The following is a 109,959-nucleotide window of genomic DNA, read 5'->3' as shown; positions in this document are numbered from 1 at the left end:
ACCGGTGACAACGAAACAAGAGTAGGCATGGTACTGTCCTCCAGTAGCTGCACAAGGCGATAGGCGATAGGCGATAGGCGTTCTACGGCATCTGTGTCGATGCCGCGCTGGCACTGCTCCATCCAGTAAGCCTCGAATTCAGCGCTACGGCAATAGATCTGCTGATCCGTTATAGTCCCGTCTTCAGCTGAAACCCGCGCGATTCCATGGCCGTCACTGTCGCCGAAGGCATCAACGACACTGTCTCCACACCTATCTAACTGCGCTGAGCCGTCAGGAAGTGTTCTGCGGCGTCTGTGTCGCATCAAGTCCAGAACGCACGCCAATCCGCAGCAGTGAGCGGAAGGTGTTGACCCCGAGCTCTTTCCGCTGCGCCTTCCGCCGTGCGAACGGCGGCTGCGAAGCTGAGCGTTGCCTTGCGGAGGCGCTCCTCAGCGCTTTCCAACTCGCCGAGACGAACAACACGCAGCACTTCAGGGAGGAGATCGGCAGGCAGACCCGCTTTGGCACTACGGGCGATGACTTTCTCAGCGAGGGCGAGCGCGGGTTGGGCCATCGCTATCCCGTCCAGGCAAGAGCGGCGGGACTTCTCCGCGGACTTGCGTTCCTCCCAGGCGCGTTCCTGCTCGGCGATCCGCTCCTCCCGCGAAGTGGCGGGATCGATCACGGCATCGGCGAGATGCGGGCTACGGTTGACAAGCTTGGCGACCAAGGCGGCTGCTACGTCGTCGACGGTGAATTCACCTGCGGCCTGTGCGATCCTGGAATGGAACAACACTTGCAGCAACAGGTCGCCGAGTTCTTCCTTGATAGTTTCTCGATCGTTGTGCTGGATGGCGTCGAGCAGCTCGTAGGTCTCCTCGAGCAGATAAGGGCGCAGCGAGTCATGGGTCTGGGTGACCTCCCAGCCGCCGAAATGCCAGAGCCGGTCCATCACCTCGACGGCTTCGGCCAGCCCGGACGCGATCGTCGCCGTGTCCATCGACGTGGCAGACCCACCATCCCCTACGGAGGCAGCCACCTTGGTGGATAACGGCCGCTGGGCAGCGCGATGCCGTGCGGCACGCAAAACGGATTCGTCGCGGCCTGCTGTGCTCATAGGTGCACCAGTTCGACGGCGAGGTCGACCGCGCCCTGTGCCTTTCCATCCAGCGCCAACAGCAGGTCTGCGACGAACTGCAGCAACGCGACGTCACGGACGCGCTCGGCGCCGACGCTGTCGTGCACGCGCGGCAGCGGAAGCTGCACCACCCCTGAGGTGGCGCGATATCCGGCGCTCGGGTAGATGCGCTTGAGCCGCAACTGCTTGGAATCGGGCAGATGCAGCGGCGAGATTTTCACTGTCGTTCCGGTGACCGCGATTTCGGTGACCCCGTATTCGCGAGCGAGCAGCCGCAGCTTGGCCACCGAAACCAAACGTCCGGCCTCGACCGGCAGTGACCCGTAGCGATCGAGGAGTTCCTCGACGACCGAAGTCAAAGCTGAAAAATCTTGGGCAGAAGCGAGTTTCCGGTAGGCCTCTAGCCGGAGCCGATCGCTGGCAATGTAGTCGGACGGGATATGCGCGTCGACAGGCAGGTCGATGCGTACCTCCTTGACCTCCTCGGTGGTGATCGGTGTGCCATCGGCGGCCGCGCGGTACGCTTCCACTGCCTCACCGACCAGACGCACGTAGAGGTCGAAACCGACGCCGGCGACATGGCCGGACTGTTCGGCACCGAGCACATTGCCCGCGCCGCGGATCTCCAGGTCTTTCATCGCTACTGCCATGCCCGCGCCCAGGTCGGAATTCTGCGAGATGGTAGCCAGGCGGTCGTAGGCTGTCTCGGTGAGCGGTTTCTCCGGCGGATACAAGAAGTAGGCATACCCGCGTTCCCGGCTACGCCCGACTCGACCGCGCAGCTGGTGCAGCTGGGAAAGCCCCAGCGCGTCGGCGCGTTCCACGATCAACGTATTGGCGTTGGAGATGTCCAGACCGGTCTCGATGATCGTGGTGCACACCAGCACGTCGTACTCGCGCTGCCAGAAGCCCTGCACGGTGGACTCCAACATGTCCTCGTTCATCTGGCCGTGCGCGACGACCACACGCGCCTCCGGCACCAGATCACGCAACCGTTTGGCTGCCTTGTCGATCGACGATACCCGGTTGTGCACATAGAACACTTGGCCGTCGCGCAGCAGTTCGCGCCGAATGGCGGCGGTAACCTGCTTGTCGTTATAGCCGCCGACATAGGTGAGCACCGGATGGCGCTCTTCCGGCGGGGTGAGGATGGTCGACATCTCGCGGATGCCCGCCAGGCTCATCTCCAGGGTGCGCGGGATCGGGGTAGCCGACATGGTGAGCACATCGACATGGGTACGCAGCGCTTTGATGTGTTCCTTGTGCTCGACGCCGAAGCGCTGCTCCTCATCGACCACGACGAGGCCGAGGTCCTTCCAGCGCACGCCGGTCTGCAACAACCGGTGCGTACCGACTACGATGTCGATGGCACCGTCGGCCATCCCCTCCAGCACTGCGCGGGACTCCGCCTGGTCGGTGAATCGAGACAGGCCCTTCACGGTGATCGGGAAGCCTGCCACCCGCTCGGTGAAAGTCTGCAGATGCTGTTGTGCGAGCAAGGTGGTCGGCACCAACACCACGACCTGCTTGCCGTCCTGTACCGCCTTGAACGCCGCGCGCACAGCGATCTCGGTTTTGCCATAGCCGACATCGCCACAGACGACGCGGTCCATCGGGACCGGCTTCTGCATATCCGCTTTCACCTCGGCGATGGCAGTCATCTGATCGACGGTCTCGGTGAACGCGAACGCGTCCTCCATCTCCTGCTGCCACGGTGTGTCCGACCCGAACGCATGGCCAGGCGCGGCCTGACGGGCAGCATACAGTTGCACCAGCTCACCGGCGATCTCACGAACAGCCTTGCGCGCCTTGCGTTTCGTATTGGCCCAGTCCGAGCCACCGAGCTTGGACAGGCTCGGCATCTCGCCGCCGACATAGCGGGAGAGCTGATCGAGCGATTCCATCGGCACGAACAACCGGTCGCCGGGCTGGCCGCGCTTGCCCGGCGCGTATTCGATCACTAAGTACTCGCGTCGGGCGTTGCCTACAGTGCGCTCGATCATCTCGACAAATTTGCCGATTCCGTGCTGATCGTGCACCACCATGTCACCGGCGTTCAGCGCGAGCGGATCGACCTGATTGCGACGTTTGGCAGGCATCCGCTTACCCTCGGCCTGCGTGGCGACCCGGTTCCCGGTGAGATCGGACTCGGCGACAACCACCAGTCCGGTGTTCTCGAACACCACACCATCGTGCAGCGAACCGCACAGCACACCGACCACGCCTTCGGCGGGCTCGGCCGCAGCCTTCAGCAGCGCGGCAGGGACCTCTGCATCGGCCAGGCGCTCCAGAATACGTTGCGCCGTACCGTGTCCCGCGACGACCACAACCGCCCGGCCACCAGTGGACAGGTGCGCGCGCAACGAGGCGAAAAGGGTCGCCACAAGCTCATCGGAGCCGCGGGCGGCGGGCCCCGACTGCACGGGCAGCACAACCTCCACCGAGTCGCCGGAAGTGAACGGGCTCAGCGTCCACCAGGACAGGCCGAGTCGCTCTGCGCTCGCACGGATCTCCGACAACGGGCGATAGGCCGAGGCAGCCAGATCGAGCCCGTGTCCACCGAGCGGTGCGGCACCACCGAAGGAGGCCGCCGTCCAGGACGCTTCCAGGAACTCCTCGCCAGTGCGAACCAAGTCGGCTGCGCGGGTACGGATCTTCTCCGGATCGCACAGCAGCACGTAGGTGTCCTCGGAGAGCACATCGGTGAGCAGCCGCAGTTCACCGGGTTGCAGCACCGGCAGCAACGCTTCCATGCCATCGACCGGGATACCCTGTGCCAATTTCTCCAGCATTTCCACCAACGCCGCATCAGCCGCATTGGCCACGGCGACCTCTGCGGCGCGCTCGCGCACCGCGGCAGTGAGCAGCAGCTCCCGGCACGGCGAGGCGACAACTACGTCCACCGCGATATCGAGCAGCGAGCGCTGGTCCGCGACGGCGAACGGCCGCAATTCGGTGATCTCGTCGCCCCAGAACTCCACCCGTACCGGATGGTCCGCAGTCGGAGGGAAAATATCCACGATGCCGCCACGCACCGCGAATTCGCCGCGTTTACCCACCATGTCGACCCGCGTATAGGCGAATTCGACCAGCCGCGTAAGCAATTCGTCGAAAACGAACTCGGCGCCGACCCGAAGCACTATCGGCTCGATATCGCCGAGCCCAGCCGCCATCGGCTGCATCAACGACCGCACCGTGGTCACCACAACCCGCAACCGCTCGGGAAAGTGCGGATCGCCGGGGTGCGCGATCCGGCGCAGCACTTCCAGCCTGCGCCCAACCGTATCCGCGCCGGGAGAAAGCCGCTCATGCGGCAACGTCTCCCAGGACGGGAACTGGGCGACTGCCGAACCGAGTATCTCCGTGAGTTCTACAGTCAGATCATCGGCCTCACGGCCGGTCGCGGTGACCACGACCAGCGATCGCTCAGCCGCGATCGTCGCCGCGACGAATGGCCGCGCCGACGACGGCGCGACCAATTCGACCGATGCGGTACCGATCAGCTCCGCAACCGTTTGCAGCGCGGCATCGGCGCCGGCCGCGGCGGCCAATCCCGCCAATGGCGGGCGGTAGGTGGACATCGACAACTCCTGAGCGCAAGCGGGGCGTTTCGAGCGGCCAACCGAGTCTAGTAGTGCTGTTCCACGCGTAATCCCCGGCACCTGCTGTGCCCGTGCGACCACAGCGATCCGCGGCCTTGCCCAACCGCCCCAGCCGCTGGAAAACCTCCCACTGCGCCCACTCCAGGACGTCCGGGCAGAGCACGGCCGGCCCCACCGGCGTCAGGCCACGACAACGCCCGTCACCCGACAAAGAACCACCCGGCGGCCGCGACCCGACACCCCGTCTATCACCACGCGCGGCCACACCGACCGGACCCTGTGTACGAGCCGAGGCCGGAACGAGCACCGTTCGCGGCCCGCGGAGGCGGCAAGATATTACGGCACGTACCGGCGTAACCGCCGGGCGGCGAACTCGCGGAAGTAGGACAGCTTCTCCGGGGGAACCATCGACGGGAGCAGGAAGTACCAGGCGCGTTCCATTCGGATCGCCATCTGGTCGATCGTCTCCGTGCCGACGGCGATGATGTGCACACCGGCGGCCATCTCCTGGAGCAACAAGCCGATGATCTCCGCATCCAGATCGGAGACCAGATCGCCTTGGGAGATGGCTCGCTCGGCGAGCAGCCGATAGGTCTCGCCCCAAGTCTTGGCGATGTTGTCACCCTGCGCACCGCGGTAATCGCCGATCTGATGAGTCAGTTTGAGCATGGCGCCGACCATCGGGTCGTTCATCGATAGGTCCGCGACGACATAGGTGATGCCGATACACGCTTCCAGGGCCGGCACCCGGGGATCGAAGAACCCCTGGCATGAGCTGACCAATCGCTCGTTCCCCTGGTCGACCACGGCGCGGGCCAACTCTTCCTTCGAGCCGAAGTGAAAGTACAAGGCGCCCTTGGTCACATTGGACTGCGCGATGATCTCGCTCAGGCTCGCGTTCGCGTACCCCAAGCGCAGAAAGACATCGGCAGCGCCTGCCAGAACGGAATCGCGGGTGATTTCCGCGCGCGCTTGCCTAGCCATCAGATCCGCCTGTCATCCCAAAACCAGCCATCCTGAAGTAGACCGACATCCCGAAGTTGACCGACTCACCATCCGAACAGCACACAAAGGATGGGTGAACCGTACCACCAGGCGCGCGTACAGCAGCGGATTCGAGCATTTGGCTGTACCTATCGCGCAATTCGCTGGTTAACAATAGGTCATTCCCCAGTGCCCGCACGCCATTCCGAGCTCAATTGCGGGTCGGCTTCCAGGTGACTCAGCCCGTTCCAACACAAGTTCACCAGATGCGCCGCCACGACCTCTTTCGAGGGTTTGCGCTCGTCCAGCCACCAGGTCGCAGCGGTGGCGACCTGCCCAACGAGTGCCTGGGCGTACAATGTGGACAAGCTGGTGTCGAACCCACGACGTTCGAAATCACCCGCAAGGATATGCGCCACCTGATTGGCCGCCTCGTTGAGCAGACTGGAGTACCTTCCCTCGGCGGTAGCAGCGGGCTGATCGCGCACCAGAATTCGAAACCCATCGGTCCGTTCTTCGATGTAGGTCAGTAGCGCCAGCGTCACTTGTTCCAGACGAATCCGAGATCGGTTACGGGTGAGCGAAGAAGTGATCATATCGAGCAGCATCGACATCTCACGATCGACGACAACCGCGTACAACCCTTCCTTGCCGCCGAAATGTTCATAGACCACGGGTTTGGAGACCTGGGCGCGTTGCGCGATCTCCTCGATCGAGGTCGCGTCGTATCCGCGTTCGGCGAACAGCGCGCGACCGATCTCGATCAACTGCTTACGCCGCTGAGTACCCGTCATACGCGGACGGGATACCCGATGCGACTCGCTCGAAGACACCGTTCCACCTCCTCGCCCGGACGTGACTATCGCCATGGTCAACTTTTCCAGACCGATCGACAGCGCTCCCGATCGCCCCTCGTTCCCCTCCGAGCACCCGGTGACGAGACTGTGAACCACACCCGAAGGCACCTCCGCCGATACTCGCGGACCCGACACGCAACATTGGAGCCAGGAGAGCTGCGAATCTCGCGACACTCGTTCAGGATGGTCCGGCGGAAGCCGACGCTCCTCCAGAAGCGAGCGGTGAGACGAATCTCCGACTCGATCCGCGTATCGGTTCGACTAATGGCGCATCGGCATGCGAGGATCTCCCTTGTGCCGTGACACACTGGTGGGCGCTCCCCGAACCGCCGGTGTGGCGATCCGCCGTGGTGTAATGGCAGCACATCTGATTTTGGTTCAGAGAGTTCAGGTTCGAGTCCTGGCGGCGGAGCTCGAGCGCATAGTGACTATCGTTGGCCCGCGAAACGCTGACCACACAGCGCTTACCGAGCACAACGAAGATCCACACGAGGACAGGCAGCCGAGGGAGATCCATGCCACAGCAGACCGCCGTCGTCGTTCTCGCAGCCGGTGCCGGGACGCGAATGCGGTCGAAGACCCCCAAAGTGCTGCATTCGCTGGCAGGCAGAAGTATGCTCGCGCACGCGCTGCATGCGGCGAACGGGATCGACCCCGCGTACCTCATCACCGTGGTGGGACATCACCGCGAACAGGTCGGGGCCGCGGTAGCCGCGACGGCCGCGGATCTGGGCCGGGAGATCACCCCTGCCGTGCAGGACAGACAGCTGGGTACGGGGCACGCTGTGCAGTGCGCGCTGACTGCCCTGCCCCAGGACTTCACCGGAGATGTGCTGGTCACCTCCGCCGACGTGCCACTGCTGGACGGGCACACACTCGCGGCGCTGCTCGAAGAACACCGCAGTTACGCCGAGCGTCCTGCGGTCACCGTCCTGACCTTCGTGCCAGAGGACCCGAACGGATACGGACGCATCGTTCGAGACCAGGACAGACAACTGACGGAGATCGTCGAGCATGCTGACGCCACCCCGGAACAGATCGCGATCTCCGAGGTCAACTCCGGCGTGTACGTGTTCGACGCCGCGGTCTTGCGGACTATGATCAGCAGGCTGTCCACCGCCAACGCACAGCATGAGCTGTATTTGACCGATGTACTCCGCTTGGCCCGCGAGGCCGGCCACCCCGTGCACGGCGCTCGCCTAGTCGACGCGGCCAAGGTCACCGGTGTCAATGACCGAGTTCAGCTGGCCGCGGCGACGCGCACGCTGAACCGCTACATTCTGGAACGGCATATGCGGGCGGGCGTAACTATCATCGACCCCGCGTCCACCTGGGTGGACGCCAGTGTGCGGATCGGTAAGGACACGGTGCTTCGACCCGGTGTGCAGTTGCTCGGCAATACGGTCCTCGGCGAGGACGCCGAGGTCGGCCCGGACAGCACACTCACCGACGTCGTCGTCGGCGACGGTGCTCGGGTGCTGCGCACCCATGGCGAGGGCGCGGCCATCGGACCGAAAGCGACGGTCGGCCCGTTCAGCTATCTGCGCCCTGGCACCGTGGTCGGCGAGTTCGGCAAGCTGGGCGCCTTTGTGGAAACCAAGAACGCCTCGATCGGCGCGCACTCCAAGGTGCCACATTTGACCTATGTCGGCGACGCTGCTATCGGCGAGCACAGCAACATCGGTGCGTCCAGCGTTTTCGTCAACTACGACGGGGTGGCCAAGCACCGCACTGTGGTCGGCTCGCATGTGCGCACCGGCAGCGACACCATGTTCGTCGCACCTGTGACTGTGGGTGACGGCGCATACACGGCAGCGGGTACTGTACTGCGCAGAAACGTTCCGCCCGGAGCACTCGCGGTGTCCGGCGGGCCGCAGAAGAACATAGAGGGTTGGGTGCAGCGGCATCGTCCAGGGACGGACGCGGCGCATGCGGCGGCGGAAGCCATCGCGACCAAAGAGATGTCGGGTCGGGCAACAGAGCAAAAGGATGGCGAACAGCAGTGACCGCGTCATGGATCGATAACCAGAAGAACCTGATGCTCTTCTCGGGACGCGCTCATCCTGAGCTGGCCGAGCAGGTCGCCAAGGAACTCGATGTCCAAGTCACGCCGCAGGTCGCACGCGACTTCGCCAACGGCGAGATCTTCGTCCGGTTCGAGGAGTCGGTGCGTGGGTCCGACGCCTTCGTCCTGCAGAGTTTTCCCGCACCGCTGAACCGGTGGTTGATGGAACAGCTCATCATGATCGACGCGCTCAAGCGCGGGTCAGCCAAGCGGATCACCGCCGTGCTGCCCTTCTACCCTTACGCCAGGCAGGACAAGAAGCATCGCGGCCGGGAGCCGATCTCGGCCCGCCTGGTCGCAGACCTGCTGAAGACTGCGGGCGCGGACCGGATCATCACCGTCGACCTGCACACCGACCAGATCCAAGGCTTCTTCGACGGCCCAGTCGATCACATGCATGCCCAGCTGCAGCTGGCGGAGTACATCCGTACCAACTACAGCCTCGAGCACATTACCGTGGTCTCCCCTGACTCCGGCCGGGTGCGCGTCGCCGAGAAATGGGCTGACTCGCTGGGCGGCTCACCGCTGGCGTTCATCCACAAGACCCGCGACCCGCTGGTGCCCAATCAGGTGAAATCCAACCGCGTGGTCGGTGAGGTCGAGGGCCGTACCTGCATCCTGATCGACGACATGATCGACACCGGTGGCACCATCGCCGGTGCGGTCAAGGTGCTCGAGCAGGCCGGTGCGGGTGACGTGGTGATCGCCGCGACCCACGGCGTGCTGAGCCCGCCCGCAGCCGAGCGCCTCGCTACCTGCGGCGCCAAGGAAGTCGTGGTAACCAATACTCTGCCGATCGGCGAGGAGAAAAAGTTCCCGCAGCTGACGGTGCTGTCCATCGCGCCACTGCTGGCCCGCACAATTCGCGAGGTCTTCGAAAACGGCTCGGTCACTGGTCTTTTCAATGGCAATGCCTAGCGAACTCACCGTCTGACGACGGCTCGGGCTCCGGTCCGAGCCTCTTCGTCTAGTGACCATGAGTCTCTTTTGCGTCTAGTGGCCATGAGTCGCGACCATCGGCGGGATACTGGAAGTATGGACCGTGACCCTGTGAGAACCGAGATGGGGGATGACGACCAAGAGGACGAGATCCGCGAGTATCAACGCAACATCGTGGACCCGCCTGACGACCTGCGCATCCGTTACCGAGAAAACGAAGACGACGGCAGGCTCGGTATCGCCGATGAACTCGACCAGGAGTGGACACCGCGTAATGGCCGCGACGAAGCCGAAGAAGCCGACGACCGGTCCGCCGAGGTGGCCGCGATCGAGATCATCGACGACAAGGACCTCTGATATCCACCCTGCCTGACATTCCCCACGTCAGCACCATCGGGGGGCGGCGACGAGTTCGCGATGGTAGGCACATGTGCCGTCTCGACCTAGCACAGGTTCTATGACCGGCACGGTGCTCAATAGCTCGTTCGGCATAGGGCTCGAGATATAGATTTCTCGATATGCGCCGATTCGGGCTTTCTTCGACGGGGTCGGCCCCTCCGAATTCCGGAGACCGACGGCTCGGCACTCGATCACTAGAAGCACAGGATCACTAGGAGTACGAGTATGACCGGATTCACGGGCTTCCCACCCGCCGGAATGGACTTCTACGAAGATCTGGAGGCCGACAACTCGAAAGTGTTCTGGACCGCGCACAAGAAGGTCTATGACGAGTCGGTACTGGCCCCGATGAAGGCGCTCACCGAGGAACTGGCGGAAGACTTCGGGGCAGCCAAGATCTTCCGTCCATACCGCGATATCCGATTCGCCAAGGACAAATCACCGTACAAGATCGCTCAGGGGGCTGTGGTGCACGCCGCGCCCGGTGTCGGATGGTATGTCCAGATCAGCGCTGCTGGGTTGTTCGTCGGCGGCGGCTTTTATCAGGGGTCTCCCGGTCAGCTCGCGCTGTTGCGCGCCACCATAGACGACGAAGTGCGTGGTTGCGAGCTCTCGGCAATCCTCGGCAGCCTTGTCTGCGAAGGCTTCGCCATCGGCGGCGAGAAGCTGAAGACCAAGCCAAAGGGCTACGCCACCGACCATCCACGCATCGATCTGCTGCGGCACAAATCCCTCACCTGTAGCAAGGAATACGGCGCGCCCGCCTGGCTGGACACCCCTCGCACGGAACGCGAGGTGCGCGCCGCCTGGCAGTCGATCCGACCACTGATCGAATGGCTGGCCGCGGTGGTCGGCGGCGGGCCACTGTAAGAGCTACCACCTCCGCGAAAGGCACCCTCAACGTCGTCCGGCGAGAACCAGGGCGAAGCGATCGTCCGGATCGGTCCACACCTGCCTGGTCTCGAAACCCGCGGCGGCGAGTTCGGCTTCGAGACCATCGATGCGGAACTTCGCCGAGATCTCGGTACGCATCTGTTCACCGCGGACGAAACGTGCGGTAAGGCCGAGCTCGGCGACAGTGACGGTCATATCCGCGCTCGCCTCCAGCCGCATCTCGATCCACTCGTGCGCCGAGTCCCAGACCGCGACGTGCCGGAACTTCTCCGGCACGAAATCGGCGCGCAGCCGGGAATTCAGCACATGCAACACGTTTCGGTTGAATTCGGCGGTAATACCTGCCGCATCGGCATAGGCGGGGACGAGCACCGCCGGGTCGGCGACCAACCCAGCGCCGATCAGCATATGCTCGCCGGGCTCGAGCGCTCGGTGAACCCCGGCCAGGAACTCGGCTCGTTCCATGGGAATCAGGTTGCCGATCGTACCGCCGAGAAATGCAATCATCCTGCGGCCACCGCGTGGCAAGATGTCCAGGGTACCGGTGAAATCGCTGACCACGCCGTGCACGGTGAGCTCAGGGAACTCGGCCGCCACCTCGTCCACTGTGGCGCGCAACGCTGACGACGAAACATCTTGCGGTACGTAGCTCCTCAAGGGCGAGTAGGCACTCGAAGCAGTGAGCAACAGCCGGGTCTTGGCCGCCGAGCCCGCACCGAGCTCGACCAGCACTTCGGCTTGCGCAGTACGAGCGACCTCACCGACCACCCGCTCCAAGAGTGCACGCTCAGTGCGCGTCGGATAGTACTCCGGCAACGCGGTGATCTGTTCGAACAGCTCACTCCCTCTGGCATCGTAGAACCATTTGGGCGGCAACCACTTCGGGCTCGCGGTCAAGCCCAGCCTGGCGTCGGAACGTAAAGCCGCGGTCAGGTCTTCATCGGTGAGGTGGATATCCAGCGTCGGTGCGATCATGGCATGGGCCTTTCAGGTCGGCGGAGAGCAACGACCGATAGCGCGCCGGGCCTGGCAATCACCAGGCTGTGGTCCGGGATCGGCTGCCAGCGCGGGTCGTCGTCGAACGGTTCGGAGGACACGATTGCGAAGGTGTCGGTGACCAGCACCGACAACGAGTGGTAGCAGGTGGTCGCCCACAACCGCGCACCATCGGAGAGCAAGAAATTCAGCCGGGCGTCCGGCGCTCGGTCGAGGATCGCGGCGACAAGCCGCCGCAATGTCTCGGCAACAGCATCCTGTTCGCTGTCCGGCGCCCGGGTCGCCAGCAAAACGCGCAACAACTCCCACAGCGCGGCGGCGTCGGTGACTGACTCAGCCTCCAACAGCCGGGCCGGAGTGAACATCTCCCCGGCACCATATTTGTCCGCGGCACGTGCGAACCCCGCGGCCACAGCGGTCAGGGTGCGGCGCCAGTCGGGAACCACGCCATTGTGGCTGAAGGCCCAACGGTCGCGGGTGAACGGAGCGCACGCGGACCGTTCCACCGGCATGCCGACTGTAGCGGAGCGCACGGCGCCGAGTACCGCGGAGGATTCCAGTTGCGTGAGCACCTCATTCACCGCTGGATCAGTCCAGATGGGCGCGGCATTGCGGTAACGGCTGGCGGTTGCCGAATCCGTGACAGCGGACCACCAGGCGACACCGAAACCGTCGGCGTTGATGGTGCCGCCACCGCGCATATCCCGCGGAGCCCAAGCCTGGGCGCACAACGAATGCGATCCACGGGTCAGCATCTCCCCTACTCGCACCGGCGGACCGATATAGCCGAGATGTCTACACATTGGCGTATACCCACATCCTCGTCGCACGGTACGCGCGAGTGAGTGTGCCGCTTCGGCTGCCCTGTCGCCACTGGCGACGCGGCGGTCCGCTCACCGGCTTTCTCCTGGCCGAAGATCTCGCGCCAAGCGGAACCCGGCGAAGATCTGGCGGCGAATGGGATGATCCCAGTTGCGGAAGGTGCCCCGGCAGGCAACCGGATCCGTGCCGAAAGAACCGCCGCGCAATACGCGATAGTCGCCGCCGAAGAACACCTCTGAGTACTCTCGATACGGGAAGGCGCGGAACCCCGGGTAGGCCTCGAAGCCCGAGGCGGTCCACTCCCAGACGTCACCGATCAACTGGTGCACGCCCGCAGGTGAGGCCCCAGCCGGATAGGCGCCGACCTCGGCGGGTTCCAGATGGCGCTGTCCTAGATTCGCGGTACCTGCCTCCGGATCCGCGTCACCCCAGGGGTATCGGCGAGTCTCTCCGGACACCGGATCGAACCTGGCCGCTTTCTCCCACTCGGCTTCGGTGGGCAACCGCTTACCCGCCCACTTCGCGTAAGCTTCGGCCTCGAACCAACACACGTGCATAACCGGCTGACGCGGCCGCAACGGAGTCATCACACCGAATACCCGCCGCCACCAGCGTCCGGCCGGATCACGCTCCCAGAACTGCGGTGCGACCAGCCCTGCCTCGATACGATGCGCCCACCCCCGCTCAGACCAAAACTCGGAACGCTCGTAGCCGCCATCGTCTATGAAAGCTAGATACTGTTCGTTGCTCACCAGCGCGGCATCGATGGCGAAGCCGGGCACCCACACTTGATGCGCAGGGCGCTCGTTGTCCAGTGCCCAGATGTCTTTCGAGGTGCCCATGGTGAACTCCCCTGCGGGAACGACGATGTCGCCGGTGACAGCCACCGAGGCGACAGGCGGAGCCGCCGCGGTGAGCACCGCGGCACCCGCGCGCAGCTGGTGAGTGCCCAGCATAGTCTCGTCGTGCTGCTGCTCGTGCTGGGCTATCATGCCGAACGCGAAGCCGTTCTCGATTAGTGGATTTCCTCGTAATCGGCTGCGCTCCAGCACATCCCACACCTTGTCGCGCACCGTGCCGACGTAGCCTCTGGCCTGGTCCGGATCGAGCAACGGCAGCGCGGGACGGTCCGCTCTGACATGTTTGAAGGCGTCGTAAAGTCCGTCGATGTCGGCACGCACCGGTTCCCGACCTCCGACATCGCGGACCAGCCAGAGTTCTTCTTGGTTGCCGATGTGGGCGAGGTCCCAGACCAGCGGGCTCATCAACCGAGAATGCTGAGCCACCAAGTCGGCTTCGTCGACACAATCGACAAGGGCGAGGGTGCGCTTTCTAGCGCGGGTCAATACGCCGGCGATCCGGTCCCGTAGCTGTTCGGTGCCGGAATGGTCGGTCGGAGCTGGGTACGAAGTGGTCACGGTATACCTCTGCGGGTTCGTGGTGATCGGCGGCGGCGCGACTGTTGGTAACGGCATGGCCCCAGGTGATTCGGCTCTTTTCGACTGGGCGACTCGCACGGGGTCGAGGATGGGCTCCGGCGTGTTCACTTCCCGACTCCCCATGGCGACGTGCGGCCACCGTTTTCGGAGTAGGCCTCGACTGGAGTGCGGCCACGAAGACATCGCTCGGCAGCGGAGCCGATCGCGCGGGCCGCGTGCTCGGTCGCCGCGTGCTCTGCCGCCAACCGCAGCAGAGCGACGGCGCAGGCCCGAATACCGGGATCGGCCAAACCATAGCGAGCGGCATCGAGCCAACGGCCGACAATCGGCGCGGCGAGCGCACTCGCTTCAGCAACCACCGGCGGAGCCGACATCAACGCGCCGATCACGTACACCGGAACGGTCCACGTGTCGCCGGGCTGAGCGTCAATATAGCGAACTTCCAAATGACCCGAAGCTCGCACCGGCGGGAACAACGTGGTCAGATGGTAATCCAGATCGCTGGTGTCGGGGCGGCGCCCTATTTCGTCGTCCAGCGCGCCGGAAAGCCAATCCGCGAAGGTCGCGCCGGGCGGCGCGGACCATCCCTGGTCCGGATCACTACCCGGCACCGCGTCCTCACCGGAGCTGCGAACGCACAACAGCGGTACGTCCAGTGCCCATCTTCCGTATCCTGCTACCGGATCGGTCCAATCCAGCACTGACGGACGGGTGCGTGTGGGGTCCAGCCGCAACCAGGCACGCATACGCTGAGACGCCCATGCCCCTGGCGGTGCGCCGCGTAGAACGGGGGAACAAGCGAAGGCGGCCAGCAATGCCGGCCCCATGGCATACAGTGCGGTCCAGCGCGCGGTCACCTCCGCCTCGTCACCGCCCGCATCGACGCTGACCTGGGTGGCCGCGGTGTTGCACATCATCAGCTTGCCGAATGGTCCGATACCACTGAAAAACCGCTCCATCGCGCGGTAACGAGGTAGCCGGAGCAGACGTCTGGGGCGGCGGTCGGCATCGGCGGCAACAGAAATGTTGCGGATGGAACGAGATTCGAGAAGTTTCCGCAATAGACCGGCATCTGCTCGCAGTCGATCACACAGCTGCGCGGCAGTGCCGCAGGGAGCGCTGGAGAGTTCGATCTGACCACCGGGTTCGAGAGTGACCCGGCTACCCCCCGGCAGAGTGAGTGCAGGCGAATCTGGGGCGATGGACTGCGGTGCGTAAGGTCCGAGGGCATCCGCCAGAGCCGATAGCTGCGGACGCGGAGCGGCCGAAGGGCCGGACGCCGAACACTCCCCATGCACCGTGAGCCACTCGAGTTCAGCGCCGATCAAGGTGGGTGGTCCGAGCTTGAAACACACACCGCCGATATACGCCTCCGCCACCGCGCGGGAAGACAATTCTCCCTGCTCGGTGGCACAACTGGCCGACTCTGGACTTTCGAGTGTGACCGCCATGCCAACCTCCACCGGCTTCCGGAACGTGTCCACGTATTCCTCGGTTATCACCACACGGACCGGTCTCATTCCCCGCCGACCCACCTTCCCCGCCAACCTGCCGTAGCTCACACGTGATGATCTTCTCAGCGTAGCCATGCGGGCCGACAGAAAATCGATATGAGATCGGATAGGCCACCCGATAAGGTCGGCAGCATGCTGGATGGACATCGCGTACGAGTCGACACGCCCGGATGCGCGACCAAGTCCGAACTGGGACCCGTTTTCCTCGACAGCGCCGGGTCGTCGCTTCCGCCCCGGATCGTCACCGACACCGTCATCGAGCATCTGTGCCGCGAAGCCGAAATCGGTGGCTATCGCGCCGCGAACGAGCGGCTCGACGAGCTCGCCGATGTCAAGTCCGCTATCGGCGCGTTGATCAACGCGGCGCCGACAAGCATCGCGCTCAGCGACGGAGCCTCCCGCTCCTGGACAGATTTCTTCTATTCGGTTCCCCTCGCGGAGGGCGACCGCGTCCTGATCTGCGAGGCTGACTACGCCAGCAATGCCATCGCCGCGCTGCAACGCGCCCGCGCCACCGGCGCGACGGTGGAAAAGGTCCCCAGCGACAGCAGCGGACAGATCGATCTCGACGCGCTGGCCGCACAGGTCGACGAGCGAGTCAAGCTGATCTCCGTGCTGCACGCGCCGACCAATAGCGGCCTGGTCAATCCGGCCGCCGAGGCGACCCGGATCGCGCACTCCGTTGGCGCGCTGGTGCTGCTCGACGCCTGCCAGTCCGCCGGACAGCTTCCCTTGGACATGGCCGAACTAGGTGTCGACGCGATGTCGGTCACCGGTCGCAAGTGGCTACGTGGCCCACGCGGCACCGGATTCCTGTATCTGCGACCTGAGCTGGCACAGTCCATGGAACCCGGCAGGCTCGATCTGCGCAGTGCGAAGTGGACCGAGCCGGACGACTATCGGCTCGCGCCCGACGCCACTCGCTTCGAATTCTGGGAGTGCAGCGTGGCGACGCGGCTCGGCTTGGGCGCCGCGGTACGGTATCTGCTCGACCTCGGTCCCGAAAACGCCTACGCCGCGATCGCGGCCCGCGCCGAGCATCTGCGCAGGGCACTGCCGGATATTCCTGGGGTGACAGTGCACGACATCGGTGTCCGGCACAGTGGCATCGTGTCCTTCACCGTGGACGGCATCGATGCCGTACGAGTACGCGACCAGTTGCTGACGCAGGACATCACCGTCACAGTCAGCCATGCGAGCTCGACCCTGCTGGATATGACTGCCCGTGGCCTCACATCGATCGTGCGCGCCTCGCCACACTACTTCGTCAGCTTCGACGAACTCGACCGATTTGTCGAAGCCATCGCGAAACTCTAGATCCGACTCGCCAGTGTGGATGAAACAGTAACCGCCGCGCCCGATCTCACCTACGCATTGCCGGACGGCACCGAAAACGGCAACGACCTTCTCCTGCCGACTGACACTCAGTGCACTTGGTTCTGCGCGGTTTCCAGGCCGACACGCAGCAGCAGCTCCACTGCATCGGCAGCATGCTCGACGAGCACCGGTACCTCTTTGCGCTCCGACACCGAAAATGGCTTCAACACGTAATCGGCCGGGTCCTGCCGGCCTGGTGGACGGCCGATACCGATTCGGATACGGAGATAATCCTTGCTGTTCAGGGCACTGGAGACAGAACGCAAGCCATTGTGTCCACCTTCACCGCCACCGCGTTTGAGCCGGATCGTACCGAACGGCAGGTCGAGTTCATCGTGCACCACGATCACTTCGCCAGGCGATACGGAGAAGAACTTCACCAGCGCGGCCACCGATCGACCGGACAGGTTCATGAACGATCGGGGCTTGGCGATGAGTACCTGGCGGCTGTCCAGCCGCGCCTGCAACAAGTCGGCACCAGACTTCTTGTGCACGCTGAAACGACCGCCGACGCGCTGCGCGAGCACGTCGGCGGCCAGAAAACCGACATTGTGCCGGGTACGCGCGTATTCGGGACCGGGGTTGCCCAAGCCGACCACGAGCGCGGGTCCGGTGGAGGTCGCGACAGTGCCGGTAGTAGTCAGTGCTCCAGCTCTCCGCTTACTCGGTGCCCTCGGCCGCACCGGCGACGGGCTGGGCGGCTGGAGCGTCGATGATGTTGACGATCAAGGTCTCCGGATCAGCGGCCAGGCCGACACCGGCGGGCAACTGCAGAGCACTCGCTGTGATCTGGGTGCCCGGCTCGGCGTTTTCGACGGAGACCTCGATGGTCTCTGGCAGCTGCAGCGCGTCGGCCTCGACGGAGACGGTTGTGGCCTCCTGGGTAATCAGCGTGCCTGCGGCGGCGTCGCCTACGATCGTGACGGGCACGTCCGCGGTGACCTTCTCGCCACGCTGGACGATCAGCAGATCGGCGTGCTCGATGTAACGGCGAATCGGATGCACCACAACAGATTTGGTCAGCGCAAGTTGCTTCTTGCCGTCGATGACGAGATTGAGCACCGCATTGGTGCCGTGCTCACGCAGGATAGCGGCGAAGGCCTGGGCGTTGACCGACAAGTGCTGTGGGTCGGCCTGGTGGCCGTACAGCACGGCCGGGACGTTGCCCGCGCGCCGGGTGCGGCGAGCTGCGCCCTTACCGAACTCGGTGCGAACAGAGGCTTCGAGAAGGTTGACGTCGGACATGACTGGATCTACTCCTACGGCTCTTCCTGGCTGGCGGCTATTACCCGTCAGGGGCTGCTCACACCTGACCGGGGTGGTCTACTCGTCGGGCGAGGACCGACCGAGGACGGCCAGAAGCCGCGCCGCGTCGATCACGGTGTCGCAAAATCTAGTCTGCGGTCACCCTCGCCGAGACAACCCGAACACCATACCTCAACATATGCGTGCGCTATGAATCGGGTGATCACCAGCACCGCAGCTCGCGTCAGGGCCCATCACGTACGCTGACGTGATTGCCGATCGATCGTCTGCGAAAGGTTGTTTGCGTTGAGCGCCTCCCCTGAGGGTGTCGTCACCCCCGCGCTCCGCGGGTTACCCGCCGAGGTCGCCCGACGGCGCACATTCGCGGTGATCTCCCACCCCGATGCGGGCAAGTCCACGCTGACCGAAGCACTCGCTCTGCATGCGAGGATGATCGCCGAGGCCGGCGCGATCCACGGCAAGGCCGGGCGCAGATCCACCGTCTCGGACTGGATGGAGATGGAGAAGGCACGCGGCATCTCCGTCAGCTCCACCGCTCTGCAGTTCAACTATCGTGCTGCGGGCTCAGACGTCGACAACGTGATCAACCTGGTCGATACCCCCGGCCACTCCGACTTCTCCGAGGACACATATCGGGTGCTCACCGCTGTCGACGCGGCAGTCATGCTTATCGACGCGGCCAAAGGCCTGGAACCGCAGACATTGAAGCTGTTCCAGGTATGCAGACACCGCGGCATACCGGTGATCACCGTGATCAACAAATGGGACCGACCGGGACGGGCTCCCCTGGAGTTACTCGACGAGATCGACGAGCGTATCGGCCTCACCCCCACTCCGCTGTTCCTTCCGGTCGGCATCGCGGGGGATTTCCGTGGTCTGCTACGCCGTGGGCCCGACGGCATACCGATGGAATACGTCCACTTCACCCGCACCGCGGGCGGCGCGACCATCGCTCCGGAGGAATCGCTCACCCCGGAGGCCGCCGGGGCGCGCGAGGGAGAGCCGTGGACTACCGCCGTGGAGGAAAGCGAGCTGCTCTCGGCTACCGGCCAAGACCATGACCAGGAACTCTTCCTCGCCGGGCAGACCTCGCCGGTCATCTACGCATCCGCGATGCTGAACTTCGGCGTGCGACAACTCTTGGAGACCCTGGTCGCGCTCGCACCTGCGCCCAACGCGCGCCTGGATGCCCAGGGCAACCCACGAGAGACCAGCGACCCGTTCAGTGCGGTGGTATTCAAAGTGCAGGCAGGCATGGATGCCGCTCACCGCGACCGGCTCGCATTCATGCGGATCGTGTCCGGCGAGTTCGAGCGCGGCATGGTGGTCACTCACGCGCAGACCGGACGGCCGTTCGCCACGAAGTACGCGCTGACCGTGTTCGGTCGTGAGCGTGCCACCGTCGACACCGCCTACCCCGGCGATGTGGTCGGCCTGGTCAACGCGACTGCGCTGGCTCCGGGCCACACGCTGTATGTGGACAAGAAGGTGGAGTTTCCACCGATCCCGTCCTTCGCGCCGGAACATTTCACTATGCTGCGCGCACAGAGTGCGGGCAAGTACAAACAGTTCCGCAAAGCCATCGACCAACTCGATTCCGAGGGCGTCGTGCAAGTGCTGCGCAACGATATTCGTGGCGATGCCTCCCCGGTGCTCGCGGCCGTCGGCCCGATGCAGTTCGAGGTGGTCACCGCGCGCATGCGCGCGGAGTTCACCGTGGAAACCACCCTGGAGCACCTCGGCTACACGCTGGCCCGACGTACCGATACCGCGTCGGCGGAGGAACTCGGACGGCAGCGCGGGGTGGAGGTGTTCACCCGCTCGGATGGTGCGTTGCTCGCGTTGTTCAGCGATAAATGGCGGTTGCAGTACATAGAGAAGGAGCACCCGACACTCACCCTGGAGCCCTTGGTCGCTACCGCCGATTGAATCAGCCCGCCTCGGACTCCGGCTGCAGCGAGGCCGCGCCGGGATTACGTACCACCGAAGCGATACCGTCTTCCCTGGCGATCAAACCCCAGCGGCTGGAGGTCAAACGGAGACTCGGCAGGTCACTGAGGGAGAGCACAACCTCGTACGTGCGCTCGTAACCGGTGTGGGAAATCCGCCAGCGCCTGTCATCACAACGAACGTAGCGATCGCTGTAATACGCCGCTCCGCGCAGCAACATATTGTGTCCGGGGATGAGGACAGTATCGGCGAGGTACCAGGTGCCGGTAGCGGTATCGCCTTCGATATCGATCTCGGGATGGTCGCACCGATGCTCGGTGATCACGTGCGGACCGAGTGTATTGCGCATGAATGCGATAAAAGCCTCGCGCGACTCGAACTGGAGATATTCGCTGTAGATCGCAGTTGCCTCAGGGACCATTGTATCCGAAAATTCATCCCATGATTTGGTATCGAGCGCCCGTAGATACCGGTACTTCAACCGACCGATCGCCGTGATGTCATCGACGTCTTGCTCTACACGTTCCCGCCCGCGTACTGCTCTCGGATCGTCACGCACCTGTCCGAAATCGATCGGTCCAGCATCGAAACGCAACCGCTGACCCATGCGCAGATCACCGCGATCCTGCTCACCGGTGTCGACCCCGTGATCGCCACGGCCCCGCTCATCCGTGTCCGCCGCATGGACACTGCGCTCCGATCCGCGGGGATCGAGCCCCGTTGTGCCACGATTCTGCCAGTCCGGAGGAGATTCCGGATCGTCGTTGCTCAGCCTGCCAGGACTCTCACCCCGGTCTTTACCCATTTGCCCGGCGATGCCCAATCCTGGGTCGCCGCGACCTTGTCCGCCGTTTCTCTGATCCATACCCACAACAATTCCACCCCACACGCAGAATTGGGAGTGATGTATCAGATTGCTACCCCGGTTTTACTCTCCTGGTTATCGAATATACGAATGCAGACTGGTCCTGCGGTCAGTTTCCGATCGTGAAACAAGTACGGCAGAAGTCCGCACCGAACTCGGTGAGCCGAAGACTTTTGCGGACGATTTTCGGCGCCCGGCCCGCCTTCTTCAACGCCGTCTCCACCACGGGCTGCACCTCGAGCACCATATACCGACTGAGCACCACGGGATCGGTGGAGGTCAGCGTCAAGCCGAGGCGATTGAGATTGATCAGATAGGACCGGGCTCGGTCCGGATAGCGCACACCCGCCTGCTCCGGCACCGAAGTGAGGTCACCCTGCACCAGCTCCGAGCCGATGCCGAGTGGACGATTGGTGCGCACGTCTACCGATGGCTGCGGGCCGTTGAGCGCCATGAAACGCAAGATACGAGCCTCATCGGGAGCGAGTTCATCGAGGATGCGGTCATAGGCCGGGTGCACGTCCTCGGTGAAGTAGACGTCGGCGGATCTGGCGAGCAACGCGTCGCCGCGTCGGCGCAACTCCTCAGTAGTGGCCGATCGCAGATATTGGCCGATCGCAGGCGCCTGCTGCGCGGCGGAGCCGTTAGGCGTCGGGACATAGCTGACGATCTCGCGAACCGAGCCCTCAGTGACGCCGAGTGCGTTACGAGCGATGGACCGCAGCGCGTTTCCGGTCCGCTCGGCGAGCTCCGCCGACGAGTCGCCTTCCAGTGCTGCTTGTGTGATTTCCTTGGTGACCTCGAATGTAGTGCCTACGGCCCATTGACTGCCGCGCACGACGGTGCCCGCGGCCATTCCGGCTGCCCGGAAGACTCCACGGATCAGCCGCGCCTCGTTGCTGATCTGCCGCTGTTCGACATCCGAACTGCGTTCGACGGTGCGGGAACCGGTTCGGGCTACGTCCTGCCCGGTCCTGTCGTCTGCCACGTTTTCTCCGATATCGCCGAGTGAAGATATCGCCGGGTGAACGAATCCGCCCCACAGATTACTGCCCTTTGTGTCACTGGTCATGCGCAGCGCCCGCCCAGTAGTGTGCGACCATCGCGCCACACAATGGGTTTTCACGCCGAGTGGATGCTAGTTTTGGATGCCGGTGCGGCGTCGGTCACCGGAGTACCGGCAGGAGGGTGTCTTGTTAGAGAGCGTCTTCGGAATCCATCCGACGATCCTTCTCGAGCTTGTGACCATACCCCTTTTCACCGGGGTCATCGGATATATCACCAACTGGACCGGTGTGCTGATGCTGTTTCGGCCGGTCGCTTTCCACGGCGTTCGACTTCCTGGCCTACACGGGCTGTATCCTTTGCTCCCCAAACGAATTCAGGTACTACCGCTACTGAGCTACGACGGCAGACTCGGCTGGCAGGGCATCGTCCCCTCCCGCGCGGACAAGATGGCCAGCATCGCAGTCGACAAGGGCTTGGCCAAGCTCGGCAGCGTAGCCGACTTCTACCGAGAGCTCGAACCGGACAAGCTGGCCGAACATCTGGCGGGAATCGCCGATACCCAGATCAGGGATATTGTCGAAGACATCCTGCGGCGTGAACATCCCCAGCTCTGGTACAACCTGCCCGCCCAGGTGCGCGATATGGTGCACGCCAGAGTGCGTCAGCAGTTGCCAGAGATTTTGCGTGGGCTCACTGAGGAATTGGGCGCGAACATCGATCAGCTGCTCGATGTGAAACAGATGGTGATTCGCTACTTCCAGGCCAGACCACACCTACTCAACACACTGTTCCAGGTACTCGGTGCCAAGGAACTGCGATTCATGCAGAACTTCGGTTTCTACTTCGGCGCCCCCATGGGCGCGGTCTTGGTCCTCGTCCTGCATCTGACCGGTTGGTCCACCTTGATCGTGCTGCCGATCGGCGGCGTGATCATCGGCTGGGTGGTCAACTGGATCGGCATCAACATGATCTTCGCACCCGCCTATCCGAAATGGTGGTGCCCGTGGCGACAAGGCCTGCTGATCAAGCGCAAGTCCGAGATCACCGACGGCTATGCGGAATTGGTTTCCAGTCAAGTGATCACCGTGGCGAATATCGGCGATGAGCTGCTCACCGGCCCGCGCTCGGATCGCACCATGCAGATGCTGGAGGACACCCTGCGACCAGCCGCCGACCGCGCGCTCGGTCCGGCGCGACCTGCGGTCAAGTTCGTACTCGGCAGTCGCGAATACAACTCGTTGCAAACGACGCTGACCACTGAAGCCATGTCCATCGCACCGATCGCGTTCGCCGATCCCGAGTTCAATCTCCGGCAGGGTAAACAGATCAACGAGTACATCGCCAAACAGATGTCGGTATTGTCACCTCCGGACTTCGTCGATATGCTCCGCGCGGCTATCAAGCAAGATGAATGGCTTCTTTTTGTCCACGGCGGCGTGTTGGGGCTTTTCGCCGGATACGCTCATATTCTGATCTTCGGAACGGGAGTGGCGACATCATGGCTGTAGCGGATCCGGGCGACGATATCGGGGTCGTCGAGCGTATGGCGACGGGGGCGGATGCCGAGCCGTCGCGGGAGATCACTCGGCGGCCTGTTTCGGATATCGCCCGCGCTGGCGAACTACCCCAGCATATAGCAGCTCCCGTTGCCGCCGCGCGGGCCGCAACGGGTCTGGCCCGATTCGCCTTGACCACCGTCACCGGGGTGACCGTCTGGGGCGTCGGTACCGCGATCAGCGTCACCGCGACTGTCGCGCGACGCAGTATCGAGGGCGTACCGCGCCGGGAAGTGCTCGCTGAAGCCGAAGCCGAGATACGCGACGCGCTGCGCAAAGCCCTCGGGCTTCCTGCCACCGCGACCTTACCCACACCGGAAAATCCCCCGGCCCTGCGCGAGCAGGGCGCCGCACTACTGCGATGGTCGGCGAGCACCCAAAGCGAGGACGACAACCATCCTGCCTTCGCGAGCATGCTGGCCGAGCTGACCCCAGACGAAGCACGCATCCTGCGCTTTCTGCATCTGGATGGACCACAGCCATCGATCGATATCCGCACCGGACGCCCCCGCGCGTTCGGCTCGGAACGCCTCGGTTCGATGCTCACGCTGATCGGTGAGCAGGCCGGGCTGCGTTTCCCGAACCGGATTCAACAGTACTTGACCAACCTGCGCCGACTCGGCTTGGTCGAACACGCGCGAGAACCGGTCGGCAACCCGAACCGCTACCAACTACTGGAGGCGCAGTCACCGGTGCGGGAGACGTTGAAGCGGTCCGGCTTCGGCACCAAGGTGATCTATCGCAGCGTGATACTCACCGATTTCGGCACGGATTTCGTATGTACCTGTCTGCCGGTGGCGCTCCAGGGCGGACACGCTTCCGGGCACTAGTTCTCGCCTCAACCGCTTATCCACCACTCCGGCGCGCACAGTCCGATCCGCAGCGGGCCGCGGTATCGAGCACCACGGTCATAGGAAACAACGGATAGGCTTGAGCACCGTGCTGTCCGTAGTGCCGAGTTCTATCGTCGTACGCGCGCCGTCGAAGGTGAACCTCTACCTCGGAGTCGGGGACCTACGTTCCGACGGTTATCACGACCTGACCACCATATTCCAGGCATTGTCGCTCAGCGACGATCTGGAGATCACGCCTGCGGCGTCACTGTCGATCCGAGTCACCGGCGAGGGCGCCACGGAAGTGCCGACCGACCGAGCGAACCTAGTGTGGCAGGCTGCTGTCCGGCTCGCGCACCTCGGCGGACGCGCACCCCTGGTAGAAGCCGCTATCGCCAAAGGGATTCCGGTGGCAGGCGGTATGGCAGGCGGCAGTGCGGATGCCGCTGCCGCGCTGGTCGGGCTGAATGAACTGTGGGAACTGGGCCTGTCCAGAGACCAGCTCAGTTCGTTAGCAGCCGAACTCGGCAGCGATGTACCGTTCGCACTGCACGGTGGCACGGCGCTCGGTACCGGCCGAGGGGAGCGCCTGCTGCCGATCCTGTCCCGCAGCACGTTTCACTGGGTGCTCGCCTTCGCCAGAGGCGGCCTGCCTACCCCGGCTGTTTTCGCCGAACTCGATCGGTTGCGTACGCACGGTGAGCCGCCGCGGCTCAGTGAACCGCAACAATTGATGCAGGCACTCGTCTCCGGCGAGGCACAGCAACTCGCCCCCCTGCTCGGCAACGATTTGCAGGCAGCGGCGTTATCACTGAAACCGGAGCTGCGCCGCACCCTGCGCGCAGGCGTGGCTGCGGGCGCACTGGCCGGGTTGATATCCGGCTCGGGTCCCACCTGCGCGTTCCTCTGTGAAAACTCGGAATCGGCGATAGCGGTGGCTGCCGAACTCGCCGGCGCAGGTGTGTGCCGCAGCGTGCGGACGGCCAGTGGCCCAGTGCCGGGTGCCCGCATACTCAGCGACAACCCCACCGATAAGCACCGACCGTAGCCTTCGGGCTACCGGCGACCACATATCGACTCGGCACCGAACGGACCAGGTCCGTTGCCAGAGCCTCATCCTTTGCCAGGACAACGGCCGCCCTTTCCGGTCGGTACGCTGGCTCGAAGCGCTATTGCCCCGCCGCAGCAAGACCCGGAAGGATCCATGTCCAACCTGATCAATCTCGAACAGGTCCACAAAAGTTTCGGCATCACGCCGCTGCTGGACAATGTGTCCCTCGGCGTGCACGCGGGCGAACGGATCGGGGTCGTCGGCCTCAACGGCGGCGGTAAGACCACCCTGCTCGAGGTGCTCACCGGCCTAGCGGAACCCGATAGTGGACGGGTCAGCAGGCTCGGCGGTATGCGTATGGCAGTGGTGACCCAGCGCGGCGAGCTGCCCGCAGGTGCGAAAGTCGGCTCGGTAGTACTGGCCGGGCTGGCCGATGACGCGATGACCGACGAGATCGCCGAGCACGAATGGGCTGCCGACCCTCGCATCCGCTCGGTGCTGGACGGCATCGGAATCGCCGATCTCGGCATGGACACCCTCATCGACAACCTTTCCGGCGGTGAGCGGCGCCGAGTCGCGCTCGCCGCCGCACTCACGCGCGAGCTGGACCTGCTCGTGCTGGACGAACCGACCAACCATCTGGATGTCGAGGGGGTGCAGTGGCTGGCCGAACATTTGCTGAACCGACGCAGCGCGCTGGTCGTGGTGACCCACGACCGCTGGTTCCTCGACACCGTCGCGACCAATACCTGGGAGGTGGTCGGTGGCAAGGTCGAAAGCTATGAAGGCGGTTACGGCGACTGGATCTACGCCCGAGCCGAGCGTGCCCGCCAAGCTGATGCGGCCGAGGCGCGGCGCCGCAATCTAGCGCGCAAGGAGCTGGCCTGGCTACGGCGTGGTCCGCAGGCACGAACCTCCAAACCACGCTATCGGGTCGAAGCCGCGGAAGCGTTGATCGCCGATGTGCCGCCGCCGCGCGACAGCGTCTCGCTGGCTGCCTTCGCGCGTAAGCGTCTCGGCCGCGTCGTCATCGAACTGGAAGACGCCACGCTCACCACCCCGGACGGCAGGGAACTGGTACGTGATCTCACCTGGCGACTGGCCCCGGGAGAGCGCATCGGTTTGGTGGGTGTCAACGGCTCCGGCAAGACCACACTGCTGCGCGCTCTGGCCGGAGCTGTCGACCCAGACGGTTCTACGCTGACCACCGGCAGACGTATACAAGGTCAGACCGCGCATATCGGCTGGCTACGGCAGGAACTGGACGATCTGCCGACCGAGCTGCGCGTGCTGGAAGCAGTGCAGCAGGTCGCACAGCGAATCATGCTCGGTGACAAGGAGATCTCGGCGGGCCAGCTGGCCGAGCGACTCGGCTTCAGTCCCGCCCGGCAGCGCACGCCGGTCGGCGACCTGTCCGGTGGCGAGCGTCGCCGTCTGCAGCTGACCCGCATCCTCATGTCCGAGCCGAATGTGCTGCTGCTCGACGAGCCGACCAACGACCTGGACATCGATACCCTGCAACAGCTGGAGGATCTGCTCGACAACTGGGCGGGCACACTGGTCGTGATCAGCCACGACCGCTATCTCATCGAACGCGTCTGCGATTCGGCGTGGGCGCTGTTCGGCGACGGCAAACTCACCCACCTCCCTGGCGGCATCGAGGAGTATCTGAGTAAGCGCGCGGCCTTCGCCGCAAGCCTGTCTCGTACCGCCACACCGGAAATCGAGCAGAATCGAGCACCGGCCACCGACGCCGCAACCTATCGTACGGCGCGAAAGGAACTAACCCGCCTCGAACGCGCCATCGACAAGCTGTCCGACCGCCAGCAACGTTTGCACACCCAGTTGGCCGAGGCCGCTACCGACCGAGACAAGCTGCTCACCCTGAGCGCGGAACTCGAGCAGGTGAACACAGAGAAGGAAAGCGCCGAAGCGCGCTGGCTGGAACTGGCCGAGAGCGTATAACCCACCTGGCAAGCCGGATACGACCTGCCCGTCCCGCACTCGATCACCTTGTGCACTATACCCGCTAGGGGTATAGTGCAGTATATCCATATACCCCCCGGTCGTATAATTACGGGGGGGACGAAGGAGGCGGATATGCCCACTACAACCTACGCTGTCACAGGGATGACCTGCGGACACTGCGTCAGCTCCGTCAAGACCGAAATCGGCAAGATCGACGGCGTCACCAACGTCGACGTCGACCTCGTCAGCGGCGCAGTCCGAGTCGACAGCATCGCGCCGATCGCCGCATCCGATATCGCCGCCGCAGTCGACGAAGCCGGCTACGAAATCGTGGACTGACCGGACCTCGGAGCGAGTGCTCAACACGCGAGCCGCCAGATTTCCCCAGAGCCGGGAGCGTCAGGCCTGGCCCGCCAGACGGACGAAGTCCGCCGTCTCCAGGGTCTCGCCGCGGGCTATTGGCGCAATCCCCGCGGCAAGCAAACGACGTTCGGCTTCGGCCGACGAGCCTGCCCAGGTCGCAAGTGCCGCGCGGAGAGATTTGCGGCGCTGAGCGAAGGCGGCATCGATGACCTCGAAGACCCGACGGCGATGCTCAGCATCCATCGACCACGGCGGCTGAGCGAAGCGCTCGATTCGAACCAATCCCGACTCCACTCGCGGAACCGGCCAGAACACCTGGGTACCCACCGCACCGGCACGCCGCGCCACGCCGAAGAAACCCGCCTTTACACTTGGCACCCCATAGATGCGGCTGCCGGGCTCAGCAGCGAGACGATCAGCCACCTCGGCCTGCACCATCACCAAAGCGACTGTGATACTCGGCAATGTGGCGAACAGGTGCAATAGCACCGGTACCGCCACATTGTATGGGAGATTGGCCACTAGTGCCGTCGGCTCGATAGGCAGATCTGTAGCGCCGACCCGCAGCGCATCCGCTTCGACCACCGATAGTCTTCCGGACAACTCCGGCGCCCGATCGGCGACAGTCACCGGCAGATGCCGCGCGAGTACAGGATCGATTTCGACCGCGACCACCGAGTCGACCACATCCAGCAGAGCGAGGGTCAGAGAACCTAGCCCAGGGCCCACCTCGAGCACCGTATCCGCAGGATCTACCCCCGCGGCCGCGACAATCCGCCGTACCGTGTTCGCATCGTGTACGAAGTTCTGCCCGAGCTGCTTGGTCGGTCGCACCCCGAACCGTTCCGCCAGCACCCGCACCTCGGCGGGACCGAGCAACGCAGCACTCCCACGAGCACGAATCTCAGGTTCCGACACCTCGAGAATCTATCAATCGAAGGGCCCGCGCAAATTTCTCCCCCGCGAGCGCGCCGGCGACCTGCCTTCTGCCACGTCATCCACCTACCGAGAAAACGGCCTCGCGGGCCCAGTCGGCCGACAGAACGATACTGGCGACGGCGGACGTCGTCTTGTCGCCGTTCGCGATCACCAAACCCGCCCCCACGATCAGTGTCAGCAACAACGCCCCGACTGCGAGATACAGCAGTGGGGACCGCGACTGGTTGATCCGCGTGAATGGCGACATGGTCACAGCACGATAACGGCAAAGATAGGGGTCAGCAACCGCACACGCCGAATATCACCTTCGCTGCCACACATGTGGCAGCCAAACCGCAGGCGCATCACAGAATGAAACCTTATTGTGATATATGGCACACTATTGTTCATCGTGACCGAAGGCGACGGGCACTGATATCAGACCAGTGCCCGTCGAGTTTCGCCCCCTCAGAAGCAGTAGATCCTACGGGCGTTGGCTGTGGTAAGTTCCGCCAATTCCACGGGTTCCTGTTCGCGCAACTCAGCCAGAGCCCGCACTGTATAGGGTAGGCAGTACGGCTCGTTCGGAGCGCCGCGGAACGGGTGCGGAGTCAGATACGGCGCGTCCGTTTCGACCAAGATCTGCTCATCGGGCACGACTTTGGCCGCCTCTCGAAGCTCATGTGCGTTCTTGAAGCTCACCGTCCCTGAGAAGCTCAGGACATAGCCCTCGGCCACACACGACAGCGCCATATTCGTGTCCGAGGAAAAGCAGTGGAAGATCACGGTGTCCGGCGGGCCTTCATCTAGTAAGACGGCCAAGAGATCGTGATCGGCCTCGCGGTTGTGGACCATCAATGGCTTGCGGATCCGCTTGGCAAGGTCGATATGCCAGCGAAAACCCTCGATCTGGGTCTCGATATCGGCGCAATCGGCAAGCTTGCCCGGCCAGTAGTAATCCAAGCCGGTCTCACCGACCGCGACCACACGCGGGTCAGCGGCCAGGCGCTCCAGCTCGGCCTTCGTCTCGTCGTCAAGCGCATTCGCCCTGGTCGGATGGAGTGCCACTGCGGCGAGAACCCGATCGTCCCGCTGCGCGGCGCACACCGCCCACTGCGCGGCGGCCAGATCATCAGCAACGGTGACCACTTGGCCGACACCGACAGAAGCGGCCCGGTCGACAATCACTGCGGTGGAGGCCGCGTCAGTCGCGCCACAGGCGTCGAGGTGAGTGTGCGCGTCCACAAGCGGCGCGAGCGGCTCGGGCAGCTGTGGCGCAGGACGTGCGGCGCTCATCGTGGATCACCGCCTCGAAGCACGAACCCAGGCCCGGCGAACCACGGATCGACGCGAAGGATATTCACGCGAGCGAAGAAATACACGCGCATTACAGTAGACACACCATGAGTGAGCGAAGCGAGCGAACCATCGACACCGGCGCCGGTACGGTCGAGCCGGAGCCACACCGGCGAGGCTTCGGCATGACCACAGCCGATCGCCCCGCCTTCTACGTCACCACGGCCATCGCCTACCCGAACGGTGCGCCGCACATCGGGCACGCGTATGAGTACATTTCCTCCGACGCTATCGCCCGGTTCAAGCGGCTCGACGGATATGACGTGCTCTTCTTGACCGGTACCGACGAGCACGGCCAGAAAATGCAACAGGCAGCGACCGCTGAAGGCATCCCGGTAGAAGAGCTCGCCGCGCGCAACTCCGATGTTTTCGAAGCGCTGGACAAAACGCTCGACATCTCCTTCGACCGATTCATCCGCACCACCGACGAAGACCATAAGGCGGCCAGCGTCGCGATCTGGGAACGGATGCTGGCAAGCGGTGATATCTACCTGGGTAACTACTCCGGCTGGTACTCGGTACGGGACGAAGCGTTCTATACCGATGAGGAGACCACGGCGCTGGAAGACGGCACACGCGTCTCCACCGAGTCCAAGACGCCGGTCACCTGGACCGAAGAGTCCAACTATTTTTTCCGCCTCTCGGCCTATCAAGACAGGTTGCTCGCCCTCTACGAAGAACATCCCGAATTCATCGCGCCCGCGACACGGCGCAATGAGATCGTCAGCTACGTCAAGGCGGGACTCAAGGATCTGTCCATCTCGCGCACCACCTTCGATTGGGGTGTGCCGGTGCCCGGCCATCCGGAGCACGTGATGTACGTGTGGGTCGACGCACTGACCAACTACCTCACCGGTGCGGGCTTCCCGACCACCGGATCCGCCGCATTCCAGAAGTTCTGGCCTGCCGATGTGCACATCATCGGCAAGGACATCACCCGATTCCACACCGTGTACTGGCCCGCGTTCCTGATGTCGGCGGGCGTGGAGCTGCCGAAACGGGTATTCGTACACGGGTTCCTGTACAACAAAGGCGAGAAGATGTCCAAGTCGGTCGGCAATGTGGTCGACCCGATGGAACTGGTGGAGAACTACGGTCTCGACGCGGTTCGTTTCTTCCTGCTGCGCGAGATCTCCTACGGCCAAGACGGCAGTTACAGCCATGCGGCCATCGTCGGCCGGATCAACAGCGACCTGGCCAACGAATTCGGTAATCTGGTGCAACGCAGCACGAAACTGGTCGCGCGCGACTGCGGCGGAGTGGTACCGACGCCCGGTGAATTCACCGTGGATGACCGGGCTCTGCTCGAGCTCGCAGGCGGTCTGCTGGAGCGCTGCCGCGCTGAATTCGATACGCAGCAGATGCATCTCGCGCTGGAAGCGATCTGGCTGGCCCTCGGCCAGACGAACAGATATTTCTCCGCGCAGGCACCATGGGCGCTGGCGAAATCCGGTACACCGGAAGACCTCGCCCGTGAGGCCACCGTGTTATACGTGACGCTGGAGATGCTGCGGATCGTCGCGATCCTGGTACAGCCGGTGATGCCGGGGTCAGCCGGACGTATCCTCGACCAACTGGGCCAACAGGACAGGAATTTCGCCGACATCGCGAACGCGATCGAACCCGGTGTGCCGCTACCTGCGCCGAAACCGGTGTTTCCCAAGTATATCGAACCGAAGAACTGAAACGAGAGCTGTACTCACCGTCGAGGAGCACTGCGGCAGATGATGATCCTGGCGTTCGTCGGTCGTTCACCGATGCGCGCTCCACCTGCCGCGCCGCCATGGGATGCTTTGTCGGATAATGGAGCACCGACGCACAACCAATGCGCCAACCGGACCAATGTGATCCGTACAACGATATTTCGTTCCGTGACAGGTTCCGGCACAGAGAGGGCACCTATGCGCCAGCGGCATGCGACGGCACCTGTTCAACGATCCGGTTTCGCCGAACGGCATCGCGCCGCGCGCGAAGCCGTGCTCACGTCACAGCGCGGCAGATTGGTCGAGGCGATGGTGGAATCGGTGGACACCAAAGGCTACCCCGCAACCACGCTCACCGATATCGTTGCCCGAGCCAGAGTTTCCCGTAGCACCTTCTACGACCACTTCTCCAACAAAGAAGAATGCTTCGTGGAGGCGGCGCACACCGGAGTCGACATCATGGCGACCCGGATCACAGAGGAACTCGCACAACTGCCACCAGATGCCGACGCACTCGCGAAGATCGAATCAATTGTCGTGACCTTCTGCGAGACCGTCGCCGCCGAGCCGGATTTCGCGCGGTTGGTGCTCGTGGAATCCTTCAATGTGAACCAAGCCGCTGTCGGCTACCGAGATCTGGCCGTCGACCGCTTCGCTCAGCTGTACCGGCTGTGCTACGACCAAGCACGCACGGCGGACCCGGCGCTACCGGAAATCTCCGATGAGCTGATCGCACTGATCCCGGACGCGATCGGAGAGCGGACGCGGCGCGTCATCCGTACCGAAGGCCCCGCACGAGTGCCGGAACTAGCGCCGCTTTTCCTCCGGTTCGCCCTGACCACATTGGGATTACCCTTACCATCCTGAATCGTCGGCACAACCGCACCTCACCGCCCGGCACACTCACTCGCGCCGGGCGGTGAGCACCGCCTCGTAGAGTTCGCGACGGGAGACACCGTGGGCGGCGGCGACTTCGGCACAGGCATCCTTGAGACGGCCACAGGAGCCGATCCGGGACTCGACCACACAGGCCAGATCCGCGAGGTCGACAACCGGCGGTTCAGCGCCCGCCAAGACCACGGTGATCTCTCCCCGTACACCCTCGATCGCCCAGGCGGCCATTTCGGCGAGAGTACCGCGGACCACCTCCTCATAGGTCTTGGTCAGTTCACGGCAGACCGCGGCGCGACGGTCCGGACCGAGGACCTCGACCGCATCGGCCAAGCAATCGGCCAGCCGGTGCGGTGCTTCGAAAAAGACGCAAGCACGCGCCTCGGTGGTCAGAGTACGCAACCATTCCCGGCGTTGGCCGGGTTTGCGTGGTGCGAAGCCGTCGAAGCAGAACCGTTCCACCGGCAGAGCCGACAGCGCCAGAGCGGTGGTCACCGCTGAGGGACCGGGTAGACAGGTCACCGGCAGGCCACGCTGCGCACACGCCGCGACCATCCGGTAACCCGGATCACTGACCGAAGGCATACCGGCGTCTGTTACCAACAGAACGGTGCGCCCGCCTGTGATCTCCCCGAGAAGCATCGGGATTCGCGCTGTCTCCACATGATCGTAAAAGCTGACCACTCGGCCGGTGATCACCACATCGAGTGCCTTGGCCAGTGCTCTGGTGCGACGGGTGTCCTCAGCAGCGACGACATCGGCCGTGGCCAACGCCGTGCGCAACCGCGGCGAGGCATCGCCGATATCGCCCATCGGCGTCGCCGCGAGCACCAGCCCACCCGTTATCGCCCCACCTGTCACCGCACTCCCATCCGCACGTCACGCGCACCACCACGCAGCCTATCCGCTGCCGTGGCAGCACCGCCCACCCCGCACTGCGGTATCACTGCCACACGACCGAATACCGCGTCATTCGCGTGGTGGAGATGTTACCGATGTGCGACCCAACGACAGACACAGCATACGATCGGGACGTGACCCAAGTGACCGACCAGCGCGCGACCGCACCATCCGGGGCCGCGCCTTTGTGGTCGAGTCCCGGACCACTGCGACCCTCACCCGACTTCGGGCCGACCGATCGACTGCGCGGCTGGCTGGTGACGGCGTTTCTTACCACGATCGCGGCGATCACCCGGTTCACAATGCTCAACTATCCGACCGATGCCGGCACCCCGGTGTTCGACGAGAAACACTATGCCCCGCAGGCCTGGCAAGTGCTCACCGGCGGCGGGGTGGAAGACGATCCCGGTTACGGGCTGGTAGTGCACCCTCCGGTCGGCAAACAACTCATCGCGATCGGCGAGGCGCTATTCGGCTACAACGGCTGGGGCTGGCGCTTCAGCGCCGCGGTGGCCGGGACCGTGCTGGTCCTGCTGGTGATCCGGATCGTGCGCCGGATGACGCGCTCTACTTTGATCGGTGCGATAGCGGGCATTCTGCTGATCGCCGACGGCCTCACCTTCGTGTCCTCCCGGATCGGTATGCTCGACATCTTTCTGGGGTTGTTCGTGATCGCCGCATTCGGCTGCCTTATCGTCGATCGTGACGAAATCCGTGCCCGGATCGCACGGACAGACGCTGAGGGCCGGATCGATATAACCAGCTGGGGGCCGCGCCTCGGCGTGCGCTGGTGGCGCTTCGGTGCGGGCGTGCTGCTCGGCTTGGCCTGCGCGACCAAGTGGTCCGGTATCTATTTCATCGCGGCCTTCGGACTGATGAGTGTCTATTTCGACCTCTCGGCACGGCGCGCCTATGGGGTACGACGTCCCTGGCTCGGCGCCGCCATCCGTGATGTCGGCCCCGCTGTCTACGCGCTGGTGCTCGTACCACTGGGGATCTATCTAGCCAGTTATTGTGGCTGGTTCGCCAGCGAGACCGGCGTGTACCGGTACATGCCGGGTAATCCCGCGGCGACAGATCCGATCGGCACCGACGGCTTCTGGTCACATATATTTCCCGGCGCGCTGCGTTCACTGTGGTACTTCAACGCCCGATCGCTGGAGTTCCACACCCATTTGACAAATTCGGCCGGCAACCATCACCCCTGGGAGTCCAAGCCTTGGACCTGGCCGATGGGTCTGCGACCAATGCTGTACTACTATGCGGACACCGGCGTCACCGATTGTGGTCAGTCCCAGTGTGTGAAGGCCGTAATGCTGATCGGTACGCCCGCCATCTGGTGGGTGGCACTTCCGGTGCTGGCCTGGATGCTGTGGCGCAGTGTGGTTCGCCGCGACTGGCGTTACGGCGCGGTGCTGGCGGGCTACGGCGCCGCGCTGCTTCCCTGGTTCGCCACCCTCGATCGGCAGATGTATTACTTCTACGCCGTCCCAATGGCCCCGTTCCTGGTAATGGGCGTGGCACTTACCCTGGGTGAGATCCTCGGCCCGGCACGCCGGAACCCGGCAGCACGCGACTCGACTGCGCACAACTCAGCAGCGACCGACCACTACGCGTCACCGAGCGAACGCCGCAGCCTCGGCCTGCTCACAGTCTGTCTTTATCTGGGGTTGGTGATCGCCAACTTCATCTGGCTCTGGCCGATTCTCACGGCCTTGCCGATCACCCAAAGCACCTGGAACAATCAGATGTGGCTGCCCAGCTGGCGTTGATGCGCCGCCCCGCTCTCAGCTGCCGAGCGCGACCTGTACGTAGCGCAGCGCGGCCGCATCATCCAAGCCTAACCTGCGCACTGTCGCGACATACGCGGTAGCCGCCCGTCCTGCCACATCTTGTGTCGGATCGCCCGAGGATGCGATGAACGACCCCTGCCTACCGCGGGTTTCGACTACCCCATCGGCCTCCAGTTCACGGTAAGCCCGAGCCACCGTGTTCGGCGCGAGACCAAGCTGCGCGGCTAGCGCACGAACGGTCGGAATCTTGGTGCCTGCCGCGAGTTCGCCAGATCTGACCTGAGCGATAACGCCGAGGCGCAGCTGCTCATATGGTGGTACGGCCGAGACATGCGACACCGTTATAGTCAACATCGCGAATTCACACCTCGCTGCGCGATAGCGGACAGGACAGGCAGCGCGGCCCTCCCCGACCGGAACCCAATTCAGAACCAGGAATACGTAGCACCTCGATACCAGCGTCTTCCAGCCTGGCGTTGGTCATCTCGTTGCGCTCATAAGCGACCACCACTCCTGGGGCGAGGGCGAGCGTATTGTTGCCGTCATCCCATTGTTCGCGTTCGGCGGTGACTCCGTCCAGCCCGGTATCGATCACTCGCAGTTTGCCGATGCCCATCGCCTCGGCGGCCGCGGGCAGAAACGGGACAGGGCCTCGAATACCGACCCGGTCGCCACCGAACCTGCCTCCATAGTCGTCCGGCTTGTGAATAGTGAACGCACGCAAGGAGTCCCGCACCGCGGGATACATCACGACAGCGTCGGCAGCGACCATAGTGCACACCGTGTCCAAGTGCATAGTGGCACGGCTCTGCGCGATCGGCACCACGAGCACGGTATGGGCGAGATCATCGTCGAACAAACTGCGCGCCAGCGCTTCCGCACCCGCGGGCGAAGTACGCTCCCCGACACCCACTGCGACAACACCGTCGGACAACAGCAACACGTCACCGCCTTCGATCGGAGCGGTATGCGATTCGTAAGCCCGACGTACCCTGAGGAAACGAGGATGAAAGGCATAGACGAGATCGGTCAGCGAAGTCTCCCGGCCCCGGGCGGGCAATGCTAGCGAGGTGATCGCGACGCGCGGGCCGACCCAGAACGACGAGTCCCTGGTGAACAACAGATTAGGGAGCGGATCGATAACGAAATCCGCACCGTGGTGCATTCGACGGACCAATGAAGTGGCATCGGGACCGAACGGCAATTCATCGAAAGTCATCCCCGCCATCAAAATGCCGGCCAGCTCATCGGCCGGCCTACCGCGGAGGAAGGCGGCCAGCTCATCGGCCAATCCATGGCCGAGCCTGCGCGCGTCGACCGCGGCCGCGATACCCTGGACCCTGGCCGCGCCGCTGACCGCCAACGTCTCGGTCAGCAGGTCCGATAGCAGCAGCACTTCGATGTCGCGATCACGCAGGACACCGGCGAAAGTATCGTGCTCCTGCTGCGCACGCTCCACCCACGGGATGCCGTCGAACAGCAACTGATCGTTATTACGTGGCGTCAGCCTGCGCAGTTCGTCGCCGGGCCGATGCAGTAATACGGTGCGCAACTTGCCGACTTCGGAAGTCACCACGAAGCGAGCATTGTCCTGTTCCGAACCGGGCCCTTGTGCATCAGGATGCTCACGCTGCGCGGATACCGTATCTGCTCCCATGCTCAGACCGTAGTTCCCCATAGCTCCGAGAGCACACAATTCTCGGCTTCTCATGCCGATCGTATTGCGATATCGAAATCCTGCCCCACCCATCAGAACCTAAAGTATTGTTGAGATAATAGGAGGAACGTGCATGTCAACAGCCGATTGGCGGGCGAAAGAGCTGACCCCAGGGCAGCTCTCCGAGCGTAGTGGAGTCGCAGTCTCCGCACTGCACTTCTACGAACGCGAAGGGCTCATCGCAAGCAGGCGCACCAGCGGGAATCAGCGCAGATATACTCGCGAGACACTACGCCGTGTGGCCTTCATCCGCATCGCCCAACGCGTCGGTATTCCATTGAGCGAAATTCGGGCCGCTCTCGATCGGCTTCCTGAAGGACGCACTCCCACCCGGCGCGACTGGGAGATACTCTCGACTACTTGGCGTGCCGATCTTGATGACCGAATCACCCAGCTGATTCGTCTACGAGACAGTCTCACCGGCTGTATCGGCTGCGGCTGCCTGTCGCTGGGCAACTGCCGCTTGGTCAATGAACACGACTGGCTCGGTACCGACGGCCCCGGCGCTCATGTGCTCGACGTACAGCTCAACGGTCCGCCGAAACCAACGATCTCCTGAGATCGGTTCGGCCGCCCGAAGCGGCTCCGCTAGCGGTCGAAGACCGTCGGCATGCCTGCCACAGCTCGCGACCGAGTGAACTGCTCGGCGCGACTGCGCTCGGGCTCGCGCAGACCGACCTGCGGCATGGCCAATACCTCGGTGTCCGCTTGCGCAAACACAGATGGATGATCAGCGAAACCGCGGCGCGATCACGTTCGGTGGAGCTGTCATTCACTACGTAGCCAACCCACGATCAGCTCGAGACGGATCGAGATCGAGCGGAATCCGGCCTACCTCGAGATGCGATTCGACCTGATCAGCCGGCATCGGCCGAGCAATGAGGAAACCCTGTGCACGATAACAGCCCAGGCCGACCAAAGTGCGCGCGGCGACTGCGGTCTCGACACCCTCACCCACCACACCTAGCCCGAATGAACCGGCAAGGCCGATGATCGACTTCACGATCGCTAGATCGTCCATACTGGTGCCGAGCCGCTGCACGAAACCCCGATCGATCTTCACCGCGTCTACCGGCAGCGCTTTGAGGTGCGACAGCGAGCTGTATCCGGTGCCGAAGTCATCGATAGCGATCTGTACGCCCATCCGCTTCAGTCCGCGCAGGGTGACCTGGGTCCTGGCCAGGTCCTGGACCACGACGTGTTCGGTGATCTCTAGACACAACGAACTTCCATCGATGCCGAACAGGCGAAGGACTTCTTCGATCCGCTCGATGAAATCGAGGCTGACCAACTGTACCGGCGAGACGTTGACACGCATCATCGTATCGGCCGCCATGCCATGGCGCCGCCACTCGGCGAGCTGCGCACAGGCTGATCGGATAACCCAGCGTCCTAGTTCACCGGCCAGATTGGTGGCCTCGGCGACAGTGACGAACGCAGCAGGCGGCAACAGCCCTCGAGTTGGATGCATCCAGCGGACCAGCGCCTCCAGAGCGACGACGCGGCCAGTGCGCAGATCCACCTCGGGCTGGTAGTGCAGCAGTAGCGAACCATCCGACACCGCGCTGCGCAGGTTGAGCTCCACGTCGTCTTGCAGCTCGAACTGTGCCCGCATGGCATCAGTGAACACCGCGACTCCGTTGCCCCCACCTGATTTCGCCGACAACAACGCGTGATCGGCGCGACGCAGTAGATCGGCAACGGTGGTCTCACCGGGGAAACCGAGCGCCACCCCGATGCTGGCGCCCCGGCTGACGGACTCGCCACCTACGGTGACGCGACGGGCGATCAACTGCTGGATGCGATTCGCCTCCCCCTCGGCGGCGACCGAGTCCATGGGCTTGGCAGGGATGATGACGAATTCGTCGCCGCCCAAGCGGGCGATCATGTCGTTCGGGTCCAAGTGTTCCCGCAACCGAGTCGACAACGTACGGATGAAATTGTCCCCGGCGGTGTGACCGAGGAAATCGTTCAGTGCCTTCAACCGATCCAAATCAAGGAAGAAAGCCGCGACCGGGCCCGGTCTCCCCGTGCGTAATCGCTCTTCCATATGCTCCAGCAGCGCACGCCGGTTGGCCAACCCGGTCAAGTCGTCGTGTAAGGCTATATATCGGAGCTTCTCCTCCGCGACCATCCGAGCCTGCAACTGAGCGAAGAGTGCCGCGATAGCCTTCAGCACATTGAGCTCGCGAGTGCTCCATTCTCGGTCGCCTTCCTTGACGAACCCGAGCACCCCGGTCGGATCCCCCCGAGACAGCAATGGTACGGCGGCCGAAGTCACTCCGGCGATACCGGATGCCAAGCGGACAGTCTTCTGATAATCGGCGAACTCGGAGGTAGGACGCGCGATCATCGGCTCGGTCGCGTTCTCCAGAGCACGGAACACCGGGTCGGCACTATCGAAGTAGATTACCCCGAGTGGATCTGGATCCGGCACATTCAACCGGCGCGGCCACTCCGCGATGAGCACGGTCGCCCGGCGTTCTCGATCGGTGTGCCGCACATAGCTGAAGTCCACGTCGAAGTACTCGACTAAACGAGCGAGCACACGTTCGGTGGCGGCGACCCTAGTCGTGGCATCCACACCCATGAGCTCAGAAGCGACCTGGGTCACCAACGAGTCGAGTGTCCGCCGTGGCACATTGTCTCCGATCGCGCTAATTATTGGTGTCCACGCCGAGCACCGGGCGGCGTCTGCTGCGTACGGTGACCGCAGAGGCGTAACTCAGGCGAAGTACCAACGCCATGGTCTCATGCTCGGGCACCTCCAGCAGGCTCAGGAAACGGCCTTGAAGCGACGCTAGTGTATCCGCGAAGCCAGGGGAAATCGCGGCAAGTTCGCTAGGGCGTCGGGCGTACAGATATAAGGGCGATATCGGTTGCACAGCCAATCCGAGGCGCTCGGCCTGCACCCACACCCTGATGGCCGCGACACCCGCCTTCGCATAGTCGGCCAATCGCGGATCGACACCGCCGAAAGTCACCGCCACCACAGCGGAGCTGGATCTCACCCGATCGCCGGTGTATTTGCCCAAAGCAGAACCACCAGGCCAGGATCGCAACTGCGCTATGACATCGGGGCGCGCGGTGAGTTCGAACGCCGCCCACTCGTCCGGAGTGAGCTCGAGACTGCGGATATCGATCCCGGTATCCGGGTCGTCGGGCGGCCAACGGACTTCGGCAAGCATCTCCTCGAACAACCGAGGCGTGAGATAGCGAATTCGATCGGAATCACCCAGTAACCGCGCGGCTTCTTCGATATCCGACCGATCGACCACCGCGCGCAGGCACGCACCTGCCGATTCGGCGATCCCCGCAAGTTCGTCCAACACACCGTCTGCCAGCCGGGCCCCGGTACCGATCCCACGATTGGTCGCACGACGCAACACACCAGGATAATCGGCGGCAAGCCGCGAATCCCGGTCACTACCCAATCGCAGGAGCGCGACAAGTTCACCTGATTCCGGAGAGCCTTCGATGAACTCGTGCGGACCGAGGATACCGTGCGCGGACGCGGCGACCCGCGCGTTGTGCACTGCCGCACCGAGCGCGACGGCACTACCGCGATAGCCGATATCCATCGCCGAGCTGTACTCCGGCGCCAATGCGAGATGAATAGCGCCCCGGCCCGCGCGGAGCGACCACGGCTGTGCGTTTCCTCCGGAGGGCGCCCGCTGCGCACAGATCAGCACACTGTCGACGGGGTCCGTGGCGGACTCAGCGACGCTCTCGGTCCACGCCGCTTCTCCGGGCAATGGCGGATCGGTCAGTTCGTCGAGATGCCGTTCCATATCCACCCGGACGCGGCCGGAATCCAGCTTCATCCCCAGACCGATACGCCGTACCGCGGCGGCCACACTCGCGGCGCCCAGGATGACATCACCGGCCAACTGCGGCCAACTGGTCACCGTCTCCCCGACTTCGATCATGCTCGCGGCCAAGCGCGGCGACAGGTCAGCCGCACCGAGCAACTTCACCACGAACGGCGCTTTCTGCTCGGGAGTCAGCCCGCGCAGCTCCGCCGGTCGGATATCGCCGAGCAAGTCATGGAACGCCGGGCGTCTCGGTTGGAGATCGAAACGCTCGACATCCAACAAACCACGGTCGCTGGTTTCCATCAGCACCGGAACGCCGTGTCGAGCCGCCGCGAGCCGGACTACGAGCTTCATGTCGAGTGAATCACATTCCTCGACAACAATCGTGAGCCCATCCAGGAACTCGTCCACCGAATTCTCATCGATCCCCGCATGGAATACCTCTACCGGCAGATAAGGATCCAGTTCAGCGATACGACGCGCGGTCGCGACCGCCTTGTTGACACCGATATCGAACACCGTTCCGGGAACACGGTTGAGATTGGACAATTCCATTTCGTCCAGATCGGCCAGTCGCAATCTGCCGCATATGCCTTCGAGTGCGAGCAATAGCGCGATCGGATGCCCCGCGCTCTGCCCGATGATCCCGATCGTCTGTTTCGTCAGGCGATCTTGTTCAGCTCTGGTCACCTTGTTCCGATTGCGATCCAGCCGGATCATCCGGAACGTTCGAGGCCCCGGCAATCCGACCACCACGGCCCGCCAAGGATAGTAGATCCACCGATCCGCCTCCGCCCCCTCCGAGGTATCTCGGTCAGCGATCAGTTTTCCCCGCTCTAGGGTGAGCAGCCCGCGCAGATCCCTGAATTCGATGCGCGGATCGTCATGTAGCGCGGCAAGTTTCCGAGCGTCTTCTGGATCTGCCCGGTCGAGGATCAATGGCCGGTAGTCCGCCACCGAGGTCCGGTCATCGCCCATATCCGCCCCGGCCCTCCACTCCTTTCCCTGGCCCGTGCGAGGCAGCGGGCGAACTGGCATCCGGTATACCGAGCATGCGCTGCTCGGTCTGAACCAGCAATCGTTGCCGTCGCTCAGCACGCTCCGGATAGCTCAGGGTATCCCACCACAACGGAAAGGTCTGGTAGCGCTCGTCCGGATACGGTACGGGCGGGATATGTCCGGCAGGCACCGCACCGCAGGCCTGATGCCTGCCGATGGCGAACGAAGCCACAGTCGCGAAGCCATAACGCGTGCCGAGCAGCCGTGCCCCGTGGAGCACTGTGCGAGAGAGGGCGGCGCTCAGTTCGGCGCGTTTTTCCGCGGCGCGAGCCACCCACGCGCCCTTGGTCTCGATCACCCCCTCCGATATCCGACCGGCAATCATTCGGCGCAACTCCTCGGCACCGCGGTGACCCGACCATTCGATCAACGCATGCGCCTGTCCTGCGTCTGTATACGGCCCTTGTACCCGCGCGCCTGCCACTGACTCGCCCTCGGCATCGAGCGCCACGAAGAACAGCACGGTCGATCGACCGTCGGCGACCGCATCGTATTCGAGTGCGGGTTCGACACCGAAGTGCCGATAGACCTCGCGCGCACCGTCCAGGTATCGATGCCAGAGTTCCGGCTGCGCACTCGGTTCGGCGACAAAGAAAGCGCATTCGGATTGTGTGTCGTAATACCGCAGCACTCGCCGCCCATGAGAGTACCGCGGCACGACTGTCATCAGATCCACAGTCATGGTGTTCCTACTCCATCACCGCGCAGCCCCTGCGCGATAGTCCGGCCTCGATAGCACCCCCCGCGGCCATGAGCCGAGATGAAGTTGCCCAGGGCAGTATCCGTCATCCGACAAAGATTGACTGGAAATCTGGCTAATTTCCCGGAAACTTTGTGGTACACGCAATGATTCCGCAGTTCAATACACGTGCTGCCCGCACCGCAGAGAACATGGAGACCGGTCGGTTCGAGGTTGGCTAATAATGGGCAAATTATATGAGGATGGAGATGAACAGCTCAACGAACTCCGGTCCATGCCAGATCTCGATCTCTTCAGCATAGGCACGAGTGATCTCTGCCGACGCGGTCGCGTCATCGACCTGCGCCCACACATCCTCCATCGGATCGTGATAGTCCCCGTTCGGTGTGAAACGGGCGTAGATACCCTTCGGTACCCGCACCAAAATATCGCCCACCGGTACATCGTCCGTTCGGGCATACTCGAAACAGACCACTGCGTTGCAGTTTCCGGCCGGATCCGAGACATACACCGTATACAGCGGACCGCTCGCTCCCGCCCGATCGCGCAGCCGATCTTTGAGAAACTCGATCAGATCGCTGTTGCTGACCTTGAAGCTCGGGCGTACCCGCGGCACGACCAACCCACCATAGATCACCTCTGGGCGCACGACGATCACATAACTCATCGAGCGTCTACCGCCAGATAGAGATCAATCTTGTAAGCGTGCGGATAGCACTCGAAGTCACCGGTATAGGTCCTCTTTATCTGATTATGTTCTTCAGCGTAGGAGATCTGCGTCCATAGATCGGTCATCACCTGCGGGAAGTTACCGACAGATGAGAACCGCGCGTAGATACCATGTGGCAAGCGGGCAACCAGGTGTCCGCGAGTTACCTCACCGAAGGACGTGCACTGATATCCGACAATCTGCGTGTTGTAAGTGCCGAGTTCACCGGTGTAATCGGTATAGGCACTGGCCAGTGACCCGCCGAGCTCCTGATGCAGCACCGCCGCCCACGCAGCCTCCAGATCATGATCACACAGCTTTCCGAGGGCACGCTTCGGGCTGCGTACCGGAAGCCCCGCAACCCACGTCTCGTCCCGTTCGACGATGTCAAACTGCATGAAAGACTCTTTCGAATGAAGCCGGGGTGAGCTACCTGCGTCCGGTCTGCCGGAAACGCCATGCTACCAACCCCGGCTGGGCGGCACTGATGGCATGCCGAGCTCGACATCTCCCCTCCTTGCACCACTGAACTGGACAAACGTCCGATTCTGGCGTTAAGGGCTCCTCCGGCGCGAACTCGTCGCCGAACGCAAGCGCGCGGCATTCCGCGACCGCGCCCACAGAGGCCGGGCTGTCCTCGGATCCAAGCCACAGAATGCGCGAATGTCGATCACCGGCTCGCACCAGCGGTGCCCACCGGTAACCGAATCGGACACATATTCACCAGCCACGATATGCTCTCCACCGCGCTGTACGCTGTCGGCCGACCTCCACCGGCATCGGTGCGGTCTGGGGGTTGGCCAAGGTACGGATCACCGCGTCGATGCACTGGGCACCACCGGTCAACACACCGACCCGGCCGAGCAAAACCGGTGCGGCCACTGGTAGGAGACCGAGCTACGCCCGCAGGCACCGGCTTCACATTCGGTGGTGGCGCTCGGCTATCACATGAGTCAGCGAACCTGCACCGGTCGGCTCACGTCTACCACGCTAGAGACAATGCTCAGCGCTGAGCTTCAGCTGTTCACACGTGGTCGACCAGAGCCGAATGACCTTCCTTGTGCGCGCAATGTGCACAGCAGTAGAACTTGCCGCTCGCCTCGACGCCATGACCGAGAATCCGACAGGAACAGTGCGTGCATACCGGGGCGAGCGCGTTGATCGCGCATTCGAAGCTGTCGAATGTCGCGGATCGGTCATCACTGATGACAGTGAACGTCTTATGGTAGTCGTTTCCGCAAGTTTCACAGGTAGCCATGGATATCACCGGTCCTCTCGGATAACTGGACAGCTCGTCGGGATCCGCGGTACCCACCGGCGCTCGAGCGAAACGAGCAGCCGTTACACCAGTTTCCTGATCAGCGAAGACATCAGCGGCTCCCGTAATCCGGACAGCGCGGCGAAATCATCGGTGACGACGCGGTTGGTCGCCAACGAGATGATCGCTCCGATCACTGCTTCACCGATCAACTGCCGCTGCGGTGAGCTCACGACGAGTACCTCGGCGAATCCATCGACCAGGGCGGCCTGGGTGGCCGCTCGTCGCCGCAGCGCGGTTGGGCCCGCCGCGTACGCTTCTACCAGGAAAACTTTGGCAACCTGAGGCTCCTGCGCCAGAGTCGAGAAATATGCGGCGAGCGCGCGATCGATACGCTCCAACGGGGAAACTTCGGCTGCCAGTGCCACCGCGATCCGGTTCAGCACGATCTCCACGGCCATGTCGTAGGCAGCAAGGAAACATGCCTGCTTATTCGCGAAATGTTGGTAAAAGGTCATCCGTGAGACGCAGGCCCGCTCGAGCACATCGGCCACAGCCGCTGTCGCGTAGCCCTTGTCCGCAGCCGCTTCGATCATCGCTACCAGCATGCGAGAGCGCTGTGCGGCCATCACCTCATCCGGCGCGATCCCGTGCTTGCCTCCACGTAGTTTTCCGCCCGCCCGCGCCTTCAGCAAGGATCCTTGCTCCACATTTCGATGCTATGCATCCACGCAGCAGCTGGTGAACTTGCGATGACATAGGCCACGGCGCGCGATGAGCGCCGAAAACCAATCCAAGACCATGCCTTCCGGTGCAGAATGGCCGATCGGGAGTGCTCGATTCGAATAGAAGGAGCGTGATCGCTAGTGACAGGCAAGCAGCTGGCCGGACGAAGCGCCCTCGTCGCGGCGCTGTGCGCGGGCGCGTTCGCGTCCTCCGTGGCTCCGGCGACGGCGGATCAACCCGCATTCGTGAGTATCGGAGCCATCCATACCCTAGGCGATATCTGCTATGGCCAGGGGGATGCGGGGGTCTCGTCACCGACCGGCACGCCGGGGGTAGCCCTTTTCGGCATCAGTTTCGTCAATTATCTCCCCTTAGGTATACCGTGCACCTTTACGGCTTTCGCCAACTGGCGCAACCTCGACACCGGCGCTACAGGAAGCATCTCCGTACCCGTCACCGACAATGGCTTCTGGAACCAGCCACCGAGAACTGTCTTCGCCCACCTGCCCACCGGTAGCGGACGTGTACACGTCGACGTCACTACCAATTACCCGCACTTCTCCACATCCACAGCCGAGATCCGGATTCGCTGAGTAATCGCGGACTCGACCTGTAACCATCCGGGGCCGTTCCGGCATCCAGGGCTTATGCCGCACTTCTGGGTGGCGACAACGACCACTACACGGTCGTCACTTGACCCACGTCCCGGCGAATTCAGTCGGGCAGCTGGATGCCACGCTCGTCGGCCTCCGCCGCGACCTCGGCGGGAAAGATATTACGCAGTAGGTAGAGGTCGCGGCCCAGCTGCCAGCCGGGGGCCAACGCGATCGCATACCGTTCGAAGTAGCCGAGCTGCTTAGCCATCAGGATCAGCGGTTCAGGTCCGGCGACGCCGCGCCGCTTACCGAAATCCAACAGTGCCGCGATGAGCGTCTGCAGGTTCAACCGCGCCAATTCCCCAGACAGGATCGGGCCGAGCACAATAGCGAGCTGCCTGCCGATCGCGGTGTCGTCGGTGCTCTGCTCAGCGAAGAGGTCCAGCTCGCGCAACGCTGCGGCTACCCGGGTGAAATCTCGGTCGAAAGCGCTGGCATAAAACATCGCTCGAACCATCGCTCGCCATGGCGGTGCCATCGTGCCGACTATGCCGAAATCCAGCATCGCCAGTTTGCCGTCCTCGAGCAACCACAAATTTCCCGCGTGCACGTCGCCGTGGAACAAGCCGTGGACGATGACCCCCTCCAGCCACACTTTCACCAGCCGCCGGATCAACAGCTCTGGATCGGCGTGTGCGCCGACGACATCGAACCGGTCGAGCGGTACACCGCGCAATCGCTGCATCCCTATCGTGCGCGGCCCGCATAGCTGCCAATAGATTTCGGGAACGACGACTTCCTTATTGTCACCGAAAGCGCCGAGATTGGCGCGGACCTTGCTCTGGTTGTCTGCCTCGACCAAGAAATTCAGCTCCACCATGGTGACCTCGTAGAGGTCGCGCACAACGCCGACAGCGTTGGCGATCCGTGCGTGCTCCGATCTTCGTTCTAGAAGCTTCGCGAGCAGCAACGCCGCACGTAAATCCACGATCATCCGACGCGCGATCCCCGGCCGTTGTACCTTGATCACAATCTCGCGGCCATCGGTGAGCACACCCGCGTGCACCTGCGCTACCGAGGCTGCCGACAGCGGCACGTCGTCGAACTCGACGAACAGCTCCTCGATCGGTCGGCCGAGGTCCTGCTCGACAATCCGCCGCGCTTCGGCGGATGGAAAAGCAGGAACATCGTCGAGGCAGCGTAGACACGCATCGGAGAGTTCGCGCGGAAAGGCCCCGGATGACGACCCGATCAGCTGTCCGAGTTTGATGAACATCGGCCCGAGACGTTCGAATGCGTCGACCACACCTGCGGCCAGCACCTCCCGCCGAGTGCGCCGACCAGCACCCTCGCGTATTCCTGGCACGGAACGGATCACCGCCAGCATGCCCTGGCGAACGAAGGCGAACCCGAATACCAGCCCGATAGTCAGCATCCGAAGCGTCTCGGACACCCCGAAGGCGTCGAGCCTGGGCCGGTGGACGACGAATGCCTCGGCAGGCGGACGGCGTGCGGCGGCGAAAGGCGGCGGGTCGGCGCTCATGCGCCCGCCCTATCGACGCCAGGCACACGCACGACTGTCATGGTAGCTAGGGCGCGCTCGTTCATATCCGCGTCTCCACCACACGAGTGAAGCACGTCCGAGTCATGGCACGCCACAGTTCATAATCAGGCGCGCCGATGGCTTCTTCGGCGGCGGAGTGACGATGGCGGTATGGAGTATGTTGCGGAGAACCTGTTGGAAACGAAGCTCGCCACCCGGAGAGATTCGGCCAAGTAAAGGTGCCTCCGGATGAACTGCGACAACTTGTCGCCGAGATCCATACACGGGTCCACGTCGCCGGATAGCTATTGGACGGCGGCATCCCTGACGATCTCGACCGGGACGAACACGAAGGTGGTTCAGGCGACGCCTACAGTGGGCTGACCTCGAATACCCGAATGCGAAGCACTCTCTAACCTTTCCGCAGGTCGAAGAGCTTTCTCCACTGTGGAGCTAAGGGGAATCGAACCCCTGACCTTCTCGATGCGAACGAGACGCGCTACCAACTGCGCTATAGCCCCGTGCGGTTCCCAGGGGAACCGCGCTGTGACACTGTATCAGGCCCTGCCTTCTGCCGCCGAATCGGCGGCTTGACCTGCTCGAATATTGAAGATCACGCACCAGCCGCGCGGTGGATGTCCCTGCCGGTGCGCGTGCGCAAGGCACGAGCGGCAGCGGGATCGAAAGGGGCCAGGTGATCGAACACCGGGTCTTCGTCGTCAGGTTCGACGAACACCGAACGGTGATGCGAAGCGCGAGCGGTGTCGTAGTCCATGGCGTCGAACTGGTGTCCACCGCGATATCGGTATGAGTCGGCTCCGTCGCGCTGCCTGCCACGGTTGAGGCGGGCGGTGCGCTTACGCCGGATCTCTTCCTCCATCCGCACTTGCCTCCGCAAGTAGGCCAGATAGGTCACAAGCGTCACGGTGGCGAATCCGCAGGCCCACCACAGCACAGGAGTGAGCAGGAAGGCCAGAGCAGCACAGCAGAGCGCGGTGAGCAGCAAGCCGAGTACGGCGCGCTGCCGGAAGGTATAACGGGCCGCGCGTGCGATGGCGTCGGCCTCGGGGTCGAAGCCGCCACGGCCGCGCCGGGTGGGGATGAACTCCGGCTCCGTGGGGTAGGTTTCGTAGTCCTCGTCAGAGGCCATGTGGGCGGGCACGGTGGAACGCGCGGGCGGTATTCTAGCCGCGACTGGTTCCTGGTGGTACGCGCCCACGTCGTCATTATCGTTCGCCACAGAGGTTTTCGCAGCGGCAACGGCGACTGCGACATCGTCTTCCGGCCCACTTTCGTCCGGCCCACTTTCGTCCAGCTCAGTGGTGGCGCGGCCCGCACAAGCCGTCCCTGGAGCGTCTGGGTCGACGTCAGCGATGCCGGACGGTGTGGCTTCGTTGGACGCGGACGGGTTTTCCTCGTCGATTTCGGTGACGGGCTCGTCGGCCGGTGTCGTCATCCGGTCCTCCGCATCATCGCTGGGGAAATACTTTCTCGGTACACGGCGGGGCCGCCAATTCGGGTCGGTGTCATGCCCGGCGGACGGGCGTTTCCGCGAACGTCGTTTGCCGCCACCGCGGTACAGGACTCTCGTCGCCAAGGCCGCATCGGTGATCCGACGAATCCTCGGGTGGCGGTCAGCGAGAATCGGAACCAGGACAAAAATCCAAAATACGACAAAACCGATCCAAAGGACCGAATTCGGCATCGCGTCAGCACCTCCGTCCCCACCTGATTCTCGTCGGCTCGGCCCGCGAGTGGTGCGTCATCCGCCCCGTGCTCGTCCGGCCGCCGTCCGACGCAGTGGCGTGGACACCGGTCGCCTCGCAGGCTCCCTGTCGATGGCACCTGGGCACCATCGATGTCCGTAGGCTAATTCCGGGTAGTACCAAGTTCCGGCAGGCGCGCCGTGCACATCTGCCACACCTGTCACATTTCCACCGCCACACCACGCGTAGTGCTACGCAAAGGTCGTGCACCTCAGGGCCGTTCACATCAAAGTGATGCGCCCCTCTCGCACCAAACGCTCCAGAACCGGTTCCGGAAGATCCTCTACGGTCATCCCGACCAGCAGGTGATCCCGCCAAGCGCCGTCCACATCGAGATAACGCCGCAGCAACCCTTCCTCCCGGAAGCCCACATTGCGCAGTACTGCCTGGCTGGCCAGATTCTCCGGTCGCACGGTCGCCTCGACCCGATGCAGGCCTACCGTCCCGAAACAGTGGTCGAGCCCCAGGGCCAATGCTGCGGTCGCGACCCCTCGCCCGCTGAGGTCCTTGGCCACCCAGTAGCCTATCCAGGCCGAACGCAATGCGCCGCGCACGATGTTCCCGATGGTCAACTGCCCGCTCAAAGCACCATCCACTTCGATCACCAATGGGATCATCACGCCGCGGCGCGCTTCCGTCTTCAGGCTCGACCATAGCGAGGGCCAGTTGGACGCATGGTTTCGTGCCTCCCACGACCCGCGGCCGGTCGGCTCCCATGGCTCGAGATGAGCTCTGTCCCGCAACCGGATCCGGCTCCACGCCGCGGCGTCGCGCAGTCGAACCGGCCGCAAGGTCACCTGTCCCGCCGATACCAGGACCGGACCTAGTCGTACCGGCCATCCCGGGTGTTGCGCCACCCGGAAGACATTCATCGCATCCATATTTCAGCCGCGTTGTGCGAGGAAAGCGACCTGAACCTCATCACCGGTGCGGATTTCGGTGTCATCCGGATCGATCATAATCAGGCTGTTCGCCTCAGCGAGTGTGGCCAGCAGATGCGAGGACGAGTTCGTGCCGCCGAGCGGCTGGACCAGATATTCACCGGTGGCCTCATCCCGCATGAGTTGCGCACGCAGATAACCTTTACGCCCGGCCATGGAACTGATCGGGGTGATGGTGCGAGCATGGACGATCCTGCGCATAGGATGTCTGCGTCCCAGCGCGATCCGGATCAACGGTCGTACCATCACCTCGAATGTCACCAGCGCGCCGACCGGATTGGACGGCAACAGGAAAGTCGGCACCTCGTCGCGGCCGAGCTTGCCGAAGCCCTGCACCGAGCCGGGATGCATGGCCACCCGGGTGATTTCGAGCTCGCCGAGCCCTTCGAGCGTCTCCCTGATCTGTTCAGAAGCCCAGCCACCGACTGCGCCGGCGATAACGACCACTTCGGAGCGCACCAACTGACCTTCGACCACATCGCGCAACTGGCGCGGATCGGAACTGACAATGCCGACTCGGTTCACATCTGCGCCCGCGTCCCGGGCGGCCGCGGCCAATGCATAGGAGTTCACGTCGTAGACTTGTCCAGGGCCTGGCGTGCGATCGATATCGATCAGCTCGCCGCCCACCGAGATCACCGACAGCCGAGGACGCGGGTGCACCAAAACCTTGTCCTGTCCGACAGCGGCCAGTAGGCCGACTTGAGCGGCACCGATGATGGTTCCCGCGCTCACCGCCACATCGCCCGGTTGCACGTCGTCACCGACGCGCCGGACGTAATCACCGGAGCGCACCGGTTCGTACACCTTGATCTTGGCTCGCCCGCCATCGGTGAAATCCACTGGAAGTACTGCATCAGCGAGCGTCGGCATCGGCGCGCCGGTGTCCACCCGGACGGTCTGACGCGGCTGCAGCCGAATGGGCTGACGTGACCCGGCGATCACCTCCCCGACCACAGGAAGAGTCAAGTCGACGAGATCACCGGCCTCATCACGGATCTCAGCGCCCGCGGAGGCGACATCGACACTACGCACCGCGTAGCCGTCGATCGCGGCCTGATCGAAACCGGGCAACGGCCGCTCGGTAACCACATCCTCGGCGCACAGCAGGCCCTGGGCTTCGGAAATCGCGACACGAACCGGCCTCGGCGCGACCGCCGCAGCGGTTACCTTGATCTGCTGATCCTCAACCGAGCGCATCCAATCCTTCCCGATCTCTCCGCACTTCTTCCCATTCGTGTGATCCGCCGTCGCACACACCTCTACGCGTGCGCCGAGGTGAATCATCAATTCGTACCCGAAGGTTCACTCCGGGCGAAACCCAGCCAGGCATTCAGTCGCTGGTCGCCAACTGTGGGTTCCAATCCGGACCGAGCCGGTGGTGCAGCCACTCGCGCAGGGCTGAGCCGTATTCCTCTCGTTCCAATGCGAAATCGACCGCAGCACGAAGATAGCCGCCCGGGTTACCCAAATCGTGGCGCGACCCACGGTGTACCACTACGTAAACTGGATGCCCTTCGGCGATCAACAGTGCGATAGCGTCAGTGAGCTGAAGCTCGCCGCCCGCGCCTGGTTCGATACGGCGCAGGGCGTCGAAGACGGCGCGGTCCAGCAAATATCGACCAGCGGCAGCAAAGGTCGACGGCGCGTCTGCGAGCGAGGGTTTCTCCACCATTCCCTTGACACGCAGCACATTCGGGTTCACCGCGTCCGGCACCGGTGCCACATCGAATACGCCGTAGGCACTTACCTGTTCCTTCGGCACGTCGATAGCGCACAACACCGATCCACCGCGCTTACGGCGAACCCTGCTCATCACGTCGAGCACGCCGTAAGGCAGCACAAGATCGTCCGGCAGTAGCACCGCGATGGCATCCTCGTCCTCGTCGAGGACATGCTCGGCTTGCGCGACCGCGTGACCGAGTCCGAGCGGCTCCTCCTGCACCACCGAGGTGACGTCGAGCAGTCCCGGCGCTTTGCGCACCTTCTCCAGCAACTGGTACTTTCCGCGCTCGGCAAGCGTGCTTTCCAGCACGAGATCCTCGACAAAATGCGCGACGACACCGTCCTTGCCCGGAGATGTGACAATCACCAAGCGCTCCGCACCGGAGCCCGCTGCCTCGCTGGCGACTAATTCGATGCCGGGAGTGTCCACCACTGGGAGAAGTTCTTTGGGCACCGTCTTGGTCGCGGGCAGGAACCGTGTTCCGAGCCCCGCCGCGGGCACCACGGCCGTACGAAAGCACGACACCACCGTCGTGTCATCGGGCCGTCCTGCCTTCGCTGTCATGCGTATACCCTATCCGTCCATTTTGTCGCCGGTTCGGCGTCATGCCGGCGCCTTACCAGGGTGAGCCTATGGTGCTTACTGTGGAAATGTCCGGCGAGCGCGCTAAACAAACGTGGCGTATCGAGCTGTCAGCCCGGCGAGCTGCGCTGACAGCTCTCGAACTGGAGCGCGAGGCAGCCGCTTTGGCCGCGGCAGTCGGCGCGCTCGACGCGACCGGATGGGTTTGCGCGTATGCGCCGATCAATGGAGAGCCGGGATCGACAACAATGCTGGATGCGCTACTGTCCGGCGGGGCTCGGGTCCTCCTGCCGATCACCGGAGAGCCAGGACCGCTGTGCTGGGCCGAGTACACCGGAGCGGATACGCTTCGCCGCGCCCGCTACGGACTGTTGGAGCCCATCGGCCCGGTGCTGCCGCCTGCCGCTGTCGCCGAGGCCGAGCTGATCCTGGTGCCCGCTCTCGCAGTGGACCGGCGTGGGGTACGACTCGGCCGCGGAGCGGGCTATTACGACCGGACACTGCCTGGCGCCCATCCGGCCGCGCGACTGATCGCCGTGGTCCGAGATGACGAACTGGTCGGCCACCTGCCCGAACAGCAGCACGATATCCGCATGGGCTGGGCACTGACGCCACGCGCAGGCCTGCACCGGCTCGGTGTCGATCACGCCACGGAATGAAATGCCGATTGGCGGTGTTGGCACTGTCGGCTGTAGAGTGCTAGATCGACGAACACTGCGGAGGATCCTGTGCCAACCTACTCGTACGCGTGCACCCAGTGCGGCAACCGCTTCGACATCGTTCAGTCCTTCACCGACGAGGCTCTGAGCGTCTGCTCAGAGTGCTCAGGAAAGCTGCGTAAGCTGTTCAACTCGGTCGGCATCGTCTTCAAAGGCAGCGGCTTCTACCGCACTGACAGCCGTGGTAGCGCTAGCACCGCGAGTGAGCCGGCCACGTCCGACAGTGGTGCCACGACCGACAGCGGCGCCACAAACGACAGCGGCGCCACAAACGACAGCAGTTCGAAATCCTCCTCCAGCCCCGCAAGCGGCTCCGCCGCATCCACCAGCACGGCGGTAGCCAGCTGATTCGAGGGTTGTCCACAGCCCGCGCCGCGATCCACAGCCCGCAGTAGCCCGCCCGGATGCGCGTGAGTTCGGCCATAGGATCCGGCCATGACTCGCGCACGTGCCGAACTGGGCCGGAATAGCTGGAAACCGTCCGAGTGGCGCCGTCCGCCTTGGGCCGATGCTGTGCTCGCCCGACGGCTACTCGCCGCCGCCCTCGCCGCATCGGCGGTTTTTCTTCTATGGCGAGGCGACCCCGCTACCGAGCGCGCGACAGTGTTCGTCGCGAGCCGAGATCTGGCGCCGGGAAAGCTCCTCGAGACGGACGACCTGCGCGAGGTAGCGCATGAGGCGCTCACGTTGCCCGCGGGTGCGATCACCGATTCCGCCGCCCTTGTCGGCGCGGCATTGGCCGGTGCCGTGCGCAAGGGCGAAGTATTTACCGACCTACGTGTCGTCAGTGCCCGGCTGGCCGCGGCGGCAGCCGGAACACCCGAAGCCAGGATCGTGCCCATCCGTCTTGCCGATACCGCTGTCACCGATATTCTGCGAGCAGGTGACCGCATCGATGTGGTCGCCGCCGAAGTCTCGCATGAACCCACCTCCCGACCGGCTCGCACCTTGGCCACAGACGCTGCCGTGATCCTGGTCTCGGGCCGAGAAGATAGACGAGGCACCGCGGAACGCGTGGTCTTGGTGGCAATGGACGCCGACCATGCCGCAGCCGTGGCCGCGGCGTCATTGCGCACTGCGTTGACCGTCATCTTCCATTGATTCGCCGCAGAACATCCGCGTGATCCAGCAGTACTCGTGCCGCAACGCGAACGGGCCTGCCGGTGCGGATGCGCCGACAGACCCGTTCGCGTTGTGCTGATTGATATTCGATGCTCAGCCGAGGCTGAACGGCTGGCCCCACAGGGTCACCGTGGACGACACGTTGTCGGTCTCGACCTTGACCTTGACGAACGACCGCGCCTGCGCGTAACCACCACAACCTGTCAGGCCTATGGTCTCGTCAGCCCAAGTCACCGAACCGCTGGTGCCCTTGAAGCTGTTACGAGTCGAGTGCACTTCACTACCGAAGTCGTCGGCACCCTCTAGATCCAGGATGTAGAAGGACTGCGCCTGCCCCGGACCCAGCGACAGACTACCGCCAGTTTTGGCGCCGAGACTACCTGCCAGGTTCCCATTCTTGTCCGCCTGCCATTCGACGCCACCGTCGACGCCACCGGTAACAGCGCCACCGGAGATGTTCACCTGGCAACCGACAACATAACCGGGGTAGATCTTGCCACCCTTGGCCTTATCGCCGGACAGCTCGACCTGCGCACTAGCGGACACCCATGCATTGCGGTGCACTGGAGTCGCGCCCATGGACGGGTTGATGTTGGCCGACTCGCCGACCAGGCGGACCGTCACCACCGTGCCGTCCGACAACGTCTTGGTGATCTCCCCGCCCGGCAGCGGGACGAAGGTGTCGGCATTCGCCGCACCCGTGGAGAACAGGCCCATGGCGATGGTGGCGGCGGCACCGACACCGGCCATCCGCGCCACGTTCTTACGGTTGATCATGATTGATATCCCTCGAGGGTTGAGTTCGCTTCAGCAGGAGGATGTTTCAGTGGATTCGACAGACGTCAGCCGATGCTGAACGGCATCCCGTAGAGGGTGGTCTTCGAGTAGTGGTCGCCGATGATCTCGACAACCGTGTACGCCCGCGCCTGCGCGTAACCCGCGCAACCCTGGATCGCGAGCTCGGTGTCCTGGTATTCGACCGAGTAGACACCCGGCTTCAGGATGTCCTTGTGGGAGATCTGCACGAACTTGACTTCGCCGGGGCCGATGTTCAAGCCGATGGAGCCACCGGCCTTGACGCCATCGAGATCGACACCAGCGGTCACACCCGCGGAGACCGCGTCATCGGCGATGCTGACCTGGCAGCCGACGATGTAGCCGGTGTTCAACTGCGACGCACCGTGCGTCGAGGAGTTGTTGGTACCCGGCTTCCCAGCCGGACCGTTGTAGGGGCCGACCTCGCCCTCTGGGGTGACGGTCACATCGGCGGTCGCGTTGCCTGAGACCCAGACGACGCGTCCGGCGCCGTTGGCGGCCAGTGACGGCGAGATCACGGCGTGTTCTCCGGTCCGGGTGATCGTCACGCCTGGGCCGAGCTTCTCGCCGTCCGGCAACGGCACGAAGGTATCGGCGTTAGCCGCTCCGGTCGAAAGCAAACCCATGGCAACAGCTGCGGCAGCGCCGACGCCCGCGACGCGGGCACCACGGCGCGGACCATTGGTGCGGTTCTCGCTCATACTTCCCCTCATCAGGTTCAAACAGTCAACCTCGACCATCGAGGTTGCACAGCGGTCCTCTCAGGCCCAGCTCAGTGTGTCGCCCGTTTGTTGCCATTGCGTAACTTACTGTTAGTTCAGCGCAACGTGCTAACCGACAACGGAACTGAGCCGGGTTCCGTCACGCGGTCCACAGTGGCCGACATCCTGGATCAGGGAGGGTCCGTTGCGGTGGCTCATGAAGGGAGATTAAACACTGGGTAACAAAACAAGCAACGCAGTGCATCATAAAGTTAACTGTGATGTAGATCACAGTTGCATAGGTTTTGATATGCCTTGACATGCATAAATACCGAATAGCTGCAGCGAGCGAGCGCGTGTGATCCAGAAGATTAGGCACAAGAGGCCGATGCTCAGGTGCGGGAAAGGCCGTAAAGGATTTCGCTCGAATTACTTTCGAACGGAATGGTCACGGCGTGGTTGCGGCGCTCGGAGGGGCAGCTACGTAATTACTCCGTAGATAACACGAGCCTCAGCCGTGATGCGGGGGAATCTGAGCTTGCAACCAGTCCTCAGCTGACCGATCGCCTGCCCGCTCCTCCCGCTCGTCGCTGGTGCTTTCGGGCAGTGTGTCTCCGAAGATAGCCGCCAGACGCGCAGCATCCCTCGCCCGGCGACTCGCCGGACGAGGGATTTCAGGCGAAGTACGCGAGGTGATTATTCGACCAATCCCGAGAGCTCACCGATCACCCGACTGGCAAGCGGCCCGAGTGTCGCCATACCGTCTCGGATCGCAGACCTGGTGCCGGGAAGATTGACTACCAGAGTACTGCCGGAGACACCGACCACTCCGCGCGACAGTACCGCGTCCAGTGAACCGGCCACCCGACCGGAGGAACGCAATGCCTCGCTGATTCCCGGCAATTCACGGTCGAGCACTTGCGCGGTGGCTTCCGGCGTAACGTCACGCGGGGACATGCCTGTGCCACCGACCGAGATCACCAGATCGACCCCTCCGATCACCGCTGTGTTGAGCGCATTGCGGATCTCTACCTCATCGGCCTGTACCGACACCGACGCATCCACGAGGAAACCCGCCTCGGTGAGCAACTCGGTGACCAGTGGACCGAGCGAGTCAACACCTCCATGCGCTGTTCGATCGTCGACCACCACCACCAGAGCACGCCCCGCCACAGGAGCATCGATTTCCATAGTGCTCACCGTAGCGCCTACATCGATCAATTCGGTGGCCACACCGAGAACATCGACATCGATATCGATCAACGGAACCCACCTGGCCGACGACACGCGCATTACCGACCACCATCCGCAGGCGCGCCGGTTAGGGTTACTTCGACAGTCTTGGGATTGTCGCCTCGTCCGTCGGTGTAGGTGACTTTCACTTTGTCTCCCGGCTGGTGCGAACGAACCGCGGCGACGAGCGCGTTCCCGGAATCGATCGTCCGGTTGTCGAGCTTGGTCACGATAGCTCCTGGCGGGATGCCTGCGCGGGCAGCCGGACCGTCTGCCAGCACATCACGGACCATCGCACCGGAAATTTTTTGTGCCGGGTCCTGCTGACGTGGCACGGTGATACCGATCTGGGCATAGGTGGCTTTCCCGGTCTTGATGAGTTCGTCGGCGACGCGACGAGCCTGATCTACCGGTATCGCGAACCCGAGTCCGATCGAGCCGGTCTGACCACCGGTCATCTCGGCGGGCCCGAGCGTCGCAATAGCGGTGTTGATACCGATCAGCTGCCCGCTGCCATTGACCAACGCACCACCTGAATTACCCGGATTGATCGCGGCATCGGTCTGGATCGCATCGATCACCGGGTTGGCCGCGAAACTCGTCTCGTTCCCATTACCCGAAGTCACAACCGGCCGGTTCAATGCCGATACGATGCCCGTGGTGACCGTGCCCGCCAAGCCCAGCGGGGAGCCGATCGCGATAACCGGCTCACCGACCTGCAAATTCGCTGAAGTACCCAGCTCGATCGGTGTCAGGCCGCTCTTGCCCGAGGCCCGGATGACCGCCAGGTCGGATACCGGATCGGCCCCTACCAGCTTCGCAGGCGCACTGCTGCCGTCGGAAAACATAACCTCCATCTCGGCGTTCGGCCCACCGCCCGCTGCCACATGATTGTTGGTCAGGATGAGGCCATCAGAGGACAGGATCACCCCGGATCCCTCTCCTTCGGCCCTAGAGCTGGCCACCTTGATCATGACAACGCTCGGCAGCACTTTCTGCGCGACCGCCTGGGTAGATCCGGCCGGAGCGTTGGCGGCGTTACTGACGTTCGGCTTCGGCGCGTTCAATGCGTTGACGATCGGGGTCCGGCCATTGTCGGTGTGGGTGACCCACGCACCCACCACGCCACCAGCACCGCCGCTGACCAACGCGAGCGCGAGCGCGCCTGCGACAAGGCCGGTGCGGAGCGGACGCTTCGCCGATGTCGTCGGCACGCCATAGCCGACGTTCTGCGTAGGAGTGATGCCTTGTGGCTGACCGGATGCTCCTGGATAGCCCGAGAACTGAGCAGCCGAGGCATACTGCGGCGGATACTGCGCGGTTGGATGTCTCGGAGGTTCTTGGGCGCCGTGACCGTGTCCAATTGTTCCAGGACCATACGCATCCCCCGGTATGGGCACGCCGTGGATCGGCGTGGTCGCCTGATGGTCCGATCCGCCGCTCTGCGCCCCGGGCTGCCGGTGCTCCTTCGAATCCTCGGTCATGGTGGAATCCTCGTTTCTGCTCACGTGCCGACTAGCGTGACAACAGTGACTGAGAGCGGACTGAGATCGTGCTTTCAGTTCTCCGAGACCTGGGCGGCAACCAGTCGGCGAGAAGCCGACCGGTGAACCGGCGTCCCGGATCTCGTGGCAGACCAATCGGAACACAGTCCGGAAATACCGCGCTGCCGAGAATATTCCGTACTGTGCGAATCATTGTGCTGGAATGGACTTCCTTCACGAAGCATCGCCTCAATCAGGCGCGGGCGACCCGGCTTCGCCGGGCAACACGATGCGGACCACAGTGCCACCGCGTTCCGACGTATCGATAGCGATAGTGCCGCCGTGCTTTGTCACCACCTGCTTCACAATCGCCAATCCGAGGCCGGAACCCGGCATAGAGCGCGATGAGGTGATCCGATAGAACCGCTCGAATACCAACTCCCGCTCGGCCACGGGGATTCCTGGTCCCGCATCGTCGATGGACAACTCGAGCAAACCCGGACCGCTCTCCCGCATAGCGATGCGGACCTGGGCTCCGCTCGGGCTCCACTTGGCCGCGTTGTCGAGCACGTTCAGTACCGCGCGCTCCAGCCCCGCCTCGTGTCCATAAACGAACCACGGGCGCAAATCGGCGGCGAACTCGATCCCGGTCCGGCGTCGTCTGGCCCGCTCCAGCGCTCGTTCCACCACTTCACCGAGATCAACCCGCTCGTAGATGGTTTCCGGAGCATCTTCCCGTGCGAGATCGACCAGATCGCCCACCAACGTCGACAACTCTTCGATCTGAGCCACGACATCCGCGCGCAGCCCGGCCATATCTTCATCCGGTATGTGGGGTGCGCCCGGCCGGCTCGACGCGATAAGCAGCTCCATGTTGGTCCGCAAGGACGTCAGCGGCGTACGCAACTCGTGCCCGGCATCGGCGACCAGCCTGCGCTGCCGATCACGGGATTCAGCCAGGGCACGCAGCATGGTGTTGAAACTCTCTGTGAGCCTTGCCAGTTCGTCGTCACCGGTCACCGGGATCGGCGCCAGATCGTCGGTACGGGCGACTCGCTCGGTGGCGGCGGTGAGCCGCGCGATGGGCCGTAGTCCGGTCCGGCCGACCGTTGTGCCCGCAGCGGCCGCCAGCACGACACCGCAACCGCCGACCACGAACAACAACCAGGCGAGCTGATCCAGCACCTCTCTCGTCCGATCCAGCCGCTGCGAAATGACTAGTGTGGTGCCCGAGGTCGTATGGATAGCCAGCACTCGTTGACTGCGCACAGTGCGCAAAGAGGAGCTTCGCTGTCCTTGCGCCACGGCGAGTTCCTGGGCACCGATCGGTGGTTCGGTCGATTGCGGAGGCCGGTAGCGCTGGAGATCAGGGTAGATCAGCCCGATACCGGTATCGTCGTAGAAAGCGGTGGCGACCATCAGATTGAGGTTGTTGAACCCATACGGATTGCTGGCGATCACGGCGGCAGCCCGATTACGCAGCTGAGCGTCCACATCGGCGTACAACGCTCGCGCGACAAGCGCGTAAGCGGCGATCGAGGTGAAAGCCACCGCTATCGCTACCACGGAAGCGGCTAGTAGGGTCACCCGCCAGCGCAACGACACCGAGCGAGTCAACGGCATAGGTGGCCGCATGTCCGCAGGCTCTGGCAGCCGTATTTCGGCCGATTCCGGTTGCCACTGTCCGAGTGCGGCGACAGTGGGGCGCTTGGGGACTGTCCGTACCATGAGCTCTCGGCCTACGGAGGCGTCTCGCGCAGCACGTAGCCGACGCCACGCACAGTGTGGATCAACCGCGGCTCGCTCTCGGCTTCGGTCTTGCGGCGCAGATAGCCGATATAGACTTCGAGCGCGTTTCCTGAGGTCGGAAAATCGTAGCCCCAGACCTCCTCGAGGATGCGACTGCGAGTGAGTACCCGGCGCGGATTCGCCATGAGCATCTCCAGCAGGGAGAACTCGGTACGGGTCAGGCTGATCTGACGGGCGCCTCGGGATACCTCTCGAGTCACCGGATCCAACGAAAGATCGGCGAACTTCATGGTCTCCGACGCTTCAGTCGGATCAGCGATAGTACGCCGGAGCAGGGCACGCAGCCGCGCCAGTAACTCCTCCAGCGCGAAAGGCTTCGGCAAGTAGTCATCGGCCCCGGCATCGAGCCCCGCAACACGCTCGGAGACCGAATCACGCGCCGTAAGAACCAGAATTGGCAGATCGTCACCCGTACTACGCAGCCGCCGGCATACCTCCAGTCCGTCCAGCCGCGGCATCATCACGTCCAGCACGAGCGCATCCGGGCGCTGCGCGGTCGCCTTCTCCAGCGCATCCATTCCATCCACCGCGAGTTCGACAGCGTAGCCGTTGAAGGTGAGTGACCGGCGCAGCGATTCCCGGACCGCCCGATCGTCATCGACCACCAGAATGCGCATGTCACCAGTTTGACGGTGCCGACTGAGAGGTAACTGAGAGAGTTGCTCCGACACGCCGTGTCGAGTTCATCGACAGCAGTCCGCATGCCATGGCTCGGACGACCCCGGATGACCAGGAGCCGCTCCGACAATGCCGATAAGACGATGCGCTCGTAACACATTTCACCGTAAACATGTTCTCTACAACTATATTCGACAATTGCAAATCAAGTACCCCAGATTGCCGACAACCACGCTGCACGGTATGTTCCGTGCGGTAAAACAAGGCCTCGAGTTTACGGGTTGAATCAATACTGAACAGCCACGTGCAGCCGAGGTCGCTGGTGAAGCGGAGGCGACAGAAGCGGATGGAAGCTGCACCGCGGTCCTGGCGATTCAGCCTGTTGAACTGGTCGGTCACCCGCAAAGTCGGCGTGGTGCTCGTGCTTCCTGTGCTACTGGCCACCGTGTTCGCCGTACTCCGCATCAACAACGAGCTGCGAATTCTGGAACAGTTGGATGCGGCCACCGAACAAGCGGTCATTATCCGGCCGATCATCAAGTTCGGTTCGGCCACCGAACAACTCGGCGTCGCCGCGATCTCGGCCTGGGGCAGCACCGCCAACCCACAAACCGACGCCGCGCTGGTCGCGTTCGACCGAGCACTGACCGAGCTGGAAACAGCGCTGCGGACCACTAAAACCAGCGCTCAGGTCACCTCCGAGCTCACCTCGGCTATCGCGACCGGCACCACATTGCGCAACAGTTTGCGCAATGGATCGCCCGCGATGCTCAACGAGCAGACCGACGAGATCATGGTGCGCATCGGCAACGCACTCGCGCTGTCGCCTTCCGTGGACGACCTGATCATCCAGCGGTACTTCCTGCAGCTGGCCTCCGTGGAAACCGCCCAGCGCGTACTCACACAGCAACGGATGCTGATCGGCTCGCCAGACGCGAGCCGCAACCCCAGCATCCGACCTCGCGTGTTGATCGCCGCGGGTGCCGAAACCACCATGATCTACCAGTACGCGCAGATCTTGCCGGATTCCGCAGGCAACATGCGTGGGCTGCTGGACGCAGTGCAGACTCGAATGGGCATCTTCAGCCAGAACATCGCCGATCCGACAGCCAACCCCGCTGTGCTCGATTCGCTGTCGGTCAGCTCGGATGCCTATCGGAAGACCGCTACACACCTGATCGACACCATCGATCACGCGCTCGACGAGCGGACCACTGCGGCACAGACCGGTGCGCTACGCGAGACGACAGTCGTCATCGGCGTGCTGCTCGCCGGCCTGGCATTGGCCTTGTCGGTCGCGCGCACCCTGGTCGTTCCGATCCGCCGCCTACGGCACGACGCACTCGAAGTGGCACATGTCAAGCTGCCCGACGAACTCGCTGTGGTACGCGCGGGGGGCACCACGCCGAACATCACTCCGGTCGCGGTGCACACCTCCGACGAGGTCGGCCAGCTGGCTCGCGCTGTCGACGAGATCCACGAACAAGCGCTCAACCTCGCCGCCGACCAAGCTCGCCTACGCCTGCAGCTCGGGAACATGTTCGAAACCCTCTCCCGCCGCAGCCAATCGCTAGTCGAACAGCAACTGACGCTGATCGAGGAACTCGAACACGACGAAGACAACGCCGACCGGCTACAGACCATGTTCCGCCTCGACCACCTGGCCACCCGCATGCGCCGTAACGGCGACAATCTACTCGTGCTCGCAGGCACCGCGCTGCGCCGCGGCCAGCTGCACCCGGTGCCGCTTTCAGACATGCTCTGGAGCGCGGTCTCGCAGGTGGAGGACTATCAGAGAGTCGAGATCGGCACAGCACCCGACGGTGTTGTCGCTGGTGAACCCGCAGTAGATATCGAACACCTGCTTGCCGAACTGATCGACAACGCACTGCGCTACTCCCCACCGACTACGCCGGTCACAGTGATGGTGTCACGCGCGGTGGACGGTGGCTATCTGATCGAAATCACCGACCGTGGGCTCGGTATGTCTCCGGAAGATCTACAGATGACCAATGACCGGCTCGCCTCCGGTGGCGAGGTCACCGTCGAGACCGCGCGCCGCATGGGCCTGTTCGTCGTCGGCAGGCTGGCCAAACGTCATGCTATGACAGTCAGCCTGCGCCGTACCTCGACGATGGCGCAACAGCCCGGCATCACCGCTAGTGTGCATCTGCCCGGTGCCCTGGTCACGCCACCGATCAGTACCAGCGACCCGGCGGATAAGCCGTTCGACCGCACCAGCGAGCATCCACCCGCATTCACCGCGCCTGCCACCGATACACCACCGAGGCACCCGGTGCCGCTACCGAAACAGCCACAGCACGACACCGACCGTTTCGGAGTAACGAGTTCCGGGCTACCGCAGCGCCGACCGGCTATTCGCAGCGTGGAAGCCGCCGACCAACCCGCGGTATCAGCTGGAGCGGGCCGGGCACTTCTCCCGGCGGATCAACCGCCAACCCAACCATCGCCGGTGGTCACGGACCGGACGACACCCGGCCGCACTGCGCCCGGTCCGTTCGGTCCGCCGATGCCCGCCGGGCCCGAACGGTCCGACGCCGAAGAGCGCAATCCGGCACGCATCGATCTATGGACCGAGATCCGAGACGACGAGCAAGATCCGGACCCGACCATGCCGACGAAACCTCTCGCGGCCAAAACCCCTGAAGCCGAGACTACTGCCACGTCCGCCGAGGCACCCCCTAGGGTGGCAGCGCAATCGACGACAGTCGATTCGTCCTCATCACTGCCGGACTCGGATACCGCGCCGGACTCTGGTACCGCACTGCCGGACTCGGACACTTCACCCACCCCGATCTACCAACGCATGGTTTCCGAGTGGCTAGTGGAACCGACAGCCGCACAACCGGCAGGCAGCGCATGGTCGGCACCTGGGGACGCGGGATGGCTGGCTGCCGAGGATGCCAGCCGCCCGACAACGACCGCGCGAACCGTAGGTGGACTGCCGATCCGCAAACCGGGCGCCCAATTGGTGCCCGGCGGCCTCAGCCAGGCCGAAGACGTCGGCGCTCGTGATCCCAAGGAAATTCGCAACAACTTGACCAGACATCTCAGTGGAGTCCGCAGCGGGCGGGCCGACGCGCAGCACAATGAGGGAGGGTTCGTATGACCAACGCGAACAACGCCACCACGGATGAGAATCTGAACTGGCTGGTTGCTCGCTTCACCCGAGATGTGCCCGGGGTGTCCCACGCAGTGCTGGTATCGGCGGACGGCTTGTTGCAGGCCACCAGCCCGCACTTGCCGAACGATCGGGCCGAACAGCTCTCCGCCGTCACCGCAGGCCTCGCTAGCCTCTCCATGGGTGCGGCCTCCTTGTTCGACGGCGGCAAAGTGATGCAATCGATCGTCGAAATGCAGCGCGGCTATCTGCTGGTGATGAGCGTGGGCAATGGCTCGCATCTGGCCGTGCTGGCGAACAAATCGCACGACATCGGCCGCATCGGCTACGAGATGGCGCTGCTGGTCGATCGGGTGGGCTCGGTGGTCACCGCTACCGCCCGTACCGCCGTCTGAGCTGTGCGATGCCTACCCCACACGGCCCTGGCTCACGACCGACCACGCGTGTGCGGCCTTACGCCCTTACTTCTGGGCGCACTGAACCGGCGATCGACCTCCCGCTAGAGGCAGTCATCGAAACTTTGTCGTACACTGCGCATCTCGACTGGCCGTCAGGTGATATCCGCACCGAAATACTCCGGCTCGGCGCACACCGGCTGTCAGTCGCGGAAATCGCGGCACATGTGGACCGGCCACTCGGTTTGGTTCGGGTAGTGATCGGCGATCTCGTCGTCGACGGCACCATGCGTGTGCATTCGACTCTGACCGAACAGACAAGCTATGACGAGCGACGTTCGCTGATGGAGAGGACATTGCGTGGACTCCGCGCCCTTTAGGAATCTGGGGCCCAGTAGAAATATCGGGCCGAGCGGGAATATCGAGCCGGGCGCCCCCCCGGGATCGGACAACTTCGAAAACCGGGTGGCCTCGACGAAGATCGTGGTCGCAGGCGGCTTCGGCGCGGGCAAAACGACGTTTGTCGGTGCGGTATCCGAAATCGTTCCACTGCGTACCGAAGCGATGGTGACTCGTTTCTCCGATGGCATCGATGACCTGGCCGACACGCCGGAAAAAGAAACTACTACCGTCGCCATGGATTTCGGCCGGATCATCCTGCCGGGCAATCTGGTGCTCTACCTCTTCGGCACACCGGGACAGCGGCGGTTCTGGTTCATGTGGGATGATCTGATCCGCGGCGCGATCGGCGCCGTTGTGCTGATCGACACCCGGCGACTCGAAGACAGCTTCGCCGCGGTCGATTTCTTCGAGGCACGCAAGCTCCCGTTCTTGATCGCGGTGAATCGCTTCCCCGATGCGCCACGCTTCCCTATCGCCGAGCTCCGTGAGGCGCTGTCAGTTCGCGAAGGTGTGCCGATCGTTGATATCGATGCGCGCAATGCGGTGGAGGTGCGCCAAGCGCTGGCCGCAGTCACCGAATACGCGATCAGCCAACTGAAAGCGAGCGAGCTGGAGGGAACCCTCCGGCATGCGTGAGGTCACGATGCTGGCCACAGGCGAGGGTGCCGAGACGGCCGTCGATCAGTTCGCACTCGGCTATTGGCTGGTCGCGCTGTCGTTGGGGATCTCGGTGCTCAGCGCGACGATCGGTCTCGCGTGTATCAGGCATGGCGCGCGCTCGGTCAAATTCCGGCTCGTGTGGCTGGCCGCAGCGGCGGTATCGCTCGGCGGTGTCGGGGTGTGGCTGGCCACCGCGGTGGCCATGCTCGGACTGAAGGTGCCAGGCAGCGCTATACGCTACGACTCAGGCAGGCTGACCGCGGCCTTGGCGGTGGCGATCGTGACAGTCTTCGCGGCACTACTGGTCATCGGACGCACCCCACGGCTGCCGCTGCTGCTTTCCAGCGGGCTGATCCTCGGTCTCGGTTTCGGCCTCACGCACTACTTGGGTATCGGATCTATCGCGATCCAGGGTTCGGTCGGCGTAACGGTCTGGCTGATCACCGTCGCCGTCACCATCGGGGTAGTTACGGCGACGGCGACGCTGTGGTCATTCCAGACGGTGCGCTTCCCGCCGGCCCGGATCGCGACAACACTGCTGTTCGGCGTGGGCATGACCTCGATGTATTACACCGCGCTCGCCGCGCTGCATTTCAACGTGAACTCCTCGGCGGCGGTGCCCGAAGGAACGAAGTTGTTCGACTTCGTGTTCCCGATGTTCATCGTCGGGTTGTTGTCCTTGGCGATACCGATCTCCGCGGTGCTGATCGCTCCGGACCGCCGGGCCAACGCGGCCTTGCCCACACCACGTCGACCTGCAGTGGAATCCGCACACTGAACCGAGCGAGCCATCCGATCCGGCCGATCGCGCTGTGGCGACTTACTTCCCTGCGGCTATTCGCCCTTCTCGATCGTTTCCGCTGCGAGACACCACGGCCCCGTACCGGATTCCGCGATGCCCCACGCACACTCACCCAGCCGACTTACAGTGGAAGCCATGCGTCTCGGTCTGAACTACGCCGCTGGACGCCCAGGGGGCGCGGCGATACGCGCGGCAGGGTTCGACTTCGTCGTGCGGCATCTCTCCGACGGGGACCCGCACCTGCCCGGCAAGCTACTCACACCAGCCGAGGCGAATGATCTGCGAACACACGATATCTCGATCGTATCGAACTGGGAGACCACGGCCGCACGGATGCTGGAGGGCTACCCGGCGGGCATTGTGGACGCGCGCGCAGGCCTGACTCAGGTGCTGCACTGCGGCGGTTGTGCGGAACGTCCGATCTATTTCTCCGCAGACTTCGATGTCACACCACGGGATCAACCACGCGTGAATGCCTACCTGGCAGGTGCCGCAACCATACTCGGTCGTGCGAACGTCGGCATCTATGGCGGGTACTGGCCGATCAGCCGCGCGCTGGACACGGGATGCGCGACATGGGCGTGGCAGACCGATATGTGGTCCGGCAACAACGTGGAGAACAGACGCGCCCTTCATCGGACCCACCACCAAGTGACCGTCGGCGACGTGCTCTGCGAGGTAAACGAGGCCGAGCCGACCGACTTCGGCCAGTGGGATTTCGTCGAACGGGAGGATCCTGATGTGACCCCGGAACAAGAGGCAATGCTGCGCGATATCCAAGCTCAGCTGCGTGGGCCGCGCCTGTCCGGCTGGCCACAACTGGGGACCACCTCCGACGGCAAACACAGGACGCTGGTAGACGGCCTAGCCGCGGCACTCGCACAACTCCTCGAAGCGGAGAACCGAACCGCCGAGTTACGCATGTATATCATCGAATTACGCACCGAGATAAGCGAATTGGAAGTAACTGTGGCCGAACTCGCCGAGCAGGTGCGGCGGTTGGATGGACGGGACAGGCCGTGGCCACTGTCGCTGCTCACCGGGCCCGTAGAACTGGTGAACACGCAACTGGCACGGCTGGAGGCACTGTGGCCGCATTTTCCCGGTTTTCCGAGGCAGGATCGGAATGAACAACGCACAGGTGGCAACAGCGAGACCAGGGCACCTTCCCCGCAGGATTGAGTCACACCTCGGCACACCAGCGTGCCGCGAATTCAGGAGACGGACCAGGCTGGAATTCCCACAGTCCGGATGAGTGGCGATGAGCGGGTTCCCCTGAGCACCAGAAGAACCCGCCCTCGAGCTGAGGATACCGGCAATCGCACACGAATGTGTCCGTTTCCGGTCGAAAAATAGCCGCGTGCCATCAAAGCGGGCACTGACCGTTTTGTCCACGCAGAGCATGGAGGCGGCGAGCGCGTCATAGGGACACCTCGAAACATATCGGCCAGCAGACACTGATCCGCCCCAGCTCGAACTGCGATAGCGAACCGAGCGACGCCCCTCCGGTACGATGACGTAATCGGGAGGCCGCCGACGGACGATCGCGCCGTCATTGCAGGAAATTCGGACCCCATACGGATGTCCGGTGTGCACAAATCGAGCTGGTAGACAACCACTGATCTCGTGAGAAGGAACCCGTCATATGGCAATCAAGCGAGCACCGTCGAAGAAAGTTCGCGCCGAGCAGGCCCGCCGTCCGAAGAAGAACCCGCTCATCGCCGCAGGCATCGAGACAGTCGACTACAAAGATGTGAACCTGCTTCGCACGTTCATCTCCGACCGCGGCAAAATTCGCAGCCGTCGGGTCACCGGTCTCACCCCGCAGCAGCAGCGACAGGTCGCGGTGGCGGTGAAGAACGCTCGCGAAATGGCGCTGCTGCCGTTTACCAGCCGGTAGACAACGCGGCCGATGAACAGGCCCAGTCTGCTCTGGGCTCAGCAGTCTTCGGCTCAGGACAGCCGCCCCGGCTAAGGTGACGATATGGATCGAATCCGGGCCGGATATGTCCCCACCGCTGTGGCTGTAGCACTCGTCTGTCTCACCGCCACCGGCTGTAGCGACTCGAACAGGGATGACACGAATTCGGCGGGGACGCACCGGAGTACGACTACGAGTTCGACTGCGGCACCGAACACGCCTACCGAAGATCCGAACGGAAATCAAGGTAACCAGTTCACTGCCGACCCAACCATCGTTGGCGCCCAACCGATCCCGTTCCAATCGTGGACCCGGTTGCCGGACGATAAGTTAGCGGTGAATTTCCAAACCGGCACTCCGGAGTGTTACGGCGTGGATGCCACAGTCACCGAAACCACCACTACGGTCACTGTCGAACTGCGCTCGGGTAGGCGCGCTGCCGCAGTAGGCCGAATGTGCACGATGGTCGCGGTCTTCGGCACCCTGGACGTACCATTGCAAGCCCCGTTGGGCGACCGAACGGTGCTCAGCGCGGTATAGCGCCGCCACCGCTCTCCACTGTTTCGTCAGGCCTCCTGACCGGACGAAACAGTACACGTCGCGCCGGACCAGTAGTCTGGCGCGACGTCAACAGAGCTTTATCTGCCTCAGTGGGCGAAATGACGAGCGCCAGTAAGATAGACGGTCACACCCGCCGCACGGGCGAGGTCGATGGTTTCCTGGTCCCGTACCGAACCGCCAGGCTGGACAATGGCGCGGACACCAGCTTGGATCAGGATCTGCGGTCCGTCCGGAAACGGGAAGTAGGCATCGGAAGCGGCCACTGCGCCCTTGGCTCGGTCACCAGCCCGTTGGACCGCGAGACCGACCGCATCCACCCGGTTGACCTGCCCCATACCGACACCGACCGAAGCTCCGTCCTGCGCGAGCAGGATTGCATTGGACTTCACGGCACGGCAAGCACGCCATGCGAACGCCAGATCGGCAAGGGCCTGCGGGTCGGCAGGCGCACCCGCGACCAAAGACCAATTGACGGGGTCGTCACCCTCGGCATCGAGCGCATCGCGCCGCTGCGACAGAATGCCACCACTGATCGGGCGCAGTTCGATACCCACGCGCTGCGGCGGCTGGGCGATGAGAATGCGTACATTCTTCTTGCGCTGCAAAACTTCCACAGCGCCGTCGGCGTAGGACGGCGCGACGATCACCTCGGTGAAGATCTCGGCGACCTGCTCGGCCATCTCCAGAGTGACCTCACGGTTCGCGGCGATCACCCCGCCGAACGCGCTGACCGGGTCACACGCATGGGCTTTACGGTGTGCTTCGGCGATATCGGCGCCGAGCGCGATACCGCATGGGTTCGCGTGCTTGATGATCGCGACAGCCGGAGGCTCGTGGTCGAATGCCGCGCGCCAAGCGGCATCGGCGTCGACATAGTTGTTGTACGACATCTCCTTGCCATGCACCTGCCGCGCCTGCGCCAGCCCGAGGCCACCGCCACTATCGGTATACAGCGCGGCGGCCTGATGCGGGTTCTCGCCGTAGCGCAGCACCGCCGACCGCTCCCACGTCCCACCGAACCATTCGGGCAACCGCGTCGACGCGTCACCTGCCGCGCCCTCGGCGGCCAGCACAGTGGTCATCCAGCCGGCGACCGCGACGTCGTAACTCGCGGTGTGCTGGAAAGCCTTGGCTGCCAGAGCTATCCGCTCGGCCAGCGTGAAACCGCCGGATTCCACCGCAGCCAGCACTTCATCGTAGTCAGCGCTGTCGACCACTACCGCCACCGAGGGGTGGTTCTTCGCCGCGGCACGCACCATAGACGGCCCGCCGATATCGATTTGCTCCACACACTCGTCCGGGGTCGCTCCGCTCGCCACAGTCTGCGTGAATGGGTAGAGGTTTACCACCACCAGCTCAAACGCCTCGACACCGAGTTCGACCAGCTGATCAATGTGTTCCTGCTTGCGCGAGTCGGCCAAGATGCCCGCGTGCACCCGTGGGTGCAATGTCTTGACTCGGCCATCGAGGGCCTCGGGAAATCCGGTGAGATCCTCGATCTTGGTCACCGGAATACCCGCTTCGGCGACCCTGGCCGCAGTGGATCCGGTCGAGACCAGTTCGATACCCGCGGTATGCAGACCGGTCGCGAGCTCGATGAGGCCGGTCTTGTCGTAGACGCTCACCAGCGCCCTGCTGATCGGTGTGCGTTCACTCACCGGAAAACTCGCTCATCTGGGATAACAGCCTTTCGTCCATCGGAGACAATGCCTCGTGTCGCAACGGCGGCGACGACCTCCGTCAGTAACCGTCGTTCGACCACTTTGATGCGCTCATGCAAGATGCTCTCATCGTCGCCAGGAAGCACCTCGACTGCTTTCTGCGCAAGAATCGGTCCGGTGTCCATGCCCGCGTCGACCAGATGCACTGTGCAGCCGGTTACCCTCACCCCATAGGCAAGTGCGTCACGAACTGCGTGCGCACCGGGGAACGCGGGCAGCAACGCGGGGTGCGTGTTGATGATCCGGCCGCCGAATCGACGTAGGAAAACGGAACCGAGCAGCTTCATGAACCCCGCCGACACCACGAGATCCGGATCATAGACCGCGACAGCGTCGGTGAACGCGGCATCCCATGTGGCGCGATCGGAATAGTCCTGCAACCGCATCCGGAAATGCGGCACGCCCATGACGTCCGCGTGGTCGGTGGCGGCACAACTACGGTCGACGCCAACAGCGATGATCTTCGCCGGGTAGCCAGATACAGCGGCAGCGTCCAGTAGTGCGCGCAGCAGTGAGCCGGTACCCGAGGCCAGCGCAACGACGGTAGTCGGCGCTGCGGCGGGCTTCCACGTGGCGGGCGGTGACGTCAGCGCTCTACTCCTGCGATCGTTCGTACGGCGGATAAATGCGATACCGCCGCCTTAGAGCCTAACGACCATCCATCCGGTCCCTGTCCGGCAGGTCCGCCTCGACCACCTCGGCATCGACAATATCCAGCGTAGCGTGGTGGCCGGAGTCGATCCTGATGGATCCGGGCTCATCGACGAATTCGGCGTCGAGTTCCGGGCCGCGGTAATAGCCATAGGCTGGCTTCAACTGGTCGCCATAGTGCTCGTATTCTTCTTCGTCCGCGTAGCGCTCGGCGTGATGGCGGTTAGCGGCGGCATCGCACTCGTCATCAGTACCGAGGTAGCCAGCAGGTAGCGATCCGACCGGAACGAGGAACCACCGCGCGAACACCAAACCCACGTAACCGGGTATCGCGAGCCAACCGAATGTGAGCAACGCGAAGATCGGTGCCTCCAGTCCGACCCGGCCAAACGTGCCCAGCTCACCGCCCGCGACCGAACTTGTCACTGCGAGCGCCAATGCCGCCAATGCCGCTGAAGTCACTGTGGCCCACGGCGCGGTGATCCGATCCGGCGAGGTGCGAGCACAATCCAGGCCGCCGAGTACACCGACTGCGGCGGGGACCACAAGCAACGCCGGCCACCAACCCGCCGCAGGCCCAGCCGGTACCGCGGCGAGCAACGGAACAGCCGGAATCGGACCATCGAGCACAGAGAACACCCCGACCGATGCGGCGCCGATATGGGCGCTGGAACCGACCAGCACACCGACAGCGTGGGCCACCAGATTCGGCAGATAGGCCAGCGAGAGCAGAGTCAAACCGAGCACATCCGCGGCGTTGCCCGCCGATTGGTAGGTGGCGCCGACTCGCGAAATATGCGCGAGAAACGACACCAAGACCAATGCGGCGGCACAGCCCGATAAACGCAGAATGGATCGACCCGCACCATAGAGTCCGGAGATAGCCCAGTCGGGCAAACACAACAACGTGAACAGCCGCCGCCGCGTCCGGCTTACGATACCGCCGAAGGCGGCGAGCCCGTAGAATCCCGCGACCCACGCGAACGCCGCGAGTGTGTTCGGCGGTCGCAGCGCGAGGACGGCCGAGGCATCCTCGGTAACCGCGAGGCAGATCGAGGTAACCAACATCGGACCACCTATCGCGGCGGCGACGATCCAGCCGAGATCAGCCCTGGTGCAGTATGGTGGCACGGCGCGCGCGCACTCACGCCAGGCGAGCCAGACCAACAGCACGGTCGGCGACAACGGAAGCAGCCCGAGCGGAGTGTTGTCGATGACCAGCGAGACCTGGTGCGTACCCAGCCAGCCAGCGGCGACAACGCCGGAAATGTTCGCGAGATCAACGCCCGAAGTCAGCAGCGTGCCGAGCACGAGAACGATGATGGCGGTCAGCCCGAGTGCCGCAGGGCGGCTCGCGACCGAAACGAGGACTCTGGCTCGCTCCGGAGACAGTGACAGGAAGCTCACCTCGTCCGCGTCGGAGTGCGGTCGCGGCGCGCGGGCGCCACCGCCCCGGCGCGCCAAGGCATTTCTCGGGGAGCTCATGGCTTGTCAGCGTGGCAGCTCACCCAGCGCGAGCGGGGCAGGCGCGCCGCAGCGCCAGGAAGAGCTGCCACGGGTCTTATTACTTGTTGTCCTCAGTAGGGCGGAAGGCCTGAGTGGCATCGGGGGAATCGCTGCTCTGTTCGTCATCGAACGGTCTGCTCTGTTGGTTCGGCGGGGTCTGCTGCCCGAATCCCGGAGAACTATACGGCGACTGCGAACCGGACGGCTGTCTGCCGAAATGCTGGTTCATGCTCTCATCCGAGTGCGCCTGTGCTCCGTAGGGCGAATTCTGCTGGGGTGCGCCGTAGGCCGTGGTCGGCTGCCCCTGCCCATAGGCAGGCTGTTGCTGGGCGTAGGGCTGGCTCTGTCCATAACTCGGCTGGCCTTGACCGTAACCCGGGTGACCCTGATCATAACCCGACTGGCCCTGGCCATACGGCGAGGGCTGCTGCGCCTGGAACTGTGCCGGGACGGACTGCCCGTAACCAGACTGACCGTACGGGCTGCCCGGTCCGTAACCGGACTGTCCCTGCTGTTGCTGGGGAAAGGACTGCTGTCCCTGTCCGAAAGGCTGCTGACCATAACCGCCCTGGCCGAACCCGCTCGGCGCTGCGGCCGGGCGCGCCGCCGGGACCTTGAGAATGCCCTCATCGAACAGCATCGCGGCGATCGCGAGCGAAGCCTGAGCAAACGCGAGCACCAGCAGAACAAATGCGCCGGCCTTCAGCTCGCTGCCCGCGCCGAAACTGAACGACTGGACCAGCAGTGCGACAAAACCTGCTGTCGAGGCCGCGGCTGCTGCACCGATCCAGCTCTGCTTCGGCAAAAGCGACAGACCGGCAAGCAGCCCGCCGAGCAACAGCAGCCCGAGTAGTGCCGAGCCGGAGCCCACTTCGAACAGGTCGGCCGATTCCGGCGTGCTGACCCGCGTGCCGCCGAAATCGATCGGTTCTATGCCGATGAACGGCAGAAAGCCGAGCAAGAAGTTGATCACGCCGAACGCCGCCACGCCCACCACCAGGAAGAACGGCAGACCTTTGGTATTGGAACCGGTAGCGCTGGAACCTGAACTGGCGCCACCCGAGACCGGGTCTTGGCTGGATGGCGTTGCGGGTGAGGGTGTGTTGTACCCGGAGCCCCCGGTCGGGTAGGACATGTCGTCGTCTCCTAATCGAGTCGTCTTCATTCACGCTGCTGGATTACTTCTGACGCTACTGCACTCTCCGGCCAGGTCACACCCCGCACTACCGACCGATACGGGTGAACTCGCTCGTATCCAGACAGGTCGGACACACAACAGCGCAGATACCCGACCAAGAACCGAAGGGCTGCCATCGTCGGCCTGATATGCGGTCGCCCGCGCTGGTGGCCGCCACGTCGATACCCCGCCGCGCATAAATGAGGGCCGCCCCCGGATCCGGAGGCGGCCCTAGAGCGCATACGCAGTTCAAGCGCTGATGCTGGCCTTCTCCAGGATCTCGCGCGCCAACGCGGCGGTCTCGGACGGTGTCTTACCGACCCGCACCCCTGCGGCCTCCAGCGCGTCCTTCTTCGCCTGAGCGGTACCCGACGAGCCGGACACAATGGCACCCGCGTGGCCCATCGTCTTGCCCTCCGGGGCAGTGAAACCGGCCACGTAACCGACTACCGGCTTGGTGACATTGGCCTTGATGTAGGCCGCGGCCCGCTCCTCGGCATCACCACCTATTTCACCGATCATCACGATCAGCGAAGTCTCCGGGTCCTGCTCGAACGCCTCGATGGCATCGATGTGGGTGGTGCCGATGACCGGGTCGCCGCCGATACCGATAGAGGTCGAGAAACCGAAATCGCGCAGCTCGTACATCATCTGGTAAGTCAGTGTGCCGGACTTCGAGACCAGACCGATCGGGCCTTTGCCGGTGATATTGGCCGGGGTGATACCGACCAGTGCCTCATCCGGGGTGATGATTCCGGGGCAGTTCGGGCCGATGATACGGGTCTTGGTGCCCTTGTCCACATTGTAGGCCCATGCATAAGCGGTGTCCTGCACCGGGATGCCCTCGGTGATGACCACCAACAGCGGGATCGCCGCGTCGATGGCTTCGAGAATGGCGCTCTTGGCGGCCTTCGGCGGCACGAACACAATGGACACATCGGCGCCGGTCTCCTTGATGGCCTCGGCGACGGTGCCGAAAACCGGCAGCTCGATCGTATTGCCATCCTCGTCGAGATGACTGACCGTAGTGCCCGCCTTGCGTGCGTTCACACCGCCCACGACCTGGGTGCCTGCCTTCAGCATCAACGCGGTGTGCTTGGTGCCCTCACCGCCGGTGATGCCCTGGACGATGACCTTGGAATCCTTGTTCAGGAAGATAGACATTACTTTTCGTCCTTACTCGGCCGTCGTTATCGGGCGGCTGCCAGTTCGGCGGCCTTGTCGGCGCCTTCGTCCATTGTCTGCGCCAGCGTCACCAATGGGTGCGCGGCATCGACGAGGATCTCTCGGCCCTCGTCCACCCGGTTGCCATCGAGGCGGACCACCAGCGGCTTGTTCGCGCTGTCACCCAGGATTTCCAGCGCCTTCACGATGCCGTTGGCGACCGCGTCGCAGGCAGTGATCCCGCCGAATACATTGACGAACACGCTCTTGACCTGTTCGTCGTTCAGGATGACATCAAGACCGGCGGCCATCACCTCTGCCGAAGCACCACCACCGATGTCCAAGAAGTTGGCGGGCTTCACACCGCCGTGGCCCTCACCCGCGTAGGCGACCACATCCAGGGTCGACATGACCAGACCCGCGCCATTACCGATGATACCGACTTCGCCATCGAGTTTGACGTAGTTGAGGTCGTTGTTCTTGGCCTTGACCTCGAGTGGATCGGTCGCGTCCTTATCCGCGTACGCCGCGTGGTCTTCGTGGCGGAATTCGGCGTTCTCGTCCAATGTGACCTTGCCATCCAGTGCGAGGATCTCGTCCTGCGGTGTACGCACCAACGGATTGACCTCGACCAGGGTGGCATCCTCGGAGACGAACACCTCCCACAGTTTCTGGATGGTCACGGCTGCGGCGTCCAGCACCTCGGCGGGCAAATGACCTTGTTCAGCGATCGACCGTGCGAACGCCAGGTCGACACCCTCGACTGCGTCGACGGGGACCTTGGCCAGTCGCTCCGGCTTGGTCGCAGCGACCTCCTCTATCTCCATGCCACCCTCGACCGAGCACATAGCCAGGTAGGTTCGGTTGGCGCGGTCCAGCAGGAAGGAGATGTAGTACTCCTCCGCGATGTCCTTGGCCTCAGCGACAAGAAGCTTCTTGACGATATGACCCTTGATGTCCAGGCCGAGAATGTTCTGTGCGTGCGTGAACGCGTCATCCGGGCCCGCGGCGTACTTGACGCCACCGGCTTTGCCACGGCCACCGGTTTTCACCTGGGCCTTGACCATCACGGGCTTGCCGATTTCCTCCGCGATCCCGCGGGCGTCCTCGGCCGTATCCGTAACGCGGCCCTCGGACGAAGGCACTCCGTGCTTAACGAAGAGCTCCTTCGCCTGATATTCGAAGAGATCCATGTACTCACCGTCTCGTCTGCGTTGTGATGACAACGTCTTTGTTGGCGGCCCGACGTCGGAAGCGGGTCGGGTCGGACTCTAACCAGTCACATGGAGGGCCAATCGGCCACATACATCCTAAGTGGCACAGGTCACGCGACAGCGCCGGGAGTGACAAAAGCGCTGGCCAACGCTACTGACGAGTAGGTTGCTCACGCTGCGCCAGGTAGAGCCACCGAACCCGAAAACAGGTTCAGCACTACTACAACTTGTCGTCGGCGAATCTCTCTGCTATGCCCGTTTCGTGGTGAGCTATTCCGGAGTAAATAGTGATCAATCTCACATGTTTGTTACGGAATGTCCGCACCGCTTGTGAGCACGCAATCGTTTCGTTACCGTCATTCCCGGTCGATGTCACAGCACGGTCACGACAGGAGGACGGCAAACTTGACGCAGCACAGCGCTCCGCGGACGGAGAGCCGCTCCGTATCTCGCCGAGCGACACCGCAGAATTTACCTCGCGTCACGATGCGGCACCGCCGATGAACCGCAGCTCTTCATCCGCCTCCGACGAGCGGGTGCGATCGAGACATCGATACCGTCCGGACGATGAACCGTTCGCCGTCGGCGGCAGACCCTTGGATCCTGCTATCGACCGACCGCGCAATTCTAGGCACAGCGTGATAACAGAAGACGACCACGATTCGCGCGGCGGCTACGACCTTCATGACGATCACGCGGTCGTGGGCAGCGGACTTCACTACCCTGCTGAGGCTCCGGCTACAGACTTCGCCTACAACCAGCCCGCTTACGATTACGACCAACCTGTCCGCAGTTACGGCGAATCGGACTACAAGGCCTCGTGGGGCGCCGACAACGCATGGGCCGCCCAGCCCGATGACTCCTGGTCCGGCAGCGATACGTGGAACGATCAGACCCCCTGGACACCGGCCGACACCTGGACAGCCGAGCAGGAGGCGGCCGATCGGGAATCCGGCATTCCCGTCTCGCCGACAGCGATACCCCCCCGCCATACCGTGGGCAAGCGGGGCGGCGCACACCGAGTGCCCGCGCCGCCTGCCGCCCTCAAGGGGCGTGCTGCGGTCGCCGCAGTCGCCGCGGGCGCGGTTGTCGCCGCCGGGCAGGCTACGTTCACCTCGCCCGAGCAGTCCTCGCAGTCCGTCGACTACGAAGCCACGGGGCAAATCCGCGAGATCGCCGCGCAGTCGACGAACATATCCGACCCTGATTCCTCCCCTGAGTCACCGCAGATACTGAATGTTTCGGCATCAGCCGATCTCAACCAATTCAACGACATCCTGCAGAAGGGCCAGAAGTACGCCGAGGACCTCGCCGCTCGGGAGGCCGCGAAGCTTCGCCCGCTGTTCACCAAGTTCACATCGGGCACCTTCACCTCCGGATTCGGCGCCCGCTGGGGAGTGCAGCACCTCGGTATCGACATCGCGGGTCCGATAGGCACCCCGATCTACGCTGTCGCCGATGGCACTGTGCTCGATGCCGGTCCCGCCGCAGGCTTCGGTATGTGGGTCCGGTTGCTACACGATGACGGCACCATCACCGTCTACGGCCACATCGACACCGCTACGGTGTCACGAGGGCAGCGGGTCCTGGCCGGTGACCAGATCGCCACCATGGGGAATCGCGGATTCTCCACCGGTCCACACTGCCACTTCGAGGTTTGGTTGCACGGCACCAACAAGATCGACCCAGTTCCCTGGCTGGCCACTCGCGGTATCAGCCTCGATTCAGGGCGCGACTGAACGCGGGGCGCGGCCTGCATACCCGAGTAATCCGTTCAGAGCTCACCGACTGGCCCTACCTGGCGGCAGCGCTGCTTCGAGCGACCGATAAGCGCGTCATACGTCGCGCCTACGCCTTTACGGTGCAGCGGCGATCGCAAGGCCGAGCAAAGCGACAACCTTGGTAACCTCCAAACCGATATACCAGTAGTGGGCATGAGAGCGCGGCAGATCCTCACCAGCCAAGACCCGATCGGACCGACGGGTCAAAGGTGGACGCACCACTAAGATCTGAACAGCTAGAAGCGCCACGGCCGCGCCCAGCCACCACCAGACTGCCCTGCCTGGCGTCACAACAGATGCCGCGAGCACCAGCAGCACGGCGAGCATGGCCTCGGTGCTGTTCAGTGCCCGGAACACCAAGCGACCGATGCCGAGACCGAGTCGCACGGTGATTCCTGGTGCGCGGAACTTCAGCGGCGCTTCCAGAAACGAAATGGCCAGTACCATACCAAGCCACAGCAGGGGCAGAAACCATACGATGTGTTGCGCGACAGCTTCCATAGCATGGACTCTAACGATGCGGAACGATTACGAGCAGAGCCGAAAGACTCTGTCACACCATCCAGCTCGTCCAGGGCGTAGCAGACACACTCAAAGTTTGACCAGCGTTCTGCTGTATTGCGGGATCAGCCGAATCTTACCAGCGGTGCCGAAATCAATGGTCACAGTGGCCAGCGGTCCGAACCCCTCGGCGGCGATCACACGGCCGAGGCCGTATTTATCGTCACTGACCCGATCGCCTACGGCAAGTATCACATTCGTGTTGTCGCGGGTCGTCCTGGCAGGCGCGGACCCGCGCGACCCACGATCGCGCAGACCCGGACGTGTCGGCAGCCTGTCGTTACCTCGTGTCCAATCCCGCTCCAGCCCATCGTGGTCACCGCCGCGGCGCCTACTGCCCCTGGTTGTGACCGACTCAACAGGCTCGAGCCGACGCCAGTCGACGAGATGCCCCGGAATCTCCTGCAGGAAGCGAGATTCCGGATTGGAAACCGGCTGCCCCCAGCCGGAGCGCACCATTGCACGCGTGACATACAGTCGCCGCCGCGCTCTGGTTATGCCGACATAAGCGAGGCGGCGTTCCTCGGCCAGTTCGGCCGAATCGCCCAGCGCCCGCATATGCGGGAACTGTCCATCCTCCCAGCCGGTGACGAATACCACAGGGAACTCGAGGCCTTTAGCCGTGTGCAGCGTCATCATCGTGACGATGCCGGAATCTTCCTCGGGGATCTGATCAGTGTCAGCAACCAGCGAGACTCGTTCGAGGAACGCGGCGAGTGAACCAGGATCGGGCTCACCTTCGCCCGTCTCCGGCACCAACCCCTCTTGCTGAGCTGTTACTACGTTGGTGTACGCTTCTGAGCTGAATTCGCGGGCAACGCTGACCAATTCGTTGAGGTTATCCAACCGGGCGCCATCCTGCGGGTCGTCTGATTCCTCCAGCTCAGCGCGGTAGCCGGTGCGCTCGAGCACCGCTTCGACAGTGTTGCCCACATCCGGAAAATCCCCCTCAGCGTGTTCGCCTGCCGCACGAATCTCATCGAGCAGGTCCAGGAAGCCCGTGATAGCCCGCTGCGAGCGTGTGTTCAGCAGCGCCACTCTGCCTTCGGCGGCAGCACGCAGCGCGGCTGCGAAACTGATCCCCTGTTGTTCGGCATGCACCGCAATACATGCCTCGGCCCGATCACCGATCCCCCGACGCGGTGTGTTCAGGATTCGGCGCAGGCTCACCGCATCGTCGGAGTTCTCCAGCACTCTCAGATAAGCGACGATGTCACGTATCTCTTTGCGCTCGTAGAAGCGGACACCGCCGACCACCTTGTAAGGCAAGCCCATCCGGATGAAGATCTCTTCCAGCGCCCTGGAGTTGTTGTTGGTGCGATAGAACACCGCGATGTCGCTGTAACCGGCCTCGCCCTGATCTACCAGCCGATCGATCTCGCGTGCCACGAACGACGCCTCGTCGTGCTCATTGTCGGCGACGTAGCCGGTAATCAAGTCACCTTCACCGGAATCCGTCCAGAGCTTCTTCTCACGCCGATTCTCGTTACGCGAGATCACCGCGTTGGCTGCGGTGAGGATGTGCTGGGTGGACCGATAGTTCTGCTCCAGCAGAATGGTCTCCGCATCGGGGAAGTCACGCTCGAACTCCTCGATATTGCGGATAGTCGCACCTCGGAACGCGTAGATGGACTGGTCCGCGTCGCCGACCACACACAGTTCGCTCGGCGGCACCCGGCCCTCGTCCTCGGCGTCTTCCAGGTGATGACCGACCAGTTCGCGCACCAAAGCGTACTGCGCGTGGTTGGTGTCCTGGTACTCATCTACCAGCACATGCCGGAAACGGCGACGATAGTACTCCGCGACCTGCGGGTGACCGCGCAGCAATGCCACTGTCTCGCCGATAAGGTCATCGAAGTCCATCGCGTTCGCCGAGCGTAGCCTGCGCTGATATTCGGCGTAGACCTTGGCTACCAAGCCAGGCAGTTCAGCATCGTCTGATTCGGCGTCCGCCGCGGCTCGGGTCGGATCGATGAGGTCGTTCTTCGCGTTCGAGATCGCGGTCGCCAGCAAACGCACCGAGTATTTCTTGGTGTCGATACCCAGGTCACGGCTGATCATGGTGAGCAGTCGCCGCGAGTCATCGGCATCGTAGATCGAGAAATTCGAGTTGTGGCCGGACAGCAGCGCAGCCTGTGTCCGCAGTATCCGGACGCAGCTGGAATGGAAGGTGGATACCCACATAGCGCCAGCGCGCGGGCCGACAAGTCCGGCCACCCGTTCCCGCATCTCCGCGGCGGCCTTATTGGTGAAGGTGATGGCGAGCACCTGACCCGGAGTCACCCCCCGAGCGGCGAGCAGATAGGCGATGCGGCGGGTGAGTACGGCGGTCTTCCCTGAACCAGCACCCGCCACGATCAGCAGGGGCGATCCCGTATGCACGACTGCTGCGCGCTGCTGCGGGTTCAGGCCGGTGAGCAATCGCTCGGCGTCTGCCGACGGCACCTCTGGTGCGGCAGCATACCTCCGCATCTCTTCTCCACCGACAACCTGAGGTTTCGATACCTGAGCAGACCGCACGACCTGATCGACCTTCGTGTTGGGAGCCACCGTGATATCCATCGTCCACCACGCTACCGGCGGACACCGACATTGTTGAAGTCCCTGGTCACAGTCACAGTTCCAGATCACGACGATATCGATTCGGCACCAGGCAATCGAACAATAGATGAACTCCCCCGGCGGGGAGGCCAAAGGGACAACGCAATATTTGCGAATGCAATCGTTTTGCATACCTTCCAGCCCATGGCAGACTGGCGGCATGCTCAGCGCTCCAGCGATACCCCTACGCCGGCGCCAGTACGGATGCTGTCATCACGGGGCCGGGACCTGAGCACCTTTCTGGGGGGAACTATACGAAGCCCCTCCAGGTCTGTTTCACGGTGAAAGAACCGGTCGGTAACGGGTCGAGCACACGAGCCCGACCGATGTTCTGACGCGAGGAGATTAATGATGAGCATCCCTATCACGACGACCGGGTCCGCTTCCACGCTGCCGCAGACCCAGGTCGAGATCGACGAACTCCGCAAGGAAATCGACCAGCTCGATGCGGAGATCCTGGCCGCGATCAAGCGCCGAACGGAGGTCTCCCGGATCATCGGCCGCACCCGGATGGCGTCGGGCGGGCCGCGCTTGGTGCACAGCCGCGAAATGAAGGTACTCGAGCGATTCAGCGAACTCGGGCAAGAAGGCCACACCCTTGCCATGTTGCTGCTGCGCCTCGGCCGCGGTCGCCTCGGTCACTGATCACCCCGCGACGCACGCGGAACCCAGCAGCAGTCGGACAGTTCGTTCAAGTGAGGGCGATGTACTTGGTCGACAAGTATTCTTCGATCCCCTCAGTCCCACCCTCACGACCGAAGCCGGACTGCTTGACCCCGCCAAAGGGAGCAGCCGGGTCGGAGACGACACCACGGTTGACGCCGACCATGCCTGATTCCAGCCCTTCGGAGATCCTGAGTGCGCGGTCGAGATCGCGCGTGTAAACGTAGCTGACCAGACCGAATTCAGTATCGTTGGCGGCGGCGAGTCCCTGCTGCTCGGTATCGAAGCCGACAATAGGCGCTACCGGACCGAACACCTCCTCACGCAGGATTCTGGCATGTGGTGGGACATCGCCGAGAACAGTAGCGGGATAGAACCATCCGGGCCCCGTCGGGGCCTTGCCACCGAGCAGCACCGTAGCACCCGCGGCGATGGCGTCGTCTACCAATTCTCGAACGGTCCGGAGCTGGTCCTCGTTGATCAGCGGACCAAGTGTCGTGTCCGGATCGGTCCCCGGCCCGAGCCGGACACTATGTGTCATCGCCTCGACCAGCTTGGTGGTGAATTCCTCGCGGACACCGTTGTGTACATGGAAGCGATTGGCCGCCGTGCACGCCTCGCCTCCATTACGCAGCTTCGCCGCCATCGCACCCTGCACGGCCGCGTCCATATCGGCGTCATCGAACACTACGAAGGGCGCGTTTCCACCGAGTTCCATCGAGGTACGCAGTAGCCGATGCGCGGACCTCTCCACCAACTTCCTACCGACCTCGGTAGAGCCGGTGAATGTCAGCTTACGTAGCCGGGCATCGTCCAGCAGCGGCTGAGTCACCGTGCTGGACCGACTGGAGGTGATCACCGACAGCACACCATCGGGAAGACCGGCCGCGCTGCACAGTTCGGCCAGCAGCAGCATGGTCAGTGGCGTCGCGGAAGCAGGCTTGACAATCATCGTGCAGCCGGCGGCCAGCGCGGGGCCGATCTTGCGCGTGCCCATCGCCAACGGGAAGTTCCACGGCGTGATCGCCAGGCAGGGACCTACCGGTTGCTTATGTACCATGATACGTCCCGTGCCGGACGGTGCCTGCAGGTAACGCCCGTGCACCCGCACGGCTTCCTCGCTGAACCAACGGAAGAACTCGGCGCCGTAGCGCACTTCATTGCGGCTCTCCGGCAGTGCCTTGCCCATCTCCAACGTCATTAACAGCGCGAATTCCTCCGCACGGGCGATAATCCGCTCGAATACCTTCCGCAGAATCTCCCCTCGCTCTCGCGCAGGCGTGGCCGCCCATTCCGATTGGACCGCGACAGCCGCGTCGAGCGCGCGCATCGCGTCGGCCGCAGTCGCGTCCGCGACGTGAGTCAGCACCTCTCCTGTCGCCGGGTTGTGCACAGGGAACGTGCCCATGCCGGTGGCATCCACGGGTCCACCGATCCACAATTTCTTCGGTACGGCTTCGATAACTTCACGTTCAGACTCCATATGACCAGCCTAGGACTTACGGGCGGCATTCCCCCTGAACACCCGACCGGCGCAAGACAACAACATCCGCCACCCGACGTATCACAGGCGATCCTGTGCAGTGGGCCGTGCCTGCTTGTACTCTCGGCGAACGTGAGCAGCGACATCACCGCGACGGCGGCATGGCGGAAACTGCACGAGCACCACCGCGCCATCGCCGGGCGGCACCTCAGAGAGTTCTTCGCCAATGATCCGAACCGGGGCAATGAGCTGATCGCCCAGGTAGGAGACCTGCGCATCGATTACAGCAAACATCGGGTGACCAGAGAAACCCTGCTCCTGCTCGTGGAGTTGGCACGCGAGGCGCGTGTGCCCGAACGCCGAGACGCGATGTACCGCGGCGAACATATCAATACTTCCGAAGACCGCGCGGTCGGCCATATAGCGTTACGATTGCCCGCAAGTGAGTCGATGACCATCGATGGGGTCGACGCAGGCACCGAGGTTCATGCGACGCTCCAGCGTATGGGTGCGTTCGCCGACGCGTTGCGTTCCGGCCAGTGGCGCGGTGCGACCGGCGAGCGGATCACAACAGTGGTCAATATCGGCATCGGCGGTTCGGATCTGGGCCCGGCGATGGCACATCAGGCGCTGCGGTACTACGCGAAGGGTGGGAGCGGAACGGGAACGAACACCACAAGCATCGACGCCCGGTTCGTCTCGAACGTCGATCCCGCGGACCTGGTCGCGAAGCTGGACGGACTCGATCCGGCTACCACGTTGTTCATCGTGGCCTCCAAGACCTTCTCCACCTTGGAGACGCTGACCAACGCGACCGCGGCCCGACGCTGGCTGGTCGACACACTCGGTGTGGACGCCGTCGCCAAACACTTCGTAGCGGTCTCCACCAATACCGAGCGGGTAGCACGATTCGGCATCGATACCGACAACATGTTCGGCTTCTGGGACTGGGTCGGCGGCCGCTACTCGGTGGGCTCCGCGATCGGACTGTCGGTGATGGTGACCATCGGCAAGGAGCGCTTCGCGGAATTCCTCGCCGGAATGCATGTTGTCGACCGGCATTTCGCGACCGCTCCGCTGGAGCAGAACGCGCCGGTGCTGCTGGGTTTGCTCGGCGTCTGGTACTCGAACTTCTTCGACGCGCAATCCCGTGCGGTGCTGCCGTATTCGAATGACCTGGCCCGCTTCCCCGCATACTTGCAACAACTGACCATGGAATCCAACGGTAAGTCGGTACGCGCGGACGGTACCTCGGTCACCACATCCACCGGCGAGATCTTCTGGGGCGAGCCAGGAACCAATGGCCAGCACGCCTTCTACCAGCTACTACACCAAGGCACCCGGCTGATCCCAGCCGACTTCATCGGGTTCGCCCGTCCCACCGAAGATCTGCCGACCAGCGATGGCACCGGCAGCATGCACGATATCTTGATGAGCAATCTGTTCGCGCAGACCAAAGTACTCGCCTTCGGGAAAACCGCCGAGGAGATCCGCGCCGAAATGGTCTCCGCGGAGGGCTCCGACTACTCGGTGGTGCCGCATAAGGTAATGCCGGGCAATCGTCCATCCACCACCATTCTCGCACCGCAGCTCACACCGTCAGTTCTGGGTCAACTCATCGCCTTCTATGAGCACCAGGTCTTCGTCGAGGGAACCGTTTGGGGCATCGACAGTTTCGACCAGTGGGGGGTCGAACTCGGCAAGCAGCAGGCACTTGCTCTCGCCCCGCTGCTCACTGCCACGCAAGAGCCCGATGCACAGGATGATTCGTCAACCGATGCGCTCATCCGCTGGTACCGCGCCCATCGCTGAACTCGGTCGGCTTGTGTTCGAAACCTCTTGGTCAATCTGAACAGGCCCGATGAGGCCACCGACGGCACAGAGGAACACCGCACCGTCCAGAGCCGTGTCGTAGGGGCGGGAACGAGTAAATCGCGTGGCATGTCTGACAATAGAACCGCCAGTAGCGACGAAATCCGCGCACTGTAAGCGTAGTTCGCGGAATCCATAAGGCGCTGTCCAATGGCCACGGCCGTGCGCGGTCGCACTGGACCCGAGGCGCGCACTAGGCTTGCACGCACTATCGGACAAGTGGAAAGCATCTGATTTGAACACCTATCCTGGCGGTCAGCAACCGTCCCAGCACCAGGTTCTGAGCCGGCGACAGCTCTTCATCCTGACTCCGTTTCTGGTTTTGCTCATGATCGCCGTCGCGACAGGCATCGGATTGCTGGTCCGCACCGCCGCTGCCAACGCGATCCCAGGAATCGCGACAGCGTCCGGTAGTAGCACCGTCCCCGCGAATGTCTTGGCCGATGGCTCGGTCCGGGTCGGCGAGCCGACCGCGAAAGTCACCGTCCGCGTGGTGATGGACCTGCAGTGTCCTGCCTGCAAAGGCTTCGAGTCGGCCAATGGCAAGGTGCTGAAGGATGCCGTCCACAACGGCTCCGCCGCAGTCGAATACAGCGTTATCACCTTCCTCGACCGCGCCAGCACCACCGCGTACTCCTCCCGCGCCGGTAACGCGTCGTTCTGCGTCGCGAACGCCGGCGTGGACAATTACCAGGCCTGGCTCTCGGATATGTTCGACCAGCAGCCTAAAGAGGGCGGCGACGGCCTGCCCGACAGCGCACTGATCGCCATCGCCGCATCCGCGGGCTACACCGATCCCGCAGTGGCCAAATGCATCACCGACCGGCAATACGATGCCTATCTGCGCACGAAGACCGACGAAGTGCTGAACAGCGGCGTGCGCTCCACCCCGACTGTAACCGTCAATGGTGAGCGGGTCACCGATAACGTCGCTCTGATGAGCCCGAACGGTCTTGCCGCCGTCATCGCGTCCGCGCGCTGAACCAGCCGCCCTGCGACACAGGGCACGCCACCGATGAGCTATGCCATGGTGGTTGTCGGTTACGACTGGGCTGCTCAGATTTCGCTCGCCGCGCGCCGACGAAGCCCCTGCTGCCTCCGCCCTACGGTGGAGCACCCGTAGAGCGGAGGCAGCATGCGCCGAACGTCAGACGAAGGCGCGCTCGATGATCGCTCCAGTGTCGACCCCGGTCGGCAGAGTACCGAACGCGATGCCCCAGTCATCACCCAGCCGGGTGGCGCAGAAGGCATCGGCGACAGCGGAGTGACCGTGGCGGACCAACTGCGCGCCCTGCAGCACCAACGCCATCAACTCGACGACGCGCCGCGCGCGGTATTCGACATCGGTAAGATCCGACAACTCCTTGCCGACCCGCGCGATCGCGTCGTCGAGCCGAGGGTTCTCCCCTTTCGCCAGGGACACCTCATTGAAGTACGCCTCGACGGTCTCCGGCTGGCGCCCCATAGCGCGCAGCGCGTCCAGTGCCGCGACATTGCCTGAGCCTTCCCAGATCGACATCAGCGGCGCTTCCCGATACAACCGTGGCATACCGGATTCCTCGGCGTACCCATTACCCCCTAGGCATTCCAACGCTTCGGCCGCATGCGCAGGCGCCCGTTTGCACACCCAGTACTTGGTGACCGCAAGGGCGATGCGCCGCAGCGCTGCCTCAGCGGGGTCCGAGGTCGCCCGGTCGGTGGCTCCGGCCAAGCGCATCATCACCGTGGTCGCGGCCTCGGATTCGATCACCAGGTCGGCCAGCACATTGCGCATGGCGGGCTGATCGATCAGCTCGGCGCCGAACGCTTTCCGGTGCCTGGCGTGGTGCACCGCGTAAACCGTGCTGGTTCGCATACCGGTGGCCGAGCCGATCACACAGTCCAACCTGGTCATATTCACCATCTCGATAATGGTCTTGACCCCGGCGCCTTCCACGCCGACCAGCCAGCCGACGGCGTTCTCATACTCGATTTCCGAGGAGGCGTTGGACTTGTTGCCTAACTTTTCTTTGAGCCGTTGAATCCGGATCGGATTGCGAGTGCCGTCCGGTAGCACCCGCGGCAATAGGAAACAGGACAGGCCACCTGGTGCCTGCGCCAGCGTGAGGAACATGTCCGACATGGGGGCGGAAGTGAACCACTTGTGCCCGACGAGCCGGTACGAACCGTCCGACTGTGGTGTCGCGGTGGTGGTATTGGCACGGACATCCGAGCCACCCTGCTTCTCGGTCATCGACATGCCCGCGATGAGCCCCTCCTTGCTCGATGGCTGACGCAAGCCGAATTCGTATCTGCGGGAGCCGAGCAGTGGCTCGTATTTCGTCGCCAGCTCCCGATTGTGCCGCAGCGCAGGCACCACCGCGTAGGTCATCGAGATCGGGCACATATGTCCCGCCTCAGCTGTACTCCAGATATAGAACTTCGCCGCACGCGCCACGTGCGCGCCAGGGCGCTCGTCCAGCCATGGTGTGCCGTGCAGACCGTGTTCGACAGCGACGCGCATCAGATCGTGCCAGTGCGGATGGAACTCGACCTCATCGACTCGATGGCCGTACCGATCATGGGTACGCAGCACCGGCGGGTACTCGTTGGCCAGCCTGCCCCACTCCTGCGCCTCGGCGCCGCCTGCGAGCGCACCGAGTTCCCGCACTTCGGGTTCAGCCCAGCCCGCGCCTTCCCGATGCAAGCCCTCGATCAGCGACGGATGGCGCGCCGCATCGAAGGGCACGATGTCGGGCACCTGGTTGAAGACTTCATGCGTCTGCATCTGACACTCCTGATTCCAGCCGAGCACGGTCGGCGCCCGGGTCGTCACGCACACCTAGCGCGCGTATCGCGAAAGCGATGAGCTGAGGGACGACGCAGTCCCTGTGGGGAGCTTCGGCGAGCGGGCCGACCAGCACCTCGCCGATCGCGCCGACCAAGGCGGCCGCACTGATCCTCGGATCCTGCGGCGGTAGTTCACCTCGCGAAATCCCCTCCGCCACAGCTATTTCGAACTTCTCGGTGAATGCGCGCCGGAAGCGTAACCGTTCACTTTCAACGGCGGCGTCGACGGGTTCAGCGAGCAGTACGTAGGCCAGATTCGGATTCTTCAGCGCACGACCAGCGAAGGTCTCTATCGCCGTGGTCACCCGTTCGATCACCGTTCCGTTCGCACCGGCCGCAGTGACCTCGGCGACTTCACGGGCAACCACCGTCCGGAAAACCGCGCGCACCAGATCGGCCTTACCCTCGAAGTTCTTGTAAACGGTCCCCGTGGCCACACCAGCCTCGGCCGCGACCGCGGCCATAGACAGCGCCGCGTACCCACCTCGGGAAAGCACCGTGGTCGCAGCCTGCACGATCAGCCCCGCCTGCGCATCCAGGCGGGCCTGCACAGCGGCAGTTCTGCGATAGGCCACACAAGAAGTGAATCATAGATTCATTTCTTCACACAAGGACACGACGACGCCGTATGGTCGAGCAGGTGAGCGTATCGATCGAACGCAATGGACCCGTAACCACTGTGATCCTGCACCGCCCCGAAGCCCGCAACGCTGTCGACGGGCCGACCGCTGCCGCACTGGCCGATGCCTTCCGCGCATTCGACGCCGACCCCGATGCCGCGGTCGCCGTCTTATGGGGCGACGGTGGCACGTTCTGCGCAGGCGCCGACTTGAAGGCGCTCGGCACCGAGCGCGCCAATCAGGTCGCCGAGGACGGCGACGGCCCGATGGGACCGACTCGTATGCGGCTGACCAAACCGGTGATCGCCGCAGTCTCCGGCTTTGCGGTGGCCGGTGGACTCGAACTCGCACTGTGGTGCGATCTGCGAGTCGCCGAGCGCGACAGCACCTTCGGCGTGTTCTGCCGCCGCTGGGGCGTCCCTCTGATCGACGGCGGCACTATCCGGCTGCCGCGCATCGTGGGTACCGGCCGCGCGATGGACATGGTGCTCACCGGCCGCGCGGTCGGCGCCGAAGAAGCATTACAGATGGGGTTGGTCAACCGCGTAGTGTCCACCGGCGAAGCCCGCGCAGCCGCGGAGGAACTCGCCGCGGAACTGGCCGCACTGCCACAGACTTGCCTGCGTTCGGACCGGATGTCGCTGCTGGAACAAGACGGGATGAGCGAGGAGTCCGCGCTGCGCAACGAGTTGCGGCACGGCCTGACGGCGCTGGCGGACGACGCACTGGAAGGCGCGGCACGCTTCACAGCAGGCGCGGGCAGGCACGGCGAGCGCGCCTGAACCCGATGGCCCGTCTGAACGTCCTCGACGAGATCTTTCTGCGCACCCACCGCGGGCTGGGCACCCCGATCGCGTTGCAGGGCCTATGGCGGACAACCGATCGAGTCGATCCCGCGCTGCTGGTACGAGTGCACGACGCCCTACGCCGCGGGCCATTGGGACGCAGAGTAGTACCGCCGCGAGTACCGGGAGCTCGACGAGCCTGGCAACCGAACATCCGCGCGCATCCTATTGCCCACGCCGTGAATATTCTCCCGGCCGCTGGATTACTCGACTGGGCCGATGCCCAGGGTGAGGGGCTCGATCCGGAATACGGCCCAGGGTGGCGGCTTTCGACCGCGATGCTCGACGATGGCGGATCAGTCATTTCACTTGTCTGCTCCCATGCCCTTACCGATGGACGCGCGCTGGTGCTCGCTGTGGACGACGCGCTGTCCGGTAGCGGGAGAGCGCAGCCGAGCCCCACTGCGCAAGAATCGGATTGGTCCGACGCGCGACGCCAGTGGTCGATTGTTCTGCGCGGTACCGCCGCCGCGCTGCGGCATGGGATACCCCCGCTGCCCAGCGCAGCGGGCCGCACGCAAGAACCACGGCCTACCGGCTCGACAACGACGCACAGCGCGATTCTGCAATGCCCCGCCACAGAGTGGGATCGCGCTGCCGCACGACACCGCGGCACCGTCAACAGCGTGTTCATCCAGCTTGTCGCAACCATGCTGTGGAACAGTGGATTTCCGGGCGAGACGATAGAAGCCTGTCTACCGGTCGATACTCGCGACGAGCCTCGGGTCGACAATGACCTCGCTATGACACAGATCGCGATCAGCCGGGTCGACACTCCCGCATCGATCCGTGCCCTGGCCCGCACGGCCTACACGCGCCGCATGTCCGCACCGGGTGGCATGCCCGAAGAACTGCTCCACCTGATCCCGGACCGCTGGGCATACGCTCTGGCTAGGGGAGCGGGTGAACGAGACATCCTGTGCTCCAATATCGGAACGCTGCCCGCTTCGGTGCGCATACTCGGCTCGCACCGCTGCACTGGTATCGCCGCCCGCGCCATCCATCCCGGCCTGTCCGGCGCACAACTGCCACGTACCAGGCTCTCGGGCTATCTGTGCCGCACCGGTGACGACTATGTGCTGAGTCTGGTGAGCCTGGACCCGACGCGAGTAACGTCCGCTGCCGCGCTCCGCGAGCTGGCGATGCGCACAGCGGCGGCCACCGGTCTGCGCACTCGCGCGTGGTGAGGCCGCCGCAGTCGAGCACCTGGCCTCCGCGGCACCCAGGGAGGTGAACTTCAGTGGCGCTCTCGGTATTCAGCGCGCCGGGACTCGTCCCGGTTCGGTACGCCGGAGCACATCGGCAGGGACCGCGATTCCAGGATCGAGGTCGGCGGAGTCGATCGGCGCGCCCCACACTTGGCGCACCGGAAGCACTCCGGCCCACACACCTCCCGTCTCGATATCGGCCTCGTCGTCCATGGGGCCACCCGTACGGATCTTCACCGACGCTTCGGTGAGATCGACAGCGAGCACTACCGTGGCGGCGAGTTCTTTCTTGTTCGGTGGTCGCACCCGGACCGAGGAGCCAGGAGCCGTGTGTTCGACGATCACACGCAGCCCATGCCCGCGCTCGGCGTGGCCGGTCACCTCGACCGCACGACCGAGCACGACCGCACTGCGGTAGTTCATGGAGAAATGCATCGCCGAACGCGCGTAGACCACTCCGTCGACCAGTGTCACGGCCACCGAGATATCCCTGGCAAGCGCGGCACGCAGGTTCCCGGCGCCGGTCGATCCGTGGACATAGAGCGTGTCACCGTCGCGCCCGTACACGGTCGGCAGTACGACCGGCGTGTCGCCGAGCAATACACCCAGATGGCAGATCAACGCGGCGTCGAGCACCGCGTCCAAATCGGCACGGTCGGTTCGCGCACGATCCCGCAATCGGGTCGGAGTGCTGCGCGCTGTCGGGGAGAGAGGAATCCGTGAACTGACTGGTCCGGTCATATACCCAGGTTCCGGCCACAGGTGGCATTATCACAGTGCCAATTCAGCTGAGTTTCAGCAGTCCACTTTGAGGAGGCACCCGTGCCGGACGAGCTTCCGCTCGAGCTGGATCGCGATTCACCGGACCCCCTCGCGGTACAGATCGCCGACCAGCTGCGGAACGCCGCGACCACCGGACCGCTCCATACCGGCGACCGGCTGCCTTCCACCCGCGCACTGGCCGTTCAGCTCGGTGTGAGCCGCACCGTGGTGGTCGCCGCCTATGACCAACTGCACGCCGAAGGCTGGATCAGTGGTAAACGCGGCTCCGGCACCTACCTGACCACCGCACCGATCGTCGTCCCGCCCGTATATTCCACCGCGTTCCCTATCGCAGCCACCGCACCGCGGCTTTACGACCTCACTCCTGGCGCCCCGTGCACTCAGACCATAGATCCGGCCGCATGGCGCCGCGCCTGGCGAGCCGCCGCTGACCCTGCTCCGCTGATACGCAAGAACCACGCTGGGGAGCCTGGGTTCCGCGCAGCGGTCATGGAACATCTGCTGCGCCACCGCGGGATCACCATCAACAGTGGCAGTGTATTGCTCGCCACCAATGGAACTAGTTCCGCCGTAACAGAATTGGCCACGGCCCTGCTGCGGCCCGGTACTGCCGTCGCTATCGAAGACCCCGGCTACCAGCGTGCCGCGTGGGCCTTCGAGGCAGCAGGAGTCGAGGTCGTACCGGTCCCGGTGGATGAATACGGGCTGCGCAACGACCTGCTTCCATCAGGGATCGAAGCGGTGTATTGCACTCCAGCACATCAATTTCCTCTCGGTGCGCGGATGCCCGCGTCCCGCAGGGTCGAGCTGATCGAGCGCGCACGACGATCCGGGTTCTTCATCATCGAAGATGACTATGACGGCGAACTGCGCTACGGCACCGCACCGCTGCCGTTGCTTGCCACCATGGCGCCTGATGTCGTCATCCATCTGGGCACGACGAGCAAGATCCTGTCGCCGAGCCTGGGCGTCGGCTGGCTGCTCGCCGTGCCGGAGATCACCGAGGCAATACTCACTCATCGGCAGCGCACCGGCACCTGCCCGAGCCCGGCCGGCCAGCGAGTCCTCGCGGCCTTCGCCGCACACGGAGATCTGGCCAGGCACCTGCGCAGATTGCGCCGCGCCTTGCCGTCGCGTCGCGCACTGACCATCACCGAGCTGCACCGCCGCGGCCTCGATGTACTCGGCGACGACGCAGGCTCACATATCGTGGTCCCGATGGATTCAGCCGAGGCCGAGCGGAAGGCGCTCGCGGCCGGACAGGAACGCGGGATAGCACTGGACGACTTGGCCAGACATTATCGCTGTCCGGACCGCGAACACTTCGGTATCGCACTCGGATACTCGGCACTGTCTTGGCCGGACCTGGTCACCGCGGTTCCGATCGCCGCCGAGTGCCTAGCGGACCTGTAGCATAGTCCGCATTAGCGAACAAGACATCTTGGCACGCATCGACCTGGGCCAGTCCCCGGACGGAGTCCAAGCCAACTCCGTCGCACAGGTCGAGAGCTACCTGCACTAAGCGCCGGATAGCCTCGGTTGCTCTGGGCGCGGCCACCGACGGACGCACCCAGCGTAGACAGAACCGACCAGACGAAGATCGGCCACGTGACTGCCACATCGTGCCCCGGCCTAACGGCATGCGGTGCCGCCACACCACGCGATAGTCGATTATTCATTGCTGCACAAAAGCTTTCACAGCGCATCCGCTGACCGGGATAGACTCCTATACCATCGACAGATGGTGGCAACAACGGAGATCACGACCGTCGGCGGAGTCGTCCGCGGTCACCGTGGCCGCCGCGTACTTCGCTGGCGGTCCATTCCCTATGCGGCTGCTCCGGTAGGGGAATTACGATTCCGCGCTCCGCAACCGGTCCGGCCATGGTCCGGAATCAGAGAGGCTACGGAGTTCACCTCCGCCGCGATGCAGCACCGAACCGGTGCGCGGATCGGGCTACGCGCCTACCAACCGACCAGCGAAGACGCGCTGACACTGAATATCACCGCACCTGCGATGCCTGCCAGGAACCCACGACCGGTGCTGGTCTTCATCCACGGCGGCGGCTATCGCATCGGCACCTCCGCGCTGCCCCTGTATTCGGGCGAGCGGCTGGCGGCGCGCGGCGATGTAGTCGTGGTGTCTCTGAATTACCGACTGGGTATCTTCGGCTATGTCGACTTCGGCGAATTCGGCACACCGGACCACCCGTTCGACTCCAATCTGGGCCTGCGTGACCAGGTTGCCGCGCTGCAGTGGATACACGCCAATATCGCGGCCTTCAGTGGCGACCCGGACAATGTGACGGTCTTCGGTGAGTCGGCCGGGGCACACGCCGTGCTCAGCCTGCTGGCGACTCCAGCCGCAAAAGGCCTGTTCCGCCGAGCCATCGCCCAGAGCGCGCCTGCCGACTGGGCAATGACCAGAGAGGAGGCCCGCGCCTTCGCTCGCCGCTGTATCGCGGCTCTGGGCGCCACGCCGGACACGGCCCACGCCATATTGCGCACCGCGCCTGCCAACGACATCCGCCGTGCAGGCGATCGCACCATAAACCAGGTGGTGCGTGGACAGCCGGGCGTATTCCCGGCCTGTCCGGTCACGGATGGCGAGTTCCTGCCACGCGCTCCTATCGACGCGATCGTCGAGGGCTCAGCGCACCGGGTGCCACTGATCATCGGAACGAACCGAGACGAAGGCACACTGTTCGCCAAACCCGGCGATTGGCTACCCACCACACCGGACCGGCTCCGCGCAGCCCTCGCTCGCTCCGGCGCGGCCGCCGAATCGCGCATCGCCGGGGTCTACCCCGGCTACCCGCACGCGAAGGCCGCGATACGCGCGGGCGGCGACTTCACCTTCTGGCGACCTTCGCTGACTATCATGGAAGGCCACAGTCGACACGCACCGACTTACGCCTACCGGTACGACTTCGCCCCACGGACCTTGCGTATGGCCGGGCTCGGCGCCACGCACGCGAGCGACCTCATCCCGGTGTTCGGCGTCGACGGCTCCTTGTTCGGCCGAGCACTCACCGCAGCGGGTGGTCGACGAGGGCTGCGGGTGGTCACCGACCAGTTCCAGGACAACTGGCTCGCCTTCGCCCGCACCGGTGCTCCGCTGCCCTCTTGGCCCGCCTATACCGAAGCCAGGAAATCCACCTTGATCATCGACCTCCCCCTTCGTGTGGAACACGATCCGGATCAAGCGAAAAGGCTTGCCTGGCAAGGTGTCCGGGTACCCACATTGGTCTGTTAGCGCCGGACGACACGGCTACCCGAGGTTGGACGGTCTCGATCACGCTCTCTGATACCGACCTCGACCGAACAGCGGCACCGATAACCTGCCAGTTCGTCCCGGGCAAAGCGGCTCATACACCACGGCGCAAGAGATAGATGTCCATGATCCAGCCCTTGCGCGCACGCAACTCAGTACGACAGCGGACTATCTCGTCACCTACCGCAGGCAGTGGTCCTTCGATCAGTGTCTCGTCCGGCATGCCGAGATAGGCACCCCACCAGATGTACACATCGTCATCGGGAAGCGTGCTGAACGAACAGTCGCCATCCAGCATCACCAACGCGTTCTCGGCACCGAGTCCCTCCTGGCGCAAGCGACGACCAGTGGTGATCCACATCGGTTCCCCGATTCCGTGCAGTATGATGCGATGCCGCGCGGCCAGGGCCTGCGCGCTGGTGATGCCAGGAATCACCTCGTGGTCGAAGCTCACTACACCGCGATCGAGCACCCGCTCGATCATCCGCAGCGTGCTGTCATACAGCGCGGGGTCGCCCCAAACCAGAATGCCCCCGACCCCGTCGACTTCGGCAAAGGCCGATTCCAGCAATGCCGACCTGCGATCGTGCCAGTTCTCGACGACATCCAGATAGTCGGCGGGCGCCCGATCACGCGGGGGATCGGCGATCGGCACCATCCGGTACGACCGGTCCAGGTGTGCGTCCAGAATCGCGGTCCGCACATCGACCAGCTCCCGTGTGGCCTCGCCCTTGCCGATAACGAAGAACGTGTCCACCTGCCGCATGGCCTTGAGCGCCTGTACAGTGACCTGATCCGGATCACCGGCGCCGATCCCGATGACATAGAGCTTGCGCATGGAGCCGAGCTTGCCAGGTCGGCGCACGACTAGAGTTGTCAGGCGTGGCCTATGACCCGCACGAAACGGCTTGCCCATCCGATACTCAGTACGAGGACCTGCTGCGGCTGGTGCTGGCATCCGGCACGCGCAAAGCCGATCGCACCGGGACCGGGACTCGGAGCATCTTCGGTCATCAGTTGCGTTACGACCTCTCGGCCGGCTTTCCACTGATCACCACTAAAAAGGTCCATCTGAAGTCGATCGTCTACGAGTTGCTGTGGTTTCTGCGCGGCGACTCCAATATCGGCTGGCTCCGCGAGCACGGCGTCACCATCTGGGACGAATGGGCAGATACCGATGGCGAGCTCGGACCGGTCTACGGCGTGCAGTGGCGGTCATGGCCGACACCGAACGGTACCTATATCGATCAGATCACCCAAGTCTTGCAGACGCTGCGCACCGATCCGGATTCCCGCCGTATGATCGTATCCGCCTGGAATGTGGCCGAGTTGGACAAAATGGCGCTCGCCCCCTGCCATGCGTTCTTCCAGTTCTATGTGGCCGATGGCACCCTGTCCTGTCAGCTCTACCAACGCAGCGCCGATCTGTTCCTCGGTTTGCCATTCAATATCGCCAGCTATGCGCTGCTGACCCACATGGTCGCCCAGCAAGCTGGACTCGCACCCGGCGATTTCGTCTGGACCGGTGGCGACTGCCATATATACGATAATCACCTCGACCAGGTCACCGAGCAACTGACCCGCGACCCCTACCCGTTTCCGGCACTGCGTCTGCGGTCAGCGCCGACCCTATTCGACTACCACTACCCGGACGTGGAAGTGGTCGGCTACCGGCACCACCCGGCTATCAAGGCCCCGGTGGCAGTATGAGCCGCACCATCGGGCTGATCTGGGCGCAAACCCTGAATGGAGTGATCGGGTTCGGCAATGCCATCCCGTGGCGGCTACCCGAGGACATGCAGCATTTCAAGGACGTCACCTGGGGCCATCCCGTGGTGATGGGCAGGCGGACCTGGGATTCGCTGCCGCCGAGATTCCGGCCACTGGCCGGTCGACGCAATATCGTAGTGACCGGACAACCCGGCTGGTCTGCCGACGGCGCCGAGCGTGCCGGTTCAGTGCCGGAAGCGCTCGACCGGTGCTCCCCGGATACCGTCTGGGTGGCTGGTGGTGGTCAAATCTATCGCACCGCTCTGAATTCCGCGACCGACCTGTGCGTCACCGAGATCGATGCCACGATCGAAGGCGATGCCTTTGCCCCACCGATCGGACCGGAATGGGACCCCGATGCCCCGGAGCCTTGGCGCACGTCGACTACTGGACTGCGCTTCCGTATTCGGCGTTACCGCCGAGCGCGATTCTAGTGGCGATGGTCTCGAGATCGATCGTCGATACGCGGCACCAGACGGTGCGCGCCGGAATACGAACGGATCACCATGCGTGATTTCCAACTGCCCGGTCGTTCGGTCGCGCTGGGGCGCCATGGAGCCGCCGCCACATCGCACGGCCTCGCCACTGTCACCGCTATCGATATCTTGGGCCGTGGTGGCAACGCGGCCGACGCCGCGATCGCCGCATGCGCGGTGCAATGTGTGGTCGAGCCGGGTTCCACCGGTATCGGCGGCGACAACTTCGTTCTCTACGCCCCATCCGGAGCCGATACTGCCGAGGGCCGCAAGGTATACGGCCTGAACGGTTCTGGTCGTGCACCGAGCGGACTTGACGTCGACTTCCTGTTACGCCAAGGCATCAGGAAAATCGCGCGCACCTCACCCCATGCCGTCACCATTCCCGGAGCGGTCGACTCCTGGAGCAAGCTGAACCAACGTTTCGGCACTCTGCCGCTGGGCGAACTGCTGCGACCGGCCATCGACTACGCCGAGCAGGGCTTCCCCGTCACTGAGCGAGTCGCCTTCGACTGGCACTGTAACGCGGCGGCACTACAGGGCGATCCGAATACTGCCCGCATGTGGTTGGTCCGCGGCGCGGCACCCCGATACGGGGAGCTCTTCCGGCAACCCGAATACGCGAAGGTGCTTCGCCAGATCGCGACCAGAGGCCGTGATGGCTTCTACACCGGTTGGGTAGCCGAAGATATCGTCGATTACCTGCGCAGCATCGGAGGCACCCATACGCTGGAAGACTTCGCCACCCAGGAAGCCTTCTGGGTGGATCCGATCTCGTCCACCTATCGGGGGGTCGAGCTATTCGAGATCCCCCCCAGCGGCGCCGGCATCACCACACTGCTGATGCTCAACATTCTGAGCGGGTTCGATCTGACCAGATACGATCCAGTCGGAGTCGAGCGATTCCATCTCGAGGCCGAGGCCACACGCCTCGCCTTTCACGCACGCGACACCTTCGTCGCCGATCCTGCCTTCAGCGAGGTGCCGATCCAGAAACTTCTGTCGATGGGCTTCGCCGACGAGCTGCGGTCCCGAATCGAGATGAAGAAAACGCTGCGCATGCCATATCCGGCGCGAAGCACAACTGGTCGCGACACGGTGTATCTGACCGTGGTCGATACCGAGGGTAACGCGTGTTCCTTCGTCAACTCACTGTTCTGGCCATACGGAACCTGCTTGTGCAGCCCTGAGACCGGTGTGCTGCTGCACAATCGTGGCTGCGGCTTCAAGATCGAGCCCGGCCACAGGAACTGCGTCGAACCATTCAAACGGCCGCTGCACACCATCATCCCGGCCATGGTATTGAAAGACGGCGCACCATGGCTGTCGTACGGCGTCGTGGGCGGCGCATTCCAGCCGGTCGGCCAAACCCACGTACTGACCAATATCCTCGACTTCGGGATGAACGTGCAAGAAGCCCTCGACTGCGCACGTGGCTTCCACATCTCAGGCCATTTCGAAGCCGAGCGCGGTATACGCGAGGATGTACTGGCAGGTCTGGCCGATCTTGGGCACCGAGTCGAGCGGGCACAGATGCCACACGGAGGCGGCCAAGCCATCCTGATCGACCGCGGCAGTGGGGTACTGCAAGCCGGCTCGGACCCACGCAAAGACGGATGCGCCCTCGCCTACTGAGCATTCCATCTCGGTGCTGTCATTGTGTCGAGCCGTTACAGTCCGCCACACTGTGCCCGGATCGACCCGACCTGCGTGCGCTGTACGCCGGGCAGAGGTGGATTCCTTGCGCACTAGCTATAGTTCGAACACGGACCGCGTACACTTAGCGCAAAGGTAGGGTCGTGCAGCACTGCGCCGACCGCGGAACGCGACACTTGGTCGACTGGTGCGACCGCACGCCGCGGCGGTCTAGAGCATGTTCGCCATCGCACGATGGCCGAGCCTCTGCCATCCCCGCCTCGTGCATCGCGATCAGGTCGGCATAGGCTGCGGTGATCTGCGAAAGGCGGTCTCCCATGGACAAGAAATCCCTGACTGCGGTCGCGCGCCAACAGCTGAAACTGGCCGCCACCGCAACAAGCGGGCGTAGTTCGCAAACCATCCATGGCGGGCATACCCATGCCCTACGGCAAACGGTGGTCGCCTTGATCGCTGGACAGAGTCTCGCCGAGCACGACAATGCGGGCGAGGCCACCCTGCTGGTACTCAGCGGCACACTGACGCTGATCAGCGGCGTCAACGAATGGAAGGGGTCGGCGGGCGACCTGCTCGTGCTGCCCAGGGCCCGCCACAGTGTCGAAGCGCTCGATGATGTCGCGTTCCTGCTGACCGTAGTCAAGTACTGACAGGCAGCGTCTCTGTGGGCTTCCGATAAGACGATCACGCTGCTGCCGGAGAGAAACGCCATGGGGTGTTTCTACTCCAGGACGGTAACGTACTGGAGTAAAGCACCAGAGGCAGGTAGATGAATGACAACGGTGCGGGCAGGCGTGGTGCCGACACCGCGCGCGGCGCTTTACAGCGCGCTCGGCATTCTGGCGACCGTAACGATTTGCGGCGCGTTCGTCGCCACGTTCGGAGTGAACCGAGTGTTCACCGGACTGCTGGCCGGTGCGGTAGTCGGCGTCGCGGTGTCGGTCGCGCTGTTCACCAGGGACGCGGTGGTGCTCACCGAGCAAGTTATCTACCGGCGTACGCCATGGACTGTCGATAGCATCCCCTGGGATCGCGTGCTAGCCGGTCGCTTCACCCTCGACGAACGCGCCCGTTGGGCGTTGGCACTGGATCTGTCCAGTAGCGACGAAACACACGGCGAGCTGGTCTTACTCTCCATACCACCGGTAGTTCGTCCGGTCTCGGGTGCCTATGATCTGCGCAAACGCGATCAGATCGCAGAGATCCGGGCGATGTTGCGCGGTAAACGGATTCCAGTGACCGTGCTCCCGCAGATCGCGAGCGCGCTACAAGAACACTGGCAAATCGCACCGCCTGCCCGGTGAGGTATGTCGACACGTTACCCGCGCTCCGTGCACGCGAGCGACCGATCACGCCGAGCGCTCCAGGAACGCGATCACCCCCTGTGCTCATGCATTTTCCACCACAGTGAGTTGCCGTCTATCCCAGCGAGTGCAGCGACCAGGGCACCGTCTCCAACCGCGTCACCGCAACAGGTCCGTCCATCCGATTCGTCTTGGATCCGGTCGTGAATTCGGGATCGGTCCCTATGATGACCCGGCCTTCGCTGTTGACCAGCACCACCCGCTGACCAAATGCCTGGAATCGAGGAAGTAACGCTTCCTCGATCGCGGTGACCGGCACATCGGCACCTGCGATACCGAGAAAAGTTCCCGATCCGGTCATAACCGGTATCGTGAACGTGCAGACGTACTCATCAGTACATGCGTAATCGATATACGGCCCCTGTACCCATCGACGGCCCTGATCACGCGGGACCGCGAACCAGGCCTTGCGGGCGTAATCGTAGAAGTATTCAGTGCCAGGGTTCAATTCCAGCAGCAGACGTTGCAGTCCGCTCCGCACGTCTGGAAGCCACCACTCCGCGCACCGGAGACAATCCCGCAGAACCCCATGAGCCATGAATACGCCCGCGCCGTTGAACAGCTTCTCATGCCGTCCGAGCTCAACAGCAATGATCTCGCGTATAGGTACCAGATCGGTCGACCGAAGAGCGGACTGCGACCGCTCGGCGAGCCGATCCCACAGAGTCGTCAACTCGGTCCCGATATTCGCCAGCGAAAGGTATACCTCCTCGGCCAATTCTGTGACTGAGGAGACGAGTGCTCCGATTATCATCGGAGTGGAGAAATCGTCAGTGTCCCTCAACGATTGCGGAGCTCCAAACGTAGGGCGACGAGGCGTCGGATACGTGCCTCTATATGTGATTCTGCCAGCTTCCGCGCCCGGACCTCATCTTCCTGTTCGATCGCTTCCACCAGGTCACGATGAGCAGTTGCTTCGTACGCCGGGACCAGGCTCAGCTGCGGCAGCCAGAGCAGAGTGGAGAGTTCGATCTGCAAACCCACCTCGGCACGAGTCAGTCGAGTCGACTGTGCGCACACCGCCATTTCGATATGAAAGCGGCTGTCAGCCCGACGCGCCGAGGCGAGATCGACACTTTCCTTCAGTCGATCGGTCAGAGCACGAAGCCAGTGTACATCCTCCGGCAACCCGCGTCGCGCGGCGAAGACAACAGCTGCCCCGGTAACAGCGAAGTACTCATCCCCCAGATCGCGCAACTGCCGTATGCTCATTCGCCGCAACCGAGATAGCGATGTACCCTCCAGCACTCCCGCCGAACCGCTGATAAAGCTGCCGCCGCCGCGTCCACGTTTGGTGTGCACGATTCCTTGCTGTCGGAGCACAGCCAGCCCTTCTCTCAGGGTCATCGTCGAGACGCCCAGCTGATCAGCGAGAACGTTCTCGCTGGGCAACTGCTGGCCGTCGACCATCACACCGAGGCTGATCGCCGCGGACAGTCTCTGCACCACGGCCTCGGTTTTCGGACCGCCCCCATCGAGAGGGGACAACACCGCGCCGAGCGCGGTCAATCCGACGCTCTCCTGATGAGACAACACGACTCCTCGGAAGTGGGGCCGCCAATTCTGGCCTATAAAGAATTCAATTATGAAGATTTCAACTATGAACTATGAACTATGAACTTATATGAACAATACTCGCAGTCCAGCCGGAACCCGGAGCCAGGTCATTGCATTCGCAACCATCTAGTGATAACCGGTAAGCGCAGTGCACAAACGTCGACTTCCCTCCCAAGAGCGGCCGGATCGGCGATTTGCCTGGTTATGTCTCGCCTAACCACAGCTACCACGACACGATCGGATAAACTGAATTTAACGGGATCATTACGGAAGTAATTCTTGAACTATGAAATCTGATATCTTATGTTCAGAACAGCGGAAGTTGGTCTTATGTTCAGAACAACGGAAGCTGGTCTCCGAGCACTGCGTCGCCGCATCACAACCGAAGCGGGAACTCTCCGGGTCGAAGAACCTGATCAGCTCTAGGGAGCACCCACGAGGACATGTTCGCGACGATGTCGAGCCACGAGACGATGACAGATGACCGAGTACAGCCACTCGACCATGGCCGCGGCATGGGGCATGGCCGGGATGGAGATACGACGATGGAGTATCGGCAATGGGTGACACGCACCAGACGGAGGTCGACGGACTGCGTGCGACGTGGCACGTGGATCAACATCATCTGATCGCAATTGTCACTGTGGACAATGCATCCGATACCTCTCCCGTAGCATCCTTCGGTCCCGGAGACTACCCGGATCTCGCACAGGCGCGAGAACTGTTTCCGGAACTGAAAAGGCTATGGGATGCGGTCCGTCATGAATTCTGGACGAAACTCATCCCGCCTCCAACACCCAAAGGTCGAGCAGCATAACTCCGGAATCGGCTTTCTCCGGGCAATTCTCCGCACGTAATGTAACAGTCCGATAACAACACAAACTGAGGAGCCTCTCGTCGCGACAAGGCTCCCTATGCGGGCCCGCCGGTAGAAGGCATGCGGTCAGACCTGTGGCCGCATGCCCTCGTGCTACTACTCCGCGATCACGATCGTGATCTGCGCACCGACCGCGTCGGTCGGGTCACCAGGCGCGACGAACCAGTGGGTCACCTCGCCATCGACCAGATCGCTGCCGAGATCACCGCTCGGCAGAACCGAGACAGCGCCCGCGGTGGCCGAGACCAAGAACTCCAGCAATGCCGCGCGGCCGGATCCGGCGGCGGTGAACGTGGTCGACTCGTAGTCGATCTTGTACTCCTCGCATACCCGTTCGGACTGGTCGAGCGCCTCGGTCTGGGAAAGTACGACAACCTCACCCGCCGCGACGAAGATGAACGCCGGGTGCGTCTCGCCGAGCGGGCGTACCCGATCGGCGTAGGACACCGGGTGCGACGGCGTGGTGGCCAGATCCTGTTCCACCTGCGGGTCGCTGAGCGCTACCCAGCGGATCTCGCTGTCGGCTCTGGATGCCATCGTGATCCCATACGTGGCCCGCGCGGCGGACAGCTCATCCGCCGTGAGTCCGCCTGCGAGCAGGCACGCCGCACCGGCCTTCTGCACCGCCCACACCGCGACGACCTGATCCACCGAACGCGCGAGCGCGACCGCGACAACATCACCCGGTCCCGCACCGCGTTCGATCAGCAGCCTGGCCAACTGCGCGGACCGCCGATCCAATACGTGGTAGGCGATCTCCTCGTCTCCGGCCAGCAAAGCGAGCGCTTCCGGGTCCTCCTCGACGACCTCGGCGAGCACCTTGGCCACTGTGCGCGCACCTACCCGGCCGACCAGCTCCGGCGCTGAGGCCGATACGGCAACCCCGGATTCGGCCAGCAGCCGAGCCCGCTCCTCTGTATCCAGGATGTCGATATCCCCGACCAGGACATCCGGATCGCCGTACAGTGCCTCCAGCACCCGCGCCAGTCGCCGCGCGAGGGACTCGACCTCCTCCGCGGTGAACCGGCTATCCAGATACTTCAGGGTGAGTTCGATCTTCGTCTCCGCGGCCACCAGCAACGTCATCGGATAATGCGTGGCGTCGTTGACGCCGACACCAGTCACCGACATGCCGTCGATCGAGCTGGCGGCCGAAATCGCTTCCTTGTCGATCGGATACGACTCGAACACCAGCAATGTGTCGAACAGGGGCACAACACCTGTGGAGTGACCGCCCCCGGTATTCGATTGCCAAGCCCGCTGGATATCGGTGAGCCCGACATAGTGATGCTCCAGCAGACTTGCCTGGTCGCTTTGTAACCGTCGCAGCAATGTTCCGATGTTCTCGCGGTCATCGATCCGCAGTCGGACTGGCAGCGTATTGATGAACAGCCCTACCATCGACTCGACACCAGGCAGCTCGGCCGGACGGCCGGACACCGTCGCCCCGAACACCACATCGCCACGGCCGGTGATACGGCCGAGCAGGATTCCCCAAGCCGCCTGCACGATCGTGTTCACCGTGACGCCGAGTTCGGCAGCGTGCCTGGTGAGTCGACGAGTGCGGTCGGCGTCGATCTCGGTGATCAGCTTGCCGATCTGGTAATTCTCCGCGGTTCGTGGCTGTACGGCCAGCTGCGTGGGTTCGGTGACACCGTCCAGCGCCGCCGACCACGCACGTAAGGAGGCATCCTGATCGTGGCCGGCCAGCCAGCCCAAGAAGTTACGGTAGGAAGTCATCCGCGGCAGCGCAGTCTGATCACCACGTACCGCGTACAGTACGAGCAGGTCTCGCATGAGCAGCGGCATCGACCAACCATCCAGCAGGATGTGGTGGGTCGTAATGGCCAGATGCCACTGCGCCACACCGCTGCGGAACAGTGTGAACCGCAGCAATGGTGGGGTGGACATGTCGAAATGTGTCGCCTGGTCGGCTGCGACTCGCTTGCGCAGTTCCTCGGTCCGCTGCTCGGCAGGCAGGTCAGTGAGGTCGACTTCGTGCCACGGCACTTCGACCCGATCCAGCACCACTTGCACGGCTTGCCCCTCGGAGTCGGCGACGAACGCAGTACGCAAGTTCGGGTACCGGTCGAGGATGCCCTGCGCCGCCGACCGCAGCCGAGCCACCTCCAGCGTGCCATCCAGATCCAACACGGCCTGCATCGTGTACACGTCCACGGTCGACTGGGTCAGCAATGCGTGGAACAGCAGACCCGACTGCAGCGGCGAGAGCGGCCACACCTCGGCAAGCGCCGGATAGGTGCGTTCCCACTGCGTGATGTCGCGCTGGCGCACTTGGACCAACGGCAGGTCCGACGGGGTGAAACCACCCGCGTCCGGCCGCCGTACGTGCACGGCCAGTGCGGCGAGCGCCTCGACCCAGAGATCGGCGAACTCCTGAACCTGTTCCTTGGTCAACAGGCCCACTGGGAAGGCGAACGACGCGCCCAGCTGCGGTCCCTCCGCGCCCTCTGAGACGATCGCGTTGATGTCGATCGTCGCGTTGGCCGGCATGTCGAGGTCCATATCGACATCCAACGTGCCGAGGTCGGTCACCGGTACCCAGCCGATCTCGGAGAGCTGCTCCGGAATCTCTCCTGCCGACACCCGGCCCAGGTAGTTGAAGCTGATCTGGGCAGTATCCGCACCCGAACCGGCAAGGGTTGCCGCGGTCTCCGGGTTCAGCTGCCGCAGCAGCCCGTATCCGAGGCCCTTGTCCGGTACCGCGAGCAACTGCTCCTTGACCGTTTTCACGATCTCGCCCAGCGCGGTGCCGCCTGCGAAAGCGTCCACCAGGTCCACATCGGTCAGCTCGAGCCGAACCGGGTAAGCAGTGGTGAACCAGCCCACGGTGCGCGACAGGTCCGCGCCGGGTACCACGTCCTCTTCTCGGCCGTGGCCTTCCAGCTTGACCAATACCGCCCGCTGATCATCTGCGATATTCGTGGTGCCGTGCGCTGCCGTCTGCCTGCCCGACACCGAGTTTTCACCACGCCAGCGGACAACTGCCAGCGCCAGCGCGGACAGCAATCCATCGTTCACTCCGCCGCGGTAACGCGTAGGGACGGCGGTGAGCACCGCGTCGGTGACCTCGGCGGGCACCGTGACCTCGACTCGCTCGACAGTCGCGAAAGTGTCGACCTTCGGATCGAATGCCCGTGCGCCGAGCAGCGGGTCCGATGTAGCCAAAACTTTCTGCCAGAACGGCAGCTCCGCGACCCGTTCCGGTGCGCGCGCCGCTTCGACCAGGCTGTGCGCCCAGCGTCGCATCGAAGTACCGACCGCGGGCAATGCCACCGGCTGACCGGCGACCAACTGCGACCAGGCGAGCGCGAGATCAGGGATCAAGATGCGCCAGGACACGCCATCGACCACGAAGTGGTGCGCGACAATCATCAACACATCGCGCCGCGGGCCGCGCTGCCCTGCGACGGCCGCCGTTTCCTGGTTCGCCTGCGTCGTGCCGAAGGCGAACCAGACGAACTGCGCCATGACGGCGTTCGCCGGATCGAGCCGGCCCAGCGCCGCGTCCATCGCCTCGGTGGCGACCTCGGTCAGCTCCGCATCATCGGTGTCGGCAGCCAACTCGATCCGGTGCACTAAGGCGTCGACGTCGACCTCGGCATGTGCGTCGACCTCGGCATGTGGCAGTGCCTCGAACGCCCAATCGGCGTCGGTACGGCGCAGGCGCGAACGAAGCACGTCGTGGTGGCCGAATACCGCCACGATCGTGGCGACCAGGGTTTCCCGGTCGATGTTCTCCGGCAACCGCAGCGCCATACTCTGAGAGAAACGCTGGTAGGTGGAGCCGCCATCAAGGATCTGCCGCAGGATCGGAGTCAGCGGAATCTCACCGACGCCACCACCTGGCAACTCGGGCAATGTCACCTTCGCGTCGTCGGCACCGAGCACGGCGATCTCTGCTAGTGCGGCGACAGTTCTACGTTCGAAGACATCTCGTGGGGTGAGGAGGATGCCTCGTGTTTTGGCGCGGGAGACGAGTTGGATCGACAGGATGCTGTCGCCGCCGAGGGCGAAGAACGAGTCGTCGGTGCCGATGTGTTCGGTGCCGAGTACTTCGGTGAATATTTCGGCGAGGGCGGTTTCGATCTCGGTGGCCGGGGCGCGGAATTCGCGGGGGGCCAGTTGGGGTCGGGGTAGTGCCTTGCGGTCGAGTTTCCCGACGGGGGTGAGCGGAACCTTGTCGATGACCATGATGGCGGTCGGCACCATATGTGGTGGCAGGCCGCGGGCGGCGTACTCGGTGATGTGTGCGGTGTCGATGTGCCTGCCTGGTGTGGGCAGCAGGTAGGACACCAGGATCGTCGCGCCTGCTTCGGTTCGGTGGCCGAGGGTGATGGCGTAGTCGATGTCGTCATGGCGGGCAAGCACCGCATCGATTTCGCCGAGTTCGACCCGGAACCCGCGGATCTTGACTTGGAAGTCCGCACGCCCGACATAGTCCAACTCCCAGCGCGGCGACTCCATGGTGGCTTCTGCCCGTTCGCTGGGTTCGGCGTACCAGCGCACGATGTCGCCGGTGCGGTACATGCGGGCGCCTTCATTGCTCCAGGGGTTGGCGACGAACCGGTCGGCGGTCAGGTCGGGTCGGTTGTGGTAGCCGCGGGCGAGTGCGCCACCGGCCAGGTACAACTCGCCTGCCACCCCCGGAGGTACCGGATTGAGTCGTTGATCCAGCACCAATGCGGTCATTCCGCGGACCGGACGCCCGATGGTGATCTGTCTGCCGGGAGTCAGGTGGGCGTAGGAAGAGATGATGGTGGTCTCGGTGGGACCGTATCCGTTGAAGTAGGTGCGGCCGGGCGCCCATCTGGCCAGCAGTTCCTGGGTGGTGACATCGCCACCGACCGACACCACCTCCAACGCCGCCAGCCCGTCGGGATCGACCGTGCCCAACACCGCGGGAGTGATGATCGTGTGGGTCACCGCCTCGCTGTGCAACAGCTGCGCCAGTTCCGGGCCACCGATAACGCTCGCGGGCACGATCACCAACGTCGCACCGGTGTAGGCGGTGCACAGCCATTCCAGCACCGACGGATCGAAGCTGGGAGAACAGATGTGCAGGAACCGGTGCTGCGGCCGCAGTTGATACAGATCGGTGGCTACACCGAGCAGTCCACCCATACCGGCGTGGGTGACAGTGACCCCCTTGGGCAGACCGGTCGACCCGGAGGTGTAGATCATGTACGCCGGATGCCGCATACACAGCGCGGTAACCCGGTCGGCGTCGGTGACCGGCGCGGCGGACTGGTCCGCGACCTGTTCGGCGAACCCGACCGCGTCGATACGCAACCACTCGACCTCGCTGGGCAACCGGTCGGTGTACTGCCCGGCGGTGATACCGAGCATCGCCCCTGAATCGGTGACCATGTGACGGATCCGGTCCAACGGGTAGGTCGGGTCGACCGGCACATGCGCACCACCGGCCTTCGCCACCGCCCAGAACGCAGCGACCGTCTCATACGAACGCGGCAACGCCAACGCCACAACCCGTTCCGGCCCCACCCCACGCGCGATGAGCACCCGCGCCAACCGCGAGGAATATTCATCCAACTCTCGATAGGTGATCGACCTGCCCGCATAACGCACCGCGACCTGCTGCGGATCCACACCCACACCACGCCGCAACAAATCCGGCAACAAACCAGTGGCCATCACCTGCTCACCATGCACATGAGTCAACTGCTGATACTCGACCGCATCCAGCAACAGCAGATCCCCCACCGGCATCGCCGGATCAGCCACGACCGCGGTCAACAACCGAGTGAACCGCTCAGCGAACACCCGCACCGTGTCCTCGTCGAACAAATCCCGCGCGAAGGAGAACTCCGCATACATCCCCCCCGCACCCGGATCCACCGCCGGGTCACCACCGAGTTCACGCACGGTCAGCGATAGATCGAACTTCGCGGTATCGACCTCGAAACCCACCCCATCGACCCGCAACCCGGGCAACTCGAAACCAGTCTCCGGCAGATTCTCGAACGACAACGCCACCTGGAACAACGGATGCCGCGCAGTGGAACGCTCCAGATCCAGCACCTCCACCAACCGCTCGAACGGCACATCCGCATGCGCGAACGCACGCAGATCAACATCCTTGGCCCCGGCCAGCAACTCCGTAAACGACGCACCCCCATCCACCCGCAACCGCAACACCAACATATTGACGAACATGCCGATCACGTCATCGAGCTCGGCCTCCCCACGCCCGGCCACCGGCGTACCGATCGCGATATCGTCGGTGCCCGACATCCGCGCCAAAAACACCGCCAACGCGGTATGCACCACCATGAACAACGTCGCGTTGTACTGCTTGGCCAACCCGACCAACGCCGCATGCACCTCGGCCTCGATCGGGAATGCCACACGCCCACCCGCGAACGACTGCGATACTGGACGCGGCCGATCAGCAGGCAAATTCAACTCATCCGGCAACCCAGCCAACGCCGCACGCCAATACCCGACCTGCTGAGAGAGCACACTGTCGGGATCGGTTTCGGCACCGAGTACCGCTCGCTGCCATACCGCGTAATCGGCGTACTGCACCGGCAACGGCGCCCATCCCGGTGCCTGCCCCATCGATCGTGCCGCGTACGCCACCATCACATCCCGAGTCAACGGCCCCATCGACCAACCATCCGCACTGATGTGATGCGCCACGAACACCAGGACGTACTCCCCCTCCCCCACCACAAACAACACAGCCCGCAACGGGACCTCGACAGTCACATCGAACCCAGCCGAAACCACCTCGACGATCCGCTCCCGCAACTGCCCGGCCGTCACCGGCCGCGGAGTCAGATCCGGCACCGCCCGCTCCACCGACACCACCAACTGATACGCCGCCCCACCCGACTGCGGATAAACAGTACGCAACACCTCATGCCTACCAACCACATCCACCACCGCCGCCTGCAACGCCACCACATCCAACACACCCGTCAACCGCACCGCGACCGGCACGTTATACACCGACGACGCCGTATCGAACTGATTCAAAAACCACATCCGCTGCTGCGCCAACGACAACGGCACCCGCTCCGGACGCGGCCCCGCCACCAACCCACGACGACCGCTCCCCACCTGCGACTGCACCCGCGCAGCCAACCCCACCACCGTCGACGCCTCGAACACCACCCGCACCGCGACCCGCGCATCCAACCCCGCACCGACCCGCGCAGCGACCTGCGTAGCCAACAACGAATTACCACCCAAATCGAAGAAATCATCATCCAACCCGACCCGCTCCACCCCCAACACCTCAACAAAAGCATCAGCCACAACCTGCTCGACCAACGTCGACGGCGCCCGAAACGCCCGCACCTCGAACTCC

General features: G+C 63.5%; 94 protein-coding genes and 2 tRNA genes. 41 read left to right on the top strand and 55 right to left on the bottom strand.

What is annotated here, in order from left to right; all coding sequences use genetic code 11:
• Positions 1-304 precede the first annotated feature (304 nt).
• The 4 genes from ACX4ZE_RS12345 to ACX4ZE_RS12330 all read right to left on the bottom strand — a co-directional run bounded on the left by ACX4ZE_RS12345 (position 305) and on the right by ACX4ZE_RS12330 (position 6,500).
• Positions 305-982: a nucleoside triphosphate pyrophosphohydrolase gene (locus ACX4ZE_RS12345; RefSeq protein ID WP_480273526.1), complete on the bottom strand. Its 678-nt coding sequence runs from the start codon at positions 980-982 to the stop codon at positions 305-307.
• Positions 983-1,095: 113 nt separating this feature from the next.
• On the bottom strand, positions 1,096-4,701 hold the full coding sequence (gene mfd / locus ACX4ZE_RS12340; protein WP_480273513.1) for a transcription-repair coupling factor: 3,606 nt from the start codon (positions 4,699-4,701) through the stop codon (positions 1,096-1,098).
• 357 nt (positions 4,702-5,058) lie between these two features.
• Positions 5,059-5,706: a TetR family transcriptional regulator gene (locus tag ACX4ZE_RS12335; protein ID WP_480273512.1), complete on the bottom strand. Its 648-nt coding sequence runs from the start codon at positions 5,704-5,706 to the stop codon at positions 5,059-5,061.
• A gap of 179 nt (positions 5,707-5,885) precedes the next feature.
• Positions 5,886-6,500, bottom strand: a complete 615-nt coding sequence (locus ACX4ZE_RS12330; protein ID WP_480273525.1) for a TetR/AcrR family transcriptional regulator — start codon at positions 6,498-6,500, stop codon at positions 5,886-5,888.
• A gap of 404 nt (positions 6,501-6,904) precedes the next feature.
• Between ACX4ZE_RS12330 and ACX4ZE_RS12325 the strand changes: the two genes are divergently transcribed.
• The 5 genes from ACX4ZE_RS12325 (at position 6,905) to ACX4ZE_RS12305 (ending at position 10,836) form a co-directional block, all read left to right on the top strand.
• Positions 6,905-6,975: transfer RNA gene (locus ACX4ZE_RS12325), tRNA-Gln, on the top strand.
• A gap of 103 nt (positions 6,976-7,078) precedes the next feature.
• Complete coding sequence (gene glmU / locus ACX4ZE_RS12320; RefSeq protein WP_480273511.1) at positions 7,079-8,569, top strand: bifunctional UDP-N-acetylglucosamine diphosphorylase/glucosamine-1-phosphate N-acetyltransferase GlmU; 1,491 nt, start codon at positions 7,079-7,081, stop codon at positions 8,567-8,569.
• Complete coding sequence (locus ACX4ZE_RS12315; RefSeq protein WP_480273510.1) at positions 8,566-9,546, top strand: ribose-phosphate diphosphokinase; 981 nt, start codon at positions 8,566-8,568, stop codon at positions 9,544-9,546. The genes glmU and ACX4ZE_RS12315 overlap by 4 nt, the downstream gene beginning before the upstream one ends.
• A 132-nt stretch (positions 9,547-9,678) precedes the next feature.
• Positions 9,679-9,924, top strand: a complete 246-nt coding sequence (locus ACX4ZE_RS12310) for a hypothetical protein (RefSeq protein WP_480273509.1) — start codon at positions 9,679-9,681, stop codon at positions 9,922-9,924.
• 267 nt (positions 9,925-10,191) lie between these two features.
• Entirely contained in the window at positions 10,192-10,836 is a 645-nt protein-coding gene (locus ACX4ZE_RS12305; protein WP_480273508.1) for a DUF2461 domain-containing protein, read from the top strand.
• A gap of 27 nt (positions 10,837-10,863) precedes the next feature.
• On the opposite strand, the gene egtD is transcribed toward ACX4ZE_RS12305, so the two are convergent.
• The 4 genes from egtD to egtA all read right to left on the bottom strand — a co-directional run bounded on the left by egtD (position 10,864) and on the right by egtA (position 15,568).
• Positions 10,864-11,835 carry an L-histidine N(alpha)-methyltransferase gene (gene egtD / locus ACX4ZE_RS12300; RefSeq protein WP_480273507.1) on the bottom strand — a complete coding sequence of 324 codons (972 nt, stop codon included), beginning with the start codon at positions 11,833-11,835 and terminating at the stop codon, positions 10,864-10,866.
• On the bottom strand, positions 11,832-12,659 hold the full coding sequence (gene egtC / locus ACX4ZE_RS12295; protein WP_480273506.1) for an ergothioneine biosynthesis protein EgtC: 828 nt from the start codon (positions 12,657-12,659) through the stop codon (positions 11,832-11,834). The genes egtD and egtC overlap by 4 nt, the downstream gene beginning before the upstream one ends.
• 90 nt (positions 12,660-12,749) lie before the next feature.
• The gene (gene egtB, locus ACX4ZE_RS12290; RefSeq protein ID WP_480273505.1) at positions 12,750-14,096 is read right to left on the bottom strand and encodes an ergothioneine biosynthesis protein EgtB; all 1,347 of its coding nucleotides are present in this window, start codon (positions 14,094-14,096) and stop codon (positions 12,750-12,752) included.
• A gap of 125 nt (positions 14,097-14,221) precedes the next feature.
• Complete coding sequence (gene egtA, locus ACX4ZE_RS12285) at positions 14,222-15,568, bottom strand: ergothioneine biosynthesis glutamate--cysteine ligase EgtA (RefSeq protein WP_480273504.1); 1,347 nt, start codon at positions 15,566-15,568, stop codon at positions 14,222-14,224.
• A gap of 195 nt (positions 15,569-15,763) precedes the next feature.
• Between egtA and ACX4ZE_RS12280 the strand changes: the two genes are divergently transcribed.
• A complete protein-coding gene (locus ACX4ZE_RS12280; protein ID WP_480273503.1) occupies positions 15,764-16,948 on the top strand; it encodes an aminotransferase class V-fold PLP-dependent enzyme in 1,185 nt (394 codons plus the stop codon).
• A 107-nt stretch (positions 16,949-17,055) separates the two neighbouring features.
• Here ACX4ZE_RS12280 and pth read toward each other — a convergent pair whose 3' ends face one another.
• Together pth and ACX4ZE_RS12270 are read right to left on the bottom strand one after the other, a co-directional pair.
• The gene (pth, locus tag ACX4ZE_RS12275) at positions 17,056-17,652 is read right to left on the bottom strand and encodes an aminoacyl-tRNA hydrolase (protein WP_480273524.1); all 597 of its coding nucleotides are present in this window, start codon (positions 17,650-17,652) and stop codon (positions 17,056-17,058) included.
• 16 nt (positions 17,653-17,668) lie between these two features.
• Entirely contained in the window at positions 17,669-18,253 is a 585-nt protein-coding gene (locus ACX4ZE_RS12270) for a 50S ribosomal protein L25/general stress protein Ctc (protein ID WP_480273502.1), read from the bottom strand.
• Between the two features lie 306 nt (positions 18,254-18,559).
• On the opposite strand from ACX4ZE_RS12270, the gene ACX4ZE_RS12265 reads away from it, so the two are divergent.
• Entirely contained in the window at positions 18,560-20,203 is a 1,644-nt protein-coding gene (locus ACX4ZE_RS12265) for a peptide chain release factor 3 (protein ID WP_480273501.1), read from the top strand.
• A gap of 1 nt (position 20,204) precedes the next feature.
• Here the strand turns inward: ACX4ZE_RS12265 and ACX4ZE_RS12260 are convergent, their stop codons facing one another.
• Positions 20,205-20,831 (bottom strand): nuclear transport factor 2 family protein, encoded by a 627-nt coding sequence (locus ACX4ZE_RS12260; protein WP_480273523.1) that lies wholly within the window; start codon positions 20,829-20,831, stop codon positions 20,205-20,207.
• A 367-nt stretch (positions 20,832-21,198) separates the two neighbouring features.
• Positions 21,199-22,161 carry an Abi-alpha family protein gene (locus tag ACX4ZE_RS12255; RefSeq protein ID WP_480273500.1) on the bottom strand — a complete coding sequence of 321 codons (963 nt, stop codon included), beginning with the start codon at positions 22,159-22,161 and terminating at the stop codon, positions 21,199-21,201.
• Positions 22,162-22,330: 169 nt separating this feature from the next.
• Here ACX4ZE_RS12255 and ACX4ZE_RS12250 point away from each other — a divergent pair, with 169 nt between their 5' ends.
• The 5 genes from ACX4ZE_RS12250 to ACX4ZE_RS12230 all read left to right on the top strand — a co-directional run bounded on the left by ACX4ZE_RS12250 (position 22,331) and on the right by ACX4ZE_RS12230 (position 27,844).
• Positions 22,331-23,605 carry a hypothetical protein gene (locus tag ACX4ZE_RS12250; RefSeq protein WP_480273499.1) on the top strand — a complete coding sequence of 425 codons (1,275 nt, stop codon included), beginning with the start codon at positions 22,331-22,333 and terminating at the stop codon, positions 23,603-23,605.
• Positions 23,596-24,483, top strand: coding sequence for an Abi-alpha family protein (locus ACX4ZE_RS12245; protein ID WP_480273498.1), 888 nt, complete (start codon positions 23,596-23,598; stop codon positions 24,481-24,483). Before ACX4ZE_RS12250 ends, ACX4ZE_RS12245 begins: the two co-directional genes overlap by 10 nt.
• Positions 24,484-24,592: 109 nt before the next feature.
• Complete coding sequence (locus tag ACX4ZE_RS12240) at positions 24,593-25,534, top strand: 4-(cytidine 5'-diphospho)-2-C-methyl-D-erythritol kinase (RefSeq protein WP_480273522.1); 942 nt, start codon at positions 24,593-24,595, stop codon at positions 25,532-25,534.
• Positions 25,535-25,690: 156 nt separating this feature from the next.
• On the top strand, positions 25,691-27,502 hold the full coding sequence (locus ACX4ZE_RS12235; protein ID WP_480273497.1) for an ABC-F family ATP-binding cassette domain-containing protein: 1,812 nt from the start codon (positions 25,691-25,693) through the stop codon (positions 27,500-27,502).
• Positions 27,503-27,637: 135 nt separating this feature from the next.
• Positions 27,638-27,844, top strand: a complete 207-nt coding sequence (locus ACX4ZE_RS12230) for a heavy-metal-associated domain-containing protein (protein WP_480273496.1) — start codon at positions 27,638-27,640, stop codon at positions 27,842-27,844.
• Between the two features lie 60 nt (positions 27,845-27,904).
• On the opposite strand, the gene rsmA is transcribed toward ACX4ZE_RS12230, so the two are convergent.
• From rsmA to ACX4ZE_RS12215, 3 genes are all read right to left on the bottom strand, one after another.
• A complete protein-coding gene (rsmA, locus tag ACX4ZE_RS12225) occupies positions 27,905-28,786 on the bottom strand; it encodes a 16S rRNA (adenine(1518)-N(6)/adenine(1519)-N(6))-dimethyltransferase RsmA (protein WP_480273495.1) in 882 nt (293 codons plus the stop codon).
• Between the two features lie 76 nt (positions 28,787-28,862).
• Positions 28,863-29,054 (bottom strand): hypothetical protein, encoded by a 192-nt coding sequence (locus tag ACX4ZE_RS12220; protein ID WP_480273494.1) that lies wholly within the window; start codon positions 29,052-29,054, stop codon positions 28,863-28,865.
• 200 nt (positions 29,055-29,254) lie between these two features.
• Positions 29,255-30,082, bottom strand: coding sequence for a TatD family hydrolase (locus ACX4ZE_RS12215; RefSeq protein WP_480273493.1), 828 nt, complete (start codon positions 30,080-30,082; stop codon positions 29,255-29,257).
• Between the two features lie 185 nt (positions 30,083-30,267).
• On the opposite strand from ACX4ZE_RS12215, the gene metG reads away from it, so the two are divergent.
• Positions 30,268-31,827: a methionine--tRNA ligase gene (gene metG / locus ACX4ZE_RS12210; protein WP_480273521.1), complete on the top strand. Its 1,560-nt coding sequence runs from the start codon at positions 30,268-30,270 to the stop codon at positions 31,825-31,827.
• A 216-nt stretch (positions 31,828-32,043) separates the two neighbouring features.
• Positions 32,044-32,712 carry a TetR/AcrR family transcriptional regulator gene (locus ACX4ZE_RS12205; protein WP_480273492.1) on the top strand — a complete coding sequence of 223 codons (669 nt, stop codon included), beginning with the start codon at positions 32,044-32,046 and terminating at the stop codon, positions 32,710-32,712.
• A gap of 36 nt (positions 32,713-32,748) precedes the next feature.
• Here the strand turns inward: ACX4ZE_RS12205 and rsmI are convergent, their stop codons facing one another.
• A complete protein-coding gene (gene rsmI, locus ACX4ZE_RS12200) occupies positions 32,749-33,582 on the bottom strand; it encodes a 16S rRNA (cytidine(1402)-2'-O)-methyltransferase (RefSeq protein WP_480273520.1) in 834 nt (277 codons plus the stop codon).
• Between the two features lie 188 nt (positions 33,583-33,770).
• Between rsmI and ACX4ZE_RS12195 the strand changes: the two genes are divergently transcribed.
• Complete coding sequence (locus ACX4ZE_RS12195) at positions 33,771-35,408, top strand: dolichyl-phosphate-mannose--protein mannosyltransferase (protein ID WP_480273491.1); 1,638 nt, start codon at positions 33,771-33,773, stop codon at positions 35,406-35,408.
• Between the two features lie 15 nt (positions 35,409-35,423).
• On the opposite strand, the gene ACX4ZE_RS12190 is transcribed toward ACX4ZE_RS12195, so the two are convergent.
• Entirely contained in the window at positions 35,424-35,783 is a 360-nt protein-coding gene (locus ACX4ZE_RS12190; protein ID WP_480273490.1) for a GntR family transcriptional regulator, read from the bottom strand.
• Between the two features lie 7 nt (positions 35,784-35,790).
• Positions 35,791-37,086: an arginine deiminase gene (arcA, locus tag ACX4ZE_RS12185; RefSeq protein WP_480273489.1), complete on the bottom strand. Its 1,296-nt coding sequence runs from the start codon at positions 37,084-37,086 to the stop codon at positions 35,791-35,793.
• 133 nt (positions 37,087-37,219) lie between these two features.
• Between arcA and soxR the strand changes: the two genes are divergently transcribed.
• Positions 37,220-37,705: a redox-sensitive transcriptional activator SoxR gene (gene soxR / locus ACX4ZE_RS12180; protein WP_480273488.1), complete on the top strand. Its 486-nt coding sequence runs from the start codon at positions 37,220-37,222 to the stop codon at positions 37,703-37,705.
• A gap of 29 nt (positions 37,706-37,734) precedes the next feature.
• Here soxR and ACX4ZE_RS12175 read toward each other — a convergent pair whose 3' ends face one another.
• The 9 genes from ACX4ZE_RS12175 to ACX4ZE_RS12135 form a co-directional block, all read right to left on the bottom strand.
• Positions 37,735-37,866 carry a hypothetical protein gene (locus ACX4ZE_RS12175; protein ID WP_480273487.1) on the bottom strand — a complete coding sequence of 44 codons (132 nt, stop codon included), beginning with the start codon at positions 37,864-37,866 and terminating at the stop codon, positions 37,735-37,737.
• A 55-nt stretch (positions 37,867-37,921) separates the two neighbouring features.
• Positions 37,922-39,736: a putative bifunctional diguanylate cyclase/phosphodiesterase gene (locus tag ACX4ZE_RS12170; protein ID WP_480273519.1), complete on the bottom strand. Its 1,815-nt coding sequence runs from the start codon at positions 39,734-39,736 to the stop codon at positions 37,922-37,924.
• Between the two features lie 67 nt (positions 39,737-39,803).
• Positions 39,804-41,939 carry an Rv1355c family protein gene (locus ACX4ZE_RS12165; RefSeq protein ID WP_480273486.1) on the bottom strand — a complete coding sequence of 712 codons (2,136 nt, stop codon included), beginning with the start codon at positions 41,937-41,939 and terminating at the stop codon, positions 39,804-39,806.
• Positions 41,929-42,702, bottom strand: coding sequence for a hypothetical protein (locus ACX4ZE_RS12160; RefSeq protein ID WP_480273485.1), 774 nt, complete (start codon positions 42,700-42,702; stop codon positions 41,929-41,931). The genes ACX4ZE_RS12165 and ACX4ZE_RS12160 overlap by 11 nt, the downstream gene beginning before the upstream one ends.
• 250 nt (positions 42,703-42,952) lie before the next feature.
• A complete protein-coding gene (locus tag ACX4ZE_RS12155; protein WP_480273484.1) occupies positions 42,953-43,387 on the bottom strand; it encodes a GyrI-like domain-containing protein in 435 nt (144 codons plus the stop codon).
• The gene (locus ACX4ZE_RS12150; protein WP_480273483.1) at positions 43,384-43,827 is read right to left on the bottom strand and encodes a GyrI-like domain-containing protein; all 444 of its coding nucleotides are present in this window, start codon (positions 43,825-43,827) and stop codon (positions 43,384-43,386) included. Before ACX4ZE_RS12150 ends, ACX4ZE_RS12155 begins: the two co-directional genes overlap by 4 nt.
• 322 nt (positions 43,828-44,149) lie before the next feature.
• Entirely contained in the window at positions 44,150-44,311 is a 162-nt protein-coding gene (locus ACX4ZE_RS12145; protein WP_480273482.1) for a hypothetical protein, read from the bottom strand.
• 142 nt (positions 44,312-44,453) lie between these two features.
• Complete coding sequence (locus tag ACX4ZE_RS12140) at positions 44,454-44,687, bottom strand: hypothetical protein (protein WP_480273481.1); 234 nt, start codon at positions 44,685-44,687, stop codon at positions 44,454-44,456.
• Between the two features lie 83 nt (positions 44,688-44,770).
• Complete coding sequence (locus ACX4ZE_RS12135; RefSeq protein WP_480273480.1) at positions 44,771-45,397, bottom strand: TetR/AcrR family transcriptional regulator; 627 nt, start codon at positions 45,395-45,397, stop codon at positions 44,771-44,773.
• 156 nt (positions 45,398-45,553) lie between these two features.
• Here ACX4ZE_RS12135 and ACX4ZE_RS12130 point away from each other — a divergent pair, with 156 nt between their 5' ends.
• Positions 45,554-46,006, top strand: a complete 453-nt coding sequence (locus ACX4ZE_RS12130; RefSeq protein WP_480273479.1) for a hypothetical protein — start codon at positions 45,554-45,556, stop codon at positions 46,004-46,006.
• 121 nt (positions 46,007-46,127) lie between these two features.
• Here ACX4ZE_RS12130 and ACX4ZE_RS12125 read toward each other — a convergent pair whose 3' ends face one another.
• The 6 genes from ACX4ZE_RS12125 to ACX4ZE_RS12100 form a co-directional block, all read right to left on the bottom strand.
• A complete protein-coding gene (locus ACX4ZE_RS12125) occupies positions 46,128-47,552 on the bottom strand; it encodes an ABC1 kinase family protein (RefSeq protein ID WP_480273478.1) in 1,425 nt (474 codons plus the stop codon).
• A 448-nt stretch (positions 47,553-48,000) separates the two neighbouring features.
• Positions 48,001-48,073, bottom strand: a tRNA-Ala gene (locus ACX4ZE_RS12120).
• 92 nt (positions 48,074-48,165) lie between these two features.
• Positions 48,166-49,257, bottom strand: coding sequence for a divisome protein SepX/GlpR (gene sepX, locus ACX4ZE_RS12115; RefSeq protein WP_480273477.1), 1,092 nt, complete (start codon positions 49,255-49,257; stop codon positions 48,166-48,168).
• A gap of 282 nt (positions 49,258-49,539) precedes the next feature.
• The gene (locus tag ACX4ZE_RS12110; protein ID WP_480273476.1) at positions 49,540-50,190 is read right to left on the bottom strand and encodes a GNAT family N-acetyltransferase; all 651 of its coding nucleotides are present in this window, start codon (positions 50,188-50,190) and stop codon (positions 49,540-49,542) included.
• 12 nt (positions 50,191-50,202) lie between these two features.
• The gene (glp, locus tag ACX4ZE_RS12105) at positions 50,203-51,459 is read right to left on the bottom strand and encodes a molybdotransferase-like divisome protein Glp (RefSeq protein ID WP_480273475.1); all 1,257 of its coding nucleotides are present in this window, start codon (positions 51,457-51,459) and stop codon (positions 50,203-50,205) included.
• Positions 51,460-51,592: 133 nt separating this feature from the next.
• Complete coding sequence (locus ACX4ZE_RS12100; protein ID WP_480273474.1) at positions 51,593-52,549, bottom strand: UTP--glucose-1-phosphate uridylyltransferase; 957 nt, start codon at positions 52,547-52,549, stop codon at positions 51,593-51,595.
• A gap of 68 nt (positions 52,550-52,617) precedes the next feature.
• Between ACX4ZE_RS12100 and ACX4ZE_RS12095 the strand changes: the two genes are divergently transcribed.
• The 3 genes from ACX4ZE_RS12095 to ACX4ZE_RS12085 all read left to right on the top strand — a co-directional run bounded on the left by ACX4ZE_RS12095 (position 52,618) and on the right by ACX4ZE_RS12085 (position 54,387).
• Positions 52,618-53,226: a 5-formyltetrahydrofolate cyclo-ligase gene (locus tag ACX4ZE_RS12095; protein WP_480273473.1), complete on the top strand. Its 609-nt coding sequence runs from the start codon at positions 52,618-52,620 to the stop codon at positions 53,224-53,226.
• 69 nt (positions 53,227-53,295) lie between these two features.
• A complete protein-coding gene (locus tag ACX4ZE_RS12090) occupies positions 53,296-53,634 on the top strand; it encodes an FmdB family zinc ribbon protein (RefSeq protein WP_480273472.1) in 339 nt (112 codons plus the stop codon).
• Between the two features lie 87 nt (positions 53,635-53,721).
• Positions 53,722-54,387: an SAF domain-containing protein gene (locus ACX4ZE_RS12085; RefSeq protein WP_480273471.1), complete on the top strand. Its 666-nt coding sequence runs from the start codon at positions 53,722-53,724 to the stop codon at positions 54,385-54,387.
• 114 nt (positions 54,388-54,501) lie between these two features.
• On the opposite strand, the gene ACX4ZE_RS12080 is transcribed toward ACX4ZE_RS12085, so the two are convergent.
• The 6 genes from ACX4ZE_RS12080 to ACX4ZE_RS12055 form a co-directional block, all read right to left on the bottom strand.
• Entirely contained in the window at positions 54,502-55,185 is a 684-nt protein-coding gene (locus ACX4ZE_RS12080; RefSeq protein WP_480273470.1) for an MspA family porin, read from the bottom strand.
• Between the two features lie 65 nt (positions 55,186-55,250).
• Complete coding sequence (locus tag ACX4ZE_RS12075) at positions 55,251-55,925, bottom strand: MspA family porin (RefSeq protein WP_480273469.1); 675 nt, start codon at positions 55,923-55,925, stop codon at positions 55,251-55,253.
• Positions 55,926-56,621: 696 nt separating this feature from the next.
• Positions 56,622-57,116, bottom strand: coding sequence for a MogA/MoaB family molybdenum cofactor biosynthesis protein (locus ACX4ZE_RS12070; protein ID WP_480273518.1), 495 nt, complete (start codon positions 57,114-57,116; stop codon positions 56,622-56,624).
• 101 nt (positions 57,117-57,217) lie between these two features.
• Positions 57,218-58,642: a S1C family serine protease gene (locus ACX4ZE_RS12065; protein WP_480273468.1), complete on the bottom strand. Its 1,425-nt coding sequence runs from the start codon at positions 58,640-58,642 to the stop codon at positions 57,218-57,220.
• Positions 58,643-58,891: 249 nt separating this feature from the next.
• Entirely contained in the window at positions 58,892-60,277 is a 1,386-nt protein-coding gene (locus ACX4ZE_RS12060) for a HAMP domain-containing sensor histidine kinase (RefSeq protein ID WP_480273517.1), read from the bottom strand.
• Between the two features lie 104 nt (positions 60,278-60,381).
• Positions 60,382-61,068 carry a response regulator transcription factor gene (locus ACX4ZE_RS12055; protein ID WP_480273467.1) on the bottom strand — a complete coding sequence of 229 codons (687 nt, stop codon included), beginning with the start codon at positions 61,066-61,068 and terminating at the stop codon, positions 60,382-60,384.
• A 347-nt stretch (positions 61,069-61,415) separates the two neighbouring features.
• On the opposite strand from ACX4ZE_RS12055, the gene ACX4ZE_RS12050 reads away from it, so the two are divergent.
• From ACX4ZE_RS12050 to ACX4ZE_RS12015, 8 genes are all read left to right on the top strand, one after another.
• Positions 61,416-64,199 (top strand): sensor histidine kinase, encoded by a 2,784-nt coding sequence (locus tag ACX4ZE_RS12050; protein WP_480273466.1) that lies wholly within the window; start codon positions 61,416-61,418, stop codon positions 64,197-64,199.
• Positions 64,196-64,606, top strand: coding sequence for a roadblock/LC7 domain-containing protein (locus tag ACX4ZE_RS12045; RefSeq protein WP_480273465.1), 411 nt, complete (start codon positions 64,196-64,198; stop codon positions 64,604-64,606). Before ACX4ZE_RS12050 ends, ACX4ZE_RS12045 begins: the two co-directional genes overlap by 4 nt.
• Positions 64,607-64,614: 8 nt before the next feature.
• Complete coding sequence (locus tag ACX4ZE_RS12040; RefSeq protein ID WP_480273464.1) at positions 64,615-64,986, top strand: DUF742 domain-containing protein; 372 nt, start codon at positions 64,615-64,617, stop codon at positions 64,984-64,986.
• An 85-nt stretch (positions 64,987-65,071) separates the two neighbouring features.
• Positions 65,072-65,644 carry a GTP-binding protein gene (locus ACX4ZE_RS12035; protein WP_480273463.1) on the top strand — a complete coding sequence of 191 codons (573 nt, stop codon included), beginning with the start codon at positions 65,072-65,074 and terminating at the stop codon, positions 65,642-65,644.
• Entirely contained in the window at positions 65,637-66,446 is an 810-nt protein-coding gene (locus ACX4ZE_RS12030; protein WP_480273462.1) for an MHYT domain-containing protein, read from the top strand. The genes ACX4ZE_RS12035 and ACX4ZE_RS12030 overlap by 8 nt, the downstream gene beginning before the upstream one ends.
• A gap of 159 nt (positions 66,447-66,605) precedes the next feature.
• On the top strand, positions 66,606-67,652 hold the full coding sequence (locus ACX4ZE_RS12025; protein ID WP_480273461.1) for a glycoside hydrolase domain-containing protein: 1,047 nt from the start codon (positions 66,606-66,608) through the stop codon (positions 67,650-67,652).
• 463 nt (positions 67,653-68,115) lie between these two features.
• Positions 68,116-68,370, top strand: a complete 255-nt coding sequence (gene rpsR / locus ACX4ZE_RS12020) for a 30S ribosomal protein S18 (protein ID WP_480273460.1) — start codon at positions 68,116-68,118, stop codon at positions 68,368-68,370.
• An 84-nt stretch (positions 68,371-68,454) separates the two neighbouring features.
• On the top strand, positions 68,455-68,931 hold the full coding sequence (locus ACX4ZE_RS12015) for a hypothetical protein (protein ID WP_480273459.1): 477 nt from the start codon (positions 68,455-68,457) through the stop codon (positions 68,929-68,931).
• Between the two features lie 107 nt (positions 68,932-69,038).
• On the opposite strand, the gene purH is transcribed toward ACX4ZE_RS12015, so the two are convergent.
• The 6 genes from purH to sucC form a co-directional block, all read right to left on the bottom strand.
• The gene (gene purH, locus ACX4ZE_RS12010; RefSeq protein WP_480273458.1) at positions 69,039-70,610 is read right to left on the bottom strand and encodes a bifunctional phosphoribosylaminoimidazolecarboxamide formyltransferase/IMP cyclohydrolase; all 1,572 of its coding nucleotides are present in this window, start codon (positions 70,608-70,610) and stop codon (positions 69,039-69,041) included.
• Complete coding sequence (purN, locus tag ACX4ZE_RS12005; protein WP_480273516.1) at positions 70,607-71,263, bottom strand: phosphoribosylglycinamide formyltransferase; 657 nt, start codon at positions 71,261-71,263, stop codon at positions 70,607-70,609. Before purN ends, purH begins: the two co-directional genes overlap by 4 nt.
• A gap of 58 nt (positions 71,264-71,321) precedes the next feature.
• Positions 71,322-72,809, bottom strand: coding sequence for a cell division protein PerM (locus tag ACX4ZE_RS12000; protein WP_480273457.1), 1,488 nt, complete (start codon positions 72,807-72,809; stop codon positions 71,322-71,324).
• A 79-nt stretch (positions 72,810-72,888) separates the two neighbouring features.
• Positions 72,889-73,965 carry a DUF5336 domain-containing protein gene (locus ACX4ZE_RS11995; RefSeq protein WP_480273456.1) on the bottom strand — a complete coding sequence of 359 codons (1,077 nt, stop codon included), beginning with the start codon at positions 73,963-73,965 and terminating at the stop codon, positions 72,889-72,891.
• A gap of 291 nt (positions 73,966-74,256) precedes the next feature.
• Positions 74,257-75,171: a succinate--CoA ligase subunit alpha gene (gene sucD, locus ACX4ZE_RS11990; protein ID WP_480273455.1), complete on the bottom strand. Its 915-nt coding sequence runs from the start codon at positions 75,169-75,171 to the stop codon at positions 74,257-74,259.
• Between the two features lie 26 nt (positions 75,172-75,197).
• Entirely contained in the window at positions 75,198-76,364 is a 1,167-nt protein-coding gene (gene sucC / locus ACX4ZE_RS11985) for an ADP-forming succinate--CoA ligase subunit beta (RefSeq protein ID WP_480273454.1), read from the bottom strand.
• A 659-nt stretch (positions 76,365-77,023) separates the two neighbouring features.
• On the opposite strand from sucC, the gene ACX4ZE_RS11980 reads away from it, so the two are divergent.
• A complete protein-coding gene (locus ACX4ZE_RS11980; RefSeq protein WP_480273453.1) occupies positions 77,024-78,124 on the top strand; it encodes a M23 family metallopeptidase in 1,101 nt (366 codons plus the stop codon).
• A gap of 117 nt (positions 78,125-78,241) precedes the next feature.
• On the opposite strand, the gene ACX4ZE_RS11975 is transcribed toward ACX4ZE_RS11980, so the two are convergent.
• Both ACX4ZE_RS11975 and ACX4ZE_RS11970 read right to left on the bottom strand, forming a co-directional pair.
• Positions 78,242-78,667, bottom strand: a complete 426-nt coding sequence (locus tag ACX4ZE_RS11975; protein WP_480273452.1) for a hypothetical protein — start codon at positions 78,665-78,667, stop codon at positions 78,242-78,244.
• Between the two features lie 90 nt (positions 78,668-78,757).
• Complete coding sequence (locus tag ACX4ZE_RS11970; protein ID WP_480273515.1) at positions 78,758-81,199, bottom strand: UvrD-helicase domain-containing protein; 2,442 nt, start codon at positions 81,197-81,199, stop codon at positions 78,758-78,760.
• Positions 81,200-81,679: 480 nt separating this feature from the next.
• Here ACX4ZE_RS11970 and ACX4ZE_RS11965 point away from each other — a divergent pair, with 480 nt between their 5' ends.
• On the top strand, positions 81,680-81,973 hold the full coding sequence (locus ACX4ZE_RS11965) for a chorismate mutase (RefSeq protein WP_480273514.1): 294 nt from the start codon (positions 81,680-81,682) through the stop codon (positions 81,971-81,973).
• Positions 81,974-82,019: 46 nt separating this feature from the next.
• Here ACX4ZE_RS11965 and ACX4ZE_RS11960 read toward each other — a convergent pair whose 3' ends face one another.
• On the bottom strand, positions 82,020-83,474 hold the full coding sequence (locus tag ACX4ZE_RS11960; protein WP_480273451.1) for an NAD-dependent succinate-semialdehyde dehydrogenase: 1,455 nt from the start codon (positions 83,472-83,474) through the stop codon (positions 82,020-82,022).
• 132 nt (positions 83,475-83,606) lie between these two features.
• Here ACX4ZE_RS11960 and pgi point away from each other — a divergent pair, with 132 nt between their 5' ends.
• Both pgi and ACX4ZE_RS11950 read left to right on the top strand, forming a co-directional pair.
• Complete coding sequence (gene pgi / locus ACX4ZE_RS11955) at positions 83,607-85,286, top strand: glucose-6-phosphate isomerase (RefSeq protein ID WP_480273450.1); 1,680 nt, start codon at positions 83,607-83,609, stop codon at positions 85,284-85,286.
• Positions 85,287-85,674: 388 nt separating this feature from the next.
• Entirely contained in the window at positions 85,675-86,328 is a 654-nt protein-coding gene (locus tag ACX4ZE_RS11950) for a DsbA family protein (protein ID WP_480273449.1), read from the top strand.
• A 165-nt stretch (positions 86,329-86,493) separates the two neighbouring features.
• Here the strand turns inward: ACX4ZE_RS11950 and ACX4ZE_RS11945 are convergent, their stop codons facing one another.
• On the bottom strand, positions 86,494-88,113 hold the full coding sequence (locus ACX4ZE_RS11945) for an acyl-CoA dehydrogenase family protein (RefSeq protein ID WP_480273448.1): 1,620 nt from the start codon (positions 88,111-88,113) through the stop codon (positions 86,494-86,496).
• Positions 88,100-88,750 (bottom strand): TetR/AcrR family transcriptional regulator, encoded by a 651-nt coding sequence (locus tag ACX4ZE_RS11940; protein ID WP_480273447.1) that lies wholly within the window; start codon positions 88,748-88,750, stop codon positions 88,100-88,102. The genes ACX4ZE_RS11945 and ACX4ZE_RS11940 overlap by 14 nt, the downstream gene beginning before the upstream one ends.
• Positions 88,751-88,815: 65 nt before the next feature.
• On the opposite strand from ACX4ZE_RS11940, the gene ACX4ZE_RS11935 reads away from it, so the two are divergent.
• On the top strand, positions 88,816-89,577 hold the full coding sequence (locus ACX4ZE_RS11935) for a crotonase/enoyl-CoA hydratase family protein (protein WP_480273446.1): 762 nt from the start codon (positions 88,816-88,818) through the stop codon (positions 89,575-89,577).
• A gap of 5 nt (positions 89,578-89,582) precedes the next feature.
• A complete protein-coding gene (locus ACX4ZE_RS11930) occupies positions 89,583-90,827 on the top strand; it encodes a hypothetical protein (RefSeq protein WP_480273445.1) in 1,245 nt (414 codons plus the stop codon).
• 69 nt (positions 90,828-90,896) lie between these two features.
• On the opposite strand, the gene ACX4ZE_RS11925 is transcribed toward ACX4ZE_RS11930, so the two are convergent.
• Positions 90,897-91,589: a pyridoxamine 5'-phosphate oxidase family protein gene (locus ACX4ZE_RS11925; RefSeq protein ID WP_480273444.1), complete on the bottom strand. Its 693-nt coding sequence runs from the start codon at positions 91,587-91,589 to the stop codon at positions 90,897-90,899.
• Between the two features lie 81 nt (positions 91,590-91,670).
• On the opposite strand from ACX4ZE_RS11925, the gene pdxR reads away from it, so the two are divergent.
• Together pdxR and ACX4ZE_RS11915 are read left to right on the top strand one after the other, a co-directional pair.
• Positions 91,671-93,044, top strand: coding sequence for a MocR-like pyridoxine biosynthesis transcription factor PdxR (gene pdxR / locus ACX4ZE_RS11920; RefSeq protein ID WP_480273443.1), 1,374 nt, complete (start codon positions 91,671-91,673; stop codon positions 93,042-93,044).
• A gap of 328 nt (positions 93,045-93,372) precedes the next feature.
• Positions 93,373-94,887, top strand: a complete 1,515-nt coding sequence (locus tag ACX4ZE_RS11915; RefSeq protein WP_480273442.1) for a carboxylesterase/lipase family protein — start codon at positions 93,373-93,375, stop codon at positions 94,885-94,887.
• A 112-nt stretch (positions 94,888-94,999) separates the two neighbouring features.
• Here ACX4ZE_RS11915 and cobF read toward each other — a convergent pair whose 3' ends face one another.
• Positions 95,000-95,743: a precorrin-6A synthase (deacetylating) gene (gene cobF / locus ACX4ZE_RS11910; protein ID WP_480273441.1), complete on the bottom strand. Its 744-nt coding sequence runs from the start codon at positions 95,741-95,743 to the stop codon at positions 95,000-95,002.
• A gap of 44 nt (positions 95,744-95,787) precedes the next feature.
• Between cobF and ACX4ZE_RS11905 the strand changes: the two genes are divergently transcribed.
• From ACX4ZE_RS11905 to ACX4ZE_RS11885, 5 genes are all read left to right on the top strand, one after another.
• Positions 95,788-96,615 (top strand): thymidylate synthase, encoded by an 828-nt coding sequence (locus tag ACX4ZE_RS11905; protein ID WP_480273440.1) that lies wholly within the window; start codon positions 95,788-95,790, stop codon positions 96,613-96,615.
• Positions 96,612-97,109 (top strand): dihydrofolate reductase, encoded by a 498-nt coding sequence (locus ACX4ZE_RS11900; protein WP_480273439.1) that lies wholly within the window; start codon positions 96,612-96,614, stop codon positions 97,107-97,109. The genes ACX4ZE_RS11905 and ACX4ZE_RS11900 overlap by 4 nt, the downstream gene beginning before the upstream one ends.
• Before the next feature lie 72 nt (positions 97,110-97,181).
• The gene (gene ggt, locus ACX4ZE_RS11895; RefSeq protein WP_480273438.1) at positions 97,182-98,786 is read left to right on the top strand and encodes a gamma-glutamyltransferase; all 1,605 of its coding nucleotides are present in this window, start codon (positions 97,182-97,184) and stop codon (positions 98,784-98,786) included.
• Positions 98,787-99,124: 338 nt separating this feature from the next.
• Entirely contained in the window at positions 99,125-99,454 is a 330-nt protein-coding gene (locus ACX4ZE_RS11890; protein WP_480273437.1) for a cupin domain-containing protein, read from the top strand.
• A gap of 123 nt (positions 99,455-99,577) precedes the next feature.
• Positions 99,578-100,108 carry a hypothetical protein gene (locus tag ACX4ZE_RS11885; protein ID WP_480273436.1) on the top strand — a complete coding sequence of 177 codons (531 nt, stop codon included), beginning with the start codon at positions 99,578-99,580 and terminating at the stop codon, positions 100,106-100,108.
• 115 nt (positions 100,109-100,223) lie between these two features.
• On the opposite strand, the gene ACX4ZE_RS11880 is transcribed toward ACX4ZE_RS11885, so the two are convergent.
• The 3 genes from ACX4ZE_RS11880 to ACX4ZE_RS11870 form a co-directional block, all read right to left on the bottom strand.
• Complete coding sequence (locus tag ACX4ZE_RS11880) at positions 100,224-100,952, bottom strand: cache domain-containing protein (protein WP_480273435.1); 729 nt, start codon at positions 100,950-100,952, stop codon at positions 100,224-100,226.
• Positions 100,949-101,704, bottom strand: coding sequence for a FadR/GntR family transcriptional regulator (locus tag ACX4ZE_RS11875; RefSeq protein ID WP_480273434.1), 756 nt, complete (start codon positions 101,702-101,704; stop codon positions 100,949-100,951). Before ACX4ZE_RS11875 ends, ACX4ZE_RS11880 begins: the two co-directional genes overlap by 4 nt.
• Before the next feature lie 994 nt (positions 101,705-102,698).
• The coding region (locus ACX4ZE_RS11870) for an amino acid adenylation domain-containing protein (protein WP_480273433.1) at positions 102,699-109,959 on the bottom strand (7,261 nt) is incomplete at its 5' end.

This window comes from Nocardia sp. TBRC8007, from assembly GCF_056629435.1.
This window is presented reverse-complemented; position numbering and strand designations above follow the sequence as displayed.

Bases quoted from the DNA above. Each gene is read 5' to 3' on its own strand.
- arcA (WP_480273489.1), bottom strand. From the start codon at position 37,086: ATGGGAGCAGATACGGTATCCGCGCAGCGTGAGCATCCTGATGCACAA.
- glmU (WP_480273511.1), top strand. From the start codon at position 7,079: ATGCCACAGCAGACCGCCGTCGTCGTTCTCGCAGCCGGTGCCGGGACG.
- ACX4ZE_RS11900 (WP_480273439.1), top strand. From the start codon at position 96,612: ATGAGCCGCACCATCGGGCTGATCTGGGCGCAAACCCTGAATGGAGTG.
- egtD (WP_480273507.1), bottom strand. From the start codon at position 11,835: ATGATCGCACCGACGCTGGATATCCACCTCACCGATGAAGACCTGACC.
- ACX4ZE_RS11995 (WP_480273456.1), bottom strand. From the start codon at position 73,965: ATGTCCTACCCGACCGGGGGCTCCGGGTACAACACACCCTCACCCGCA.
- ACX4ZE_RS12040 (WP_480273464.1), top strand. From the start codon at position 64,615: ATGCCTACCCCACACGGCCCTGGCTCACGACCGACCACGCGTGTGCGG.
- ACX4ZE_RS12085 (WP_480273471.1), top strand. From the start codon at position 53,722: ATGACTCGCGCACGTGCCGAACTGGGCCGGAATAGCTGGAAACCGTCC.
- ACX4ZE_RS11890 (WP_480273437.1), top strand. From the start codon at position 99,125: ATGGACAAGAAATCCCTGACTGCGGTCGCGCGCCAACAGCTGAAACTG.
- mfd (WP_480273513.1), bottom strand. From the start codon at position 4,701: ATGTCCACCTACCGCCCGCCATTGGCGGGATTGGCCGCCGCGGCCGGC.
- ACX4ZE_RS12100 (WP_480273474.1), bottom strand. From the start codon at position 52,549: ATGACAGCGAAGGCAGGACGGCCCGATGACACGACGGTGGTGTCGTGC.
- ACX4ZE_RS12065 (WP_480273468.1), bottom strand. From the start codon at position 58,642: ATGACCGAGGATTCGAAGGAGCACCGGCAGCCCGGGGCGCAGAGCGGC.
- rpsR (WP_480273460.1), top strand. From the start codon at position 68,116: ATGGCAATCAAGCGAGCACCGTCGAAGAAAGTTCGCGCCGAGCAGGCC.
- ACX4ZE_RS12245 (WP_480273498.1), top strand. From the start codon at position 23,596: ATGGCTGTAGCGGATCCGGGCGACGATATCGGGGTCGTCGAGCGTATG.
- ACX4ZE_RS12330 (WP_480273525.1), bottom strand. From the start codon at position 6,500: ATGACGGGTACTCAGCGGCGTAAGCAGTTGATCGAGATCGGTCGCGCG.
- ACX4ZE_RS12060 (WP_480273517.1), bottom strand. From the start codon at position 60,277: ATGCGGCCACCTATGCCGTTGACTCGCTCGGTGTCGTTGCGCTGGCGG.
- ACX4ZE_RS11930 (WP_480273445.1), top strand. From the start codon at position 89,583: ATGGCCCGTCTGAACGTCCTCGACGAGATCTTTCTGCGCACCCACCGC.
- ACX4ZE_RS12215 (WP_480273493.1), bottom strand. From the start codon at position 30,082: ATGAGCGCCGCACGTCCTGCGCCACAGCTGCCCGAGCCGCTCGCGCCG.
- ACX4ZE_RS12235 (WP_480273497.1), top strand. From the start codon at position 25,691: ATGTCCAACCTGATCAATCTCGAACAGGTCCACAAAAGTTTCGGCATC.
- ACX4ZE_RS12335 (WP_480273512.1), bottom strand. From the start codon at position 5,706: ATGGCTAGGCAAGCGCGCGCGGAAATCACCCGCGATTCCGTTCTGGCA.
- glp (WP_480273475.1), bottom strand. From the start codon at position 51,459: ATGCGCTCGGTTGAGGATCAGCAGATCAAGGTAACCGCTGCGGCGGTC.
- ACX4ZE_RS12345 (WP_480273526.1), bottom strand. From the start codon at position 982: ATGGACACGGCGACGATCGCGTCCGGGCTGGCCGAAGCCGTCGAGGTG.
- ACX4ZE_RS11965 (WP_480273514.1), top strand. From the start codon at position 81,680: ATGAGCATCCCTATCACGACGACCGGGTCCGCTTCCACGCTGCCGCAG.
- ACX4ZE_RS12305 (WP_480273508.1), top strand. From the start codon at position 10,192: ATGACCGGATTCACGGGCTTCCCACCCGCCGGAATGGACTTCTACGAA.
- ACX4ZE_RS12150 (WP_480273483.1), bottom strand. From the start codon at position 43,827: ATGCAGTTTGACATCGTCGAACGGGACGAGACGTGGGTTGCGGGGCTT.
- metG (WP_480273521.1), top strand. From the start codon at position 30,268: ATGACCACAGCCGATCGCCCCGCCTTCTACGTCACCACGGCCATCGCC.
- ACX4ZE_RS12095 (WP_480273473.1), top strand. From the start codon at position 52,618: ATGGTGCTTACTGTGGAAATGTCCGGCGAGCGCGCTAAACAAACGTGG.
- ACX4ZE_RS12160 (WP_480273485.1), bottom strand. From the start codon at position 42,702: ATGACTGTGGATCTGATGACAGTCGTGCCGCGGTACTCTCATGGGCGG.
- ACX4ZE_RS11925 (WP_480273444.1), bottom strand. From the start codon at position 91,589: ATGACCGGACCAGTCAGTTCACGGATTCCTCTCTCCCCGACAGCGCGC.
- ACX4ZE_RS12170 (WP_480273519.1), bottom strand. From the start codon at position 39,736: ATGGGTGTGGATGCCACGACTAGGGTCGCCGCCACCGAACGTGTGCTC.
- ACX4ZE_RS11970 (WP_480273515.1), bottom strand. From the start codon at position 81,199: ATGCGGAGGTATGCTGCCGCACCAGAGGTGCCGTCGGCAGACGCCGAG.
- ACX4ZE_RS12280 (WP_480273503.1), top strand. From the start codon at position 15,764: ATGCTGGATGGACATCGCGTACGAGTCGACACGCCCGGATGCGCGACC.
- ACX4ZE_RS12205 (WP_480273492.1), top strand. From the start codon at position 32,044: ATGCGCCAGCGGCATGCGACGGCACCTGTTCAACGATCCGGTTTCGCC.
- egtA (WP_480273504.1), bottom strand. From the start codon at position 15,568: ATGGCGGTCACACTCGAAAGTCCAGAGTCGGCCAGTTGTGCCACCGAG.
- ACX4ZE_RS12045 (WP_480273465.1), top strand. From the start codon at position 64,196: ATGACCAACGCGAACAACGCCACCACGGATGAGAATCTGAACTGGCTG.
- ggt (WP_480273438.1), top strand. From the start codon at position 97,182: ATGCGTGATTTCCAACTGCCCGGTCGTTCGGTCGCGCTGGGGCGCCAT.
- ACX4ZE_RS12125 (WP_480273478.1), bottom strand. From the start codon at position 47,552: ATGAGCGCCGACCCGCCGCCTTTCGCCGCCGCACGCCGTCCGCCTGCC.
- ACX4ZE_RS12255 (WP_480273500.1), bottom strand. From the start codon at position 22,161: ATGACCAGTGACACAAAGGGCAGTAATCTGTGGGGCGGATTCGTTCAC.
- ACX4ZE_RS11975 (WP_480273452.1), bottom strand. From the start codon at position 78,667: ATGGAAGCTGTCGCGCAACACATCGTATGGTTTCTGCCCCTGCTGTGG.
- sucC (WP_480273454.1), bottom strand. From the start codon at position 76,364: ATGGATCTCTTCGAATATCAGGCGAAGGAGCTCTTCGTTAAGCACGGA.
- ACX4ZE_RS12190 (WP_480273490.1), bottom strand. From the start codon at position 35,783: ATGTTGACTATAACGGTGTCGCATGTCTCGGCCGTACCACCATATGAG.
- ACX4ZE_RS12055 (WP_480273467.1), bottom strand. From the start codon at position 61,068: ATGCGCATTCTGGTGGTCGATGACGATCGGGCGGTCCGGGAATCGCTG.
- ACX4ZE_RS11885 (WP_480273436.1), top strand. From the start codon at position 99,578: ATGACAACGGTGCGGGCAGGCGTGGTGCCGACACCGCGCGCGGCGCTT.
- ACX4ZE_RS12230 (WP_480273496.1), top strand. From the start codon at position 27,638: ATGCCCACTACAACCTACGCTGTCACAGGGATGACCTGCGGACACTGC.
- ACX4ZE_RS12220 (WP_480273494.1), bottom strand. From the start codon at position 29,054: ATGTCGCCATTCACGCGGATCAACCAGTCGCGGTCCCCACTGCTGTAT.
- ACX4ZE_RS12080 (WP_480273470.1), bottom strand. From the start codon at position 55,185: ATGATCAACCGTAAGAACGTGGCGCGGATGGCCGGTGTCGGTGCCGCC.
- ACX4ZE_RS12110 (WP_480273476.1), bottom strand. From the start codon at position 50,190: ATGAATGTCTTCCGGGTGGCGCAACACCCGGGATGGCCGGTACGACTA.
- ACX4ZE_RS12270 (WP_480273502.1), bottom strand. From the start codon at position 18,253: ATGTCCGACGTCAACCTTCTCGAAGCCTCTGTTCGCACCGAGTTCGGT.
- sepX (WP_480273477.1), bottom strand. From the start codon at position 49,257: ATGCCGAATTCGGTCCTTTGGATCGGTTTTGTCGTATTTTGGATTTTT.
- ACX4ZE_RS11945 (WP_480273448.1), bottom strand. From the start codon at position 88,113: ATGCAGACGCATGAAGTCTTCAACCAGGTGCCCGACATCGTGCCCTTC.
- ACX4ZE_RS12155 (WP_480273484.1), bottom strand. From the start codon at position 43,387: ATGAGTTATGTGATCGTCGTGCGCCCAGAGGTGATCTATGGTGGGTTG.
- egtC (WP_480273506.1), bottom strand. From the start codon at position 12,659: ATGTGTAGACATCTCGGCTATATCGGTCCGCCGGTGCGAGTAGGGGAG.
- ACX4ZE_RS12260 (WP_480273523.1), bottom strand. From the start codon at position 20,831: ATGGGTCAGCGGTTGCGTTTCGATGCTGGACCGATCGATTTCGGACAG.
- ACX4ZE_RS12050 (WP_480273466.1), top strand. From the start codon at position 61,416: ATGGAAGCTGCACCGCGGTCCTGGCGATTCAGCCTGTTGAACTGGTCG.
- ACX4ZE_RS12075 (WP_480273469.1), bottom strand. From the start codon at position 55,925: ATGAGCGAGAACCGCACCAATGGTCCGCGCCGTGGTGCCCGCGTCGCG.
- ACX4ZE_RS12025 (WP_480273461.1), top strand. From the start codon at position 66,606: ATGCGTCTCGGTCTGAACTACGCCGCTGGACGCCCAGGGGGCGCGGCG.
- sucD (WP_480273455.1), bottom strand. From the start codon at position 75,171: ATGTCTATCTTCCTGAACAAGGATTCCAAGGTCATCGTCCAGGGCATC.
- ACX4ZE_RS12140 (WP_480273481.1), bottom strand. From the start codon at position 44,687: ATGGCTACCTGTGAAACTTGCGGAAACGACTACCATAAGACGTTCACT.
- ACX4ZE_RS11950 (WP_480273449.1), top strand. From the start codon at position 85,675: ATGATCGCCGTCGCGACAGGCATCGGATTGCTGGTCCGCACCGCCGCT.
- ACX4ZE_RS12165 (WP_480273486.1), bottom strand. From the start codon at position 41,939: ATGGGCGATGACCGGACCTCGGTGGCGGACTACCGGCCATTGATCCTC.
- soxR (WP_480273488.1), top strand. From the start codon at position 37,220: ATGTCAACAGCCGATTGGCGGGCGAAAGAGCTGACCCCAGGGCAGCTC.
- ACX4ZE_RS12015 (WP_480273459.1), top strand. From the start codon at position 68,455: ATGGATCGAATCCGGGCCGGATATGTCCCCACCGCTGTGGCTGTAGCA.
- ACX4ZE_RS12070 (WP_480273518.1), bottom strand. From the start codon at position 57,116: ATGGAAATCGATGCTCCTGTGGCGGGGCGTGCTCTGGTGGTGGTGGTC.
- ACX4ZE_RS11960 (WP_480273451.1), bottom strand. From the start codon at position 83,474: ATGGAGTCTGAACGTGAAGTTATCGAAGCCGTACCGAAGAAATTGTGG.
- ACX4ZE_RS11915 (WP_480273442.1), top strand. From the start codon at position 93,373: ATGGTGGCAACAACGGAGATCACGACCGTCGGCGGAGTCGTCCGCGGT.
- ACX4ZE_RS12030 (WP_480273462.1), top strand. From the start codon at position 65,637: ATGCGTGAGGTCACGATGCTGGCCACAGGCGAGGGTGCCGAGACGGCC.
- cobF (WP_480273441.1), bottom strand. From the start codon at position 95,743: ATGCGCAAGCTCTATGTCATCGGGATCGGCGCCGGTGATCCGGATCAG.
- ACX4ZE_RS12000 (WP_480273457.1), bottom strand. From the start codon at position 72,809: ATGAGCTCCCCGAGAAATGCCTTGGCGCGCCGGGGCGGTGGCGCCCGC.